The 114,285-nt window shown below is 64.8% G+C and carries 100 protein-coding genes, 1 tRNA gene and 2 riboswitches (2 of these 103 running past the window's edge); of the genes, 41 read left to right on the forward strand and 60 right to left on the reverse strand.

Annotated features, from left to right (window positions below):
- The 3 genes in view from dapE to ACWYRN_RS00785 are tightly spaced (at most 23 nt apart) and all read left to right on the forward strand, a layout consistent with a single transcriptional unit that may run on beyond the window.
- Positions 1-993, forward strand: the 3' portion of a protein-coding gene (dapE, locus tag ACWYRN_RS00775) for a succinyl-diaminopimelate desuccinylase (protein ID WP_488690656.1). The gene continues 153 nt to the left of window position 1, outside the view; 993 of the gene's 1,146 nt are visible here — the last part of the coding sequence; its start codon lies beyond the left edge, outside the window; its stop codon occupies positions 991-993.
- A gap of 23 nt (positions 994-1,016) precedes the next feature.
- Positions 1,017-1,907 (forward strand): 50S ribosomal protein L3 N(5)-glutamine methyltransferase, encoded by an 891-nt coding sequence (gene prmB, locus ACWYRN_RS00780; protein ID WP_229437083.1) that lies wholly within the window; start codon positions 1,017-1,019, stop codon positions 1,905-1,907.
- Positions 1,908-1,914: 7 nt separating this feature from the next.
- A complete protein-coding gene (locus tag ACWYRN_RS00785; protein WP_488690657.1) occupies positions 1,915-3,906 on the forward strand; it encodes an ATP-binding cassette domain-containing protein in 1,992 nt (663 codons plus the stop codon).
- A gap of 207 nt (positions 3,907-4,113) precedes the next feature.
- Here the strand turns inward: ACWYRN_RS00785 and ACWYRN_RS00790 are convergent, their stop codons facing one another.
- The 4 genes from ACWYRN_RS00790 to ACWYRN_RS00805 form a co-directional block, all read right to left on the reverse strand.
- Positions 4,114-4,587: a chemotaxis protein CheW gene (locus ACWYRN_RS00790; RefSeq protein ID WP_488690658.1), complete on the reverse strand. Its 474-nt coding sequence runs from the start codon at positions 4,585-4,587 to the stop codon at positions 4,114-4,116.
- Between the two features lie 95 nt (positions 4,588-4,682).
- A complete protein-coding gene (locus tag ACWYRN_RS00795) occupies positions 4,683-6,575 on the reverse strand; it encodes a flagellar assembly protein A (protein WP_488690659.1) in 1,893 nt (630 codons plus the stop codon).
- 39 nt (positions 6,576-6,614) lie between these two features.
- A complete protein-coding gene (locus ACWYRN_RS00800) occupies positions 6,615-6,839 on the reverse strand; it encodes a hypothetical protein (protein WP_488690660.1) in 225 nt (74 codons plus the stop codon).
- Positions 6,823-7,242, reverse strand: coding sequence for a hypothetical protein (locus tag ACWYRN_RS00805; protein ID WP_488690661.1), 420 nt, complete (start codon positions 7,240-7,242; stop codon positions 6,823-6,825). The genes ACWYRN_RS00800 and ACWYRN_RS00805 overlap by 17 nt, the downstream gene beginning before the upstream one ends.
- Before the next feature lie 189 nt (positions 7,243-7,431).
- On the opposite strand from ACWYRN_RS00805, the gene ompR reads away from it, so the two are divergent.
- The 4 genes from ompR (at position 7,432) to ACWYRN_RS00825 (ending at position 11,111) form a co-directional block, all read left to right on the forward strand.
- Positions 7,432-8,199 carry an osmolarity response regulator transcription factor OmpR gene (gene ompR, locus ACWYRN_RS00810; RefSeq protein ID WP_488690662.1) on the forward strand — a complete coding sequence of 256 codons (768 nt, stop codon included), beginning with the start codon at positions 7,432-7,434 and terminating at the stop codon, positions 8,197-8,199.
- Positions 8,200-8,234: 35 nt separating this feature from the next.
- Positions 8,235-9,569: a sensor histidine kinase gene (locus ACWYRN_RS00815; RefSeq protein WP_488692894.1), complete on the forward strand. Its 1,335-nt coding sequence runs from the start codon at positions 8,235-8,237 to the stop codon at positions 9,567-9,569.
- A 21-nt stretch (positions 9,570-9,590) separates the two neighbouring features.
- A complete protein-coding gene (locus ACWYRN_RS00820; protein ID WP_488690664.1) occupies positions 9,591-10,553 on the forward strand; it encodes a threo-3-hydroxy-L-aspartate ammonia-lyase in 963 nt (320 codons plus the stop codon).
- Between the two features lie 144 nt (positions 10,554-10,697).
- Complete coding sequence (locus ACWYRN_RS00825) at positions 10,698-11,111, forward strand: DUF4124 domain-containing protein (protein WP_488690665.1); 414 nt, start codon at positions 10,698-10,700, stop codon at positions 11,109-11,111.
- Positions 11,112-11,329: 218 nt separating this feature from the next.
- Here the strand turns inward: ACWYRN_RS00825 and ACWYRN_RS00830 are convergent, their stop codons facing one another.
- The 4 genes from ACWYRN_RS00830 to ACWYRN_RS00845 form a co-directional block, all read right to left on the reverse strand.
- Positions 11,330-14,272 (reverse strand): EAL domain-containing protein, encoded by a 2,943-nt coding sequence (locus ACWYRN_RS00830; RefSeq protein WP_488690666.1) that lies wholly within the window; start codon positions 14,270-14,272, stop codon positions 11,330-11,332.
- A 136-nt stretch (positions 14,273-14,408) separates the two neighbouring features.
- Complete coding sequence (locus ACWYRN_RS00835) at positions 14,409-15,203, reverse strand: GNAT family N-acetyltransferase (protein WP_488690667.1); 795 nt, start codon at positions 15,201-15,203, stop codon at positions 14,409-14,411.
- Between the two features lie 178 nt (positions 15,204-15,381).
- A complete protein-coding gene (locus tag ACWYRN_RS00840) occupies positions 15,382-16,350 on the reverse strand; it encodes a PhzF family phenazine biosynthesis protein (protein ID WP_488690668.1) in 969 nt (322 codons plus the stop codon).
- A gap of 56 nt (positions 16,351-16,406) precedes the next feature.
- A complete protein-coding gene (locus tag ACWYRN_RS00845; protein WP_488692895.1) occupies positions 16,407-17,330 on the reverse strand; it encodes a pirin family protein in 924 nt (307 codons plus the stop codon).
- A gap of 143 nt (positions 17,331-17,473) precedes the next feature.
- A riboswitch (yybP-ykoY riboswitch) is annotated at positions 17,474-17,671 on the forward strand.
- Positions 17,672-17,697: 26 nt separating this feature from the next.
- On the opposite strand from ACWYRN_RS00845, the gene mntP reads away from it, so the two are divergent.
- A complete protein-coding gene (mntP, locus tag ACWYRN_RS00850) occupies positions 17,698-18,264 on the forward strand; it encodes a manganese efflux pump MntP (RefSeq protein WP_488690669.1) in 567 nt (188 codons plus the stop codon).
- A gap of 49 nt (positions 18,265-18,313) precedes the next feature.
- Here the strand turns inward: mntP and ACWYRN_RS00855 are convergent, their stop codons facing one another.
- Positions 18,314-18,778 (reverse strand): VOC family protein, encoded by a 465-nt coding sequence (locus ACWYRN_RS00855; RefSeq protein WP_488690670.1) that lies wholly within the window; start codon positions 18,776-18,778, stop codon positions 18,314-18,316.
- Between the two features lie 142 nt (positions 18,779-18,920).
- Entirely contained in the window at positions 18,921-19,817 is an 897-nt protein-coding gene (locus tag ACWYRN_RS00860) for a LysR family transcriptional regulator (protein WP_488690671.1), read from the reverse strand.
- A 106-nt stretch (positions 19,818-19,923) separates the two neighbouring features.
- Between ACWYRN_RS00860 and ACWYRN_RS00865 the strand changes: the two genes are divergently transcribed.
- Positions 19,924-21,150: an MFS transporter gene (locus tag ACWYRN_RS00865; RefSeq protein ID WP_488690673.1), complete on the forward strand. Its 1,227-nt coding sequence runs from the start codon at positions 19,924-19,926 to the stop codon at positions 21,148-21,150.
- Between the two features lie 19 nt (positions 21,151-21,169).
- A complete protein-coding gene (dkgB, locus tag ACWYRN_RS00870; protein ID WP_488690674.1) occupies positions 21,170-21,970 on the forward strand; it encodes a 2,5-didehydrogluconate reductase DkgB in 801 nt (266 codons plus the stop codon).
- 6 nt (positions 21,971-21,976) lie between these two features.
- Here the strand turns inward: dkgB and ACWYRN_RS00875 are convergent, their stop codons facing one another.
- A complete protein-coding gene (locus ACWYRN_RS00875) occupies positions 21,977-22,675 on the reverse strand; it encodes a glutathione S-transferase (protein ID WP_488690675.1) in 699 nt (232 codons plus the stop codon).
- Between the two features lie 260 nt (positions 22,676-22,935).
- Here ACWYRN_RS00875 and ACWYRN_RS00880 point away from each other — a divergent pair, with 260 nt between their 5' ends.
- The 3 genes from ACWYRN_RS00880 to ACWYRN_RS00890 all read left to right on the forward strand — a co-directional run bounded on the left by ACWYRN_RS00880 (position 22,936) and on the right by ACWYRN_RS00890 (position 27,580).
- Positions 22,936-23,895 (forward strand): DUF535 family protein, encoded by a 960-nt coding sequence (locus ACWYRN_RS00880; protein WP_488690676.1) that lies wholly within the window; start codon positions 22,936-22,938, stop codon positions 23,893-23,895.
- Between the two features lie 330 nt (positions 23,896-24,225).
- Positions 24,226-25,206 (forward strand): IS110 family RNA-guided transposase, encoded by a 981-nt coding sequence (locus ACWYRN_RS00885; RefSeq protein ID WP_488688451.1) that lies wholly within the window; start codon positions 24,226-24,228, stop codon positions 25,204-25,206.
- Positions 25,207-25,278: 72 nt separating this feature from the next.
- Positions 25,279-25,377, forward strand: a riboswitch (TPP riboswitch).
- Between the two features lie 79 nt (positions 25,378-25,456).
- A complete protein-coding gene (locus ACWYRN_RS00890) occupies positions 25,457-27,580 on the forward strand; it encodes a TonB-dependent siderophore receptor (RefSeq protein ID WP_488690677.1) in 2,124 nt (707 codons plus the stop codon).
- Here ACWYRN_RS00890 and ACWYRN_RS00895 read toward each other — a convergent pair.
- Together ACWYRN_RS00895 and pnuC are read right to left on the reverse strand one after the other, a co-directional pair.
- Entirely contained in the window at positions 27,577-28,086 is a 510-nt protein-coding gene (locus ACWYRN_RS00895) for an AAA family ATPase (protein WP_488690678.1), read from the reverse strand. The two genes, ACWYRN_RS00890 and ACWYRN_RS00895, sit on opposite strands and share 4 nt — an antisense overlap.
- Positions 28,083-28,676 carry a nicotinamide riboside transporter PnuC gene (pnuC, locus tag ACWYRN_RS00900; RefSeq protein ID WP_488690679.1) on the reverse strand — a complete coding sequence of 198 codons (594 nt, stop codon included), beginning with the start codon at positions 28,674-28,676 and terminating at the stop codon, positions 28,083-28,085. Before pnuC ends, ACWYRN_RS00895 begins: the two co-directional genes overlap by 4 nt.
- 228 nt (positions 28,677-28,904) lie before the next feature.
- Here pnuC and ACWYRN_RS00905 point away from each other — a divergent pair, with 228 nt between their 5' ends.
- Genes ACWYRN_RS00905 through ACWYRN_RS00930 form a run of 6 tightly spaced genes read left to right on the forward strand, consistent with a single transcriptional unit; the run spans position 28,905 to position 36,096 of the window.
- Positions 28,905-30,152 carry an efflux RND transporter periplasmic adaptor subunit gene (locus ACWYRN_RS00905; RefSeq protein WP_488690681.1) on the forward strand — a complete coding sequence of 416 codons (1,248 nt, stop codon included), beginning with the start codon at positions 28,905-28,907 and terminating at the stop codon, positions 30,150-30,152.
- A gap of 19 nt (positions 30,153-30,171) precedes the next feature.
- Positions 30,172-30,834 carry an ABC transporter ATP-binding protein gene (locus ACWYRN_RS00910; protein WP_488690682.1) on the forward strand — a complete coding sequence of 221 codons (663 nt, stop codon included), beginning with the start codon at positions 30,172-30,174 and terminating at the stop codon, positions 30,832-30,834.
- Between the two features lie 9 nt (positions 30,835-30,843).
- Positions 30,844-32,091: an ABC transporter permease gene (locus tag ACWYRN_RS00915; RefSeq protein WP_488690683.1), complete on the forward strand. Its 1,248-nt coding sequence runs from the start codon at positions 30,844-30,846 to the stop codon at positions 32,089-32,091.
- On the forward strand, positions 32,091-33,290 hold the full coding sequence (locus ACWYRN_RS00920; protein WP_488690684.1) for an ABC transporter permease: 1,200 nt from the start codon (positions 32,091-32,093) through the stop codon (positions 33,288-33,290). The genes ACWYRN_RS00915 and ACWYRN_RS00920 overlap by 1 nt, the downstream gene beginning before the upstream one ends.
- A 20-nt stretch (positions 33,291-33,310) precedes the next feature.
- Positions 33,311-34,711: a sigma-54-dependent transcriptional regulator gene (locus ACWYRN_RS00925; RefSeq protein WP_488690685.1), complete on the forward strand. Its 1,401-nt coding sequence runs from the start codon at positions 33,311-33,313 to the stop codon at positions 34,709-34,711.
- Positions 34,708-36,096, forward strand: a complete 1,389-nt coding sequence (locus ACWYRN_RS00930; protein WP_488690687.1) for a sensor histidine kinase — start codon at positions 34,708-34,710, stop codon at positions 36,094-36,096. Before ACWYRN_RS00925 ends, ACWYRN_RS00930 begins: the two co-directional genes overlap by 4 nt.
- Positions 36,097-36,386: 290 nt before the next feature.
- Here the strand turns inward: ACWYRN_RS00930 and ACWYRN_RS00935 are convergent, their stop codons facing one another.
- The gene (locus ACWYRN_RS00935; protein WP_488690688.1) at positions 36,387-38,540 is read right to left on the reverse strand and encodes a S46 family peptidase; all 2,154 of its coding nucleotides are present in this window, start codon (positions 38,538-38,540) and stop codon (positions 36,387-36,389) included.
- A gap of 188 nt (positions 38,541-38,728) precedes the next feature.
- On the opposite strand from ACWYRN_RS00935, the gene ACWYRN_RS00940 reads away from it, so the two are divergent.
- The gene (locus ACWYRN_RS00940) at positions 38,729-39,754 is read left to right on the forward strand and encodes a bile acid:sodium symporter family protein (RefSeq protein WP_488690689.1); all 1,026 of its coding nucleotides are present in this window, start codon (positions 38,729-38,731) and stop codon (positions 39,752-39,754) included.
- A 201-nt stretch (positions 39,755-39,955) separates the two neighbouring features.
- Positions 39,956-41,212, forward strand: coding sequence for a hypothetical protein (locus ACWYRN_RS00945; RefSeq protein WP_488690691.1), 1,257 nt, complete (start codon positions 39,956-39,958; stop codon positions 41,210-41,212).
- 60 nt (positions 41,213-41,272) lie between these two features.
- Here the strand turns inward: ACWYRN_RS00945 and ACWYRN_RS00950 are convergent, their stop codons facing one another.
- Positions 41,273-41,644: a hypothetical protein gene (locus ACWYRN_RS00950; protein WP_488690692.1), complete on the reverse strand. Its 372-nt coding sequence runs from the start codon at positions 41,642-41,644 to the stop codon at positions 41,273-41,275.
- 415 nt (positions 41,645-42,059) lie between these two features.
- Between ACWYRN_RS00950 and ACWYRN_RS00955 the strand changes: the two genes are divergently transcribed.
- The gene (locus ACWYRN_RS00955) at positions 42,060-42,536 is read left to right on the forward strand and encodes a hypothetical protein (RefSeq protein WP_488690693.1); all 477 of its coding nucleotides are present in this window, start codon (positions 42,060-42,062) and stop codon (positions 42,534-42,536) included.
- A gap of 144 nt (positions 42,537-42,680) precedes the next feature.
- On the opposite strand, the gene ACWYRN_RS00960 is transcribed toward ACWYRN_RS00955, so the two are convergent.
- Together ACWYRN_RS00960 and ACWYRN_RS00965 are read right to left on the reverse strand one after the other, a co-directional pair.
- Complete coding sequence (locus ACWYRN_RS00960; RefSeq protein WP_488690694.1) at positions 42,681-46,262, reverse strand: M1 family aminopeptidase; 3,582 nt, start codon at positions 46,260-46,262, stop codon at positions 42,681-42,683.
- 9 nt (positions 46,263-46,271) lie between these two features.
- The gene (locus ACWYRN_RS00965; RefSeq protein WP_488690695.1) at positions 46,272-47,195 is read right to left on the reverse strand and encodes an ABC transporter ATP-binding protein; all 924 of its coding nucleotides are present in this window, start codon (positions 47,193-47,195) and stop codon (positions 46,272-46,274) included.
- 298 nt (positions 47,196-47,493) lie between these two features.
- Here ACWYRN_RS00965 and ACWYRN_RS00970 point away from each other — a divergent pair, with 298 nt between their 5' ends.
- Together ACWYRN_RS00970 and ACWYRN_RS00975 are read left to right on the forward strand one after the other, a co-directional pair.
- Positions 47,494-48,375 (forward strand): SPFH domain-containing protein, encoded by an 882-nt coding sequence (locus tag ACWYRN_RS00970; RefSeq protein WP_488690696.1) that lies wholly within the window; start codon positions 47,494-47,496, stop codon positions 48,373-48,375.
- 28 nt (positions 48,376-48,403) lie between these two features.
- Entirely contained in the window at positions 48,404-48,589 is a 186-nt protein-coding gene (locus ACWYRN_RS00975) for a type II toxin-antitoxin system antitoxin (protein ID WP_488690697.1), read from the forward strand.
- 8 nt (positions 48,590-48,597) lie between these two features.
- Here ACWYRN_RS00975 and ACWYRN_RS00980 read toward each other — a convergent pair whose 3' ends face one another.
- A complete protein-coding gene (locus ACWYRN_RS00980; RefSeq protein ID WP_488690698.1) occupies positions 48,598-49,440 on the reverse strand; it encodes a hypothetical protein in 843 nt (280 codons plus the stop codon).
- Positions 49,441-49,753: 313 nt separating this feature from the next.
- Here ACWYRN_RS00980 and ACWYRN_RS00985 point away from each other — a divergent pair, with 313 nt between their 5' ends.
- Positions 49,754-50,716, forward strand: coding sequence for an SDR family oxidoreductase (locus ACWYRN_RS00985; RefSeq protein WP_488690699.1), 963 nt, complete (start codon positions 49,754-49,756; stop codon positions 50,714-50,716).
- Position 50,717: 1 nt separating this feature from the next.
- Here ACWYRN_RS00985 and ACWYRN_RS00990 read toward each other — a convergent pair whose 3' ends face one another.
- The 9 genes from ACWYRN_RS00990 to ACWYRN_RS01030 form a co-directional block, all read right to left on the reverse strand.
- A complete protein-coding gene (locus tag ACWYRN_RS00990) occupies positions 50,718-50,891 on the reverse strand; it encodes a hypothetical protein (RefSeq protein WP_488690700.1) in 174 nt (57 codons plus the stop codon).
- A gap of 176 nt (positions 50,892-51,067) precedes the next feature.
- Positions 51,068-52,468 carry an efflux transporter outer membrane subunit gene (locus tag ACWYRN_RS00995; RefSeq protein ID WP_488690701.1) on the reverse strand — a complete coding sequence of 467 codons (1,401 nt, stop codon included), beginning with the start codon at positions 52,466-52,468 and terminating at the stop codon, positions 51,068-51,070.
- 8 nt (positions 52,469-52,476) lie between these two features.
- Entirely contained in the window at positions 52,477-55,782 is a 3,306-nt protein-coding gene (locus ACWYRN_RS01000; RefSeq protein ID WP_488690702.1) for an efflux RND transporter permease subunit, read from the reverse strand.
- Positions 55,779-58,877, reverse strand: coding sequence for an efflux RND transporter permease subunit (locus tag ACWYRN_RS01005; RefSeq protein WP_488690704.1), 3,099 nt, complete (start codon positions 58,875-58,877; stop codon positions 55,779-55,781). The genes ACWYRN_RS01000 and ACWYRN_RS01005 overlap by 4 nt, the downstream gene beginning before the upstream one ends.
- Positions 58,878-59,052: 175 nt before the next feature.
- On the reverse strand, positions 59,053-60,393 hold the full coding sequence (locus ACWYRN_RS01010; protein ID WP_488690706.1) for an efflux RND transporter periplasmic adaptor subunit: 1,341 nt from the start codon (positions 60,391-60,393) through the stop codon (positions 59,053-59,055).
- A gap of 304 nt (positions 60,394-60,697) precedes the next feature.
- A complete protein-coding gene (gene sppA / locus ACWYRN_RS01015; RefSeq protein WP_488690707.1) occupies positions 60,698-62,554 on the reverse strand; it encodes a signal peptide peptidase SppA in 1,857 nt (618 codons plus the stop codon).
- Positions 62,555-62,621: 67 nt separating this feature from the next.
- The gene (locus tag ACWYRN_RS01020) at positions 62,622-64,091 is read right to left on the reverse strand and encodes a sodium:solute symporter (RefSeq protein ID WP_488690708.1); all 1,470 of its coding nucleotides are present in this window, start codon (positions 64,089-64,091) and stop codon (positions 62,622-62,624) included.
- Positions 64,092-64,382: 291 nt separating this feature from the next.
- Positions 64,383-64,820: a hypothetical protein gene (locus ACWYRN_RS01025; protein ID WP_488690709.1), complete on the reverse strand. Its 438-nt coding sequence runs from the start codon at positions 64,818-64,820 to the stop codon at positions 64,383-64,385.
- 90 nt (positions 64,821-64,910) lie between these two features.
- Positions 64,911-66,509, reverse strand: a complete 1,599-nt coding sequence (locus ACWYRN_RS01030; protein ID WP_488690710.1) for an NYN domain-containing protein — start codon at positions 66,507-66,509, stop codon at positions 64,911-64,913.
- Positions 66,510-66,702: 193 nt separating this feature from the next.
- Here ACWYRN_RS01030 and ACWYRN_RS01035 point away from each other — a divergent pair, with 193 nt between their 5' ends.
- Positions 66,703-68,382, forward strand: a complete 1,680-nt coding sequence (locus ACWYRN_RS01035; protein WP_488690711.1) for a sulfatase-like hydrolase/transferase — start codon at positions 66,703-66,705, stop codon at positions 68,380-68,382.
- 6 nt (positions 68,383-68,388) lie between these two features.
- On the opposite strand, the gene ACWYRN_RS01040 is transcribed toward ACWYRN_RS01035, so the two are convergent.
- Positions 68,389-68,808 carry a DUF1810 domain-containing protein gene (locus tag ACWYRN_RS01040; RefSeq protein ID WP_488690712.1) on the reverse strand — a complete coding sequence of 140 codons (420 nt, stop codon included), beginning with the start codon at positions 68,806-68,808 and terminating at the stop codon, positions 68,389-68,391.
- A 63-nt stretch (positions 68,809-68,871) separates the two neighbouring features.
- Here ACWYRN_RS01040 and ACWYRN_RS01045 point away from each other — a divergent pair, with 63 nt between their 5' ends.
- The 5 genes from ACWYRN_RS01045 (at position 68,872) to ACWYRN_RS01065 (ending at position 75,116) form a co-directional block, all read left to right on the forward strand.
- Positions 68,872-69,093, forward strand: coding sequence for a DUF3820 family protein (locus ACWYRN_RS01045; RefSeq protein WP_488690713.1), 222 nt, complete (start codon positions 68,872-68,874; stop codon positions 69,091-69,093).
- Positions 69,094-69,438: 345 nt separating this feature from the next.
- Positions 69,439-72,309 (forward strand): type VI secretion system Vgr family protein, encoded by a 2,871-nt coding sequence (locus ACWYRN_RS01050; protein ID WP_488690714.1) that lies wholly within the window; start codon positions 69,439-69,441, stop codon positions 72,307-72,309.
- The gene (locus ACWYRN_RS01055; RefSeq protein ID WP_488690715.1) at positions 72,306-73,790 is read left to right on the forward strand and encodes a hypothetical protein; all 1,485 of its coding nucleotides are present in this window, start codon (positions 72,306-72,308) and stop codon (positions 73,788-73,790) included. The genes ACWYRN_RS01050 and ACWYRN_RS01055 overlap by 4 nt, the downstream gene beginning before the upstream one ends.
- Position 73,791: 1 nt before the next feature.
- Positions 73,792-74,256, forward strand: coding sequence for a hypothetical protein (locus ACWYRN_RS01060; RefSeq protein WP_488690716.1), 465 nt, complete (start codon positions 73,792-73,794; stop codon positions 74,254-74,256).
- 329 nt (positions 74,257-74,585) lie between these two features.
- On the forward strand, positions 74,586-75,116 hold the full coding sequence (locus tag ACWYRN_RS01065) for a hypothetical protein (RefSeq protein WP_488690717.1): 531 nt from the start codon (positions 74,586-74,588) through the stop codon (positions 75,114-75,116).
- 86 nt (positions 75,117-75,202) lie between these two features.
- On the opposite strand, the gene ACWYRN_RS01070 is transcribed toward ACWYRN_RS01065, so the two are convergent.
- Positions 75,203-75,469 (reverse strand): PAAR domain-containing protein, encoded by a 267-nt coding sequence (locus ACWYRN_RS01070; RefSeq protein WP_488690718.1) that lies wholly within the window; start codon positions 75,467-75,469, stop codon positions 75,203-75,205.
- Positions 75,470-76,211: 742 nt separating this feature from the next.
- On the opposite strand from ACWYRN_RS01070, the gene ribA reads away from it, so the two are divergent.
- From ribA to ACWYRN_RS01100, 6 genes are all read left to right on the forward strand, one after another.
- Positions 76,212-76,874 carry a GTP cyclohydrolase II gene (gene ribA / locus ACWYRN_RS01075; RefSeq protein ID WP_229440019.1) on the forward strand — a complete coding sequence of 221 codons (663 nt, stop codon included), beginning with the start codon at positions 76,212-76,214 and terminating at the stop codon, positions 76,872-76,874.
- A gap of 114 nt (positions 76,875-76,988) precedes the next feature.
- Positions 76,989-78,431 carry a S1 family peptidase gene (locus ACWYRN_RS01080; protein WP_488690719.1) on the forward strand — a complete coding sequence of 481 codons (1,443 nt, stop codon included), beginning with the start codon at positions 76,989-76,991 and terminating at the stop codon, positions 78,429-78,431.
- A complete protein-coding gene (locus ACWYRN_RS01085) occupies positions 78,428-79,423 on the forward strand; it encodes an FHA domain-containing protein (protein WP_488690720.1) in 996 nt (331 codons plus the stop codon). The genes ACWYRN_RS01080 and ACWYRN_RS01085 overlap by 4 nt, the downstream gene beginning before the upstream one ends.
- A 74-nt stretch (positions 79,424-79,497) precedes the next feature.
- A complete protein-coding gene (locus ACWYRN_RS01090) occupies positions 79,498-80,631 on the forward strand; it encodes a sensor histidine kinase (RefSeq protein ID WP_488690721.1) in 1,134 nt (377 codons plus the stop codon).
- Entirely contained in the window at positions 80,619-81,347 is a 729-nt protein-coding gene (locus ACWYRN_RS01095; protein WP_488690722.1) for a LytR/AlgR family response regulator transcription factor, read from the forward strand. The genes ACWYRN_RS01090 and ACWYRN_RS01095 overlap by 13 nt, the downstream gene beginning before the upstream one ends.
- Positions 81,348-81,507: 160 nt before the next feature.
- Positions 81,508-82,728, forward strand: a complete 1,221-nt coding sequence (locus ACWYRN_RS01100) for an acyltransferase family protein (RefSeq protein WP_488690723.1) — start codon at positions 81,508-81,510, stop codon at positions 82,726-82,728.
- A gap of 13 nt (positions 82,729-82,741) precedes the next feature.
- On the opposite strand, the gene ACWYRN_RS01105 is transcribed toward ACWYRN_RS01100, so the two are convergent.
- The 28 genes from ACWYRN_RS01105 to ACWYRN_RS01240 all read right to left on the reverse strand — a co-directional run bounded on the left by ACWYRN_RS01105 (position 82,742) and on the right by ACWYRN_RS01240 (position 107,106).
- Positions 82,742-83,365, reverse strand: a complete 624-nt coding sequence (locus ACWYRN_RS01105; protein ID WP_488690724.1) for a phasin family protein — start codon at positions 83,363-83,365, stop codon at positions 82,742-82,744.
- Positions 83,366-83,610: 245 nt separating this feature from the next.
- Entirely contained in the window at positions 83,611-84,165 is a 555-nt protein-coding gene (locus ACWYRN_RS01110; protein ID WP_488690725.1) for an NADPH-dependent FMN reductase, read from the reverse strand.
- An 82-nt stretch (positions 84,166-84,247) separates the two neighbouring features.
- A complete protein-coding gene (locus ACWYRN_RS01115) occupies positions 84,248-84,556 on the reverse strand; it encodes a hypothetical protein (RefSeq protein ID WP_488690726.1) in 309 nt (102 codons plus the stop codon).
- 2 nt (positions 84,557-84,558) lie between these two features.
- Positions 84,559-85,785 carry an MFS transporter gene (locus ACWYRN_RS01120; RefSeq protein WP_488690727.1) on the reverse strand — a complete coding sequence of 409 codons (1,227 nt, stop codon included), beginning with the start codon at positions 85,783-85,785 and terminating at the stop codon, positions 84,559-84,561.
- A gap of 259 nt (positions 85,786-86,044) precedes the next feature.
- The gene (gene sugE, locus ACWYRN_RS01125) at positions 86,045-86,362 is read right to left on the reverse strand and encodes a quaternary ammonium compound efflux SMR transporter SugE (protein WP_488690728.1); all 318 of its coding nucleotides are present in this window, start codon (positions 86,360-86,362) and stop codon (positions 86,045-86,047) included.
- 103 nt (positions 86,363-86,465) lie between these two features.
- Positions 86,466-86,978 (reverse strand): 2-C-methyl-D-erythritol 2,4-cyclodiphosphate synthase, encoded by a 513-nt coding sequence (ispF, locus tag ACWYRN_RS01130; protein ID WP_229438575.1) that lies wholly within the window; start codon positions 86,976-86,978, stop codon positions 86,466-86,468.
- 7 nt (positions 86,979-86,985) lie between these two features.
- Entirely contained in the window at positions 86,986-87,690 is a 705-nt protein-coding gene (gene ispD, locus ACWYRN_RS01135) for a 2-C-methyl-D-erythritol 4-phosphate cytidylyltransferase (RefSeq protein WP_229438576.1), read from the reverse strand.
- On the reverse strand, positions 87,687-88,379 hold the full coding sequence (locus ACWYRN_RS01140; protein WP_488690729.1) for a hypothetical protein: 693 nt from the start codon (positions 88,377-88,379) through the stop codon (positions 87,687-87,689). The genes ispD and ACWYRN_RS01140 overlap by 4 nt, the downstream gene beginning before the upstream one ends.
- A gap of 16 nt (positions 88,380-88,395) precedes the next feature.
- The gene (locus ACWYRN_RS01145) at positions 88,396-88,962 is read right to left on the reverse strand and encodes an NUDIX domain-containing protein (RefSeq protein ID WP_488690730.1); all 567 of its coding nucleotides are present in this window, start codon (positions 88,960-88,962) and stop codon (positions 88,396-88,398) included.
- A 30-nt stretch (positions 88,963-88,992) separates the two neighbouring features.
- Complete coding sequence (locus ACWYRN_RS01150) at positions 88,993-89,328, reverse strand: DUF2818 family protein (RefSeq protein ID WP_488690731.1); 336 nt, start codon at positions 89,326-89,328, stop codon at positions 88,993-88,995.
- On the reverse strand, positions 89,329-90,831 hold the full coding sequence (gene nuoN, locus ACWYRN_RS01155; RefSeq protein ID WP_488690732.1) for an NADH-quinone oxidoreductase subunit NuoN: 1,503 nt from the start codon (positions 90,829-90,831) through the stop codon (positions 89,329-89,331).
- A gap of 15 nt (positions 90,832-90,846) precedes the next feature.
- Positions 90,847-92,337 (reverse strand): NADH-quinone oxidoreductase subunit M, encoded by a 1,491-nt coding sequence (locus ACWYRN_RS01160; protein WP_488690734.1) that lies wholly within the window; start codon positions 92,335-92,337, stop codon positions 90,847-90,849.
- Between the two features lie 22 nt (positions 92,338-92,359).
- Entirely contained in the window at positions 92,360-94,474 is a 2,115-nt protein-coding gene (gene nuoL / locus ACWYRN_RS01165; protein ID WP_488690736.1) for an NADH-quinone oxidoreductase subunit L, read from the reverse strand.
- Between the two features lie 40 nt (positions 94,475-94,514).
- The gene (gene nuoK, locus ACWYRN_RS01170; RefSeq protein WP_056333562.1) at positions 94,515-94,823 is read right to left on the reverse strand and encodes an NADH-quinone oxidoreductase subunit NuoK; all 309 of its coding nucleotides are present in this window, start codon (positions 94,821-94,823) and stop codon (positions 94,515-94,517) included.
- Complete coding sequence (locus tag ACWYRN_RS01175; protein WP_488690738.1) at positions 94,820-95,497, reverse strand: NADH-quinone oxidoreductase subunit J; 678 nt, start codon at positions 95,495-95,497, stop codon at positions 94,820-94,822. Before ACWYRN_RS01175 ends, nuoK begins: the two co-directional genes overlap by 4 nt.
- Before the next feature lie 34 nt (positions 95,498-95,531).
- The gene (gene nuoI / locus ACWYRN_RS01180; protein WP_229438584.1) at positions 95,532-96,020 is read right to left on the reverse strand and encodes an NADH-quinone oxidoreductase subunit NuoI; all 489 of its coding nucleotides are present in this window, start codon (positions 96,018-96,020) and stop codon (positions 95,532-95,534) included.
- A gap of 14 nt (positions 96,021-96,034) precedes the next feature.
- Positions 96,035-97,120, reverse strand: coding sequence for an NADH-quinone oxidoreductase subunit NuoH (gene nuoH, locus ACWYRN_RS01185; RefSeq protein ID WP_488690739.1), 1,086 nt, complete (start codon positions 97,118-97,120; stop codon positions 96,035-96,037).
- A complete protein-coding gene (nuoG, locus tag ACWYRN_RS01190) occupies positions 97,120-99,471 on the reverse strand; it encodes an NADH-quinone oxidoreductase subunit NuoG (RefSeq protein ID WP_488690741.1) in 2,352 nt (783 codons plus the stop codon). The genes nuoH and nuoG overlap by 1 nt, the downstream gene beginning before the upstream one ends.
- Positions 99,472-99,492: 21 nt before the next feature.
- A complete protein-coding gene (gene nuoF / locus ACWYRN_RS01195) occupies positions 99,493-100,788 on the reverse strand; it encodes an NADH-quinone oxidoreductase subunit NuoF (protein WP_488690742.1) in 1,296 nt (431 codons plus the stop codon).
- Entirely contained in the window at positions 100,785-101,273 is a 489-nt protein-coding gene (gene nuoE, locus ACWYRN_RS01200) for an NADH-quinone oxidoreductase subunit NuoE (protein ID WP_229438588.1), read from the reverse strand. The genes nuoF and nuoE overlap by 4 nt, the downstream gene beginning before the upstream one ends.
- Positions 101,274-101,308: 35 nt before the next feature.
- A complete protein-coding gene (locus tag ACWYRN_RS01205) occupies positions 101,309-102,562 on the reverse strand; it encodes an NADH-quinone oxidoreductase subunit D (RefSeq protein ID WP_488690743.1) in 1,254 nt (417 codons plus the stop codon).
- A complete protein-coding gene (locus ACWYRN_RS01210; RefSeq protein ID WP_488690744.1) occupies positions 102,562-103,155 on the reverse strand; it encodes an NADH-quinone oxidoreductase subunit C in 594 nt (197 codons plus the stop codon). Before ACWYRN_RS01210 ends, ACWYRN_RS01205 begins: the two co-directional genes overlap by 1 nt.
- Before the next feature lie 16 nt (positions 103,156-103,171).
- Positions 103,172-103,648 carry a NuoB/complex I 20 kDa subunit family protein gene (locus tag ACWYRN_RS01215; RefSeq protein WP_020654624.1) on the reverse strand — a complete coding sequence of 159 codons (477 nt, stop codon included), beginning with the start codon at positions 103,646-103,648 and terminating at the stop codon, positions 103,172-103,174.
- Positions 103,649-103,651: 3 nt separating this feature from the next.
- Positions 103,652-104,011, reverse strand: a complete 360-nt coding sequence (locus ACWYRN_RS01220; protein ID WP_229438591.1) for an NADH-quinone oxidoreductase subunit A — start codon at positions 104,009-104,011, stop codon at positions 103,652-103,654.
- A gap of 174 nt (positions 104,012-104,185) precedes the next feature.
- A tRNA-Leu gene (locus ACWYRN_RS01225) sits at positions 104,186-104,270 on the reverse strand.
- A gap of 297 nt (positions 104,271-104,567) precedes the next feature.
- Positions 104,568-105,044, reverse strand: a complete 477-nt coding sequence (secG, locus tag ACWYRN_RS01230) for a preprotein translocase subunit SecG (protein ID WP_488690745.1) — start codon at positions 105,042-105,044, stop codon at positions 104,568-104,570.
- A 54-nt stretch (positions 105,045-105,098) separates the two neighbouring features.
- A complete protein-coding gene (gene tpiA, locus ACWYRN_RS01235) occupies positions 105,099-105,848 on the reverse strand; it encodes a triose-phosphate isomerase (RefSeq protein ID WP_488690747.1) in 750 nt (249 codons plus the stop codon).
- 268 nt (positions 105,849-106,116) lie between these two features.
- Complete coding sequence (locus tag ACWYRN_RS01240) at positions 106,117-107,106, reverse strand: NAD(P)H-quinone oxidoreductase (RefSeq protein WP_488690748.1); 990 nt, start codon at positions 107,104-107,106, stop codon at positions 106,117-106,119.
- Positions 107,107-107,372: 266 nt separating this feature from the next.
- On the opposite strand from ACWYRN_RS01240, the gene ACWYRN_RS01245 reads away from it, so the two are divergent.
- Both ACWYRN_RS01245 and ACWYRN_RS01250 read left to right on the forward strand, forming a co-directional pair.
- Complete coding sequence (locus ACWYRN_RS01245; protein ID WP_488690749.1) at positions 107,373-108,743, forward strand: SGNH/GDSL hydrolase family protein; 1,371 nt, start codon at positions 107,373-107,375, stop codon at positions 108,741-108,743.
- Between the two features lie 421 nt (positions 108,744-109,164).
- On the forward strand, positions 109,165-109,659 hold the full coding sequence (locus ACWYRN_RS01250) for a hypothetical protein (protein ID WP_488690750.1): 495 nt from the start codon (positions 109,165-109,167) through the stop codon (positions 109,657-109,659).
- 249 nt (positions 109,660-109,908) lie between these two features.
- Here ACWYRN_RS01250 and ACWYRN_RS01255 read toward each other — a convergent pair whose 3' ends face one another.
- The 3 genes from ACWYRN_RS01255 to ACWYRN_RS01265 all read right to left on the reverse strand — a co-directional run bounded on the left by ACWYRN_RS01255 (position 109,909) and on the right by ACWYRN_RS01265 (position 111,795).
- Positions 109,909-110,310 carry an ASCH domain-containing protein gene (locus ACWYRN_RS01255; RefSeq protein WP_488690752.1) on the reverse strand — a complete coding sequence of 134 codons (402 nt, stop codon included), beginning with the start codon at positions 110,308-110,310 and terminating at the stop codon, positions 109,909-109,911.
- A gap of 14 nt (positions 110,311-110,324) precedes the next feature.
- Positions 110,325-110,933 (reverse strand): tetratricopeptide repeat protein, encoded by a 609-nt coding sequence (locus ACWYRN_RS01260; RefSeq protein WP_488690753.1) that lies wholly within the window; start codon positions 110,931-110,933, stop codon positions 110,325-110,327.
- Between the two features lie 94 nt (positions 110,934-111,027).
- Positions 111,028-111,795 (reverse strand): GIN domain-containing protein, encoded by a 768-nt coding sequence (locus ACWYRN_RS01265; protein WP_488690755.1) that lies wholly within the window; start codon positions 111,793-111,795, stop codon positions 111,028-111,030.
- A 254-nt stretch (positions 111,796-112,049) separates the two neighbouring features.
- Here ACWYRN_RS01265 and ACWYRN_RS01270 point away from each other — a divergent pair, with 254 nt between their 5' ends.
- Positions 112,050-113,447, forward strand: a complete 1,398-nt coding sequence (locus tag ACWYRN_RS01270; RefSeq protein WP_488690756.1) for a M16 family metallopeptidase — start codon at positions 112,050-112,052, stop codon at positions 113,445-113,447.
- A gap of 11 nt (positions 113,448-113,458) precedes the next feature.
- Positions 113,459-114,285 carry the 5' portion of a M16 family metallopeptidase gene (locus tag ACWYRN_RS01275; RefSeq protein WP_488690757.1) on the forward strand. The gene runs 589 nt beyond the window's last position, so only the first 827 of its 1,416 coding nucleotides appear in the window; it begins with the start codon at positions 113,459-113,461; its stop codon lies off the right edge, out of view.

Here is a 114,285-nt window from a genome sequence, read left to right on the forward strand (position 1 = left end):
ACCAACCTGTGGGCGCGCAAGGGGACCGAATCCCCGGTGTTCGTGTTTGCCGGCCACACCGACGTGGTGCCGACCGGCCCGGTGCACCAATGGAGTTCAGCCCCGTTCGAGCCGACCGTCCGTGACGGTAAACTCTATGGCCGCGGCGCCGCCGACATGAAGACCTCGATCGCGGCCATGGTCATCGCCTGCGAAGAGTTCATCGCGGCGAACCCCGACCATCTCGGTTCGATCGCCTTTTTGATCACCAGCGACGAGGAAGGCCCGGCCGTGGACGGCACCGTGGTCGTCTGCGACATGCTGGAAGAACGCGGCGAGACGCTCGACTACTGCATCGTCGGCGAGCCGACCTCCAGCCACATCCTGGGCGACATGATCAAGAACGGCCGCCGCGGCTCGCTCTCGGGTCACCTGGTCATCAAGGGCATCCAGGGCCACATCGCCTACCCGCACCTGGCGCGCAACCCGATCCACCAGGCCGCGCCGGCGCTGGCCGAACTGGCCGCCGAAGTCTGGGACGAAGGCAACGAATACTATGCGCCGACTTCCTGGCAGGTTTCGAACATCCACTCGGGCACCGGCGCCACCAACGTGATCCCGGGCGAGATGACGGTCGACTTCAACTTCCGCTTCTCCACCGCCTCCACGGCCGAGGGCCTGGAAGCGCGCGTGCACGCCATCCTCGACCGCCACGGCCTGGAATACCAGCTCGACTGGACGCTGTCGGGCCAGCCCTTCCTCACGCCGAAGGGCACGCTGTCGGACGCGGTGTGCCAGTCGATTCGCGAAGAGACCGGCGTGACGACCGAACTGTCGACCACCGGCGGCACCTCCGACGGCCGCTTCATCGCCCGCATCTGCCCCCAGGTGATAGAATTCGGCCCACCCAACGCCAGCATCCACAAGATCGACGAACACGTCGAACTGCGCTTTATCGATCCCTTGAAGAACGTCTACCGCCGTACGCTGGAACACCTGCTGGCCGCCGCATAACCACGCTAACGCGAGAGAACACCATGACCACCACGCCTTTCAGCACCCCGCGCGACCTGCTGCGCTACGCCGTCACCCGCTTCAACGCCGCCAAGCTGTTCTTCGGCCACGGCAGCGCCGAAGCCTTTGACGAAGCCGCCTACCTGATCCTGCATACGCTGAAGCTGCCGCTCGACCGCCTCGATCCTTTCCTGGATGCGAAGCTGCTGCCGGAAGAAGTGCTGCAGGTGCTGCAGGTGATCGAGCGCCGCACGAGCGAGCGCGTGCCGGCCGCCTACATCACCAACGAAGCCTGGCTCGGCACCTACGCCTTCTATGTGGACGAGCGCGTGCTGGTGCCGCGCTCCTTCATCGCCGAACTGATCCCGAACTTCTTCAGTCCGTGGGTGACGAACCCGTTCGAGGTCGAGAACGTGCTCGAACTGTGCACCGGTTCCGGCTGCCTGGCCATCATGATGGCCGACGTCTACCAGAACGCCGTGGTCGATGCGGTCGACATCTCGACCGACGCGCTGGCCGTGGCCGAACGTAACATCCGCGACTACAAGCTCGAAGGCCGCGTGAACCCGATCGAGTCCGACCTGTACGAGAACGTACCGTTCAAGAAGTACGACCTGATCGTCACCAATCCGCCGTACGTGAATGCGTCGTCGATGGCCAAGCTGCCGCCGGAATACCTGCGCGAGCCGCAGATCGCCCTGCATGGCGGCGAAGACGGCATGGACCTGGTGCGCAAGATCGTGGCCGGCGCCGCCGAACGCCTGACGCCGGAAGGCATCCTGGTGGTCGAGATCGGCAACGAAGCCGAGTACGCGGAAGCCGCCTTCGGCCACTTGGGCCTGACCTGGCTGACCACGAGCGCCGGCGACGACGCCGTGTTCCTGCTCACCGCCGAACAACTGCAAGCACAATAAGAACGACATGATCCGCTTCCTGAACGTCAGCCTGATGCGCGGCACCAAGCCGCTGCTGGAAGGCGCCGACCTGACCCTGAACCCTGGCGACAAGATCGGCCTGATCGGCGCCAACGGCGCCGGCAAATCCAGCCTGTTCGCCATGCTGCGCAACGAGCTGCACCCGGACGGGGGCGAGATTGACTTCCCCGCCAAGTGGCGCATGGCCTACGTGGCACAGGAGACGCCGGCGCTCGACCGCCCGGCCCTCGACTACGCGATCGACGGCGACGTGAATCTGCGCCGCCTGCAGGCCGAGCTCGAGGCGCTGGAAGCGGCGCCGCACACCGAGGAAAACGGTATCGCCATGGGCAACGTCCACAGCGCGCTGATGGATGCCGACGCCTACACCGTGCAGTCGCGCGGCGAACAGCTGCTGCTGGGCCTGGGCTTCTCGCTCGACCAGATGCAGCAGCCGGTGGCGAGCTTCTCGGGTGGCTGGCGCATGCGCCTGAACTTGGCGCAGGCGCTGATGTGTCCTTCCGACCTACTGCTGCTCGATGAACCGACCAACCACCTGGACCTGGATGCGATCATCTGGCTGGAAGACTGGCTGAAGCGCTATGCCGGCACCCTGATCATCATCTCCCACGACCGCGACTTCCTCGACGAAATCGTGAACGTGGTGGTGCACATCGACGAACTGAAACTCAAGCGCTACTCGGGCAACTATTCGTCGTTCGAGCGCCAGCGCGCCGCCGCCATGGTGCTGGCGGCCAGCGCCCTGGAAAAGCAGCAGCGCACCCGGGCCCACTTGGAATCCTTCATCAACCGCTTCAAGGCCCAGGCCACCAAGGCGCGCCAGGCGCAGAGCCGCATGAAGGCGCTGGCGAAGATGGAAGAACTGGCGCCGCTGCGCGCGGCCGCCGAGTTCTCGTTCGAGTTCCGCGATCCGCTGGCCGCGCCGAATCCGCTGCTGGTGATGGAAGACGTCGACGCCGGCTATCCGATCCTCGATGCCCACGGCGACAAGGTCGACAGCAAGACCATCGTCAAGCGCGTGAACTTTTCGCTGCAGATCGGCCAGCGCATTGGCCTGCTGGGTGTGAACGGCGCCGGCAAGTCGACGCTCATTAAAACGATCGCCGGCGAACTGGCGCCTGTGAACGGCACCGCCACCGTCGGCAAGGGCCTGTCGATCGGCTACTTCGCCCAGCACCAGGTGGAGATGCTGCGCCACGACGAGTCGCCGCTGTGGCACCTGGCGAAGATCGCGCCGAGCGTGCGCGAGCAGGAACTGCGCAACTTCCTGGGCGGCTTCAACTTCCCGGGCACCATGGTGACCAGCCCGATCAAGCCCTTCTCGGGCGGCGAAAAGGCGCGCCTGGCGCTGGCCCTGATCGTCTGGCAGCGCCCGAATTTGCTGCTGCTCGATGAACCGACGAACCACCTGGACCTGGAAACGCGCGAGGCGCTGACGCTGGCCCTGGCCCAGTTCGAAGGCACGCTGGTGGTGGTCTCCCACGACCGCCACCTGCTGCGCGCCACCACCGACCAGTTCATCATCGTTGCCGAGGGCAAGCTGCAGCCCTTCGACGGCGACCTCGACGACTACAAGGACTGGCTGTTCCAGACCAAGCTGGGCAAGGGAACGGTGGGCCTGCCGATGGCCAAGGAGAGCAAGCCGGCTCCGGTGGCCGTGCAGGCGGCCGCTGCGCCGGTGCCGGCGGCCGACCGCAAGGAACAGAAGCGCCTCGACGCCGAAGAACGCCAGCGCGTGGCGGCCCTCAAGAAGCCGATCGAGAACCGCATCAAGCGCGTCGAGGAACAGATGGCCAAGCTGAATGCGAAGAAGGCCGAGATCGATGCGCGCCTGCTGGAGCCGTCGGTCTACGAGGCGGACAAGAAGGATGAACTGAAGAACCTGGTGGCGGACCAGGCCTTCTGCGTGCGTGATTTGGGAACGCTGGAGAACGAGTGGCTGGAGTTGCAGGAGCAGTTGGAGGGCTTGGCGGCTTGAGCGGCGTTCCGGTCGTGTGACCGGGTTGTTTCCGCTGTGCGGTGGGTACGAGTACCCACCCTACGTGTTCTCGACCGATCTTGCGTGGTACCGCGTGGGCTCAAGAGCCCACCCTACGTAAAACCCGGGTTTCGTAGGGTGGGCCGGGCCGCGCTAGGCACCTGTGCCCACGCTGTCTGACCGGATGATCAAAGGCAAAGCCAGCAATCAAGCCACCTGCCGCCGCGCCCCGTTATTAATCGACATCAGCCTGTCGATATCCACCAGTATCAGCCGACGCCCTTCCGTCACCCCCAGCCCGATCAGGTAATCGATCGCGCTGCCGTCCGCGCCGGGGATCGGCGAAATCTGTTCTGCCGCCAGCGTTACCACATCGGTCACGCCATCGACCACCATCCCCATTACGCAGGTCGAGAGTTTCAGGATGATGACGTCGGTCGTCGGTGTGGTGGCCACCGGGTGGCCACAGAAGGCCGCGCGCATGTCGACGATCGGCATGATGACGCCGCGCGAAACGGCCACGCCTTCGACGATCTCGCTCCCTTCGGCGAAGCGCTCGAGCGACTTCAGCACGCGTAGTTCCTGCACCTTGCCGAAATCGAGTCCGTATTCCAGGCCGCCGAGGGTGAAGCTGAGGAAGTTCGCCCCGGTCGGGCGGTGAAGCATGATGTCCTTGTGCATGATGGTCCCCTGTCGAACAGCCACCATGCTAAGCCGTGCCGCCCGCCCTCTTGTTGAGAGCAGTCAACATTTCCTAAAAACATTTTTCTAAGGCATTAACTCGCTGGCCCGGCCGCACCATCTTGCCACTCGTAGCTGCCGCCCGCGCCGGCATGCAGCCGCGTGCCCTCGGCCCCGCGCAGGCGCAGCTTGATCTCGCGCGGCGCCAGGTGATAGAAGCAGGCGCCGTCGGGATCGTAAGGCAGCCTGCGCACCTGTGTGTCGCCGTCCAGGTGGCCGATGTGCAAGCGCGTCGAGACGGCGCGTTCGGCGCGCTGGGCCTCGAAGCGCGCCAGCAGGGCCTGGCCCTCGGCCTGTTCGGCCTCGGCCGCCTTGCGCGCATTCGAGACTTCGCCGATCTTCTGCAAATCCGGCGCCACCACCTGCCCCATCTGGCGCAACTGCGCGTTCTGCGCCGGGGTCAGGCTCATCTCGCCGCTGCGCACCTTGCCGGCGATCTCCAGGTACCTGCGCACCTCGGGACGGGCGCACAGTTGCGCCAGTTCGGCCTTGTGGTGGTTCACGACGCCGGCGATCTGGGCCAGGCGCGCGCGTACCTGGCCCAGTACCTCGTCGATGCGGCCGCAGTCGGCGGCCATGGCGTACACCAGCATCTCGCTGTCGCGCCAGGGCGCGGTGGCGTCGATGCGGACCGTCCGGGCGGCCAGCGCGCAGCCGTCGGCGCGGCCGACGTGCAGTTCGTCGGCGATGATCTCGCAGTTCACCGCGTGCGCGATGCGCACCCGGGTCGCGGAGATCACGCAGTTCTCGGCTCGCTGCAGGGAGACCGTGCCGGCCAGGGCCTGGATGTGCGCCGACGAGGCCACGCCGTCGACCACGATGTCGCCGGCCTTGTTGGTGGCGCGCCCGCCGACCAGGTTGGCGCACAGGCGCACGGTGCCGCCGCGCGAGACCAGTTCGCCGTACACGTCGCCGTGCACGGTGATGCTGGTGCCTTCGATGACGCGCTTTTCCTGGACGTCGCCGAATTCCTCGTAGTCGCCGGTCAGGTTCAGGTTGCCGGTCGTTCTTGCGCTGACGCCGTCGCGGCTGACGATCTTGTCGCCCACCGAGATCTGGCGCGTCGTGGCGTCCACGTTCAGGAAGCCGGCCCGGGTCGCGACCAGGTATTCGCCGTCGCGGCCCTTGTCGATGCCGGTGCCGTCACCGGCGTAGGTGGAAAAATCGAGGTCGCGCGGCGGCGCCGGCTCGATGCGCAGGCCGGATATCTCGAAGCCCGCCGTGCCGACCCTGGGCGGCAGCTTTTGCAGCAGGCGCGTGCCGCCCTTCACCTGCGGGAAGCGGTTCTGAAAGCACATCAAATCGAGCTTGCCGTTGGCCAGTTGGCGCGGCGCGTTGCTGCGGTGGATGTCCTCGGAGACCTCGATCACGTTGGCATCCTCGCCCGCCACCGGTTCCAGGCGCCGCGCAACCACGATGCGGCCGGCATTCCCGCTGGCGATGGCGCCGCGCACGGCGCCGATATCGATACCGAAGCGGATACCCTTGAGCCACATGTCAGCCACGAATTCGTCGACGTCCAGGCGCGCCGGCACCTCGGGCTGGCCATCGCTGCCGCCCAGGTGCACCGGTTCGAACACGTATTCGGCCTCGGCGCCGGCGATGCGCACCGCGCGGTACAGGGGGCGGCGCTGCAGGTTGAAGGGCACGATGTCGTCGCCCAGGCGCACCAGCGGCACGCCGTCGGGGCCGAGCGGCAGGTCGGGGCCGCTGTCGAACAGGGCTTTCAGCAGGACCGGGTAGTTCAGGCCGGTGAAGTAGCGGCCCGAGCGCAGCACGCTGTCGACGGCGGCGAGGATGGTGGTGCCGAGCACGGCGGGATCGGCGAAAACGCCGTCGGGCCGGCGCTCGAGGCAATGTTCGGGGCCGCTCGATGCGAAGCGCGTCACTGGCGCGACGGGAGAGGTGGCAACAACGGAATCGGACACGTTTGCGCTCCAGGTGAAGAACCCGCCCTTAACAAAGCGTCAAGGGTAAAGCGCAAAGCCTAACATGTTGTTAGTCATTAATAAATAACAAATAGCAATCTTTATGATGGCGAATAGCAATGTTTCGCCTAAACACAACATCGGGCGCCCGGTCAATACGTACTGACCGCAGCAATGGCGGCCCGGTGCAGCCGCGCCAAAAATAAAAAGCCGGGCAAGCCCGGCTTCGTGTGTAATGAGTCCAGCCTCAGCGGCGGCGCGCATTCGGATAGATGTCCGCCCCGGCCTCGTTGATCTGGCGCCGCAGGTCGCGCCGCTCGTCGGGCGTGAGGCGCCCTTCGCGCCGGCCCTCGCGCGACGACTGTTCCTGCATCTGCTGGCGCCGCTGCTGCTGGTCGTCCAGCATGCGCTGCTGCTCGCGCTGCTGGTCGCGCATCTGGTCATATCCGCGCTGTTCGCGCCCGTCGATCTGCGGTGCGGGATAGCGCTCGGCACGTGCCGGAGGCGGCAGTTGCATGTCGTCGCGGCGTCCGTGGCTCTGTGCATGCGCGGCGCCGAGGCCGACGCAGGCAAGCATGCAAACGGCGAGACCACGGCGCGCCAGGCGGGCAAACCGCTGGCCCTGGGCCAGGGCTGCTGCATTGGTTTTGGTGAGCGCGTTTGTCATGGTGTTCCTCTTCCGCGATGCCGGATAAACAGATAAGCTTCGATGGGTCCCAGTGTATGTGGAATGCCTACCGGGTATAAGACCAATTGGGTAAAGTTTGTAACACAATGTAATGCCCCGCCCGTAACACCGAAATTCGAAGCGCAGAGAAGTTACCATAGCGATACGAATCTGACAAATTGACAGCATATGAATACATCTTCCAACCCGAATCCCGCCACCCCAGTCAGCAGCGGCGGCCATAGCGCGAAGATCATGGTGGTCGACGACGACGTGCGCCTGCGCGACCTGCTGCGCCGCTACCTCACCGAACAGGGCTTCCAGGTCGTCACCGCCGAAAGCGCGCCGGCCATGAACAAGCTCTGGCTGCGCGAGCGCTACGACCTGCTGGTGCTCGATTTGATGCTGCCGGGCGAAGATGGCCTGTCGATTTGCCGCCGCCTGCGCGGCGCCGGCGACCAGACCCCGATCATCATGCTGACCGCAAAGGGCGAAGACGTCGACCGTATCGTCGGCCTGGAAATGGGCGCCGACGACTACCTGCCCAAGCCTTTCAACCCGCGCGAACTGGTGGCGCGCATCGGCGCCGTCCTGCGCCGCAAGGGCCCGGACGAAATCCCGGGCGCGCCGTCGGAAACCCCGCAGACCTTCGAGTTCGGCCAGTTCGTGCTCGACCTCGGCACGCGCACCCTCAAGAAGAACGGCGAGACCGTGCCCCTGACCACCGGCGAATTCTCGGTGCTGAAGGTGTTCGCGCGCCACGCGCGCCAGCCGCTCTCGCGCGAAAAGCTGATGGAACTGGCGCGCGGGCGCGAATACGAAGTCTTCGACCGCTCGCTCGACGTGCAGATCTCGCGCCTGCGCAAACTCATCGAACCCGACCCATCGAGCCCGCTCTACATCCAGACCGTCTGGGGCCTGGGCTACGTGTTCATCCCTGAAGGACAGCCGCGCTAGTGTTTGCTTCGTTCCTGCAGCCGCGTCCGGGCCGCATGCCCTGGACGCGCAGCGGCCTGTTCTGGCGCACCTTCTTCCTGATGTCGCTGCTGACCGCATTGTCGATGGGTTCGTGGATCGGCATGCTGAACGTGTTCCAGCGCGGCCCCCAGGTGCAGCAGACCGCCGAACTCGTGGTCTCGGTGGTCACCATCACCAAGGCGGCGCTGACCCACTCGGCGCCCGAGCTGCGCCGCGAGCTGCTGTTCGAACTGGTGTCGAACGAAGGCATCCGCATCTTCACGCTGGAAGACTCGGACCAGGTCGACCCGCCGCCGGCGAACGCCCTGATGCCCGACATCGCCGCCGCCGTGCGCGACAAGCTCGGCCAGCAGACGCGCTTTTCCAGCCGCGTGAACGGCATGGCCGGCTTCTGGGTCAGCTTCAATATCGACGACGACCAATACTGGCTGATGCTCGAACGCGAGCGCCTGGCCGGCCTCACGCGCATCCAGTGGCTGGGCTGGGCCAGCGTGGTGGGCTTGCTGTCGCTGCTCGGCGCCGCGCTGATCTCGAACCTGATCAATTTGCCGCTGGCGCGCCTGACCGCGGCCACGCGCGCCTTTGCCAAGGGCGAGAAGCCGGCGCCGCTGCCGGAAAAGGGGCCGCAGGAGATCATCGAGGCGAACCGCAGCTTCAACCAGATGGTCGAGGACCTGGCCCAGGTGGAGAAGGACCGCGCCGTGATTTTGGCCGGCATTTCGCACGACTTGCGCACGCCGCTGGCGCGCATGCAGCTCGAAGTCGAGATGGCGAATCTGTCGCAGGACGCGCGCGAAGGCATGCAGTCGGACATCGCCCAGATGGACGCCATCATCGGCCAGTTCCTCGACTACGCCAAGCCGACCGAGGCCGCTACGTTTGTCGCCGTCGATCTTTCCGGCCTGCTGGCCGACAGCGCCATGCACGCGGCGCGCATGCCCGACGTGCGCACCAGCACCGACATCGATGAAGGCATCGTCGTGCTCGGCAACGAGACCGACTTGCGCCGCGTGTTCAACAACGTGGTCGAAAATGCGCGCCGCTACGCGCGCACGCCGGATACGGACCATACCGACATCGATTTCGCCTGTCACGTGCGCACCACGCCGCAAGGCCGGCGCGCCGTGGTCCAGATCGGCGACCACGGCCCCGGCGTGCCCGAGGACCAGATCAACCAGTTGCTGAAACCCTTCACGCGCCTCGATACCGCGCGCGGCCAGGCGAATGGCGCCGGCCTTGGCCTGGCCATCGTCGAGCGCGTGGTCAGCCGCCACAATGCCGAACTCACGGTGCGCAACCGCGAAGGCGGCGGGCTGCTGGTGCAGCTGGCCCTGCCGCTGGCTTCCTGATTTCTTTTACTTCACACTGCCATGACCACTACCCTGCAGTACAGCGACGTCGAACAGGCCGGCGCACGCCTCGAAGGCGCCGCCCACCGCACGCCGGTGCTCACCTCGACCACCTTCGACGCGCGCGCGAATGCGACCGTGTTCTTCAAGGCCGAGAACTACCAGCGCATGGGCGCCTTCAAGTTCCGCGGCGCGTATAACGCCATCGCGCGCTTCACCGATGCCCAGCGCGCCGCCGGCGTGCTGACCTTCTCGTCGGGGAACCACGCCCAGGCGATCGCCCTGTCGGCGCGCCTGGCCGGCATCCGCGCCACCATCATCATGCCGAAGGACGCCCCGGCGCTCAAAGTGCAGGCGACGAAGGAATACGGCGGCGAAGTGATCTTCTACGACCGCTACACCGAAAACCGCGAAGAGATCGGGCGCCGCCTGGCCGAAGAACGCGGCATGACCCTGATCCCGCCCTACGACCACCCGGACGTGATCTGCGGCCAGGGCACGGCGGCGAAGGAACTGTTCGAAGACGTCGGCCCGCTCGACGTGCTGCTGGTGCCGCTCGGCGGCGGCGGTTTGCTGGCCGGCAGCGCGCTGGCCGCATCCGGCCTGGCGCCGGACTGCAAGGTGATCGGCGTCGAGCCGGAAGCCGGCAACGACGGCCAGCAATCGCTGCGCAAGGGAGAAATCGTGCACATCGGCGTGCCGGACACGATTGCCGACGGCGCCATGGTCACCCACGTCGGCGAACACAATTTCGAGGTCATTCGCCGCCGCGTGGACGACATCGTCACCGTCAGCGATGCGCAACTGGTGGAGACCATGAAATTTTTTGCCGAGCGCATGAAGATGGTGGTCGAGCCGACCGGCTGCCTGGGTGCGGCGGCGGCCCTGCATGGCGTTTACCCAACGGCCGGCAAGCGCGTGGGCGTCCTGATCAGCGGCGGGAATGTCGACCTGTCGCGCTTCGCCCAACTGGTGGGCGCCTGATCAAGGCATCCGCCCTGCCGCGCCGCTACCGGCCGGGCTAGCTCATCCGTGGTTTTTTTGACAATTTTTTACCCACGGTGAGTCACCTAACAGAGACAGGCGGCCCCAGCCGGGAGAATGGCTCCATCGAACAAGGAGCCAACCATGAGAATCCTGGCCTCTCTCAGCATCAGCCTGGCGGCCCTGGCGGCCGCCCCCGCCGCACTCGCCGGAACCGAGATCCTGAAATGCGTGGACAGCGCCGGTAACGTGACGCTGACCGACCAGCCCTGCGAGAGCGGCGCGCGCGCCACGCGCATGACGGCCGCCGCCCCTGCCCTGGTGCAGGATGCCTCCATGCAGGGTACGTCCGTTAGCGATGCCGCACCGGAGGCCGGGCAGCCGCAGCCGATCCAGCGCTTCGCCGGGTCGCCGCGCATGCAGCAGCAGCACGACTGGCGCCCGCGCATGCCGCAGCGCGACCGTCCGCTGGCGCGCGACGTCGCCACCCTGAAGGCGGCGCGTGCCCAATTGCTGTTGCTCGACTCGGACCGCACCCAGCTGGTAACGAGCCGGTAGGGTGGTCGGCTCTACCCTGCCGCGTGCACTCACGCGGCCGTAGCGCCGCCCACGCGTCGATCGTTAGCGGCGCGTTCATCCGGAACGATCACGAAGCCGGCAAGTGGTGGCAAGATCATCGGCACCAGTCATGCGCGCGCCGGCAATCGACGCGTGGACGGGGAACCCGTCCACCCTACGTGAATCCGAAGCCAGACACACTGGCTTGCACGGCCGCCCTAGCCCATGCGCATGAAACCGCGCAAGTCCAGCGCACTGGCCGCCCCCAGCGTCGGCAGCATCTCCAGCAGTTCACCGTCCTCGATGAAGCTGGCCGATGATGGCGCCCCCAGCATGCGCTCCGGCGCCAGCGAGCGCGACACGGCCCAGCCCTGCACGTAATCGACGCCGATCTCGGCCAGGGTCTGCACCGTGGCTGCATCTTCGGCCCATTCGGCAATGGTCTTCATGCCCAGGTTCACCGCCAGGTTGACGATGGCCTCGACGATGGCTACGTTGGCCGGGTGCGCGTTGATGTTGACGATGAAATTGCCGTCGATTTTCAGCACGTCGGCCGGCAGTTCCTTCAGGTAGGAGAACGAGGTATAGCCTGCGCCGAAGTCGTCCAGCGCCACCTTCACGCCGAAGTTGCGCACCTGGTCGATGAAGCGGCGCGTGTTGTCGAGGTCGTGCAGGGCCACGCTTTCGGTGATTTCCATGCACAGGCGGCTGGCCACGTGCACGTGGCGCGCCAAAATCTCCAGCGTGTCCTGCACGAAGCGCTCGTCGTTCAGCGAGGCGCCGGACAAATTCATGCACACGAAACGGGTATGCGGCAGCTTCTGCACGTTCTCGGCAATCCAGACCAGGGTGCTCGACAGTACCCAGCGGTCGATCACGCCGGCGCGCCCGCATTTCTCGGCCGCGCCGATCAGCGGGCCGGCCGGCAGCACGCCGCCATCAGGCCCGCGCATGCGCAGCAGCACCTCGAAGTTGAGCGAATCGTGCGGCGTCTTCAGCGACATGATCGGCTGCATCTCGAGGAACAGGCCGTCGGTGGCGTTCGGCCCCTGCAGTTTCGCCACCAGGTTCAGCTCGGCCTCGCGCTCGTGGAAGGCGCGCGCATTGCGCTCGTACACCACCAGACCGTCGCTGGCTTCCTTGGCCTGGCGGCAGGCGCGGTCGGCGGTGGAAATCGCGTCCTTCATCGGCATGCCGTGCGAGACCTCGATCAGGCCGACCGAACCGCGCACATGGAAAGCCTTGTCGCCGACGCGGTAAGGCGTGCCGCCGATGCGGTCGACGATGCCGCGGCAGATCAGCGAGGCCAGCGGGATCGCCGTGTCGGGCATGACGATCACGAATTCGTCGCCGCCGACGCGGCCGATCTGCTGGCCGCCGGCCAGCATCATCGCCATTCGTTCGCACACCTGCTTCAGGACGTCGTCGCCGGCCGCGTGGCCGAACAGATCGTTGATCAGCTTGAAGCGGTCGAGGTCGATGTAGGCCACCGACAGGGGCTTGCCCGAGGCCAGCGACACCGCCGCATGCTCGAAGGCTTTTTCGATGCCGCGGCGGTTGAAGACCTTGGTCAGCGGATCGTTGTTGGCCATGAAGCGCAATTGCTCGGTGGCCTTGGTCTTTTCCGTGATGTCTTCCAGCACGCCTTCGATGCGGCCATGGGCCAGGGTGGCGCGCACCAGGAAGCGGCGCTCGCCGTCGCGGCTGGCCAGTTCCATCTCGACGTTCGTCTGCAGGTGCACCTGGTCGCGCAGGTGGAACCAGGAATTGTCGTCGAAGAATTGCTGCCACAGGATACGGCTGCGATCGGCCTGCGTACCCGAGTCGAATCCGGAAGCCGAGGCCGACCCGGGCAGCGCGCAATCGAGCATGCGGCACAGGGCCGGATTGGCCGACAGGAAGGCGCCGTACAGGTCGAGCGTGAACAGGCCCACCGGCATCGCCTCGTAGGCATGCTCCAGCTCGGCCTGGACCGCAATCCGTTTTTGCGTCTCGAGACGCATCTGCTCGGCCACCGCCAGCGCCGCCAGCAGGCTCGAGGCCAGGGCGGCGGTGACGCTGTTGACCACGCCCAGCATTTCACGCAGGCCGACGGCGGCGGAAATGACCTCGGCCAGGGTCGACATGAAGGTCACGGCGAACGAGGCCGCGAACCACATCGCCACCCGCGCCTGGGCGTTGCGCATGATGCCGAACAGGCCAACCGTCATCAGGGCCAGGCCGGGCGCGACCAGCACCCACATCGCCGGCAAGTAAATGCTGAAAGGCAGCAGCAGCGCCATCGGCAGCAGGCACAGGCACAGGCCTTGCGCCACTCGCAGCGGCACCGCCAGGCGGCTGCGCGCGAGTTCCGCGCCGAACAGCTTGAAGTACAGGGCCATGGTGGCGATCCCGTACAGGGCCGTGGTCACGGCGCGGCTCGGCGCCAGCCAGGCTTGCGGCAGTTCCTGGCCCAGCCACTGGATGTCCCAGCCGGCCGAGATGGCACCCACGCGCAGGTTCAGGATCAGCCAGACCGCGAACTGCAGATACAGCAGCTGGCGGTTGATCAGGGCCGTGACCAAAATGAACAGGCTCAACACGATCATGCCGCCGTCGAGCAGGCCGGACTTGCGGTGGAATTGCTGGACCGAGAGGGTCATCTCGGCGGCCGGCCATTGCACGGCGCTGACCCGTGCCGGGCCGGTGAAGCGTGCGCGGCAGATGAGTTCGGCCGGCATGGCCTGGGGCTTGAGCACAAAACCGGCCTTGGCCGGGCTCAGGGCGCCGCTCGAGGCTTCATGCGAGGCAAAGCCCAGGGCTTGCCCGGTGGCGCCGTCCCAGCAGCGGATATCGATGGCATGGCGCGAAGGGAATTCGATGACCTGCGGCCCCTCGCCCTGGACATGCGGACGCAGGGCGAACCAGAGCGGGGCTTCGGACAGATGGGTGTCGTAGCGCTCGACCGCATGGCGGTGGCCCAGCTGGCGCAGGGCTTCGTCGGGCGCCAGCGCGGGGCCGTGCTCGGCCAGCACGCGCAGCGGCAGCACCACGTCGCCGCGGGCGACGTAATGGCTGTTCCAGGAAGCCAGGGCCAGGATCGACACCAGTGCCACGCCGATCGGCACCAGGTAGACCGACAGCAAGTGCATGCCCGCCGTGAACAGGCGGTCGAGATACACGGATAACGAAGGTCGTGCGGGCGTGGACGGCTGGGGCATAGGCTGGACGAATCAGGCTGACAAACGCCAGCCTGCTGCCAGCGCGCTTCACCGTTTAGGATACAGCCTGAACTACATGCCGTCATGCAATATTTGGTCAGGCAGCGGCCAGTTGGTCCAGCGGGGTCGAAATCGGCGCCTGCGGCGCGACAGGTGTCGCCTGCGCGCCACGGCCGGTATTGACATCGCTTGCCGTGGTGCGTGCCTCAGCACCTGCGACGCCAACATCGATGTCCGGGTGATGGGTATGGCGGAAGAACTTCAGCAGCGGGTGTTTCGCGGCGGTCCAGCGCGCTTCGCCGCTGGCGATCTCGAAGGCCATCACGCGGTGTGGCATGTTGCCGGCATGGCGCAACGGCACCATTTCCTTGTCGCCGAAGACGTCGGTGAACAGCAGTTGCTCGTAGTGGCGGTCGACCGGGGCGCGGCCGGCGATCACGGCGTATTCGATGCCGGTCTTCTCGAAGTACTCGAAGAAGGCTTTCACCAGCGCCACCTTCACCATGTGGCCGATGCGGCCCTCGCCCACGCCGAGGCGCTCGACCTCGCCCAGGCTGCGGCCCTGCAGCCACTGCGGCAGCACCACCGATTCCTCGATATGCAGCGGGTGGTGGATGTTGGTGCGGATGCGCGCCGTGCCCAGCGGCGTGCCGTCGAGGCGGGACTCGGCCAGCAGAACCACGGTGTCTTCTTCATAGTCGCAGGCTTCGGGCAGGGCCAGCGAGCGGGCGAACTCGGGCACGTGGCGCGCATAGGCGGCGTGGCGGATGGCAACGGCTTTCTTCAGGCTGTCCTCGTTCTCGACCCGGCGGATCGTGAACGGCAGGCGCTCGGTCGGCATTTCCGAGCGCGCAGGAGTTGCGGAGAACATTGCTGGGGGACGCATTTCCATGACAGGACATTCCTTGAAAAATGATGTTGGCTAACGGCTGTTATTGATCATTATCAATCTTCTGAATGTAATCAAAACGCTAATAAGAGGCACTTTTTGCCTTCTATTCATCATCCTTGGAATGCCTGTGCTAACGACCTGGCAACATCCACGCTCAGCAATACTCGCGCACCGCGTTTTACATGGAACGCGCCGTACCCGACACGCGAATCGATCCGCCTGGGACGCCATCGAAACTGGCGCGCAGGCGCGAACGCATGCCCATGTCCTCGCCCTGCACCACGTCGATCTGTCCGCCGGTTCCCTGCCCGCCTGTCCAGCCCAGGTCGCGCAAATAGCCGGCCAGGGCTGCGGTGCCGGCGCCGGTGGCCGGGTCTTCATAAACGCCGCCGGCGGCGAAGGGATTGCGCGTGTGTAACAGGGTGTCGGATTCTGCCCAGGCCAGCACCACGGTCACGATGCCGAGCTCGCGCATGAAGGCGCGGCCGGCGTCCAGCTCGTACTGCATCGCCGCCAGCAGCGCGCGGCTGCGCAGGGCCAGCACCAGGTGGTCGGCGCCGCCGTGGGCCAGCGCCGGCGGGATGCGCGGGTCGAGGTCTTCCTGGCGGTAGCCGAACAGGGCCAGGGCGCGCTCGACGACGTGTTGCGGCGCGGGTGCGCTGCGCGTGGGCGGCGATTGCAGGGCGGCCGAGACCAGGCCGGGTGCGGCCTGGGCTTTCCCGTCTTCCTCGCCATCGCCGGGCTTGCTGCTCTTGCCATCCCCTTCGGCATGGCGCCGGCCTTCGACCGTGATGCGGGCGTCGTTCAGTGTCAGCGCATACACGCCGTCGCCATGCGCGGCCGCCAGTGCGGCGCCAAGGGCGATGGTGGCGTGGCCGCAGAACGGCACCTCGGCTTCGGGCGAAAAGTAGCGCACCCGGTAGCCGCCCTGCCCTTGTCCGGCCTCGAGCGGCGCGGCAAAGGCGGTTTCGGAAAAGCCGATGGCGTGGGCGATGCGCGCCATCTCGGCCGCGGACGGCAGCGCGGCACCGATCCAGACGCCGGCCGGGTTGCCGCCTTCGAGACCGTCGGAAAAGGCGGCGATGCGCTGCACGCCGGAGACATCGGCCGGGTCCTGGTTCTGAGCGGAGTGTTCGGAAAATTGCATGATTGACTAATCAGGGTGGAGTGAAATGCTGCCTTTATGCCATTGTGCGGGTGCGTTCAGGGATAGTGCACCGGCTTGCCCAGCGTGTCCGGCAGCGGGATGAATTCGGTTTCGCCCGGCACCTGCGGGAAGGCTCCGTTGCGCCAGTCCTCGCGCGCCTGTTCGATACGCTCGGCGGAACTGGCGACGAAGTTCCAGGACAGGTAGCGCGGGCCGTCCATGGGTTCGCCGCCGAGCAGCATGGCGCGCGTTGGTCCCGGCCCGGGTGCGCGCAGGATGACTTCGGCCCTGGGTTTGAGCACCACCAGCTGCCCGGCTTCGAACACGCCATCGCGGCCGAGGTCGATGCTGCCTTCGACGATGTACAGGGCCTGCTCGTGGTACTCGGCCGGCATGGCGATGCGCGCGCCGGGCTGCAGGGTCAGGTCGACGTAGAACATGTCGGAGTGGGTCGGCACCGGTGCCTTCTTGCCCCAGTAGCTGCCGGCCACTACGCGTGCGCTGACGCCGCCGTCTTCGATGAAGGGCAGTTCGTTGACACCGACGTGGGCAAAGGCGGGATCGCTTTCTTCCACGGCGCGCGGCAGCGCCACCCAGCATTGCAGGCCGAACAGATCGGAACCCGCCTGGCGGCGTTCGGGAGCGGTGCGCTCGGAATGGACGATGCCGCGCCCGGCCGTCATCCAGTTGACCGCGCCGGGCTGGATGGCTTGCACGACGCCCAGGCTGTCGCGGTGCAGGATTTCGCCGCTGAACAGGTAGGTGACGGTGGCCAGGCAGACGTGCGGGTGCGGGCGCACGTCCAGGCCCTGGCCGGCCGTGAACACGTGCGGTCCCATCTGGTCGAGGAAGACGAAGGGACCGACCATGCGCCGCTGGCGGCTGGGCAGCGCGCGGCGCACCTTGAAGCCGTCGCCGAGGTCGTGCGTGGGCGGAACGATGACGATGTCAATGTCGTGCATGCCGCTGTCGTGGTCCATGGTGTCCAAGCTGCCTCCTGTGGATCGGTGGATGGCATACACGGAGATATGCCGCTTGCCGCACAGTCTACGCGTTTCACTATTCTCTTGTGCAAATGCCCACATTCCTGCTGTACTGCCGAGCCGGGGCCTCGGTTATAATGTCGGCGCCCATTGGGGAGTAGCCTGCTTCCTCCCAGGAAGTTCCCGTATCAACATACTCGGCCAGCAAACACACGCGGCCGTGGTACGGGCAGCCAAGCGCGCGCGTTCAGCATCTTGTGTGTGAACCCGCGCCCTGTTCGGTTGGCAAGACCTTTGGCAAGCCTGCGTGCGGAGTTCGGGCCGCGCGGGCCTGCCTTTGCGTTCGCCCGACAGAAAGCGTTCCATGAATTTCGCCGCCACCGCCTCGCTTGCCCTGGCCATGTCCACCGATGCCTTTGCCGCCGCTGTCGGCAAGGGCGCCGCGCTGCAGCGGCCGCAATTGCGCGAAGCCTTGCGCACCGGCCTGATCTTCGGCGTGATCGAGGGCCTGACGCCGCTGCTCGGCTGGGTGCTGGGCAATGCGGCGGCGCCCTACGTCCAGGCCTGGGACCACTGGATCGCCTTTGTCCTGCTCGGCCTGCTCGGCTTGCGCATGATCCGCGAAGGTTTCAGTGCGCCCGACATCGACGACGATAAACCCTCCAGCCACGGCTTCTGGCGTTTGGCCATCACCGGCGTGGCCACCAGCATCGACGCCCTGATCGTCGGCGCCGGCCTCGCCTTCATCGACGCCAACATCGTCGTCACCGCAGCCGCCATCGGCTTTGCCACCTTCGTGATGGTGACGATCGGCGTGATGCTGGGCCGCGGCCTCGGCGCGCTGGTCGGCAAGCGCGCCGAGATCATGGGCGGCCTGGTGCTGATCGTGATCGGCAGCCTGATCCTGTATCAGCACTTGAGCGCGACCTGAGCGCTACATGAGCGCTACATGAGCGCCGCCGCAATCAGAGTCCGGACGGTCAGGCGCACATGTTCTTCATGGCCTCCTGCATTTCTTCTTCCGACACGTCGCGCACGTGCTGGGCCAGCGACCAGCGGTGCCCGAACGGGTCTTCGATCTGGCCGTAGCGGTCGCCCCAGAACTGGTCGGCCAGTTCCATCTTGACGGTTGCGCCGGCGGCCACGGCCTGCTCCCACACGGCGTCGACATCGGGCAGGGCCAGGTGGATGTTGACCGACGAACCTTTCAGCGCCAGCGGACCGAAAGCGCCGTAGTCGGGAAACTCGTCCGCCAGGAACAGCGGCGAGTCGCCGATGCGCAGCATGGCGTGGCCGATTTTTCCGTCGGGCATGAGCGAGCGCATGACCTCGCGCGCGCCGAAGGCCCGCTTGTAGAACTCGATGGCCTCGTGACAGTTGGCGCAGGTCAGGTGCGGGGTGATGGTGTGCATGCCCTCTTCGACGGGTTTGACTTCCGAACTCATGTTGCGCGCTCCTTTCAGGATGGGTGACCGCTACGGCGGGTTCTTGTACTGCTGTTCGAGCGTAGCGCCGGCTTGAAGTTCGTGCAACCATCGGCTGTGCTGCGCTGCGCCAAACGAACGCGGCATTCTTCTCGCGCGCAGGCTAGTTTTCGAGCAGCGGCGCCAGTTCGCGTGCCAGGAAATCCACCAGCGCCGTCACCCGCGGCGCCAGCGCGCCCTGCCTGTAGAACACGGCCCACACCGGCTGGTCCCAGGGCAGCGCCGCGTCAGGCAGCACCGGTACCAGGCGGCCGGCCGCGATGTCGGCGCGCGTGAGGAAATCCGACAGCGAGGCGATGCCGGCGCCGGCCAGCGCCAGGTGGCGCACCGTCTCCCCACTCGACGCGGTAACGGCGGGTTCGATGGTATAGCCCTCGGCGCCATCCCGGGCCAGCGGCCAGGTGTTCAGCGAGGCCGGCTTCGAGAAGCCCAGCAGGCGATGTTGGGCCAGCTCGGCCACGTTCGCGGGCGTGCCGTGGCGCGCCAGGTAGCCGGGCGCCGCCAGCACGCGGATGCGGCTGCTGCCGAGTCGGCGTGCGTTCAGCGTCGAGTCGGGCAACTGGCCGATGCGGATCGCCAGGTCGGCACGTTCCTCGATCAGGTCGACCACGGTTTCGCCGCTGGTCAGTTCCAGCTGCACCAGCGGATAGGCGTCGAGGAAGGCCGGCACCAGCGGCGCCAGCAGGTGGTCGAGCGCGGGCGTGGCCGCGTTCACGCGCACCAGGCCGGACGGTTGCGAGCGGCGCGCCGACGCTTCCAGCTCGGTGTGTTCGAGGTCGGCCAGGATGGCGCGCGCACGCTCGAGCAGCCAGGCGCCCTCGTCGGTGAGCTGCAGGCGGCGCGTGGTCCGGTGCAGCAGGGTCATGCCGAGGTGCCTCTCCAGCCGCGCAATCGTGCGCGAGACACCCGACGGCGTCTGCCCCAGCCGTTCGGCGGCACCGGAAAACGATCCCGCATCCATGACTGCGGAGAATGTAATCAATGCCTCCACGTCGATCATTCGTGACTCCCAGTCAAAAGTGTATTGTAGGGCAAAGGATTTTTCTGGTGGCCTGTTTCGCTCACACTGCAGCTCTACTTTTCAACATTGGCTGCAGGAGAACACTATGCCACTCGCACTATGGGCGCTCACCCTGAGCGCCTTTGCCATCGGGACGACGGAATTCGTCATCGTCGGCCTGATTCCCGACGTTGCCGCCAGCCTCGGCGTCTCGCTTCCCTCGGCCGGCCTGCTGGTCAGCCTGTACGCACTGGGCGTGGCGGTCGGCGCCCCGGTGCTGACCGCCCTCACCGCGCGCGTGCCGCGCAAGCGCCTGCTGATCGGCCTGATGCTGCTGTTCACGGCCGGTAACCTGGTGGCCTCGGTGGCGCCCGGCTATGCCGCGCTGATGGCGGCGCGCGTGCTGACCGGCCTGGCGCACGGCGTCTTCTTCTCGATCGGCTCGACCATCGCCACCAGCCTGGTGCCCAGGGACAAGGCGGCGCGGGCGATTGCCCTGATGTTCACCGGCCTCACGGTGGCCCTGGTCACCGGCGTGCCGCTCGGAACCTGGATCGGCCAGCAATTCGGCTGGCAGTCGACCTTCCTGGCCGTCGCCCTGCTCGGCGTGATCGCCATGGTCGGCAGCATGCTGCTGGTGCCCTCGTCCATCGGCGCCGGCAAGCCGGTCAGCCTGGCGGCGCAGTTCGCGGTCCTGAAAAAGCCGCGCCTGCTGCTGGTGTATGCCATCACCACGCTCGGCTATGGCGGTTCGTTCATCGCCTTTACCTACCTGGCGCCGATCCTTCAGGACGTCGCCGGTTTCGCGGCCTCGAGCGTGGGCCTGGTGATGCTGGTGTATGGCGTGTCGGTCGCCGCCGGGAACATCTGGGGCGGACGCCTGGCCGACCGCAAGGGGCCGGTGCGCGCGCTGCAGGTCGTGTTCGCGCTGCTGGCCATCGTGCTGGCCGTGCTCACCTTTACCGCGCCGCATCCGGTGCTGGTCGTGGCCACCGTGCTGGCCTGGGGCGCGGTCGCCTTCGGCAACGTGCCGGGCCTGCAGCTGTACGTGGTGCAGCGCGCCGAGCGCGATGCGCCGCAGGCGCTGGACATGGCCTCCGGCCTGAACATCGCCGCCTTCAACCTCGGCATCGCGCTCGGCGCCTGGGGCGGCGGCGTGATCGTCGAACAATTGGGCCTGATGGCGACGCCGCCGATCGGCGCGCTGGTCGTGCTCGGCGCCCTGGCCCTGACCACCCTGGCCGGCCACCTCGACCGGCGCGATGAACGGGCTCAAGCGGCCCGCAAGGCGCAAGCACAGCCTCAGCTACAAAACCCGGCAGAACTTGTTTAATTCAACAAAAGGAAATCACATGAACATGCCCAATATCGGCGCCGGCACCTTCCGCTTGCAAGGCAAGCAGGCCATCGACAGCGTCGCCAACGCCCTCGACCTCGGCTACCGCCACATCGACACCGCCCAGATCTACGGCAACGAGGACGAAGTCGGCCAGGCGCTTGCCGCCAGCGGCGCGGCGCGCGGCGAAGTCTTTGTCACCACCAAGATCTGGACCGAACATCTGTCGCGCGACGCCCTAATTCCCAGCCTGGAAGCGAGCCTGCGCAAGCTGAAGACAAGCGCGGTCGACCTGGCCCTGATCCACTGGCCCTCGCCCGGCGCCGCCGTTTCCGTGGTCGAGTCGATGGAAGCGCTGATGGCGGCGCGCGAACGCGGCCTGACCCGCGCCATCGGCATCTCGAACTTCACGATCCCGCTGATGCGCGAGGCCATCGCCGCGGTCGGCGCGCAGAACATCGCCACCAACCAGGTCGAGCTGCATCCCTATTTGCAGAACCGTGCGGTGGCTGCCTTTGCCCGCGAACACGGCATCCACGTCACTGCCTACATGCCGCTGGCCTATGGCAAGGCGATCGACGAGCCGGTCATCCGCGCGATTGCCGCGCGCGTGGACGCGACGCCGGCCCAGGTGACGCTGGCCTGGCTGCTGGCCAAGGGTCATGCCGTGATTCCGTCCTCGACCCGGCGCGCCAATTTGGAAGGCAACCTGGCGGCCGGCAGCATCAGGCTCGATGCGGGCGACATCGCCGCCATCGATGCGCTGGAACGCGGCGAACGCCTGGTCAGCCCGGACTTTGCGCCGCAGTGGGATTGACCGGACTCAGGTGTCCAGTTCCGGGTAATGCCGGAAAATGCCTTCCTCGTTGAACGGAATGCGCCGCTCGGACCCGAGATAGGCGGCGATGCGCGGGCGCTCGGCCACGCGCTGGCGCAGCGCCTCCAGCTGCGGATGCTCGGCCAGCACGCGCGCCGTCGCCTTCGGGAAGGCGTAGTTCAGCCCTTCCAGCACCTGGAACAGCGATAAATCGGCGTAGGTCACGTCCTGTCCCAGCAGGTAGTCCTTCTGGTCCAGCACATGGGCGAAATAGCCGAGGAACTTGGGGATGCGCGCGGAGGTAAATTCCTGCGCGCGGCGCAAGGCCTCGGGCTTCTGGTCTTCGTAATACACATTCATGCCGGCCGGATGGTGGGTCTCGTGGGCTTCGGCCACCACGTCGGCAATCGTCAGCTGCAATTGCTGGGTCCAGAGCCGCCCTGCCATATCCTGGGGCGCCAGGCCGTGGCGCTCGCCGAGGAACATCAGGATCGTCGAGGTCTGGCCGATCGTCAGGTCGCCGGCGCGCAAATAAGGCGGCGCGAACGGGGGCGTGGGGCCTTCCTTCATGGCCGCCATCAGCTTGTCGACGCCGTGCCAGCCGCGCGCCACATCGGAATAATCGACGCCCGCTTCCTCCAGCGCCAGCCGGACGAATTCGCCGCGACCCTGCAGGCTGGGCCAGTAATACAGTTCGTAAGCCATGGTTCTCTCCGTGAGTGAACCGGCAGTATCGAGCAAATTCCGGAGGGGGCGCGCGCGGCTCATGTTATTCTTGTAAGAAACATGTCATTACGTTTGACAAGAATCAGAGCCGAAGGAGCATAACCGTGTTCGCTATTTCCCGTCATGGCGTCGGAAAGATTGCCTCAAAGAATTTATTTCCCTTGAGCAATCTCACCGCCCGTAGAAGGCAGCTGAGCCACCATGAGTTTGCCTGACACTGCCACTTACGGAACGCGACCATGATCTTCGCCCACCTCGCCAAGCACTGGACGGCCCGCCGCGGCCAGCTTTCCTTCACCTCGCGCCTGATGGCGGTGCTGCGCAGCGCGCGCGCGCTGCGTTACTGGCAAGATCATGCCGCGCTGTGCCAGCTCGACGTGGTGCGCAACTACGTGGCGGCGCCCGCCAACACCGACCTGTTCCACCACCTGAGCCACCGCCATTACCTGGTCAAGGGTTTGTCGGCGCGCCAGCGCGTGCAATGTGTGCTGTCGCATTACCGTTTTGAGGAAACCAGTTTCAATGCCGCCTACAAGCAGGCCGTGTACGCCGGCGGCGGGCTGGCGCTGTGGCAGCACGAGGCAGGCGGCAGCCAGTTCCTGATCCGCCTGGAGATGGGCTCGCGCATGAATGCCGAAGGCGACCTGACGATCGCCCTGGTCGCCGACGGCAAGGTGCTGCACCGGCTGTCGTTCTCCTGGGTCGACGGCGCGGTGGCCGGCCTGCCGCCGGGGCTGGTGCCCTTCGTGACCCGCAACCAGGGCCGCTGGACCGATTCCGGCGAAGCCTTCGAGGCCTTCGAGAACGCCTTCCCCAACAACTCGCCGAGTTTCTTCTGCTTTGCCGCCATGCAGGGCGTGGCCCAGGCCGTGGGCATGGAGCAGGTGGCGGGCGTGAAGTGCACGGCGCACCCGGCCTACGACCCGCTCGACGCCAAGCACTTCGCGAATGCCTACGACGGATTCTGGAAGATTTTGGGCGGGGTCGAGCTGCCGGGGGACACCTGGCTGATCTCGCTTCCCTTCTACCTCAAGCCGCTGGCCGACATGCCATCGAAACACCGCAAGCGCGCGGCGCAGCGGCGCGACTACTGGCGCGCGATCGAGACCTCGGCCAAGTCGACCCTGCAGCGGCATCTGCTGCATGCGCGTGCGCACCATGAGCATGCGGCGCCGGTGCGCGAGGCCGCCGAAGTTTGAATATCGGCGTCTTGCTGTTGTAGGGTGGGCACTTGTGCCCACGCGGTCGTACCCATAAACACCGCACCGTTTCACGCATTGCGTCCGATCGTGCGCTGAGACCGCGTGGGCACAAGTGCCCACCCTTGTATCTTGACCGAGTTGGTGGTTAGCTACTGCCAGCAGAGGTGAAGACCAGCTTGGGCCCACCCTTAAGGCTCGACCTTGGAAGGTAGATCAAGCCCTTCACCTCGTTCCCACACCATGCCAAACACTGGACGGTAGCCAAGGGCAATGACCCTGTATGCACAAGGAGAGTGGGTGTGTTGATCGAGGACGCAAGGAGAATTTATGTTTTATCTAGGTGTAGACGTTGCCAAGAAAAACCTTGACTGCATGCTGCTCGATAGCGAGACCGGCAAGCTCAAGTCGAAGAGTAATATTCCAAATACAGCTGCTGGCTTTGTGGAGTTGCTTGACTGGCTGAACGAAAAGAAGGCGTCCAATCCACACGTGGTGATGGAGCCGACAGGGATGTATCACGAAGCCGCTGCATTGGCCCTGGCCGATGCTGGACTGGTCGTATCGCTGGTTAATCCAGCTCAGCTGCGCGCTTTCGCGCAAGGACTGGGGGTGAAGAACAAGACCGATAAGCAAGACAGTGCGGTGCTGGCTCGCTTCGGCATGGCCCAAAATCCTGCACCATGGCAGCCACCATCGCCGTCAGCACGTCACCTCAAAGCCCTGCTGGCGCGCCGTGATGCAGTCGCCGACGATCTACAGCGCGAACGCAATCGCAAGGAAGCAAACGACTTTAGCTCGGTACCAGAAGCTGTAAGCGCCTCTATTGCAGAATCAATCGCTTTTCTGCAGGCCGAACTGAAGCGGTTGGAAAAGATGATTGCCAAGCACATCAATGACGACCCGGACCTGCGCAACAAGAAAGAACTACTCGAAACGATACCTGGTGTCGGTCCTCGTGTTTCGACCCATATGACGACGTTATTTGCTGGTCGAACGTTTGAGAGCGCCGAGCAGCTGGCAGCCTATCTGGGGCTCGTGCCAGTTGTATGGGAGTCAGGATCTTCGGTACGTGGCCGGCCGCATATGTCGAAAGCCGGCCCTGCTTACTTACGCAAAGTGCTGTACATGCCTGCCGTCGTGGCAACACGCTGTAATCCGCATATTAAGGCGCTGAATGAGCGACTGCTCGCCAAAGGTAAAACCGCGATGGCCGCAATTGGAGCCGCTATGCGCAAGCTGGCACACTTGTGTTTTGGTGTCATCCACTCCGGCAAGCCCTACGACCCAAAATTTGCATGTAGGGCTTGACGGGTAAGACGGTATCTACGGAAAACCACCATTCCCGCATTGACAAAAGCGCCATACGCCGTGCTACACTCGCGCCTTCGCTAGGGGTCCTGGAATTCGCGTTCCGGGTGAGAGATACCCTTCGTACCTGATCTGGATAATGCCAGCGAAGGAAAGCGCAACGCAGTTCCCCATTTGTTTGCCCTTCCCCCACGTTGGCTCCGGTTTTTCCAAAAGCGGCGCCCGTGCGCCGCTCGAATCCGAGCACACAATGAAACCAGTCTTGCAGCACACCCTCCTCGCCTGCGCCGTGGCCCAGGCGTTCGCCGTCCCGGCATTTGCACAAACGAACGACGCCATTCCCTCGGTCGTCGTCAGCGGCAGCAAGTGGACCACGAGCGACCGCGCCAGCGTCGGCGGCTTTGCCGACATGCCGATTGTCGACACCCCGGTCTCGATCAGCGCCTTCAGCCGCGCGCAGATGCAGGATCTGTCGATCCGCAGCGCCAGCGACGCCCTCGCCTACGACGCCTCAGTCGGCGACGCCTACAACGCGGTCGGCTATGCCGAGCAGTTCTCGGTGCGCGGCTTCATGCTGAACAATAACTCGGGCTACCGCAAGGACGGCATCGCCATTCCCGCCGACGCCCAGATCCCGTTGGAGAACAAGGAACGCCTGGAACTGCTGAAGGGCGTGGCCGGCATGCAGGCCGGCCTGGCGGCGCCGGGCGGCATCCTGAACTTCGTCACGGAGCGCCCGACGGACACCGACCTGCGTTCCGTCACGGTCGAAGCGCGCGAGCGCGGCACCCTGTACGGCGCCGTCGATGTCGGCGGGCGTTTCGAGGACAAGCGCTTCGGCTACCGCGTGAACGCCGCCGCCGAGCGCCTGCGTTCGTATGTGGACGGCGCCGATGGCAAGCGCCAGTTCGTATCAAGCGCCTTCGACTGGCAGATCAGTCCGGACGCCCTGCTGCAGCTGGATGCCGACTTCCAGCACAAGGAGCAGATCACCGCGCCCGGCTACCAATTGATCCGCGGCGTGGAACTACCGCGCGGCGTGAACCCGAAGACCCTCCTGAATGCCCAGCCCTGGACCAGGCCGGTCGACACCGACAGCGCCAACTTCGGCCTGCGCTTCGACTACCGCTTGAACAGCGACTGGCGCGCCACGGTTACCGCCAACAAGCACTGGTTCAAGCGCGACGACTACACCGCTTTCCCTTACGGCTGCAGCAACGAGGGCGACGGCTACTATCCGGGCTATTGCTCGAACGGCGACTACGACGTGTACGACTACCAGAGCGTGGGCGAGCGCAAGACGCCGTTCGGCGTGCAGGCGCAGGTGCAGGGCCGCTTCGCCAGCGGCGGCGTGCGCCATGTGCTCACCGCCGGCATCGGCTACGCCGAGCGCCACAACAGCTACGGCGACTACGTCTACGACTACGCCGGCTACAGCAACATCTACGCCAACCTGGCCGTCGACCCGGCGCCGGGCAACCCGAGCACCGGCCCGGTCAGCGAGCGCTTTACCGAGCGCGAACGTTCGCTGTTCGTGCAGGACATCCTCACGCTGACGCCGGAACTCGCCCTGCACGCCGGCCTGCGCTACACGAAGATCGACAGCACGCAAACGCCGGAACTGGCACTCGGCCCGACGGCGAGCAAGGGCAGCTGGCTGCTGCCGAGCGCCTCGCTGGTGTACAGCGTGACGCCGGGCTGGAACGTGTACGGCACCGTGGCCCATGGCTTGCAATCGGGCGGCGTGGCCGAGATGGAAACCACTAACCAGAACCAGGACCTGGGCCCGAACCGCTCGAAGCAGTTCGAGCTCGGCGCCAAGGGCCGCCTTGGCGACATCGGCCTGACGGCGGCGCTGTTCCAGATCAGCACCGGCCTGGAATACGTGAATGAAGCGAACACCTTTGTCCGCAACGGCGAGCAGATGCACCGCGGCGTCGAACTGGCGGCCCAGCGCAGCAGCGGCGCCCTCACCTACGGCGCAACCCTGATGGCCTTGCGGGCCAGGCAGCAGGACACCGGCGACGCCCTGTACGACGGCAAGCGCGCCACCAACGTGCCGGAACTGAAGACCACGCTGTGGGCCGACTACGCGCTGCCGGCAGTCGCGGGCCTGAAGGTAAGCGGCCAGTGGCAGTACGCGGGCAAGAAGGCCTTCGATCCGCAGAACACGGTGTATGTGCCGGGCTACCACGTGTTCGGCCTGGGCGCCGCGTATGACATGAAGATGGGGTCGCAGAACGTAACGCTGCGTGCGCGCGTCGATAATTTGTTCGACAAGTTCTACTGGCGCGACGTCACCCAGCAACTGGGCGGCTATTTGCTGCCGGGCGCGCCGCGCACCTTCCGCGTGTCGGCGCAGTTCGACTTCTAAAGCGCAGCCAGCGCATTCTCCACCTGCCGCAGGCGCTGCGGCAGGTCTCCGCTCACCAGCAGGTACGGGATGCCCCGTTCCCGCAATTCCGCCAGCACCATGCGGTGCACCAGCTCGCGCACTTCTTCCGATTCGCGCTGCAGGCCATCCGGCGTCCAGGGTGTGTCGGTGGCGGTCACCAGCGTCAGCGCGTAGTCGTGCGTGCGCGCCAGTTCCGTCAGCTGCGCATCGACGCGGCCCCAGTACACGCGGCTGTACAGCGCCGTCATCAGGGGCGTGGTATCGCAAAACAGGTAGTCGCGTGCCTGCAAGGCCGCCGCATCTTCGCGCGCGCGCTGGGTGCGGGCGATGCCGAACTGGTCTTCCTCGAAGGGCACGCGCCCCATCGTGTCGACGAACTCGCGCAGGTATTCGGGCACCCACACGGTGCCATGGCGCCGCGCCAGCGCCTCGCACAGGGTCGACTTGCCCGAGGACTCGGCGCCGAGGATGGCGATGCGCTTCATCGGTCCACCCGCGCGATGTTGCCCCATGCGCGCAGCCCACGCGCGGCCAGCAGCACGAAGACCGCATACAGCACCGCCGTCACGTGCAGGTCCTTGAACAGGTAGAGGCCCACGTACAGCACGTCGACCACGATCCACACGACCCAGTTCTCGACTTTTTTACGCGCCAGCAGCAGCTGGCCGACCAGGCTGCCGGCGGTGAGGAAGGCGTCCATGTGCGGCACGTCGGTATTCGTGTAGGTCTTCAGGAACCACGACAGCAGCAGGAAGCCGAGCGCCCACCCCGCCAATGCCCAGGCCCAGCCGGCGCCGTGCAAACGCGTGACCACCAGGCGCGTGTCTCCTGCCCCGCGCAGCCACTGGTACCAGCCCCACACGGACGCGGCGATGAAGACCAGCTGCAAACCGCTGTCGCCATACAGGCGCGCGTCGAAGAACACCACGGCATAGGTGGCCGACGAGGTGATCGAGAACAGCCAGGCCCAGTGGTTCTGGCGCACGTTGAGCAGCACGGTGGTCACCGCGAGGGCAAGCGAAATCAGTTCGAGCGGCGTGGTGGGAAAGCCGAAGATGGCGAGGGTATCGTTCATTGGGACGGTTCTGCGCAAGCTGCGCATCGGGTGCGCAGGCGGCGCGAACAGGTCAGCAGGCGATTATGCGAGTTACCACGGGAATGCGCAAGGATAAGCAACTGTCCGGAACCGGACACCAGTGTTCGCAGGCGGTCAGCGGGCGCCGCCACAGCCCGGTGCGTACGGGGCAAACCGGGCTGGCACGGCCCTTGCAATAAGGAAGACAAGACCAAGCACACCTTCACCATGGACCAGGCCCTCGCTCCCGATTTCATCCGCCGCCGCCGGCGCATCCGCATCGCCCTCGGCATCCTGCTGCTCGCCGCCATCGTGGCCGCCTGCTGGGGCATCAACCGCCTGCTGCGGCCGAGCGTGGCCGCTGCCGACATCATCGTCTCCACCGTGCGCAAGGGCGACGTCGCCAGCACCGTGAACGCCTCCGGCATCGTGATCCCGGTGCACGAGGAAGTGGTGGCCAGCCCGGCCGCCAGCCGCGTGGCCAAGGTCCATGCGAAACCGGGCCAGCAGGTGCAGGCCGGCCAGCTGCTGCTGGAACTCGACGACCGCGAAGTGCGCCTCGCCCTCGAGGCCTTGCAGGAGCAGCTGGCGCAGCAGGAAAACCGCGTCGCCCTGCTGAAGGTGGAACTGGACCAGAAGCACAAGGCGCTCGCCAGCAGCATCGAATTGCTGGAACTCGACCTGCTGTCGGCCAGGGCGCGCCAGGAACGCAACCAGAAGCTGCGCCAGAGCGGCCTGGTCTCGGGCGAGGATTTATTGGCCTCGGAACTGAACGTGAAGCGCACCGAGATCCAGCTGCGCCAGCAGCGCGAGCAGATCGCCGACAGCCGCCGCGCCACCGCTGGCAGCATCGACGCCGCCAACCTGCAAAAGGCGATCCTGGCCAAGCAGATCGCCCAGCAGGAACGCCGGCTGGCGCAGACGAAGGTAGCCGCACCCTGGGCCGGCATGCTGACCTCGCTGGTGCAGGAAGAAGGCGCCAGCGTGGCCGCCGGCCAGCTGCTGGCGCGGGTGTCCGAGATGAACAACTACCGCGTCGAGGCGACCTTGTCCGACTTCCATGCGCGCCTGCTGGTGCCCGACCAGAAGGTGCGCGTCGAGCAGAACGGCGAGGTGCTGGCGGGACGCGTGCACACGATCCTGCCCGAAATCCAGAACGGCACCGTCAAGCTGCTGGTCGACCTCGATCAGCCGCACAACCCGCTGCTGCGCAACAAGATGCGCGTCGACGTCAACATCGTCACCGAACAAAAGACCGGCACCCTGGTGCTCGATGCCGGCGCCGCCTTCAACGGCAGCGGCCCGCAGCCGGCATTCGCAGTGCGCGACGGCGTGGCGCGCAAGACCACGCTGCAGCTGGGTGGCGGCGACGGCAGGCTGGTCGAAGTGCTGTCCGGTGCGCGGCCGGGCGAGCGCTTCATCGTGTCCGACACCAAGGCCTTCAAGGATCTCGACAGCATCCGCATCACCAACTGAATTCAAACGAGGGACAACCATGATCCGACTGAACAAAGTCAGCAAGACCTACCGCACCGACAAGGTGGAAACCCTGGCCGTGAAGGAAATCGACCTGCACGTGCAACAAGGCGAATTCGTGGCCATGATGGGCCCCAGCGGCTGCGGCAAGAGCACCCTGCTCAATCTCATCGGCCTGCTGGACCGGCCGGGCGCGGGCAGCATCGAGGTCGACGGCATCCCGATCACGCGCTACCGCGACAAGCAGGTGGCCAAACTGCGCAACAGCACCTTCGGCTTCATCTTCCAGAGCTTCCACCTGATCCCCGATTTGCGCGTGATCGACAACGTCGAGCTGCCGCTGCTGTACCGGTCGATGCCCGCCGGCGAGCGCCGCCGCCTGGCCGAGGAAGCACTGGAAAAGGTGGGCCTCGGCGCGCGCATGGACCACTTCCCGAACCAGCTCTCGGGCGGCCAGCAGCAGCGCGTGGCGATCGCGCGCGCCATCGTCGGCCAGCCGCAGGTGCTGCTCGCCGACGAGCCGACCGGTAACCTCGACAGCAAGATGGGCGCCGAAGTCATGGACATCCTGCTCAAGCTGAACGCCGAGGGCACCACGGTGGTCATGGTCACCCACGACGAGCACGAGGCGCGCCGCACCAGCCGCATCGTGCGCGTGTTCGACGGCCAACTGGTCGCGTAAGGAGTCGCCATGCTTCGCAACTACCTGCTCACCGCGTGGAAGGTCTTCATGCGCCGCAAGCTCTTCACCGCGATCAACCTGGTCTGCATCGTGCTCACCCTGGTGGTGCTGATGGTCGTGACCTCGCTGCTGGAAACCGCCTTCCGCCCGTCCGGGGTCGAAGGCAAGAGCGATCGCTTCCTGCAGATCGTCATGATGCGCCTGGACAGCCCGGACGGCAACCGCGTCAGCACCATGCCGCTCGGCTTCAAGCTGATCGAGAAGTACCTGAAGCCGATGCCGGGTGTCGAGCGCGTGGCCGCGGTGACCCTGCCCACCGGCGCCGCGGTCTACCAGGGCGAGCGCGTGAGCGAGCTGCAGATGCGCCGCGCCGACGCCGACTACTGGAAGATCCTCGATTTCACGCTGCTGGCCGGGCGCCTGCCGAACGCCGCCGACGATGCCGCCGGCCGCATGATCGCGGTGCTGAACGCGAGCACGGCGCAGCGCCTGTTCCCCGGTGCGCCCGCGCTTGCCATCGGCCAGCGCATCGACGTCAGCGGCCAGCACTTCGAGGTCGTGGGCGTGGTCGAGGATGCGATGCACGTGAACGCCTTTGCCGACATCTGGGCGCCGATCAGCACCTATGCGTCCTCGGACTACCGCAACCAGATGAGCGGCATGTTCGTGGCCCTGATCCTGGCCGAGCGCGCCGCCGACCTGCCGCGCATCCAGCGCCAGGTGGAGCAGATCGCGAAAAGCGTCGTCCACGACGACCCCAAGCAATGGAAGAGCACCCGCTTCTGGGCCGACAGCAAGCTCGATGTATTCGCACGCATTACGGTCGGCAACAACGAGACCTTCGATTCCGGCGCGGGCAAACTGCTGGCCCTGATCGTCGCGGCGATGCTGGTCTTCATGCTGCTGCCGGCCCTGAACCTGGTCAACCTGAACACCGGCCGCATCATGGAGCGGCGCGTCGAGATCGGCGTGCGCAAGGCCTTCGGCGCCACCAGTTCGCAGCTGGCGATCCAGCTGGTGGTGGAAAACGTGCTGCTTTGCCTGGCCGGCGGCCTGCTGGCCCTGGCCGCCACCGCCGGCGTGCTGGCCTGGCTCGAGCACATCCAGCTGATCGACTACATGCGCTACGACCTGAACCTGGCCGTGTTCGGCTGGGGCATGCTGATCGCCACCGTCTTCGGCCTGGTCTCGGGCGTGCTGCCCGCCTGGAAGATGTCGCGCCTCGACCCCGTCCACGCCCTGAAGGGAGCCATCTGATGTTCCGCCATCTGCTGAAACTGACCTGGAAGCGCAAGTCCAGGAACCTGATGCTGAGCCTTGAAATCCTGCTCGCGTTTGCCATCGTGTTCGGCGTTGCCGCGTTCGGCGCGCGTTACCTGCAGCTGTACCGCATGCCGCTCGGCTTCGAGGCTAACGACGTCTGGTCGGTGTCGATCCAGGCCGCCGACAACGGCAAGGAGCGTTTCGACGCCGCCGTCTACGACACGCTGCGGCGCGGCCTGGCCGAGCTGCCGGAGGTGAGCGCCAGCGCCTTTGTCAACCACGAGCCCTACGCCATGTCGACCTATGCCGGCGACATGCGGCGCAGCGCCGGGGCGCCGCAAATACAGACCGAAATGATCGAGACCGACGATGCGCTGGCCGGCGTGCTCGGGCTGCGCCTGAGCGAGGGGCGCTGGTTCTCCCAGCTCGACAACGGGAGCGCGGCGCGGCCGGTGGTCATCAACCGCCGCATGGCCGACGCCATGTTCCCCGGCGAACGCGCGCTCGGCCAGCAGTTCATCGACGGCGAAGGCGACAAGCCGGGCACCAGCTACCGCGTGGTCGGCGTGGTCGAGGATTTGCGGCCCAAGGGCGAATTCGATGCGCCGGTCAACTTCGCCTTCCTGCGCTTCGAGCCGGGCAAGAACGAGGGCGACATCCGCACCATCGTGTTGAAGGTGAAGCCGGGCACCGGGCGCGATTTCGAGAACCGCCTGGTGCGCCGCCTGAAGCTGATCCGCAACGACTGGGCCTACCAGGTCACGCCGCTGGCCACGCTGCGCAAGACCATGCTGCACACGCGCGCCACGCCGCTGGTGCTGGTCTCGGTGATCGCCGCCTTCATGCTGGTGATGGTCGCCTTTGGCCTGTTCGGCGCGCTGTGGCAGAACACCACCGCGCGCATTCCCGAGATCGGCCTACGTCGCGCGATCGGCGCCAGCGCCGCCGGCATCTACCGCCAGATCGTGCTCGAACAGTTCATGCTCAGCTCCATCGCGATCGGGCTCGGCCTGGCCCTGCTGGTGCAGTTGCCGCTCACCGGCGTGCTCGGCGAAAGCCTGAACTGGGCGGTCTTTGCGGCGGCGGCCGGCCTGTCGATGGCGGTCATCTATCTGCTATCCTTGCTGTGCGCCCTGTACCCGGGCTGGCGCGCCAGCCGCCTGAGCCCGACCGAAGCGCTGCACTACGAATAACAGAAAAGAGACTCACCGAGATGGAAGCATCACGCACTCCGCGCATCCTGGTCGTCGACGACGATGGCGCGGTCCAGGTGTCGCTGGCCCTGCTGCTCAAGCAATCCGGTTTCGACGCCGCCTGCTGCGACGGGCCGGCGCCGGCCCTGGCCCTGCTGGCGCGCGAACCCTTCGACCTGGTCCTGCAGGACATGAACTTTTCGCTGCAGACCAGCGGCGCCGAGGGCCTGGCCCTGCTGGAAGCCATCCGCAAGCAGCATCCGCAGCTGCCGGTGCTCCTGATGACGGCCTGGGGCTCGATTGCGCTGGCGGTCAATGGCATCAAGGCCGGCGCGGCCAACTTCTTCACCAAGCCCTGGGACAACGCCCAGCTGGTGGAACTGGTGCGCGCCACGCTCGACCTGGCCGGCGCCCCGGCCGGCGGCCCCACGCGCGCGGCGCTCGACAGCGGCTTCGACTTTTCCGCCATCGTCGGCGAGCATCCGAAGCTGCTGCGTGTGCTGGCCACCATCGGCCAGGTGGCGAAGACGCGCGCGCCGGTGCTGATCCTGGGCGAAAGCGGCACCGGCAAGGAGCTGGTGGCCGACGCCATCCACCGCAACAGCCCGCGCGCGGCAAGCCCCATCGTCAAGATCAACATGGGCGCGATCACGCCGACGCTGTTCGAGAGCGAGATGTTCGGCCACGTGCGCGGCGCCTTTACCGATGCGCGCAGCGATCGCAAGGGCCACATCGCCGCGGCCGAAGGCGGCACCCTGTTCCTCGACGAGATCGGGGAACTCAATCGCGGCGACCAGGTAAAACTCCTGCGCGTGCTGCAGGACGGCCGCTACCAGCCGGTCGGCGCCAGCCGCAGCGAGCAGGCCGACGTGCGCGTGGTCTCGGCCACGAACCGCGAGCTGGCCGAGCTGGTGGCGGCCGGAGAATTTCGCGAAGACCTGTTCTACCGCCTGAACCTGATCACCATCCGCCTGCCGCCGCTGCGCGAACGGCGCAGCGACATCCCGCTGCTGGCGCGCCACATCGCGGCGAGCGTGGCCGACAGCTATGGCCTGGGCGAGGTCGGCCTGAACGCCAGCGCGCTGGAGTGGCTGGGCGCCCAGCCCTGGCCCGGCAACATCCGCCAGCTCAAGCAAACCCTGGAACGCACCCTGCTCCTGGCCGGCAAGGCGCAATTGACGGGCGCCGACTTCGCGGCCGGCCAGCATGATGAAACGGGCAGTCCAGGATCGACAGCGCGCCTCGGCGTGGACGGCATGACCCTGGAACAGGTGGAGCGCCACATGATCGAGCAGGCGCTCGACCAGCACGGCGGCAACATCACGCGCGTGGCCAAGACGCTGGGCCTGTCGCGCACCGCCCTGTACCGGCGCCTCGAACGCCACGGCCTGGCCGAACCCGGCGCCGAGGACGGCGCGTGACGCTGCGCCTGCGCCTGGGCGCGTATCTGCTGGCGCTGCACCTGCTGCTGTTCGGCGCCGCGGCCTGGCTGCTGATCGGCCGTCCGGTGTGGTTCGTCGCCGCCGAAGCGCTGCTGCTGGGCAGCCTGGTGCTGGGCTTTGCGCTGCTGCGCCGTGCGCTGGAACCACTCGGCTATACGCGCCGCTTCCACGACCTGCTGCAGGACGGGCACTACGCGAACCGCCTGGCGGCTCCTGGCTCGCGCGAGCTGGAAGAACTGGTCGCCATGTTCAATACCATGCTGGCGGCGCTGCACCGCGAACGCCTGGCCGCCGGCGAGCAGCAGGGTTTTTTGGATCGCCTGCTGGAAGCGACGCCGGGCGCGGTGCTGGTCTTCGATTTCGACGGCGCCGTCAGCCTGGTGAACGCCAGCGCCCTGGCCCTGCTCGGCATCGAGCGGCCGCAAGGCCATGCCCTGCCCGACTGGCTGGCCGGCGCCGCGCCGCTGGCGCGCGGGCTGGATGCGCGGGCGCGCGAGCGCAGCCTCGACCTGATCGCCCAGCTCGACGCCCTGCCCCTGGGCGACAGCCGCCTGCTCACTGACCTCGAAGGCCGTCGCTACCGCGCCCAGCGCGGCCAGTTCTACGACCGCGGCTTTGCGCGCCACTTCCTGATGGTCGAGGAACTGACGGCGGAACTGGAAGACTCGGAGCGCGCCACCTACGCCAAGCTGGTGCGGGTGCTGGCGCATGAGGTGAACAACACGGTGGCTGCTACCCGTTCCGTGCTCGATTCGCTGCTGTTCTACCGCAGCCAGCTGAACGAGTCGGATGCCGCCGATTTCGCCACCGCCATCGAGGCCGTGAAACGGCGCAACCTGAGCCTGGGCGAATTCATCGACCGCTTCACGCGCGTGGTGAAGATGCCGGCGCCGGAGCTGCGGCCGGTGCGCATGAAAGAGATGGTCGACGACATCCTGTGGCTGAACCGCGAGCAGTGCGCCAGCCGCGGCATCACGCTGCGCTGGCGCCGCTGCGACGAGGTGCCGCCGGTGGCGCTGGATGCGCAGCTGATGGAAGGTGCGCTGCTGAATATCGTGAAGAATGCGATCGAGGCGGTGGCGGCAAGGCAGGCGGCCGGGGTCGCGGGCGGGCATGTGGAGCTGTCGCTGGAACGCGATGGCGACGGGCTGGTGCTGGCGGTGTTCGACTCGGCCGACCTGCTGGGCGAAGTGCCGCCGCGCCAGCTGTTCACGCCCTTCTTCAGCACCAAGCAGGGTGGCCAGGGGATCGGGCTGATGTTCGTGCGCGAGGTGTTGATGCGGCATGGGTTTGCTTACACGCTGGCCTCCACGGGCCATGGCGAGACGCGCTTTGCGATCCGTTTTACGGCCCGGGACGTGTGACTCGGGCCCGGGACATGTGACGTACGGTGGGCACCCCGTGCCCACGCGGTACGCACGTATCCTTGCACCGCTGGCGGCACCGACTCGCTCGCGACATGTGCAACGGCCACGACATTTGTTCGATTGCCGTGTCCATCGCATACTTCGCGAGCGAACATTCACCGCTAGAGGTGCAAGGACACGCGCGTAACCGCGTGGGCACGGGGTGCCCACCGTACGGGTTAGTGTCAACCCATGAAAAACCGCGGCGGGATTGCTCCGGCCGCGGTTCTTGAACACTCAATCCCGGATTACTTCTTCGGGTACTTGATTGTCATTTCCTTGAGCAGGTTATCCGCTCCGTCGACTTCCTTCATCACCCACAGCATGTAGCGGATGTCGACGTGGATGGCGCGCGTGATCGCGGTGTCGAAGTACCAGTCCTTGGTGATCGACTCGTAGGTCGAGTCGAAGTTCAGGCCCACCAGCTCGCCGCGCTTGTTCATCACCGCCGAACCGGAATTGCCGCCGGTGGTGTCGGCGCTCGACAGGAAGTTGACCGGCACGGTGTTCAGCACCGGGTCCTTGAACACGCCGTAGCGCTTCTCCTGCACCGCCTTCGTCAGCGCCGCCGGGACCAGGAACGGGTCCTTGTCCGTGGCTTTCTCGACGATGCCCTCGACCGTCGTGAACGGCCCCTTGACCAGGCCGTCGCGCGGCGAATACGGCGACACGGTGCCGTAGGTCACGCGCAGGGTCGAGTTCGCGTCAGGGTAGACTGGTTTACCCTGCGACTTCTTCCAGGCGATGACGGCGGCCATGTATTGCGGGATGGTGCGGTCCAGGTTGCCGTCGATGTCCTTGCGCGCGTCTTCCAGCTTGGTGGCGGCGTCGTTCAGGCGCACGGCCAATTGGATGAACGGGTCGTTCGACTTGCGGAAGGCGTCCACGTCCTTGCCGATCCAGGCCAGGCGCTTGGCGGTGTCGGCCAGTTCGGTGTTCTTGTAGAAGGCGTCCAGGCTGTCGGCCTTGGGCATCACCGCGTGCAGGCCGGCCGGGCGCAGCGTCGCGTCGTCCTTCATGACCGGGCTGGCGGCGGACCAGCGCGTCAGGCTGGCGCGCCAGCGGGCCTGGTCCACTTCCGGCACGAAGGATTGCTCCAGGCGGGTCAGGCGCGCCTTGATGAACGACAGGTCGCGTTCCTGGTAGCCGGATTCACGCTGGGCGTCCGGCTTCTGGCGCTCCAGGGCCAGGCGGTACAGGGTACGTGCGCTTTTCAACAGGTCGCTGTTGGTGGCTTCAAGATATGCCGCTTCGTTGCGCGAGAGGTTCATGTCCATCTCGATCCAGGTGTCGAGCTGGCCGAGCAGGTCGGCGCCGCTGCCGTTCTTCGCGTACCAGGCGCGGAACTCGGCGTCCTGCACGTCCTTGATGGCGGCGATGTCCTTGCGCGCGAAGCCGTCGAGCAGGCCCTGCGTTTTCTTGAGCACGTTGTTCAGGCTCTTGGCCACGCTGGCGTAGCGCACTTCCCAGGCGGCGTTGCCGCGGGTAGCGGCGGCGATCACGTCGAGGTCGGCGGTGATGGTCTTGACCTTGGCCGGATAGTCGACGTCGCGCGCGAAGCGGATTTCCGACGGCAGCTTGTAGCGGCTGGTGCGGCCCGGGTAGCCGGCCAGCAGGATCGGGTCGCCGTTCTTCAGGCCTTCGGCGGACACCACCAGGAAGTCCTTCGATTTGTACGGCACGTTATCCGGCGAAGGGTCGGCGGGGCGGCCATCCTTGCCCACGTACGCGCGCAGGAAAGTGTAGTCGCCTGTCTGGCGCGGCCACTCGTAGTTGTCGATGTCGCCGCCGAAGTTGCCGATCTTGTCCGACGGCGCGTACACCAGGCGCACGTCGCGGATCATCAGCTGCTTGATGCGGTAGTACTCGAGGCCGCGGTGGAAGGCCGGCACCGAGCAGCGGTAGGCCTTGTCGCTCTCGCATTCGGCGATCAGGGCCTTGATGCGCGAGGAAATCGTTTCGCTGCGTTCGCGCCCGCTCATGTTCGCGCCCAGGTCCTTCAGCACGCGGTCGGTCACGTTCTCGACCTTCTCGGTCACGTAGACCAGCGAGTTCGGGCCGCCCGGCAGTTCCTCGGCGCGGGTCTTGGCCAGGAAGCCGTCGACGATGTAGTTCTTTTCCGGGGTCGAGTTGCGCTGGATGGCGCCGTAGCCGCAGTGGTGATTCGTGACCACCAGGCCGTCCGGCGACACGAAGGAGGCCGAACAGCCGCCCAGCGACACGATGGCGCTCATCGGATGCTTCGACAGATCGGCCAGCTTCTCGGCCGGGATGGTGATGCCGATGCGTTTCAGTTCGGATTTCAGCTGCGGCAGCTGGTGCGGTTGCCACTGGCCTTCGTCGGCGACGGCGTGTGCCGCGACGCCAAGCAAGGCGACCGGCAGGACGATGGATTTGAACAAGGTAAGACCCCGGTGAATGAAGACAAGCGGCGAGTATAGCTCGGCTGTCGGAGGGCGAAAACGGTTTTTTTTGCGGTCAATACGGGCTCCGTGCGCCGCGTGCCTGCGCCGGGGCCGGCTCGCACGCCTCAGCCACAATCTGGCTAGAATAGGCGTTTGGCCTGGGGCCGGCATCACGAAAGACCGACATGGGACGCGTCAAGACCCTCCTCTCCTCCACCGCGCACAAGCTCGCGATCGAACCCTACACCGTGGCCCTGCTCGGCATGGTCGTCCTGGCCAGCTTCCTGCCCGCCAGCGGCGGGGTAGCCGACGCCCTCGGGAATGTCACCACCTTCGCCATCGGCCTGCTGTTCTTTCTGCACGGCGCCAAGCTTTCGCGCGAAGCGATCGTCGCCGGCATCCTGCACTGGCGCCTGCACCTGCTGGTGCTGGCCTCGACCTTCGTCATGTTCCCGCTGATGGGCCTGGCCATCAAGCCGCTGGCCCTGGGCCTGCTCACGCCCGACCTGTATCTCGGCATCCTGTTCCTGTGCGTGCTGCCGTCGACCGTGCAGTCCTCGATCGCGTTTACCGCCATGGCGCGCGGGAACGTGGCGGCGGCCGTGTGCAGCGCCTCGGCCTCGAACTTCCTCGGCATCTTCGTCACGCCCTTGCTGGTGGGCGCATTCATCGTGCAGGGCGCGGGCGACGCCGGCTTCGGCTGGTCGCAGGTGTGGGCGATCGTCGAACAGCTGCTGCTGCCCTTCCTCGCCGGCCAGTTGCTGCGCCCCTGGATCGGCGCCTTCATCGACCGCCACAAGCCGGTGCTGCGCTACGTCGACCAGGGCTCGATCCTGCTGGTGGTGTACACCGCGTTTTCCGAGTCGGTCACCGAAGGCCTGTGGCAGCACATTTCCGGCGCCACGCTGGCCGCGCTGCTCGGCGTCTGCGCGCTGATGCTGGCGATCGCCCTGGGCCTGGCCACCTGGACCAGCCGCCGCCTGGGCTTCTCGAAAGAAGACGAAATCACCATCGTGTTCTGCGGCTCGAAGAAGAGCCTGGCGACTGGCGTGCCAATGGCGAAGGTGCTGTTCGCACCCTCGGCGCTGGGCATGATCATCCTGCCGGTAATGCTGTTCCACCAGATCCAGCTGATGGTGTGCGCGGTGCTGGCGCAGCGCTGGGCGCGGCGGGCGGAACAGCCTGCCGCCGTTCCCGCGGAAATGGGCTGATGGCGGCGCAGGCAGGCCGGCACAGCGCTGCCCGAAAGCGACAAGTTCGCTGGTTCACACCAAGAGTTCCGGTAAAAGAGCGGCCAGATCAAGGTTATTGCTTAATGACCTGAGACAGCGCAAAGAGGCTTTTGAAGTAAATTGTCATGTAGGCGAAATCTGTCAGGCTTCAGCGAAGGTGCAGGCCAGATGGAGGCTGTCATGCCAAGAGAACTTGATACTGAGGCAACGCGGGAAGAACGTTTCGCGGTCGTGACGCGCCGCGTGTGGTACGCGGTCTGGAAAATCGTGCTGCCCGGTGCGATCCTGGGCGTGGTCTTCATGCTGCTGGGCGAGGTGACCAAGCCGCACATCGAGGTCATTCCCGCGCTGCTGGCCGAACTGGGCACCGGTTTCATCGTCGCCTGCATCGCCGTGTTCGGCTACGAGTACCTGCGCGACGTGTCGGGTGTCATCGAGGAGCAGGACGAATTCCGCCGCCAGGTGGCGCTGTTCAAGGAAATCAACGAACGCGCCGCCGACCAGGCGCTGAACGACGACCTGCTCAGGGTGCTGAACCATCCGAAGCTGACGGGCGAACTGGTGGCGACCGTCCAGCAGGCGGTCGAGATCAATGCCCGATCCCGTGCCATGCATGCCGAGCCTGACCGGGCCGGCGCTGCGGGACCGAATATCCTGCACAGCAACGCCTGCCTGAATCTGCTGGCGGACCTGACACACGACTCGCTGACTTTTGCCGAGACCCTGAATCTGTTCCACGAAGACGTTTCCAACCGCTATGTCTCGCCGGGCGGCCACGACTACAGCCTGCCCGACCCGCGCGAAGTGGCGGGCAAGGTGCTCAGCACGCTGCTGTCTTCGCTGGAGAGCGGCGACCATTACAAGTCGGTCGCCAACGTCCTGTTCTACGAACATACGCTGATGGCGATGTTCGAACACGCCGCCGCGGCCGCGTGCGACAGGGGCATCGTCATCCAGCGCCTGTTTAACGTGAGCAATTTCGAACAGGGCGCGCTCAGTGCGCAGCGGTTCCAGGCCTGCCGGAACATCATCCGCGCCCATTGCTCCTTGCAGAGACGGATCGAGGCGAAGCATCCCGGCGGCTACCAGATCCGGTTCTACGGCAGCGCGCTGGGCGACTTCGTCCACGAACAGTACAACCCGGTGAACTGCCCGCACCTGGCCGCACTCCCACGCTCGTATTTCGGTTTGTTCTGCAAGAATAAGCAGAACGCGACCCTGCTGTTCTTTGCCCGGGAACCGCAGCGCGCCTCGCGCGTGTGGCTGGCCTACCGCGACCAGAGCGACCCCTCCGAGGCCTATTTCGACCAGATGTGGAAGGTCGCCGCAACGGCGCCGAACCCCTTCGCCGGCGACCAGTTCGATCCCGGCTGGCTCGCCCCCACCGTCGCCCGGCTGCAAGCCGCCCGCGACCAGGGCGAAGCGGCCGGCATCTGAACAGCGGGGATCAAGTCCGACATCCGGACACGAGCCCGGCCGTCGATACAGGCTGGCGGCCTAGACCACGTATCCGGCGCCGCAATGGATGCAGGCAAAGCGCTTCCTGCGCACCACGCTCGTCACCACGCCGGCCCACCCTGCCGCGCGCGATTGCGAAAGCGAGGCCGGGTGCGGCGCCGCAAAGCCCTGGATCGTCGGGTGCTTGCCGCAACCCGGACAGCGGTGCAGCAGGGCCAGGACAATGTGTACCGCGCCGGCCAGGAACATCCCCCACAAGGCCAGCCGCGCGGCGCCGCCAAGCGCAGGGGCCATGAAGGCGCTGATCCACCAGAGCAGCACCGCCGCGGCCATGAACGACCAGGTCACGACGACGCTGGCGGCGTCGGCACGCAGCAGGCGTGCCTGCGGATACAGTGGCAAAGTATTCATGAGTAATTTCAATAAAATTGGGCGCTGATTCATTACTGGCGGAACTGAAAGCCAGGGCTCTGCGCATGCCTGGCTCGCCGCGCTTCATCGAGGAAAACGCCACCGCTCCACCCGGACGGCGCTTCCTTCCCCGGCCATGTCGCGTCGGTTTTCGGTTTCGCGGCGCACAAGGCATTTGCCACGAATTTTCCGCTCGGGAGCGCTCTGGCGTGCAGCGCTTTCAAGCGTTTTTCCTTTCAAAGCGAGGTCGGCGGACCCGTTCGTGCGTCCGCCATCGCGTCGCCCCAGTATAGTCGAGAGTAAATTGATATCAAAAAGAAAGGCCTTCATGCGTAAGCCACTATTACTTGGCATGCTCGCGCTGTTGAGCGCATGTTCGAAACAAGCACCGCCTGCCGCGCCTGCCGGCACTGCAATGCCGCAAGAAACACCGGTCGCAGCGACACCCGCGCCGGCGAATGCGTCGACGAGCTTGCGCGCGGATGGCGTCGGCGCCATCCGCTTCGGCATGACGCTGGAACAGGCGCAGCAGGCCGCCGGCAGCAAGGCCGCCTTGCCCGAGCCTTTCGACCCCGCCTGCAGCATGGTGCGCTTCGCGTCCCTGCCCAAGCTGCGCTTCATGGTCGAAAACGATGTCGTGACGCGGGCCGACGCCGAACCCGGCATCGAGAACGCCGTCGGCGTGCCGTTCGGCGCCACGCTGGCGCAGATCCGCGCCAAGCATCCCGCGGCCGAGGTCACGCCGCACAAGTACGACGAAAGCGGCCACTACGTGAGCTTCCCGGGCGCCGACGGCCGTTCCGCCATCATCCTGGAAGTCACCGGCGACAAGGTGACGAAGATGCGCGCCGGCCTGCAACCGGCAGTCGCCTACGTCGAAACCTGCGGCTAGTCCGGCGAAACGGCGTGGCCGGGCAGGACACCCCAGCCCGGGCGCGGCCTCGTCCACCCGGCCCATGCGATCGGCACAGGCGCTGCCGATGATGGCGCTACAGCAGAGGCCGTGTCCGGATGTCGCGACCTGCCCCCGCTGTGTTCAGTCGATACTGACTTCCTTGCGGTTGTCGCGCGACACGCGGTCGATCATCTTGTTGTACGGATCGACGCCGACTTCGAAGGGCTGCTCCTTGACGGTCACGGTCACCACCGGGTCCTCGCCAGAGAGCGCACGCTTGTCCAGCAGCAGTACTTTCTCGTCGGCTTCCTTGGCCCCCTTGGCGCGGGCGAACACGCCGATTTCCACGGGCTCGTCGTAGGCGCGCACGGTTTCCTTGCCCTTGCCGTCGGCTTCCATCTTCGCCAGGTGCAGCTTCATCGTCACGTCCCACTGGCCGTCGCTGCGCTTTTTCGCGCTCGCTTCGAGCACGCGGTTATCGTAGAAGACGATCTTCTCGAACAGGTCGGCGATCAGCGCGTGCTTGGCGGGCGGCGCTTCGGCGCGAATATAGTCGAGCAGTTCGGCGGAGGTGGTGAACGGCGACTCCTGGTAGCCCTTGTCCTGCAGGAAGCGCTTCAGGGCGCGGTTCAGCGCTTCCTCGCCGATCTCGTCGCGCAGGCGGTAGAACACCAGGCTGCCCTTGCGGTAGTGGATGTAGGCCTGGTTCTCCACGCGCACGAGCGGCAGTTCCTCGATCAGTTCGCCGCCGCGCGAGCTCAGGTAGCGATCGAGTTCGTAGCGCAGGAACTGGCGCATCTGGCCGCGGCCGTATTCCTTCTCCATCACCATCAGCGCCGAATACTGCGACAGCGATTCGATCAGCATGCTCGCGCCCTGCACGTTGGCGGCCGTCACCTGGTGGCCCCACCACTGGTGCGCCATCTCGTGCGCCGTCACGTAGAACACGTAGTCCAGGTCTTCCTTGTCGCGCAGGTCGGCAATGAAGCCGATCGATTCCGAGAACGGGATCGTGTTCGCGAACGACTGGGCGAAGCTCGCGTAGTTCGGGAACTCCAGGATGCGCACCTGCTTGTGCTGGTAAGGCGTGAACTGGGTCGTGAAGTAGTCCAGCGCCTTCTGGGTGCCGGCGATCATGCGGTCGACGTTGTAGGCGTGCTTCTTGTCGTGGTAGATCTCGATCGGGATGCCCTTCCATTCACCCTTCTTCACCTGCCAGTCGGCCGACAGGTAGGCGAAGAACGGCATCATCTTCCGGTCCATCTTGTACCGGTAGTAGTTGCGGCCGTTTTCGGTCCAGGTCTTTTGCAGGTAGCCCGGCGCCAGCGCGATCTGGCTGCCGGTCGTCGACACCGTGGTCTCGAAGTTGATCCAGTCGGCGTCGGCCCCGAACATCGAGTTGGCGCGCGCCGCCTGGTCTTCCAGCTTGGCCATGCGCTCGGGTTCGCCCAGGCCGCGCTTGCGGCGCTCGTTACGGTCGGTCAGCTCGAAGTCGCTCTGGTAGCCGACCAGCGGGAAGAAGGCGCGGTTGTTGAAGAAGGTGCCGTTCAGGTTGATCGTGTCGGGCGTGCCGCCATTGGTGAAACCCGGACGGCGCACGTCGACCACGAAGTCCAGCGGCAGGCGTCCACCGGGCGGCAGGGCCTGGGCCAGCTTGACGATGCGGAAGCCGAACTTCCTGTCGTCCAGCTCGACCTTGTGCGCGGGCAGGCTTGAAAAGGTGGTGCTCACGTCGGCGTTGGTTTGCAGGCGCAGGGTGTCGAGCGGCCGGTCCGTCTTGTTCTCGAGGAGGTAGTGGCCGCGGATCGCGACGCGGCGCTGTTCAGGATAGATGTCGACGTCGGCGCGCACGTCGGTGATCTTCGCGTGCGGCAGGTCCTTGTACTTGCGGTAGGTCTTCTCGTAGTCGGCCTGCTTGTCCATCGCCACGTCGCCGGCTTCGTAACGGGCCAGGGTGTTCGTGTTGTGGAAGATCCAGGCACCGACGCCGGCAAAGGCGATGCCGCAGGCGGCCAGTGCCGCACCGGATGGCCCTTTCAGGCGGCGGGCCGCGGTGCGCACGCGGGTACGCCAGTCGAGCGACAAACCGCGCACCCAGAAGGCCTGGGCCACGATCAATGCGCTCACCACGAACAGGGTCCAGTACAGCGCAAACCAGGCCCAGCCCGTGAGGAAGTGGCCGTAGCCGTTCATGTCCGAATACGGCGTTGCCGGCAGGCCGGCGATGTTGTACAGGTTGTGGTCGAGGTGCATGACGCCGGCGACGACCTGCCACACCATGAACACGATCATCAGGCCGTAGCCGATGAACTTGTTGTCGGTGACGACTTGCAGGACGATGGCGATCAGGCCCATCAGGATGAAGGGAACGCCTGAAATCAGCATGCCCTTGACGTACAGGCCGGATTCGACCGGCGCGCCGCCGCGCACCAGCTGGATCGCGATTGCGGCCAGGATGCCGGTGAACAGGAAGGCCAGCACCACGCCGACCAGCGCCAGGCACTTGGCCACCAGCGGCGCCCAGTTCGGCACCGGCATGGCGTCGTTCACGTCCGCGATTTTTACTTGCCGTTCCTTGAAAATCAGTTCGCCCGCATAGAAGGTGACGATGATCAGGAGCAGGAAGGTGAAGCTGCTGTTCAGGACGTCGAGCATCATGGCGGTCGTCGCATACACGTCGGTGCCGAAGATGCGCCCCATCTGGCTCGCACTGCCGACCATGTTCAGCACGCCGAGCAGCAGCATGACCAGGAAAGGCACGCTCCTGAAGACGGCGGCGGCGTCGAAGGCGAAGATGTGCCAGCACTGGGTCCAGCGCGTGGCGGCCGTGAAGCGTGGAGTCGTGCGTGGCAGCGCCAGGTGGGTCGGCAAGGGCGCGCTCGCCGCCGGCGCTTTCGCCTTGCCGAACAGGCGCTTGCCGGTGCCCGCACGCTGCGGCTTGAACAGCACCAGGGTCAGGCCGAACAGCGCCAGCGCCACGCCCGCCCACAGCACGCGATTGGCGAGGATGTAGCCGCCGAAGTCCGGCAGGCCGGCGTTCGCATCGGCGGTGGAGAAGTAGCGCGTGGCACGGCTCAATGCGCGCACGCCGAAGGGGTCGGTGAGCACCGCGATCCACTCGTTGTCGATGTTCGAGGTGAAGCTGCCGGCCACGATCCACAGCACGAAAAAGGCCAGCACGCCCACGTACACCATCAGGATCGAGCGCGTGGTCGCGGCCAGCAGCATCAGCAAGGCGCCGATGAAGAACAGGTTCGGCACCACGATCACGCCCAGCGACCAGAGGTAGGCGCCGCCGGCAAACGGCCCGACGCGCGCGGCGTCGACCCAGGGCATCAGCGGGCCGAGCATCATGCCGCAGATGATGATGGCGAAGATGAACAGGCAGGCCACCAGGCCGGCGACGAAGCGCCCGCCCAGGTAGTCGTGCTTCTTCATCGGCGTGGCGAACAGCATGTCGGCAATGCCGACTTCGCTGTCGCGCAGCACGGTGCCGGCAATGAAGATAGTGACCACGAACATCGAGATCAAACTGAACACGCTGAGCAGCTGGGCGATGACCAGCGGCGCATTGCGGTTCACGTTGCCGATGGCGCCGCCGACCTGGATGGCGTCGGTGGTGGTGGCGCCAAAGGCGAATGCGCCGAACAGCAGTGCGCAGACCCAGAGCAGGGGCTGGCGCAGTTGCGTGCCCAGCTCGAAGGCAAAGAATTCCCTGAACATGGCCGCTCCTTATGCCGTGACCGCTGCATTGGCCGCCGGCGCGGCGGCCTTGGCCTGCGCGGCGCGGCCGGCATTGCGGATCTGGAGGAAGTACACGTCTTCCAGGTCCGGCTCGACGCTCGTGAAGCCGTCGTCGGGCTGCGACTCGGCATACACGTTGATCTGCGGGCGGCCGGCCACCAGGCGCGTCGACAGCACGTTGAAGCGTTCCTGGTATTGCGCCAGCGCGTCCTGGCTGACGGTGCGGCGCCATACCCGGTTCTTCAGCGTGTCGATCGCGGCTTGCGGCTCGCCCTGCAGCAGCACGGTGCCCTTCGCGATCATCGCCATGCGCGGGCAGAGGTCGGTCACGTCCTCGACGATGTGGGTCGACAGGATGACCACCACCTGCTCGCCGATCTTGGCCAGCAGGTTCAGGAAGCGGTTGCGCTCGTCGGGGTCGAGGCCGGCGGTCGGCTCGTCGACGATCACCAGGCGCGGCGCGCCGAGCAGGGCCTGGGCGATGCCGAAGCGCTGGCGCATGCCGCCGGAATAGGTGCCGAGGGCGCGCTTGCGCGCGTCCCACAAATTGGTTTGCTGGAGCAGCGCCTCGACCGCCTCCTTGCGCTCGCCCTTGTGCGTCAGGCCTTTCAGGACGGCGAAGTGGTTCAGCAGCTTTTCCGCACTCACCTTGGGGTACACGCCGAAGTCCTGCGGCAGGTAGCCGAGCTGGCGCAGCAGCCCCTCCTTGTCCCGCAAGACGTCGATGCCGTTGAAATGGATGCTGCCGCTGTCGGGGTCCTGCAGCGTGGCGATGGTGCGCATCAGCGAGGACTTGCCGGCGCCGTTCGGTCCGAGCAGGCCGAACATGCCGTTCGGGATCTCGAGACTGACATCGTTGATGGCCTTGACGCCGTTGGCGTAGGTCTTGTTGAGCTGCTTAATTGATAACATCGTTGATAGCATCGGCGATGACATCGGCTGTTTCTCCAGGTAGTTTGGTCGTTCGGCGCCCTGCTCCGCCAGCGCGGACCGGGACTATGTTTTGTTATCGATAATGTAGCGTTAATAAAATGCAAGGTCTGGGGATTGTGACGGGCTGCACAAAGGCGCAGCTGAGCCGCAGAAATCGCGGAATATGCACGCCTGCGCCTGGATAGTCCGGCGTCAAGGCAGTCCAAAATCTTTCTTGACGAAAAGGAAAAGAGATCTTAAAGTGATATCACTTTTAGATCACATCGGAGACCCGGATATGTCCACCCAAGGAATGGCATCGCACAAGCGCCAGGAAACCCCGCTCGCCTCGCTGAACGGCTACATGGCATTCGCCGGCGGCCTGCTGGCCATTGTGGCCGGCGGCCTGCTGCTGCGCGCGGCGGGGCCGATCGGCATCCTGCTGGTGCTGCTGGGCATCGTCGTGCTGGCCGGGCTGTACATGCTGCAGCCGAACGAAAGCGTCGTGCTGACCCTGTTCGGCCGCTACGTCGGCACCGACCGCAGCGAAGGCCTGCGCTGGGCCTTCCCGCTGTACCGCAAGCACAAGCTGAGCGTACGGGCGCGCAACCTGAACATCCCGACCCTGAAGGTGAACGACAAGCGCGGCAACCCGGTCGAGATCGCGGCCGCCGTGGTGTGGCGCGTGCGCGATACGGCGCAGGCCATGTTCGAGGTCGACAGCTACGAGCGCTACGTGGCGGTGCAGGCCGAAGCGGCGCTGCGCCACCTGGCTTCGCAATATGCCTACGACGAAGGCGAAGACCTGGCGCCCGGCGAAATGACCCTGCGCGGCGGCGCGGCCGAGGTGGCGCTGGCGCTGCGCACCGAGCTGACCGAGCGCTTCGAGGCGGCCGGCGTGGAAACGGTGGACGCCAAGCTGACCCACCTGGCCTACGCCCCGGAGATCGCGCAGGTGATGCTGCGCCGCCAGCAGGCGCAGGCCATCATCAGCGCACGCGCCCAGATCGTGCGCGGCGCGGTCGGCATGGTGGAAGAAGCGTTGAAGGGGCTGGCCGAGCGCGAGATCGTCGAACTCGACAGCGAGCGCAAGGCGGCGATGGTGAGCAACCTGCTGGTGGTGCTGTGCTCGGACCGCGAGACCCAGCCGATCGTGAACACCGGCACCCTGTATCAATAAGGCCTGGGGCAAAGCAAAGGCAAATCGGATGGCAAGTCCCGGCAAAAAATCCTACCCGCTGCGCATCGATCCCGCCCTGTGGGAGCAGCTGCAGCGGCTGGCCGCCAACGACCTGCGCAGCGTGAACGCGGAGATCGAGTTCCTGCTGCGCGAAGCGCTGGCGCGGCGCGGCATCCGCGTCACGCCAGTCGCACAGCAGGACGACGGCGAATAACAGTCAGGTCAGAAGCGGACCTTGACGAAGGCCGATGGGCCGGTCAGCTTCAGGTCGAGGTCGGCGCTGCGCTCGCGGTTGCGGTGCAGGTCGATCTTCTGGATGCCGTAGTCGGCGACCAGGCTGACGTTCTTCGCAAAGGCCCATTCGACGCCGGCCGAGCCGTTGTACACGTGCCCTTCCACCGAGCCGCCGTTCTTCTTGATGCCGCCGGCTTCGGCGAACAGGCGCACCTTGTCGTTGAGGGCATGGCGCCACGACAGTTCGACCGTCGGCGCCCAGACGTTGTCGCTGGCCGAACCCGAACCGCTCCAGGAATAGTTCTCCACCGGCGCCGCGGCGCTCACGTTGGCCTCGCCCGAACCCGAGATCTTGGCGCGCAGGTAGGCGGCGCCCAGGCCCACGCCAAAGGCGTTCTTCTCTTTCCCGAACCAGTATTTGTAGGCCAGGCGCGCCATTTCCACGCGCAGCTTGGCGTTCGCGGTGATGGTGCCGCTGACCGGACGGCCCTCGTACTCGGTGTCGCCATCGACCGTGGCGCCGTAGCCCTTGCTGAAGCGGAAGTAGTCGAACGAGAGGCCGTGGCTGTCGCCGAACAGCAGCTCGGCTTTCACGCGCGGCAGGGTTTCGTGACCGATCTTCTCGTCGGGCGTGTCGACGCGGCCGTAGCGGGTGTCGCCGCCCAGGTGGATCTTCGGCTCGGCGTAGAAGGCGCCGGCCGACAGGCTCATGCGGTCGAGCGCAGGCGACATCTGCGCCTGGGCCATGCCGGCCGCGGTGGCGCCGAGCAGGATGGCGGCTTTCAGGATGGTCAGGGATGGACGGGCAGCAGGCGTGACGAGGCGGGACATGGATTCTCCGATGAATAAAGTGTTGTTCAGGTTTGCCCGCCAGACCATGTCTTGACGCGGCAGTACTTTATTATCGCCAATGTCACAATAACAACGCACACGATTGCTGACTTGAGGGTCAGTAGACCGTATCACGGTCGCGTTCGTGACCGAATATCAGACCCGATCCTCGCTCTTCCTCGCGCCTGGTCGATCAAAGCGTGCGACCAATAATCCGCCATGTAGGCACCATGCCCTGCATGCGTTTTGTTTCTGTCCAGCTTATGCCCGGCGGCAATGTGGCCGGCTACACCATCCGAGAAAGGACCACACGATGAATCAGAAGAACCTGCGCGTCGTTATCACCGGCGCGTCCAGCGGCATCGGCGCCGCCACCGCGATTGCCTTTGCCCGCCAGGGCGCACGCCTGGTGCTCGGCGCGCGCGGCAAGGCGGGCCTGGAAGACATCGCCTGGCGCTGCCGCGAAGCCGGCGGCATGGTCGAGACCAAGGTCGTCGACGTCACCGATGCCGATGCCGTGGTGCGCTTCGCCGCCAGGGCGCACGAGACCCTGGGCAGCATCGACCTCTGGTTCAGCGACGTCGGCATCGGCGTGGTCGGCAAGTACCACGACGTGCCGCTGGACGACCACCGGCGCGTGGTCGAGACCAACCTGCTCAGCCACATGCACGACGCCCACGCCGTGCTGCCGATCTTCCGGCGCCAGGGCCACGGCATCTGGGTCAACATGATCTCGGCGGGCGGCTTCATCGCTTCGCCGTATGCGGCCGCCTACTCGGCCAGCAAGTTCGGCCTGCGCGGCTTCAGCGAAGCGCTGCGCGGCGAACTGCGCGACCAGCCGCACATCCACATCTGCGACGTGTACCCGACCTTCGTTGACACGCCCGGCTTCGAGCATGCCGGCAATTACACGGGCGCCCGCCTGTCCTACCCGCCCGGCGTGCTGGACCCGGAAACCGTGGCCGACGCGGTCGTCAAGCTGGCCCACAAGCCGCGCGCCACCACCGTGATCGGCGCGCCGGCCTCGATGCTGAAACTGGGCGAACTGGCCTCGCCGGCTACCAGCTCGCTGATGGGCCGCTTCCTCGATTCCTGGAGTCGGCGCGCGGACCGCACCAATAACACCACCGGCAGCATGTACAAGCCGCCGCGCAGCGCGGACGGCATCCACAGCCACGGGCTGCGGCCGCAGCCGCAGGGGCATGCGAAGCTGGCTTTGGGCGCGGCGCTGGTGGCGGCGGTGGTCGGGGTGCAGCTGGCGCGGCGGCGGTCCTGAGCTAGGTTTTTGTCGTAGCGTCCGTGCCTGCGGTTGGCGGCACGGGCGCCGGTTCTGCCCTGGTGTCTACCACCAGCACGGTCGCCTGCGGTTTGGCGGCCTGCTTCTGCTGCACGACCTGCACGGCGACGGCGCGTCCATCGACGACCGGCCGGGGATGGCGGAAATTGAACATGGCAGACTTTGCGTTGAGTGAATGTCAACGCAAGGTGGTCATGAGGCCGCGCTTTTCAAGGCTTTGTAGGGTGGGCTCTTGAGCCCACGCGGTGCAGCGTGTGCATAGCGTTACGGTGTGCATAGGTACGACAGCGTGGGCTCAAGAGCCCACCCTACGGTAAACCACTGGTCCTCTTACGGCTGATCGCCCACTTGCCAGCCGCCCCCCAGCGCCTGGATCAGCGACACCGCCACCGTCTGCCGATCCGCCTGCACCTGCAGCAGCGAGCGGCGCGCGTTCAGCGCCGTCACCTGTGCCTGCACCACTTCCGTATAGCTGACCTGACCCGCCTTGTACTGGTTCAGGATCTGCTGCTCGACCAGGTTGGCCGCTTCGGCCGCCTGGCGGCGCAGGTCCTGCTGCTGGGCCAGCACGCGCGTGGCGGTCAGCTGGTCCTCGACGTCGGCAAAGGCGGTGAGCACGGTCTGGCGGTAGCGCGCGGCTGCCGCCTGCTGGCGCGCCTCGGCGCCGGCCACGCTGGCGCGGGTGGCGCCGGCGTTGAAGATGGTCTGCGCCGCCGACAGCCCGAAGGACCAGGCCGCGCTCGATGCCGAGAACAAATCCGACACGCGGCTGCCCACCGTGCCACCGGACGCCGACAGGGCGATGTTCGGGAAGTAGGCCGCGCGCGCGATGCCGATGTCGGCGTTCGCCGCGGCCACGTCGCGCTCGGCGGCGGCGATATCCGGACGGCGCTGCAGCAGCGTCGACGGCACGCCGACCGGCACCTCCGGCACCTTTACGCGCCATTCGGGCAGCGGCGCCAGCGTGAACTCGGCCGGCGCCCGGCCGAGCAAAATCGCGATCGCATGCTCGGCCTGGGCGCGCTGGCGCACCACGCTCAGTTCGTCGCTGCGGGCGCTGGCCAGCTGGGTCTCGGCCTGCAGCACGTCGGTGCGCGCCACGATGCCGACGTTGAAGCGGTTGCGGGCGATCTGCAGCACGCGCTCGTAGCCTGCCACGGTGTCCACCAGCAGTGCGCGCGTGGCGTCGAGCTGGCGCACGGCGAAGTAGTTGGCGGCCAGTTCGCCCTGGGCCGACAGGCGCGCGCTGGCCAGGTCGGCCGCCGTGGCGGCGGCGCTGGCCTCGGCGCCGGTGACGCCTGCGCGCAGGCGGCCCCAGACGTCGGGCTCCCAGCTGCCGCCCAGGTTCAGGCGGTAGCCGGTATCGGCGCCCTGCCCGCGCACGCCGGAACGGTCGCCGCTCAACTGCAGGTTCAGCGACGGGAACAGCGCCGCGCGCTGCTGCGCCACCAGGGCGCGCGCCTGCGCGTAGTTCGCCACCGCCACCGCCACGTTCTGGTTCGAGACCTCGACGCCGGCGGCCAGTTCGTTCAGGATCGGGTCCTCGAACAGCTGCCACCACGGTCCCCGTTCCAGCGTGTCGGCGGGCGCCGCCGGCACCCAGCCGGCCAGTTCCTTGAAGGCCGCCGGCGCCGGCGTACTCGGCACCTGGTAGGCGGGGCCGACGCTGCAGCCGGCCAGGCTGGCGGCAAGCATCAGGAGGGACAGGCGGAGGAGCTTCGGTTGTCGCATAGGCTTGGTCATTTCGATGGGGACGGAACAGCTTCTTCTTCTTCGAGCGGATGACGGGTCAGCTCGCGTTCTTCGGGGGTGCGGCGGCGCAGCTTGTCCATCAGGACGTAGACCACCGGCGTGGTCAGGAGCGTCAGCAACTGGCTGGCGATCAGGCCACCGATGATGGCGATGCCGAGCGGCTGGCGCAGCTCGGACCCTTCGCCGAAACCGATCGCCAGCGGCAACGCGCCCAGGGCCGCGGCCAGGGTCGTCATCAGGATCGGGCGGAAGCGCAGCAGGCAGGCTTCGCGCACGGCTTCCACCGCGTCCAGGCCGCGCGCGCGCTCGGCTTCCAGCGCGAAGTCGATGATCAGGATCGCGTTCTTTTTCACGATGCCGATCAAGAGGAACACGCCGATCAGCGCGATGATGGAAAACTCCATGTTAAACAGCAGCAGGGCCAGCACCGCGCCGACGCCGGCCGAGGGCAGCGTAGAGAGCACCGTCACCGGGTGCACCAGGCTTTCGTACAGGATGCCGAGCACGATGTAGATGACGACGATGGCCGCCAAAATCAGCAGCGGCTGCTCCTTGTTCGATTCCTGGGCCGCGCGCGCCGTGCCTTCGAAGCTGCCGCGCACGTTGGACGGCATGGCGATGTCGGCTTCGGCCTGGCGCACGGCGGCCTGGCCGTCGGACAGATTGAAACCTTCGGCCAGGTTGAACGAGACGGTCGTCGCCAGTTCGCCATCCTGGTGGTTCACCGAAGTCGGCGTCGAGCTTTCGGCGAAGCTGGCGATGGCCGACAGCGGCACCATGTTGGCGGCAGTGCTGGACAGGGCCGAGCCGCTGGAGGCGTCGCGCGTGGCGGTGAGACTCGATGCCGGCGTCGGCGTGCCGTTGGCGCTGATGGCGCCGGTGGCCGAGACGCCGGAGCCGGTGCCCGTCGATGCCGCCGACGCGGTCGACGTACCGCTGCTACTGCCGGTTCCGGTGGCGCGCGCCGGCACATACACATCCTTCAGCGCTTCCGGCGACTGCGCATACTTCTGCGCCACACCCATGATCACGTGGTACTGGTTCAGCTCATCGTAGATGTTCGCCACCTGGCGCTGGCCGAAGTTGTTGTACAGGGCGTTGTCGACGTCGCGCGTGCTGATGCCCAGGCGCGCGGCGCTTTCCTTGTCGATGGTGACGAACATCTCGACGCCGTTCTCGGCCTGGTCGGTGTCGACATCGACCAGCGCTTTCTGGCTCTTCATGGCGTCGGCGAGTTTCGCCGCCCACACCTTCAGGTCGGTACTGCTGTCGCTCTTGAGCGTGTACTGGTAGGTCGAGTTCGACGAGCGCCCGCCCATGCGCAAGTCCTGCACCGGGTTCAGGAACAGCGATACGCCGGTCACTTTTGCCAGCTGCGGGCGCAGGCGCGCGATCACGGCCTGGCCCTTGACGTCGCGCTCCGAGGCCGGCTTCAGGTTGATGAACATGAAGCCGCCGCCAGCGCGCCCGCCGCCGGTGAAGCCGACCACCGTGTCCACGGCCGGATCGCGCTTGATGATGTTCACCAGCTGGCGCATCTTGGCCTGCATCGCCTGGAAGGAGATGCTCTGGTCGGCGCGGATGCCGCCGTTGATCTGGCCCGTGTCCTGCTGCGGGAAGAAGCCCTTCGGCGCCGCCGAGAACAGGTACACGTTCAACGCCACCACGAAGGCCAGGATCAGCATCACCAGGCCGCGGCTGGCCAGGGCCCAGTCGAGCGCGTGCTCGTAGCTCTTCAGCAGGCGGTTGAAGCCGTTCTCGGACCAGCGCGCGAGGCGACCCGGCGGACGCTCGATGGTGTGGCCCTTTTTCAGCAGCCAGGCGCACATCATCGGCGTGGTGGTCAGCGAGATCACCAGCGAAATCATCACCGCGCTTGATAACGTGACGGCGAATTCGCGGAACAGGCGGCCCACCTGCCCGCCCATGAACAGCAGCGGAATGAAGACCGCCACCAGCGACAGGCTGATCGAGAGCACGGTGAAGCCGACCTCGCGCGCGCCCAGCAGCGCGGCCTGCATGCGGTCCATTCCCTTCTCGACGTGGCGCGCCGTGTTTTCCAGCACCACGATGGCGTCGTCGACGACGAAGCCGGTGGCCACCGTCAAGGCCATCAGCGACAGATTGTTCAGGCTAAAGCCCAGCATCCACATGACGCCGAAGGTGCCGAGCAGCGAGACCACGGTGGCCACCGCCGGGATCACGGTGGCGCGCACGCTGCGCAGGAACACGCTCACCACCAGCACCACCAGCAAAATCGAAATGAGCAGCGTGAACTCGATCTCGTGCAGGGACGAGCGGATCGAGTTGGTACGGTCCGAGGCCACCTGCAGCGTGATGTCGCCCGGCAGCTGCGACTGCAGGGTCGGCAGCAAATCGCGCACGCCATCCACGGTCTCGATCACGTTCGCTGCCGGCTGGCGCGTGATCAGCACGATCACGGCAGGCTCGCCGTTGAACAAACCGAGCGTATTGATGTTTTCCGGACCGTCGATGACATTCGCCACGTCGCTCAAACGCACGGCTGCGCCGTTGCGCCAGGCCACCACGAGGTCGCGGTAGTCGGCGGCGCTGCGGCCGTTGCTCGGGGTGTCGGCCTGCGAATAAATTTGCAGGCGATTGCCGCCGCCTTCGATCGCGCCTTTCGGGCGGTTCGGGTTGCTGGCCTGGATCGCGGCGCGCACGTCTTCGGCCGACACGCCCAGCTTGTTGAGCGCGTAGGGATTGAGTTCCACGCGCACGGCCGGTAGCGAGCCGCCGCCGATCTCGACCTCGCCCACGCCCGGCACCTGGGCCAGGCGCTGCTGGATGATGTTCGAGACCGCGTCGTAGATCTGGCCAGGCGAGCGCGTCTTGGAGGTGAGCGCCAGGATGATCACCGGCGCATCCGACGGGTTCACCTTGCGGTAGGTCGGGTTGCTGCGCAGGGTAGACGGCAAGTCGGCGCGCGAGGCGCTGATTGCGGCCTGCACTTCGCGCGCGGCCGAGTCGATCTTGCGGTTCAGCTCGAACTGCAGATTGATGCGGGTCGAGCCGTTGCCCGAGTTCGAGGTCATTTCGTTGACGCCGGCAATCACGCCCAGGCGCCGTTCGAGCGGCGTGGCGACGCTGCTGGCCATGGTTTCCGGGCTGGCGCCGGGCAAGGAGGCCGACACCGAAATGGCCGGGAAGTCGACCTGCGGCAGCGGCGACACCGGCAGCACGAAGAAGGCGGCAATCCCCGCCAGCGCCAGGCCGAGCGTCAGGAGGACGGTCGCGATCGGGCGCTGGACGAAGGGTTTCGACAAATTCATGCGCCGACCTCTTTCGGCTTGGCCGGGGCTTTACCCGACCACCGACGCGCGGTGCGGTCGAACGCCAGGTAGATCACCGGCGTGGTGAACAGCGTGAGCAGCTGGCTGACGATCAGGCCGCCGAAGATGGCCAGGCCAAGGGGCCTGCGCAGCTCGGCGCCCTCGCCCCAGCCGAACATCAGCGGCACGGCGGCGAACAGCGCGGCCAGGGTCGTCATCAGGATCGGGCGGAAGCGCAGCAGCGCCGCCTGGCGGATGGCGTCCAGCGGCGACTTGCCGCCGTCGCGCTCGGCCTCGATGGCGAAGTCGATCATCATGATCGCGTTCTTCTTGACGATGCCGATCAGGAGGATGATGCCGATGATGCCGATCACGCCCAGGCCCTGGCCCGTGACCCACAGCGCCAGCAGCGCGCCGACGCCGGCCGACGGCAGGGTCGAGAGAATGGTCAACGGGTGGATGTAGCTCTCGTACAGCACGCCGAGCACGATGTAGACGCAGACCACCGCCGCCAGGATCAGCCACAGCTGGTTCGACAGCGATTTCTCGTAGGCGCCCGAAGCGCCGAGGAAGGTCAGCGTCACCGCCGGCGGCAGCTTGATGTCGGCGGCCGCAGCGCGGATCGCATCGACCGCCTGGCCGAGCGAAGCGCCATTGGCGGTGTCGAAGCCGATGGTGGTGGCCGGGTACTGCGCCACGTGGGTCACCTGCAGCGGCGCTTCCTCTTCGCGGATGGTGGCTACCGCCGACAGCGGCGTCGGCTCGCCGGAGCCGGTGCGCAGTTGCAGGCGCCCGAGGCTGGCCAGCGACATCGCCTCGTCCTGCTGGGCTTCCAGGATCACGCGGTACTGGTTGGTCTCGGTGAAGATGGTCGAGACGATGCGCTGGCCGTAGGCGCTGTACAGGGCGTCGTCGATGGCGGAGGCCGTGATGTTCAGGCGCGAGGCGGTGTCGCGGTCGATGTGGACCACGGCGGCCGCGCCCATGGCGCCGGCGTCGGTGGTCACGTTGCGCAGCTGCTTCTGCTGCGCCATGCGGTCGACCAGCTTGTGCGCCCATTCGGTGACGGTGGCGTTGTCGGCGCCTTCGAGCGACACGCGGTACTGGGTCGGGCCGCTTTCGGCGTCGATCGTCAAATCCTGGGTCGGCTGCAGGTACAGGGTCAGGCCGGCCACATTCGCCACGCGGTTCTTCAGGCGCGTCATGATCTCGTCGATGTCGCCGTCGCGGTCGCGCTTCAAATTGATCAGCATGGTGCCGGCGTGCAGCATGGTGTTGTTGGCGGCGTCCACCCCCACGTTCGAGGACAGCGATTCGACAGCCGGATCGTCCAGGATCTGTTTCGCCGCGGCTTGCTGCATCTCGGCCATGCGCGCATACGAGATCGCCTGGCGCGCTTCCACGCGTGCCTGCAGCTGGCCCGTGTCCTGGATCGGGAACAGGCCTTTCGGGATCACCACCCACAGCAAGGCAGTTAATGCCAGCGTTGCCAGCGCCACGATCAGGGTCAGGCCCTGGCGCGCCAGCACCCAGTCCAGGCCGCGGTCGTATTTTGCGATCACGCGATCAAAAAAGGCCTGGGTTTTCACCGCAAACTTGCCCGGCTTTTCTTCCTCGTGGCTGCGCAGCCAGCGCGCCGACATCATCGGCACCAGGGTCAGCGACACCACGCCGGAAATCAAAATCGTGATGGCGAGGGTCACCGCGAATTCGCGGAACAGGCGGCCCACCACGTCGCCCATGAACAGCAGCGGAATCAGCACCGCGATCAGCGACACCGTCAGCGAGATGATGGTGAAGCCGATCTGGGCCGCGCCCTTGATGGCGGCGGCCATCGGCTTTTCGCCTTCCTCGATGTAGCGCGCGATGTTCTCGATCATGACGATCGCATCGTCGACGACAAAACCGGTGGCGATCGTCAGCGCCATCAACGACAGATTATTCAGGCTGTAGCCGAGCAAATACATCACGCCGAAGGAACCGATCAGCGAGATCGGCACGGCCAGGCTGGCAATCACCGTGGCGCGGATGCTGTGCAGGAAGGCGAAGATCACCAGCACCACCAGCACCACGGCCAGCAGCAGCTCGATCTGCACGTGCTCGACCGAGGCGCGGATACCGGTGGTGCGGTCGCTCAGCACGTCCAGGCGCAAGGAGGCCGGCAGGCCGGCCTGCAGCTCGGGCAAGCGTTCCTTGATGGCGTCCACCGTGGCGATCACGTTCGCGCCTGGCTGGCGCTGCACGTTCAGGATGATCGCCGGCTTCAGATTCGCCCAGGCGCCGAGGCGCACGTTTTCCGCGCTATCGACGACCTGCGCCACGTTTTCCAGGCGCACCGGTGCGCCATTGCGGTAGGCGACGATCAGGTTTTTATAATCGGGGACGGTCACCAGCTGGTCGTTGGCGTTGATGGCGTAGGCGCGCGAAGGGCCGTCGAAACTGCCCTTGGCGCTGTTGGCGTTCGCCGCCGTGATCGCGGTGCGCAGCGAGTCCAGGCCCAGGCCATAAGACGCCAGCGCCTCGGTATCGGCCTGGATGCGCACGGCAGGTCGCTGGCCGCCCGACAGCGAGACCAGGCCCACGCCCGAGACCTGGCTGATCTTCAGCGCCAGGCGGGTGTTGACCAGGTTCTGCACTTCGGTCAGCGGAATCGTGTCGGAGGTAATCGCCAGGGTCAGCACCGGCGCATCGGCCGGGTTCACCTTGGCGTAGACCGGTGGCGCCGGCAAATCGGCCGGCAGCAGCGAGCCGCCGGCATTGATCGCGGCCTGCACTTCCTGCTCGGCCACGTCCAGGGTCTGGCCCAGGCCGAACTGCAGGGTGATGACCGAGACGCCGGCGGCGCTGGTGGAACTCATGCGCGAGAGGCCCGACATCTGGCCGAACTGGCGCTCCAGCGGCGCGGTAACGGTGCGCGACATCACCTCGGGGCTGGCGCCCGGGTACAGGGTCTGCACCTGGATGGTCGGGAAGTCCACCTGCGGCAGCGCCGACAGGGGCAGGAACTTGTAGCCGACCAGGCCGGCCAGCACGATCGCCAGCATCAGCAGGGCCGTGGCGACCGGGCGGCGGATGAATGGGCCGGATGGACTCATTGCGTTACCTCTTGCATACGGGTGCCTGCGGCATTGGCGGTATCCCCGTAGGGTGGACGGCTCTGCCGTCCACGCGTCCAGCCATCTGTAGCGCCATCGCGACGACATGCCGAACCATATAAACCATGTGCAGTTGAACGCGTGGACGGGAAACCCGTCCACCCTACTAGCCTCATCATTGCGCGTTTCCTTCACGCTGGCGGCGTGGACGCTCACCTTGCGCACCTTGCGCACCTTGCGCGCCTTGCGGACGCTCGCCCGGCAGCGTCACCTTGGCGCCATCCTTCAGGCGGTCGGCGCCTTCGGTGATCACGCGCTCGCCGGGCTTCAGCCCTTCGAGCACCTGGATCTTGTCGACCGTCGCCTGGCCGCGCTTCACGCTGCGCATAGCCACGGTTTTCGCCTGCTCGTTCAGCACGAACACGAAGTCGCCATTCGCGCCATGGCGCAGCGCGTTCACCGGCACCACGACGGCATTCTCGATGGTGCGCACCTGCAGGCGCAGGTTCACGAACTGGCTCGGGAACAGCTTGCTGTCCTTGTTCTCGAAGCGGGCCTTGGCGCGCACGGTGCCGGTCTGCACGTCGACCTGGTTGTCGAGCGCGGCGAAGCGGCCCTGGGCCAGCTCGTTGGTGCGGGTGCGGTCGAGCGCGACCGCCGGCAGCGTGGCGTTGGCGACGATGCGGCTTTGCAATTCCGGCACGCCGTCCTGCGGCACGGCGAATTCGACGTCGATCGGCGAGAACTGGGTGATCACGGCGATGCCGTTGGCGTCGCCGCTGCCGACCAGGTTACCGATGTCCACGGTGCGCAGGCCGACGCGGCCGGCGATCGGCGCTTTCACCTGCGTGTAGCTGAGGTTCAGGCGCGCCTGGTTCTCGGCGGCGCGGTCGGTGGTGATCGCGCCTTCGAGCTGCTTGACCAGGGCCGCCTGGGTATCGACTTCCTGGCGCGCGATCGAGTCCTGTTCCAGCAGGGTGCGGTAGCGCGACAGGGTCAGGCGCGCGCTTTCGAGCTGGGCTTCGTCGCGCTGGCGCTGGCCGGTGGCCTGCAGCAGTGCGATCTCGAAGCTGCGCGGGTCGATGGTGGCCAGCACCTGGCCGGCGCGTACGACCTGGCCTTCGGTGAACTTGATCTCCTGGAGCACGCCCGAGACTTGCGGACGCACGGTGGCCACCGCCGCCGGCACTACGGTGCCCAGGGCTTCGAGCGTGACCGGCAGATCGACCTGCTCGGCCGTGGCCACGCCGACCGTGGTGGCCGGTCCGCCGCGTCCGCCGCCAGGACCGCCCGGCCCCCTCGCGCCCTGCCCGCCCGCTGCACCCTGGCGCGCACCGGCGCCGGCGCCGCCGGGGCCGCCCGCACCTTCCGGCGTGCGGTGGGTGAGGTACCAGGCCAGGGCACCCAGCGCGATCATGGCCAGGATGGCGACGATGCTGCCGACCAGGCGGCTGCGCTGCGGACGTGGCTGAGGCTGGGTAAGGGCTGGCTTGTTGGGCGAAACGGGAGAATCCATGCTTATCCTTGTTGTACGGGGACCTGCTGACAAATGCACAATGAATCAGCTTGGAATGTAGCATGGAGCAGTGCAAATGAATGTTTCGTAACGTACATGGCTCAGCGTATCCAGGCGTCGCACCAGGGTGTCAATCGGCGCCTGCGCAGCCCTCCTTTCTTTTGTCTTTACGCCGTTTAACACAGATCGCCGAACGAAGCGCGAAGTTAGCCGCAGGCGTAAACGAAAACGGGCGCTGGAACCTCCAGCGCCCGCTTCCGCCATTTGTAACAGCCGTTACAAATTCACTGCGTAGCCCGCATGATCATGGCAGTTCGCACAGGCAGTGCGTGACTGCGGCAAACGGTTTCTTGCCGTCGGCCAGCTCGTTCAGCCAGCCCAGGTCTTTCGCCACGCCGGCCACCGCGCCGGCCGGCAGCGCGTCCGGCAGCATGCCCAGTTTCACCTGGATGTTGACGGCGGTCTGGGTCGAGGCGCCCATCATTTCCAGGAAGCGCTCGAACTTCGAGCCCGGACGCTCGACGTAGGAGATGCGGAAATCGTCGCCCAGCTTGGCGCGCTTGGCGGCCGAGCGCAGTGCGTCGCCGTAGCTGCCCAGGGTATCGACCAGGCCGCGTTCCTTGGCCTGGGCGCCGGTCCAGACCCGGCCCTGCCCCACTTCGTCGATCTTCGCGGCGCTGGTCTTGCGCGCCACGGCGGCCTTGGTGGTGAACTCCTTGTACACGTTGTTGATGCTGGACTGGATCAGCTGGGTGAAGCGCGGGTCCATCGGGCGCAGCGGGTTGTAGGCGTCGGCCAGCCAGGTGGTGGTGTAGCCGCCGGTGCGCACGCCCAGCTTGTCGGCCACCTTGTCGGCGGTCGGCAGGATGGCGAACACGCCGATCGAGCCGGTGATGGTGGCCGGATCGGCAATGACTTCGTCGGCCGCCATCGAGATCCAGTAGCCGCCGGAGGCCGCCACGTTGCCCATCGAGACCACGACCGGCTTGCCGGCGGCGCGCGTGAGTTCCAGTTCGCGCCGGATCAGTTCCGAGCCGTAGGCGCTGCCGCCAGGGGAATCGACGCGCAGCACCAGCGCCTTGATCGCGTCGTCTTCGCGCGCGCGGCGGATCTGGTTGGCGGTGGAGACGCCGCCGATCACGCCCGGGCCGCCCTGGCCGTCGGTGATCTCGCCCTCGGCCACGATCACGCCGACCGCGTCGCCCAGCACCGGCTGCGGGTTGCGCCCCAGGTAATCGTTGAACGAGACCTGGCGGAAGGAATCGATCGAGTCGTCGAAGGCGCCGCGCTTGATCATCATGGCGCGCACTTCGTCTTTGGTCTTGATGCCGTCCACCAGCTTCTGGTTCAGCGCCACCTGGGCGGCGCTGCCGCCGGCCGCTTCCATCAATTGCGGCAGCTGGTCGATGCCGCGTGCGATGCTGCCAGCCGCCAGCTTGCGGTTCTTCTCGACCTGGGCGGTGTAGTTGTTCCACAGGTCGCCGTACAGATAGGTGTCGGCTTCCAGCGCCGCTTGCGACGGCGCGTTGGAGATATACGGCTCGGCCGCGCTCTTGTAGGTGCCGACCTTGATCAGGTTGACCGTCACGCCCAGCTTGTCGAGGGCGTCGCGGTAGTAGTTGCGGTGGCGGCCGAAGCCTTCGATCATTACCATGCCCATCGGGTGCACGTAGACCTCGTTGGCGTGCGAGGCCAGCAGGTAGCGCTTCTGGTCGTACATGCCGCCCCAGGCCACCACGCGCTTGCCGGCCGCTTTCACGCGGTCGATGGCGGCGCCCACTTCGCGCAGCTGGGCCAGGCCGCCGCCGTCCATTTCGTCGAGCAGCAGCACCACGCTGCTGATGTTGTCGTCCTTGGCCGCCGCGTTCAGCACGGTCAGCAAATCGCGCAGCTGGATGGTGCGGCGGGTTTCGCCGCCGATGCTGCCGACCAGGGTATCGCTGAAGCTGCCGGTGTTCTGCTCGGCCAGGTCGCCGCGCAGTTCCAGCACCAGCGAGGTCTTGGCCGCCAGCGGCTTGGCGCCGCCGCTGAAGATGGCGACCAGGAGCAGGATCACGATCAGCAGGAAGAACAGGTTCAGCACGAAGCGGCGCGTGGCGTCGAGACCACGCCAGAGCACGCCGATACCGCGGCGCAGGGAAGACAAGGGCTTGAAGGACATCGGGACTCCGCTAAAAGGGTTGGACGTGATGCGTGTGTAACAGGTGCGTGGGCCGTGCGCCTGGACCTCAGGCGGCGACAACGGTGTTGTTGATTGCCTCTTTCCGGGAAATGGCGAACAAACCGGCGAATACGAGTATGCCATTCAGGATCAGCAGTTCAAGGCCCAGGCGATAATTGCCCAGCAGATACTGTTGATAGTGCTCAAGCAGTGCACAAAGAAGCGGGGCGCCGATCGTCACGTACGGCACCAGGCGGTCGACCAGTGTGCGGCGCGTGAGCATGCCAAAGGCGAACAGGCCGAGCAGTGGGCCATAGGTGTAGGCCGCCAGCTTCAGGATGATCACGATCATGCTCGGCTCGTCGATCCACTTGAAGCCCATCACCAGCACCAGGAACAGCGCGGCAAAGCCGAGGTGGACGTGGCGGCGCAGCTGTTCCTGGCGTTCCACGCTCAGGTCCGGGCGGCGCTTGATGCCGAGGATGTCGATGCAGAAGGTGGAGGTGAGCGCGGTAATGGCGCCGTCGGCGCTGGGGAACAGGGCCGAGACCAGGGCGATCAGGAAGATGATCTGCACCGCGGCCGGGAGGTGGCCCATCACCACGGCCGGGAAGATCTTGTCGCCGGTCGCCAGTACGCCGACGCTCGGCGCATACAGGTAGAGCAGGCCGCCCAGGAACAGGAAGGCGGACAGCACGACCACCAGCACCGCGGTCAGGCTCAGCAGGTTCTTCTGCGAATCCTTCAGCGTTTTCACGGAAATCGTTTTCTGCATCATTTCCTGGTCCATGCCGGTCATGGTCAGCACGATGAAGATGCCGGCCACGATCTGCTTCAGCCAGAAGTTCGGGCTGTCGACATCCAACGTGAAGATGCGCGCCAGGCCTTGGGACTGCATCGCGTTCAGGCTCTCGGTCATCGACATGCCGAGCTGGTCGAGCAGGAACCAGACGCAGGCGAACAGGCCGAACAGCATGCAGCTCGTTTGCAGGGTATCGGTCCAGACGATGGTTTTGACGCCGCCCTGGTAGGTGTACATCAGGATCATGCCGAGGATGACCAGCGTGGTCAGCCAGAATGGGATGCCCAGGCTGTCGAGGATGATGGCTTGCAGGATGTTCACCACCAAATACAGCCGCGCGGTGGAGCCGAGCAGGCGCGAGATGATGAAGAACCCTGCCCCGCTCTGGTAGGCGCGGCGGCCCAGGCGCACATCGAGATAATGGTAGATCGAGGTGAGTTTCAGGCGGTAGTAGAGGGGCAGCAGGATGTAGGCGACGGCAATGTAGCCGATCACGTAGCCGATCAGGATCTGGCCATAGCCGAAGGCATCCTTGCCTACCGCACCGGGCACGCTGATGAAGGTGGCGCCGGACAGGGTGGTGCCGACCATGCCGAAGGCGACCAGCATCCAGTTGCTGCTTTTGTTACCGATGAAGAAGCTGTCGTTGTTGGCGTTGCGGGAGGTTGCCCAGGCCACGCCGAGCAGGAGCGCGAAATAGCCGATCAGGATGCAGAACAGTAGAGCCGGTGACATGTGAATCCAGGGTGTTGTCGTTTCGCCCAGCAATATACACCTAGATCTATCAGCTGGTCACTCTAGCCTTTGCTTTTGTAGGGTGGACACCTGTGTCCACGCGGTAGAACGCGTGATCAATCGAAAAGCCGCGAAAAGCTTACGTAGGGTGGGCTCTCGAGCCCACGCGGTATCACCGGTTGGTACACGGCGCGCATGATCTGGTGGCAATCGATGATCAACCGTTGTACCGCGTGGGCACAGGTGCCTTGCGCGGCCCGGCCCACCCTACGAACGGCAAGGTCGGAAACCTTACGCCTCTTCGCCCTCGACCCGCTCGAACGGCCCGATGCAGGCCTCCATCGACTCATCGGTACACATCAGGAACAGGCCGCCGGACGGATGGAAGCGCACGAAATTCGTGGCCCGGGTCCCGACCTTCATGATTTCGCCGGAACAGTCCTTCTTGCCGTTGTCCTTCACGATGCGGTCTTCGAGCTTGTAGAAGCCTTTCTCGCTGGGCTTGTCGGGAATGCTGAATTCGCTTTCCGACACTTCCTCGGCGCTGGTGACGAGCGTGGTGCCGTCGCCGCGGAAGCGGTAGGTTTCGGAGCAGCGCAGGGTGGGCAGCGAGAGCTTCCAGATGCCGAGGATGGGATGCGAAGGCGCCGGCGGTGCGGCCGATGCAGCCGGCGCGGCGGCAAGGAGGGAAACAGCGAACAGGGTCGGGAAACCGGCAAGTACACGCATGGCAGGCCTTTCACCGCGAACGAACAAGGTTGACCACGGCGCCGCACCGGGTTGCCCCGGTGCGGCGCCACCATGCCGTGGCCCGCCCTCTTACGCGTTGTCCGCCTTCGGCTTGGCCGGACGGCGGCTGCGCGTGGCCGGCTTGCGGGCTGGCGCCTTGTGCGCGGGCTTGGCACCCTTCTTGCGCGCAGGCTTGGCGCCGTCGGCCGTTGCGTCGGCCTGGTTCGCTTCCACAGCATTGTCTCCATTCTCGCCGATTGCCGGAATCGCTGCTTCGGGCAAGAGTGCGCCCAGTGCCTCGGCGGCTGCGCCTTCCGCTGGTGGCAATTCCTGTGACAATTCCTGCGCTGCGGCCGGGGATGCGGCGGCATCCTGCGCCACGCCCAGCGGCGCCAGCTCGGCGGCTGCGGCATCGCCTTCGGCAGCGGCGACCGCCTTCTTGGCGGCCGGCTTGCGCGGCGTGCGGCGGCGTTCCTTCAGCGGCTTGGCCGGTGCTTCCTCGGCCGGCGCCGCTTCTGCCGTCAGATCCGCTGCCGGCTCGGCTGCCGGCTCGATGGTCAAAGCGGCGTCGGCCGGCGCAGCAGGGGTTTCGGCTGCCACCGGCTCGGCCGGCACGAGCGGTGCAGGCTCGGGCCATGCCTGCGCACCCGCTTCCAGCTGGGCGACTTCGTCCGGCGTCACGGCCACCATCGGCGCCTCGTTGCGCGCCGGGCCCTTGCGGCCACGGCCGCCACGGCGGCGGCCTTCGCCACGGGTTTCTTCCTGTGGAGCAACCGATGCGACCGTTTCGCCGGCCTGGGCAGCCAGGTCCAGCGGCGCGGTCTCGGCCGGCGCCGCCACGTCCGGGGCGGCCGGCGTGGCGCCGCTGCTGCGGTATACATAGGTGCCCGACTTCTCGTCGCGGCCGAATTCGAACAGGCCGCGCACCTGCGCTTCTTCCAGCAAATTGCCGAAGGTACGGAAACCGTAGTACACCTCGGAGAATTCCGGACGGCGGCGCTTCAGGGTGTCCTTCAGCAGCGAGGCCCAGATCTTGCCGGTGTCGCCGCGTTCCGACACCAGGGCGTCGAAGGTCTCGACCACCATTTCCAGGGCTTGCACCTTGCGCACTTCGAGTTCTTCCTTGCGCTTGTCGTCGCTCGGGCGGCGCGATTGCGGCTGGGCCTTGCGCGCTTCCGATTCTTCCTTGCGCTTGGCGGCGGCGCGGCGCACTTCGCGCACCAGGTCGTCGTAGAAGATGAATTCGTCGCAGTTGGCCACCAGCAGGTCGGAGGTCGACTGCTTCACGCCCACGCCGATCACCTGCTTGTTGTTTTCGCGCAGTTTCGATACCAGCGGCGAAAAGTCGGAGTCGCCGCTGATGATCACGAAGGTGTTCACGTGCGACTTGGTGTAGCAAAGGTCGAGCGCGTCCACGACCAGGCGGATGTCGGCCGAGTTCTTGCCGGACTGGCGCACGTGCGGGATTTCGATCAGCTCGAAGTTCGCTTCGTGCATGGTCGACTTGAAGCCCTTGTAGCGTTCCCAGTCGCAGTAGGCTTTCTTGACGACGATGCTGCCTTTCAGGAGCAGGCGCTCGAGGACCGGCTTGATGTCGAATTTTTCGTAGTTCGCATCGCGCACGCCGAGGGCGACGTTCTCGAAGTCGCAGAACACGGCCATGCTGATGTTGTCGGAAGATGAAGCCATGAATTGTTGATTTCTAAAAATTGATGAATAGCTTCGCGGATTATACGCACAACAAGCCCCCTTTCCGCACGCATGTCAAAGCAGCCATGCCGGCGAATATTTTCCAGGCCTTAACGAAAACTTCACGCGCATGCCGATACACTCGCCGCCGAAAAAGAAATTTCCCCTGTTGCAAGCTTGAGCCCGAGTCCGCATGAACCCTCCGCAGCATGTCGTATTTCGCTCCCGTTTCCGCTCCGGTCCATCTCCCGACCAGACCGCCCCCGGCCAGCCGCGCCAGATGCTGAAGGCATCCCTGCCCCTGCTGCTGCCCTTCCTGGCGCTGCTGGCCGCGGTCCATGCCGGCCATGCCGGCGCCCGCGCCTGGCAAGTGCTGGTGCTGGCCCTGCCCGGCTGGTTCTGGCTGTGGTGGCCGCTGCGCAGCGCGCCGCGGCGCCGCCTGCAGGGCTGGCTCTGCCTGGGACTCGGCCTGGCGTTCGTCGTCGACGGCGCCGTGCGTGGCTTCCTGCTGGCCTGTTACGACGCCCTGCCGAACAGCTCGATGGTGCTGAGCGCCGTTGCCAACACCACGCCGGGCGAATCGCGCGAATTCGCCGCCATGTACTGGCGCGACATGCTCGAATGGTCGCTGTTCGCCCTGCTCTGTTCAAGCCTGCTGGCCTGGGGTATCCGCCTCTGGTGGCGCCATCCGCCGCGCCTGCCCGAGCCGCGCGGCTGGCGCATCGCGATTGCCGTGCTGATGCTGGCGCTGATCGTCGGTTCGCTCGCCAGCAAGCCCTGGCGCCGTCATCACCCGCTCCTGTTCTGGCCGCAGTGGGCCCAGGACATCGGCGACTTGCGCCGCGAATGGGGGCAGATGGACGCCCAGCGCCAACGCCTGCTGGCGGCGGCAAAGCGGCTGGCCCCGACCCTGGCCGCAGACAGCCCCGACACCCTGGTGCTGGTGATCAGCGAAAGCATGAACCGGAATAACATGAGCAGCTACGGCTATGCGCGCCCTACCTCGCCGACACTGTCCGCACGCCAGCGCGAACTGGGCGAGCGCATGGAAGTGTTCCGCCACGCCTGGTCGGTAAACGCATCCACGGTGCCGGCCCTGCGCAATTTGTTCTATTTCGGCGCGCCCGAGTCCAGCCGGCGCGTGCACCTGCTGGCGCTGGCGCGTGCCGCAGGTTACCGCACCTGGTGGATCAGCAACCACAACGACCTCGCCATCGAGCAGGAACATGCGCGCCTGGCCGACACCGTCGAGATCCTGAACCGCAAGCCGGGGCGCGGCTCGGAAGCGCTCGACGAGCACGTGCTGCCGGTAATGCGCACCGCCCTGGCGGACAAGGCGCCGCGCAAGCTGATCGTGGTGCACATGCTGGGCCTGCACCCGGACTACGCGATGCGCCACCCGGCCGGCATGCGGCCCTTCCTCGATGCCGCCGACGGCATCGACGCCCGCCTGCGCCAGCAAGGCCGCCCGGCCTGGCTGCGCGCCATGCGCAACCAGTACGATTCGGCGGTGCGCTACCACGACGCCACGGTGGCGGCCACGCTCGACCTGAGCCGCCACGCGCCGGGCAAGCAGATGTGGGTGTACCTGTCGGACCACGGCCAGGAAGTCGGCCACACGATCGACCGCGCCGGCCACAGCGCCACCACGCCCGACGGCTACCGGATTCCGCTGATGGTGTGGAGCTCCTACCAGGACACGGCGCCGGGTTCGAGCCTGACGCTACCGGTACGCGGCGACTGGCTGGCGCACAGCCTGACGAATTTGCTCGGCATCGAATGGCAGGGCGACCAGCCGGGCCAGGACGTGTTCGACGCCCGCTACCGCTGGCAGCCGCCGCGGCTGCCCGTTCGCATCGACTTCAATACGTAAAAACATTTACACGCGCGCCATCGTCGCCGGATCGGCCTCGCCATCGAAGAAGGTGTCGAGGCAGGTCTGGAACACGGCTTCGTCGGGCGCCACGTCGGCGAACAAGGTCATCGAGGAATGGAACTTGCGGTCGTCCGGGCTGCCGAAGATGTCGCCGATGTCGCGGTCGGCATGGGTGGCGACCAGGCGCGCGCATTCGCGCAGGCGCGGCCCCAGCACCGGGTGCGCGAGATAGGCGGCGGCTTCGTCTTCCGAGCGGATCGCGTACCTGCGCGCCATCTCGCTGCTGCCCAGCCCCTCGATTTGCGGAAAGATGAACCACATCCAGTGCGTGTGCTTGTGGCCGGTGCGCAGCTCGGCCAGCACGTCGGAATAGACCGGGTCTTGCGCGGCGACGAAGCGGTCGAGGTTGAAATCGGTATCCATGGCAGTCTCCCAGTAGTTTTAATGCTACATCTTCCAGAGCAGATTTGCTAAAGTCCCGCCACCATGAAACCTGAACACCTGTCCCTGCTGCTGACCCGCGAGATGCCCTACGGTAAATATGAGGGCCGCAAGATCGCCGACCTGCCCGGCCATTACCTGGGCTGGTTCGCGCGCGAAGGCTTTCCGCGCGGTGAACTGGGCGAATTGCTGGAACTGATGTACGAGCTCGACCACAACGACCTGCGCGGCCTGCTCGATCCGCTGCGCCAGCGCCCACGTACCTGACCTATAGTCATCGCTGTACATGGCCTCTGTCTGTACCGGCCCGCAGTACGCTTCGATATAACTGCTCCTGCCAAAGATTTCCGATCCAGCAGACCGCCTCCTAGCGCCAGCATCCTCGTCGTGAAGGACGGCGAACATATCTCCCAGGTTCTGCGCTTCATGCTGGAATGCGCTGCGAAGCCAACGAATCCTTGAATGAGGCGGCGCGCTGCGCCGGCATCTATGCACGCCCCTCGGAAATGAGAAATAGACCGTCTATTTCTCGCAACACCTATCTCTTGATCAAGTTAAAGCAAATGCTGAGTAGCAACTGCGCGAACTCGCCCGACTGACACAATCGGTGCTTTGTTGCTTACCGTATCTATCACGCAGGTATTCGCTGCGCCTGGTTTATTCAATCGTTGCGCGCAGCGCCTTCTCGATCATTCATCACGAGATAAGGTTGCCCTTCCAATGGCTGATCTACACAAGTCTCAATCCCTTGGTCAAGCACTCATCGCCCAACAAAACCGGCTCCTCAAATTAACTACGCCGCTCGGACACGACATTCTTTTGCCACAGCGGGTGCTCGCCAATGAGGGACTCGGCAGAGGCTACGAATACACGCTCGATCTCGTGTCTGTACGCGCCGATATCGAACTGAAGAAACTGATTGCCCAACCAGTAACGCTTTGGATACGACAGGGGGCTCATGGCTACCTTCCAGTCAACGGGTATGTCCACACCATTAAACGCTTGGGCAGCGACGGCGAATTGACGTTCTGCCAGATGTCGTTCGCTCCATGGTTGCACTTTCTGAAATTTCGGAAGGATGCCCGCATATGGCAAGACAAACGCGTCGACGATATTTTGGCGGACGTGTTCTCCGAGCATTCTCAAGCCCGAGGCAATTTTCGCTTCGAGTTAAGTGAGCCGGTTCGTCCCCGCTCCTACTGTACGCAGTTCGAGACCGACGGGCATTTCGTGCACCGCCTGATGGAAGAAGAAGGCTGGTTCGGCTATTTCGAGCAGAAACCCGACGGCACGGGTCACACCCTCGTCATTACGGATACGTCATATCGATGCAAACCGATGGCGCAGCAGCAGATCGAGTTTCACGGTACGAGTACCGATGACGAACTCGACAAAATAGCGCATTGGAGCGCGAGCCGGTGCCTGGCATCCACCCAGCTTACAGTCCGAACTGACGACTATAAGTCGCCACATTTCCAAAAACAAAGCACAACCTCGGTTCTTCCTGAACATGGCAATCTGCCGAGCCAACTGGAGATGTACGAATATACGGGCGCCTACACCTTTCCAACACTCGAACAAGGAAATAGACAGACGCGTATTCAGATAGAAGAATGGGAATCACGCATGAAACGCTTCCATGGCGTATCCGGGGTGCGTTCCATGCGGGCAGGAAGCTGGTTCACTCTTGAAAACCACCCGGCGCATCGCAGCGACAAGGCCGAGGATCGGCAGTTCCTTGTCATCGCAGTCGAATATGGCATCGAGAACAACTTGCCATTGTCGAACAATGGCAGGGATTTCCCTGGCAGCCTAGCGTCGCAGTTGGACGCATTCAAAGCTGCGATCGCTCGCAACCGTCCCGGTGGAGCATCCGGCGGTGGTGAGTCGCCCAGCAGTGTAAATGCAGGCTTTTGTTTCAACCACTTTGAAGTTCAACGACGTAAGGTCCCTTTTCGCAGTCCCGCTGAGCATCCCAAGCCGGAACTGCATCCGCAGACCGCGATTGTCGTCGGTCCTGCAGGCGAAGAAATCCATACCGATCACCTCAACCGCGTCAAAGTCCAGTTCCGTTGGGATCGGCAAAACCCTGGCGACGCTCGGGCCTCATGCTGGCTACGTGTCAGCTATCCGAATGCAGGCCAGGGATGGGGAGCCCTGAATGTACCTCGTATCGGTCAAGAAGTCATCGTCACCTTCCTGGGCGGGAATGCCGACCGGCCAGTAATCACGGGCCGGCTCTACAACGAAGCCCAGAGTCCTCAATGGCATACCGACGGCAAGCTTTCAGGCTTCAAATCCAAGGAGTACAAAGGCAGCGGATTCAACCAACTCGTCCTCGACGACACGACCAGCCAGAACAGGGTGCATTTGTATAGCACCAATACGCATGCGCAGCTCAACCTGGGCTATCTGGTCACGCAAAGTGGGAATGACCGAGGTCGCTTTTATGGATCGGGCTTTGCGCTGAGTACCGACGCCTTCGGTGCGATCGTCACCAACAAAGGCCTGTATCTCAGCACGTTCGGCCGTCCTGGTGCACAGGGTACTCAGCTGGATGCGACAGAAGCTACCACCCAATTGAAGGCAGGCGCATCGCTGACCAAGATACTGTCCGACACAGCGGCAAAAGCTGGAGCGGAACCACTTGATGGGCAAGAGGCCCTGAACCACTTCATCGGCGCGACAGCAGACCGATATGAAGGCGCAGGCGAACAAGGTGCAAACCGGTTCAAAGAGCCGGTACTGCTGCTCGGTTCACCATCCGGAATCGGTCTCGCCAGTGGCGAATGCGCGCACGTACACGCCGGGGCTGAGGTCACGCTGTCGTCCGGGAAAGACACGAATATCGCAGTCGGTCGGAGCCTGATTGCCAGCGTCGCCGAGAAGATCAGTCTGTTTGCCGGAAACGCAGGTCTCAAACTGTTTACGGCAAAAGGCAAGGTCGATATCCAGGCGCAAGGCAACGATCTCGACATCATTGCAGAAAAGGTCGTGCGCCTTCTTTCCACCACATCCCGTATCGAAATCCACGCCAAGGAAGAAGTGGTGATCTCTGCGGGCGGCTCTTCCATAAAAATCAATGGCTCCGGTATTACCGAATCCACGCCAGGAAAGTGGACCGCGCAAGCATCGATGCACCTGATGCCGGGACCGGCGAAGGCTCCTTATGTGATGCCACATCTCCCCAAAGCCGAACTGGAAAAGACAGACCTGGAATTCCGCCATCTGACGAACTGGGGAGAACCCCTGGCAGGCGCTGCGTACAAAGCGATCTTAAGTGACGGCAGCATTCGTAAGGGAACACTCGACGCATTAGGTGTCGCTCGTATCAGTGACGTACCGGCAGGCGGCGCTGCAAAGATCGAATATGACTACAAGCCGATGCAGGCCAGCTCCACCGTTACCACGGAACTGGATGAGGAAATTCATGAACTGCTGAACTGGACTCTTGGCAGCGCCGGGAAGAAAGGTGACGTATGAGCGGGAAACCTCCACAGTCTGGCGAAGACAACACACTTGAACAGGCATGGAACGACGTCGTCGGAGGCATGACCTGGCTCCAATCCGTCCTGCTAGGCGAGTTTAACGACAACCGATCACGCTCGGCAATTATTGCCGACATGTTGGTCAGCTTCGTGCCCGGTGTGGTCATCGTCACGAGTGCGCGGGATGCAGTCGCAGTGATTATCCGATTGGCTATCCATCCAGAGAAACGGGAAGAGCTCATGGAATGGGTGCTCTTGAGTGCCTGCCTGATTGTCATTGCACTACCGATCGCCATGGCTGCCGGCGGCGCAGTCGTAGCAGGCGCTGGCGCGATTGTAGGTGGTATCGCAGGTTCCGAACTCGGTGCGGCCCTGCGCGCGGTGATGCTCATGCTAATCAAAGAGGCAAGCAAGCTTGTCGAGCTAGTGCAGTTTTTACAAAAGTTCCTTAAAGGAGACCTCTTCAAGTTTCTTCGTGCTATCAAGTTCGTTAAATACGAAAAAGCGCTGATAGAAACCATGAACAAAATCATTGGTTCGCTCGTGGATATTGTTAGGTCCTTGCGCTCGCACTTGGAAAATCTCAGGTACCTCGACAGTGTAAAAGCTACGATTGTCAAGCTCGCAGAGTGGGAGGGAAAATTCTATAAGGTGCAGCAAGATGCGATAAGACAGATGCCAAAAGCGCTAGCGGAACTCGATGCCCGACTGGCAAAATTGATGGCGGAGACTGCACCGAAAGAAGCACATAGAGTCTCTGCTGGGGTTCGAACCGAGCAATCCATACCAGCGCCCCTGACTAAGCAGAGAGTACGGGACACGCCGGGGAAGGTACTGGCGAAGGTCGAAGAGACGGTGCCGGAAGGAAAAACCACACCGAAGGGAGAGTCAAAATCCAGTCTAGGATCAGAGGGAACAACAAAGTCAACCAAATTCCCATTAAAGGACAGCCCAGAACCCGCGAAACCGCCTGATGAAGGGCCCAACACAAAAAAGCAAGCAGCACTCGACGCTGAAACAGCTGCTACTCGGGAAAAATCCGCAAAGATTACGGAGAAAATTGGACTCGACATTAAGAATCATCCTCTTCGGCAAGCGTATGAAGCAGAAGTAGCGGGTTTGAAGGAGGAGTCGAAGATAATGGCTAAAGCCGGTGCTACTCAGGAAGAAATTGCTAGGAAAATGTGGGAGCGCCGCCGAGAAATTGGCGTCAAGTATAAGAACGTAACTCCAGAACCACTGCGCGACTATATCTACGAGGTTAATAAAGCTAGATACAACGATCCGTTGGGCCCATCTTTTGAAAGCCTTGTTAAGTCCGCCAAGAAAAAAATGACAGAACCATACCAAACGATAATCGAATCTTCTTCCAGGCCGAACGGCGATGTTAACGGCTTATTGGCAAAATTTGAAAACTGGTTAAATCAAAAAGACCTTGCGTATTTAGATGAGGCACTGAAGAAACTAGGAGATTGAAATGCAGAATAAATTTGCAATAATTAGCCAATTTGACAACGACGTAAATTTATTGAAATTGAATTTATCTACGGGCACTGGACAAGTGATATCGAGCGAAAATATCAATGAAGATCAAATCAGCTTTGGAATGTTCGAGATCGAAAATCATGAGCTACATATAGATCTTATTGCCCTGCTCGCGACTCCTGATGGCCCTCTGCTATTCCTAAACGGGAATCAGTATCGTCCTGAAATAGGAAAGACAAAAATTAGCATCAAGGACGAGGAAAATTTATCACATTTCTTGATTTCACACGAGAGGCACCCTATTTTCGGGATATTTTATGAGAAGAAATTCGGGATAGGCTTACACCCGTATAACAAAAACAGGGAGGATATCGACTTTTACTACTGGTTATGCAAGAAAATTTCAACCCCGGCGCTTTACAAAGTGTACACTAAATCTATTATCTATATAAGCTGACGTTAAGAAGCCGGCTTGACGATAAAAATGGTTCACAATGAAGCGTAGCATTACGGCAGTGGTGTGACGTTTGTCCTCTTAAATATCTCACTTGCTAGCAAAGCTTATTGCTTACCCGTACTTTGCTGTAGCTAAATTGGCGATCAACAAACAACTACAGGCATATTCGGTGGCCATGCAAGCTACCAATATGCCCGCTAAACGAATAGGTGACTACCCCTCCACAATGCTATTAATGCCATGTCCGATATTGGGCGCGTTATCTTGTCGCCCACGCGTGCGATGCCGATCACGCTGCAACTGTCGATAAATTTTTTCGGGTAAATAACATGACATTGGCATTTGAAAATTTTTTAAAACAGCATAATGCGGAAGGGAGCGAAAAAGCTGACGGGTATAGCACTAGTCTATTGACAGAGCTAGACGTAAACGAAAAGGAAATGGCCTTCGAGCTATTAGAGTCTAAGCTTCCATGGTCAATTGAATGGCTTTTTCTTCTTGACAGGGACAAAGCGTTATCCACAGCAAAAGAAGAAGAAGCGAAGAGACGTGGTGATTCTTATGCGGATGTTTTCATGCTTCAGCAGCAAATTGTTGAGCACTCTGGCGACTTAGCGTATCAGGAGCGTATGATTGAAGACTACTTTCACTATATCGACGGCAAAAAACCTCTTGTAATCGATGCGATCAGCCGCACACCAGTTACTGAAGCTGCTTTAAACTTTTTCAAAAAAATAATTTTAGTTGAGACAAATCGTAGCGCAGTGGCTCGCGCGAGCCGTCATATTCTAAATACGACGAGGATTTCTCGCTCTAAAGATTCAGAAAAAAACTATATGATCGGCTGCTTAGCGACTTAAAGAGTGACCATGATGCAACAAAGAAAAGATCTCTTGTCGAAGTCGATAGATATCGCCAGTAAATTGCATCAGATCAGCAACCTTAGTTATCCGTAGGATGCCGAACCTAAGCTAGATATTAGCGTACACCCACAGACACACCGGTGACCATGCAGCGCGACCATACGCCCGCCAATCAAATAAGTTGCCGCGCCCTCCACAATGCTATTGATACCATGCCCAGCGATTGGGCATGTTACCTTGTCGCCTACTCGCGCGATGCCGATTCCGCTGATTAGGTGTGTGCTGGATGCCGAGATGACCTGACCGCCGTGCGATGTGAAGTCACCCAAACGGATTATCGGTAGCGCCATGATTGTTCCCCACGTTTTAGACGAAGAAAGAACCTGAGATTAACTGGGTAAAGAGGCTTCAGATTTCGGCAAGGTCAATGTTTGCGAGTAAAAATCAGCGCCACAGGGATGGCCTCGATGATTGAAATTGGTGAGGCTTGAGACCGCTGGACGAGCCCTGTGGACTAGTCGCTACCACCAAATTTTCTGGTTATCGCACTGCGTTTCAGCGTAGTCATACGCTATATTCAGCCGTCCACCAGCGGCAAATCCACGATGAACGTTGTCCCTGCCCCCGCCGCCGTCTCGAACCCGATCCGCCCCCCATGCTCCCCGGGCGCCAGGTCGCGGCGCTGGGCCAGCAGGCGCACTCCGCGTTAGCACTCGAACTGCCGCGGTCAAGCTTATCGGCCGTTTGCAGAGCCCGTTCGCGCAAGCCGTGGCCGATGCTGGCTTCCTCCTGCCCGGTAGCGGTGATGTCGACGACTTTCACCAGTAGCAGGGCCAGCACGATCGACAGCAGCGAAAAGGCCAGGGCCAGTCAGGTGCCGGACGAGCGACGGCGGCCGCACGGCGTGCGCACTGCTGAGAGGTCCTTCGTGACGCGGTCCACGAGTCCCGAATGTCACCTGTCTTGCAAACCTCATACGGCGCGAATGCGGTCGGCGACAGCGGCCAGGCCGCGCCGGGTCCGTCTACCGCACGGGAAGGCGGGAAATCTCTTATACTTACCGGCTACAGCCATTCGCACCAAGACCCAGCAATGTCCAACCACGCACAGCCTGCCACTCCAGCCACCACCGAACCGCTGCTCGACTACGTCACGTCCTGCGCCTTGCCAACGCCCTGGGCCCAGTTCACGCTGCACGCCTTTGTCGAGCACTCGACGGGCAAGGAGCACCTGGTGATGGCGCTCGGCGACATCGGCAACGGCGAGCCGGTGCTGGCGCGCGTGCACTCGGAATGCCTGACTGGCGACGTGCTGTTCTCGCAGCGCTGCGACTGCGGCGCCCAGCTCGAAGGCGCGCTCAAGCGCATCGCGGCCGAAGGCCGCGGCGCACTGCTCTACCTGCGCCAGGAAGGCCGCGGCATCGGCCTGGTAAACAAGATCCGCGCCTACCGCCTGCAGGAAGCCGGGGCCGACACGGTCGAGGCCAATTTGCAGCTCGGTTTCCATGCCGACGCGCGCAACTACGAGCTGTGCCGTCCGATGCTGGAACAGTTCGGCATCAAGCAGGTGAAACTGATGACGAACAACCCGCGCAAGATCGACGCCCTGACCCGCCTCGGCATCGACGTCACCGAACGCGTGCCGCTGCTGGTGAACCGCAACGCCTTCAATAACAGCTACCTGAACACCAAGCAGGCCAAGCTCGGCCACATGATGACGTGGCCGGAAGCCGTGGCCGAAGATGGCGAATTGTAGAATTGTAAGGTCCTGCACTTCGCCTGGTCTGGTGGCAGAATAGCTTCACCCTAGCCACCATTTGATGCGCGTAGGCAGAGGCCCGCTTGTCGGCTGCTGCCGGCGCCGACAGCCATGCGACGCGCCGCCAGCTTTTTCCTGCTGTCCTGCCTGAGCACGTCCCTCGCCGCGCCCGGCGACCGGCCCACTGCGCCCTCGAAAAATACCCTTGCGCAGCCGCCGGCCAAGCCGGAAACGCCGCCGTCCGCACCGCCACTGGTCACCCCGCCGGCCACGCCGCCCGCCGCTACCCCACCCGCACCCGGCCCCGGCGAGACCGACACCACCACGGCCCTGCCCCAGCCCTCTTCGGCAGCCCAGGAACTGTATTCCTCGGCCCAGGGCGATTTGCTGCAGATCCGCATGCTGCTCAGGAATGGCCGCACCCAGTCCACGGTCGGCTCGGGCTTTTTGGTGGGCGACTCGAACCTGGTGCTGACGAATTACCACGTGGTGTCGCAGATGGCGCTCGACCCGGCCGTCTACACCGGGGAATACGTCGATACCGACGGCAACCGCGGCCCGATCGAGTTGCTGGCAGTCGACGTGCTGCACGACCTGGCCGTGGTGCGGGTCAACCGGCAAGGCAGCGGCTTCTTCATCGTGCCCGAGAAGCCGGTGAAGCTGATCCAGGGCCAGCCGCTGTACTCGCTCGGCAATCCGCTCGACCTCGGCTTTGCCATTTCCGAAGGCGCCTACAACGGCGTGGTCAGCCGCAGCTTTTACGACCAGCTCATTTTCAGCGGACCGATCAATTCCGGCATGAGTGGCGGGCCGAGCGTGACCGCCGGCGGCACCGTGGCCGGGATCAATGTCTCGAAGCGGCGCGACGGCGAGGCGGTGAGCTTCCTGGTGCCGGTGAAATATGCGCAGGACTTGCTGAAGACGGTCGCGCTGCAGGGTGCGCCGCCGAAGGACTTCAATCCCCTGATTGCCGCGCAATTGCTGGCGCACCAGCGCGCAATGGTGGCGCGCCTGCTCGATACGCCGCTGGCCATCAAGAACATGGGGCCCTACCGGGTGCCGGTGCGCGAATCCGGCCAGGTGCGCTGCTGGGGCCGCTCGAACGTGAAGGCCGAGACCTCTTACAGTGCTGACACCATGAGCTGCGCGATGGAATCGGCCATCTACGTATCCGATACCCAGCAGACCGGGCACGTGTCGATGACCCACCAGTACCTGCGCTCGCCTTCGCTGCACCCGCTGCGCTTCGCGGCCCTGGCCAGCAGCCAGTTCCGCATCGACCGCCTGGGCAGCACGCGCGACACGCGCCTCACCGGGCCGCTGTGCAGCGAGCGCTTCGTGCATTCGAACACCCTGCCGCTGCGCGCCGTCACCTGCGTGCGCGCCTACCGCAAGTTTCCGGGCCTGTACAACTTCACCCTGCTGACGGCCAGCACCGACAATCCGCAAGCCAGCCTGCAGAGCCGGCTCGACGTCACCGGCGTGTCCTACGACAACGGCATGCGCGTCACGCGCGCCTTCCTGAATGCGCTCGGGCGCAGCGGGAAACTATGACGGGCCCGTGGTTCATCGAAACCCTGGCGCGCAACGGCGACGTGCTGCACCGCCACCGCGTCGACACGCTGCCGATCCGCATCGGGCGCGGCTACGACAACGACACCATCCTCGACGACGCCTACGTGGCGCCGCGCCACGCGCAGGTGGAAGCCGACGGCAAGGGCGGCCTGCTGCTGCGCGACCTCGGCACCCGGAACGGCATCGTGTATCGGCGCAAGCGCGTTGCCACCCTGGCGCTGGGCAGCGACACCGTGGTGCGCCTCGGCCACACCAGCCTGCGCGTGCGCGCGGCCGACTGCGTGGTGGCGGCGGAAACCCTGGACCGGACCAAGCACGGCTGGGAAGGCATCCTGCCCGGCCTCGCGGGCACGGCGCTGATCGCGCTGGTGGCCCTGTTCACGATGTGGCTGGCGGACACCCAGCCCTTCCGCCTGTTCCGCTACCTGGCGGCGCTGGCCTACGGCATCGGCGCCGGGCTGGTGTGGGCCGGATTGTGGGCGCTCGGCAACCGCCTGTTCGGGCGCCATGCGCGCCTGGGGCGCCACTTGTTCATCTTCGGCTGCGGGGTGGCGGTGCTGATGCTGTTCCGGCTGGTCTCCAGCGCCATCGGCTACGCCTGGTCGATCGAGGTGTTCACGCGCTACGGCTCGCACGTGGCGATCGTGCTGGTGGCGGGCATGGTGTACTTCCACCTGACGACAGTGGCGCCGCGCCCGCGCAAGCGCTTCACGGCGATCTGCGCGCTGCTGGCCCTGCTCGGGTCCGGGCTGGTACTCATCAGCAATGAACAGCGCAATGGGCGCCTGGCCGACGAGCTCTACATGTCGGTGCTGCTGCCGCCCGACATGCGCGCCACGCCCGATGCCTCGGTGGACGACTTCATGGAAGACGTGGCGGCGATGAAGGCCGAGCTGGACCGGGAGCGGGCCGAGGACGAGGACGCGAAGGCGGATGCAAAGCAGGAGACGCCCCCCGGCGCCGGCGGCTGAGCCTTTGACAACTTGCTGAAAATCACTGATGCCCCCCCCCGGATTAGAGGGCTCGTTCATCACGGGGATCGTTCATGCCAGTCAACCGCTCGACCCGGGTCGTCTTTTGCGCCTGGTACCTGTTCTGGGCGCTGATGGTGCTGATCGCTGTCCAGGAATACCGCCGCAGCGGCGGCACGGCCCTGTGGCAGCCGCTGGTCTGGGAATTGTCCTCGGCGCTGGTGCTGAGCGCGCTGTGGCTGGTGCAGCAACGGGCAACCACGCGCCATGCGGCCCTGGTCGACCGCCCCTGGCGCTGGTTCGCCCTGCAGGCGGCCTGGCTGCCGATGTACTGGATCGCCTTCGTGCCGCTTGCCTTTGGCCTGCGGCACGGCGCGTACGCGCTGGCCGGCGCCAGCTACCACCACGATCCCTTGCCGCAACTGTTCCTGTTCGAGGCCTCGAAGATTTCGCTGTTCGTCTGCCTGTTCATCGTGATCCGTTTCGGCTTGCTGTCGTGGCGGCGCATGGTCGAGGAAAGCCTGCGCTCGGAACGGGCGAACGCCCTGCTGCGCCAGGCCGAACTGCAGCGCCTGGCGCAGCAGGTGCAGCCCCACTTCCTGTTCAATGCACTCAACACCATTTCCTCGCTGATGCATACCGACGTCGACAAGGCCGACGCCACCCTGGTGCAGCTGGCCGCCCTGCTGCGCGCGACGCTGCAGGCGGGGCAAGCCGAACAGGCGACGCTGGCCGCGGAACTGGCGCTGGCGCGCAGCTATGCCGACGTGATGGCGGCGCGCTTCGGCACGCGCGTGGCGCTCGACTGGCAGGTCGGGGCCGATCTGCTGGCGCTGCGGCTGCCGGCCATCAGCTTGCAGCCCCTGCTGGAAAACGTGTTCAAGCACACGGTCGAGCAGCGCCAGGGGCGCACCGGCATTGCGGTGTCGGCGCGGCGCGAAGGGCGCGAATTGGTGCTGCGCGTGGAAGACGACGCCGGCGTGCTGGCGGCGCCGGGAACGCGGCCGGGCGATGCCGGCCTGGCCGCGCCCGGGATGGAACGAGGCGCCACCGGCCCGGCCGCGCCAGACCCGGCGCCGCCCGGAGTCGGGCTGGCCAATTTGCGGGCGCGCCTGGCCAGCCTGCACGGCGCGGGCGGCACGCTGACGCTGTCGCAGCTGCTGCCGGCCGGCGTGCGCGCGGAAATGCGGGTTCCATGCGCGCCCTGATCGTCGACGACGAGGAACCGGCGCGCGCCCGCCTGCGGCGCCTGCTCGAAGGCGCCGGGGTGACCGTGGCCGCCGAAGCGGCCCACGCCGGCGACGCCCGGCGCCAGCTCGCCGCGCATGCACCCGACGTGCTCTTCCTCGACATCTGCATGCCCGGCATGTCGGGCATGGCGCTGGCGGCAAGCCTGCCGCAGCCGGCGCCGCCGGTCGTCTTCACCACCGCCCACGACAGCTACGCCCTGCCCGCCTTCGACACCGGCGCCGCCGACTACCTGCTGAAACCCTTCGACGCGGCGCGCCTGGCCCGCGCCATCGAGCGCGTCCGTCTGCGGCTGGCAGCGGCGCCGCCGGCCCGGCATGTGGCCCCGCGTCTGGCCCCGCCTGTGGCCCCGCATCTGGCCCAGCTGCTGGTGCCGGAACGCGGCGGCACCATGGTGCTGCCGGTGCGCGAGATCGGCTGGATCGAGACCGCCGACAATTACCTGATCCTGCACACCGCCAAGGGCCAGCCCCTGCTGCGCAAGACCATGGTCGCCCTGCTAGCCGAACTGGGGCCGGGCTTCGTGCGCTGCCACCGACGCGCGGCGGTACAGACGGCGCGCATCGAACGCGTGCTGGCGCGCGCCCACGGCGACTGCGAACTACTGCTCGACAGCGGCATGCGCGTGCCCTGCAGCCGCCAGTACCGGGCCGTGGTGATGGCGGCGCTGGGCTGAGCCAGGGCCGGCGGTAAAAAACCGCACCAGCATCAGCCTCCCATCCGCATTCCACAGCGGGCATGCGTTTCGCCCCAGCCTCGCTGCAAATGGCCACATAAGGCTGGCCCCGGCCACGGTGGACCACTAGTCTGGCGCTTTTCCACCGTCCAGGCTTTCCATGCACACCTGCGCCCACCCGCCGCGCCTGCTCTTCCTCGACTGGCTGCGCATCCTCGCCTTTTTCATCCTCGTGCTCTACCACGTGGGCATGTACTACGTCAGCTGGGACTGGCATGTGAAAAGCGATGCGATCGTCCCCGGCCTCGACGCCTTCATGCTGCTGTCCGCGCCCTGGCGCCTGGGCCTGCTGTTCCTCGTAGCCGGTGTGGCCGCCGGCATGGCCCTGGCCCGCCTCGGCGGCGCCGCCTTCCTGCGCCGGCGCAGCGTGCGCCTGCTGCTGCCGCTCGCCTTTGGCGTGCTGGCCGTGGTGCCGCCCCAGTCGTACTTCGAGGTGGTCGAGGATGTCGGCTACGACGGCGGCTACCTGCACTTCCTCGGCCTGTTCCTGCGCGGCTATAGCGGCTTTTGCGACCACGACGGCTGCCTGTTCATGCCGACCTGGAACCACCTGTGGTTCCTGCCCTATCTGTGGGCGTATTCCGCGGTCCTGGTGGCCGTCGCTGCCCTCCTGGGTGCACGCGGCCCTGGCCTGGCACGTACACTCGGCAACGGCCTGCACGGCTGGAAACTGATCGTGCTGCCCGCCGCCGGGCTGGCGCTAGCGCGCGTCACCCTGCTGCGCCGGTTCGGCGAAACCCACATGTTCGTCGACGACTGGTTCAACCACGCCACCTACCTGTTCCTGTTCCTGCTCGGCGCCGTGCTGGCCCACATTCCGGCATGCTGGCCGCGTTGCAGCGCACTGCGCTGGCAGGCGCTGGGCATCGCCGCCACCGGCTGGGCCGCCATCGTTGTGTGGCGTACCCTGCTGGGGCGGCAACTGCCTGGCGTAGACGCGTTCGCATGGTTCCCGCTGATGGCGGTGGTGCACGCCACGACCGCCTGGTGCGCCATGGTCGCCGCCTGCGGCTTTGCGGCGCGCCATCTCGAGCGCGACGGTCCCGCACGGCGCTACCTGGCCGCCGCCGTGTTCCCGGTGTACATCGTGCACCAGACCCTGATCGTGACGCTTGCCCACTACGCCAAGCCACTGCGGCTGGCCCCCGTCATCGAGGCCGTGCTGCTGACCGTGCTGACCCTGACGCTGAGCTTCGGAGTGTTCGAATGCGTGCGCCGTGTTCCCCTCCTGCGCCCCTTGTTCGGCCTGCCGCCGGAGCTGGCGCCAGCCCGGCCAGCCGGGGACTCCTGCGCCGGCCGGGCATGCGGCGGGGCCGGATGAGCCGGCCCGGGCCTCAGGCGCCCTGCGCGCCGCGGCCGGCCTGGGAACCGGCCGGATTGCCGTCGCCACGCTGGATGCCGGCGCCCTGGCCGGCCTGCGCGTGGGCGCCGCCGTTAGCCTGCGACGCTTGCGCATCGCTGCCGGCGCGGCGCGGCTCGGCCTGGCCATTGCCGGTATAGCCCGAGCGCACGAACGGATCGGTGAAGCGCTGCACGGTTTCCTGCTGCTTGCGCAGGCCGCGTTCGGTTTCTTCGCTTGCCGTGCGCGACACTTCGTCGGCCAGGGCGCGGGCGGTGCGCGAGGTGTTCTGCACGTGCTGTTCGGTGACGCGGGCCAGTTCGACCTGGGCGTCGGCCGCCAGGCGCGAAATGCGCTGCTGGTAGGCGCGCAGCTTTTCGCTGGCCGGCTGGGCACGCGATGCGGCGGCGCTGATCACCTCGCTCTGGCGGTCGGCAGTGATCAATTGCTGGCCGGCGATGGTGCTTTCTTCGAGCATGGTTTGCACCAGCTGGATGTTCAGGTCGCACATCTGCTGGAAGGACTGGAAGAAGGATTTCGACACGTCGTTCAGGAAAGCGGTCTGCGCGTCAAGGTGGGTGCGCACGGCCGGGTGTACGGACTGGGAAAATGGATACATTCTTCGCCTCATGATGGTTTGGTTGTAGTCGATGTTCCCCATGCGGTAGGTGGCGCCGCACGCGGGAAAGCCGTGGGAAGCGGGCTGGTCTTTCCCGACCGGGGAAAGCCGCCCGTCACACGAGCTACAAGGCTAAGGGGGCACCAACCTGCGCGTTTGCGGCTTGTCAAAAGTGCGCGGCTGAGGCGGAGAATGAAAAATCGCCGGCATGGGCCGGCGATATGGGAAACAGCGGCAGGCGCCGCTCAGGCGCTGTGCTTCTCGACCCAGCCGGCAAAGGTGTCGACGAAGGTTTGCAGGAAGTCGCGCAGCGAGTCGTCGGTGAGCTGGTCGCCGTCGAACTTGGTGGCGATGCCGCCGAGATAGGCTTCCGGCGCCGGCATGGCCGGCATGTTCAGGAAAGGCAGCATCTGGCGCAGGTGGTGGTTGGCGCCGAAGCCGCCCAGCGCACCCGGCGACTGGCTGACGATGGCGCAGGGTTTATTTGTCCAGGCCGCCTTGCCGTAAGGGCGCGAGCCGACGTCGATCGCGTTCTTCAGCGCGCCCGGCACCGAGCGGTTGTATTCGGGCGTGATGAAGAGCACGCCATCGGCGGCGCGGATCTGCTCGCGGAAGGTCGTAAAGGCCGGCGGCGGCGTCTCGGTGTCGTCGTCCTGGTTGTACATCGGCAGGTCGCGGATCTCGACGATTTCCATATCGAGCTTGCCTTGTGCGAGGCCGATCATGGTTTTCGCGATCTTGCCGCTGAACGAGTCCTTGCGCAGGCTGCCCACCACGATTGCGATTTTCTTGGTTGCCATTTACTCCCCTTTCTTTTTCGTTTGCAAAGTCCCGATAGTAAACATTTTTGTATCGGGACGTGCGCAGCGACGAATTGGGGATTCAGATGCGTCCGCGGCGGAAGGCGGCAAGAAATTTCTTGGCCTTGGCGGCACTCAGCACCTGCACCGGGTCGCCGTGCCAGGCGTAAAGGAAAGGCTCGCCGCCGAGGCGGTCGGTGAGCTTGGCTTGGAGCAGGAAACGCGTACCCGCCGGATACTGCTCGGGGTCGCTCATGGCGCGCGCGCACTGCACCCGCATCGAGGGTGCAAAGGCTTGCCCTGGCATGGGGCGAATGCGCAGCTTGCCGCTGCGCGGGTCAATCACCGAGTGCACGGCCACCTCGCGGTAGGCCCAGGTATCGCGCGCCACGCCTATGCCTTCGCCAGGGCGCCGCCGCGCGCCACCGGGGCCTCGCGGATCGGCAGGTTGACCAGGGCCGCGGCCAGCGCCAGCGCGATGTCGGCGTACCACATCCAGCTGAAGTCGCCGAAGCGCACAAAGGCCAGCCCGCCCAGCCAGGCGCCGAAGAAGCCGCCGATCTGGTGCGACAACAAGGTCAGGCCGAACAAGGTCGCCAGGTAGCGCGTGCCGAACAGCTTGCCGACCAGGCCGGCGGTGGGCGGCACCGTGGCCAGCCAGGTGAAGCCGAGGGCGGCGGCGAAGATGTAGAAGGTCAGCGCGGTCTTCGGCGCGAGCAAATAGATGCCGATGATGACGGCGCGGCTGAAATACATCAGCGCCAACAGGTTCTTCATGCGGTAGCGCGTCGACAGCGCACCGGCCGTCAGGCTGCCGGCGATGTTGAACAGGCCGATCAGCCCCAGGGCGGTGCCGGCCACGCCGACCGGCAGGCCGCACAGGGCGACTTCGCCCGGCAGGTGGGTGACCAGGAAGGCGATGTGGAAGCCGCAGGTGAAAAAGCCGGCGTGCAGGAACAGGTAGCTGCGGTCGCGCATCGCCTGGCGCAATTGTTCGGTGAGGCCGATGCCGATGACCGGCGCCGCACCGGCCGCTGCCACGGTCGGCGCCGGAGCGCGCTTGCCGCGCAGGGGCCAGGCCAGCGGGATGGTGAGCAAGGTGGTGGCAGCCATGGTGAGCATGGCGAGAATCCAGCCGGGACCGGCGATCAGCACCTGCATCAAGGGCGCGAACACGAACTGGCCGAACGAGCCGCCGGCATTGATGAAACCGGAGGCGAACGGGCGGCGCGCGGCGGGCAGGCGCTGGGCGGTGGCGCCGATCAGGATCGAGAAGCTGCCGGCCCCGGCGCCCGCGGCGGACAGGATGCCGAGCGTAAGCATCAGGCCCCATTCCGAGCTGACGAAAGGCGTGGCTGCCAGGCCGGCGGCAAGCAGCACGGCGCCGAGGACGATCACGCGCGCGGGGCCGTATTTGTCGGCCACGGCGCCGAACACGGGCTGCGAGGCGCCCCACATGAACTGGCCGATGGCCATGGCGAAGCTGATGCTGGCAATGCCGAGGCCGGTAGCGGTGTTGATCGGCGAGAGGAACAGGCCGGTGGTCAGGCGCGCGCCCATGGTGATCATCAGGATGGCGCTGGCGGCCAGGATCAGCGCCCAGGCGGCGCGGGGGGACATCTCGGTTGTCGTTGTCATTGTTTTCCCCGGAATGGACGCGTTGGACACGCGTGGGTCAGGGGTGGGATTTTAGCAACGATGCGGGACGTTTGCAGGGGGTGGCAGTTTTTGCCGCCGGTTTGACGGTTGCGTCACCAGAGGCGGTGGGGTTTGCATGAGCACGACCGCGTGGGCACAAGTGCCCACCCTACGGTATCGGGTTTCGTAGGGTGGGCTCTCGAGCCCACGCGGTACGGCGCATGCGAATCGAAACGCCGGTTTAATCGGCTGACATCTTCATCAATACCAGCCCGCACACGATCAACAGCGCAGCAATGATCCGCGTCGGATTGACCTGCTCGCCAAGCACCACGATCCCGACCACGAACGCCCCCACCGCCCCGATCCCGGTCCAGATCGTGTACGCCGTCCCCAGCGGTATCGAACGCATCGCAAACGACAGCAAGCCAAAGCTCGCCCCCATCATGACAATGGTAATGATGGACGGAACCAGCCGCGTAAACCCTTCCGACTGCTTCATCGAATACGCCCAGACAACCTCCAGCAACCCGGCAACGAACAACATGATCCAAGCCATACGGCTCTCCTGGAAGAGCCGGGCCGTCCCGGTCGTGTTCCCCGATTGTGGGCGAGGTCGTCCTCGTGAAAAGGATGGGCAGCCTCTGGCCGCCCCGCGCAACTTATGCCGCGGCGCGAATCAGCATCGCCACCGCTTCCGCCGCCATGCCTTCTTCGCGGCCGAGGTAGCCCAGCTTCTCGTTGGTCTTGGCCTTGATGTTCACCTGCTGCGGCGACACGCCCAGGTCTTCGGCGATGCGCGAGACCATTTGCGGGATGTGCGGCGCCATCTTCGGCTGTTGCGCAATGATGGTCGCGTCGACGTTGCCGATGGTGTAGCCGGTCGCCACCACGCGCGTCGCCGCTTCACGCAACAAGGTACGCGAGTCGGCCCCGGCAAACATCGGGTCGGTATCCGGGAAATGCTTGCCGATGTCGCCCAGCGCGGCGGCGCCGAGCAATGCGTCGATGATCGCGTGCAGCAGCACGTCGGCGTCGGAGTGGCCGAACAGGCCGAGGCGGTGCGGGATGGTGACGCCGCCGACGATCAATTTGCGGCCTTCTACCAGGCGGTGGCAGTCGTAGCCGGTGCCGATGCGAAACGGTGGGGTCGGGTTGTAAGATGCAAGTGCCATGGTTCGATTACAGGAATGCGGGTTGGGTCGTTGCCAGGTACATCTCGGCAATGCGTACGTCGCCGGGCAGCGTGACTTTCAAATTGCGCGGGTCGCCCTCGACCAGTTTCGGCGACAGGCCCAGCGCCTCGACGGCGGAGGCGTCGTCGGTGATCTGCTTCATGTCGCGCGCGGCGGCCAGGGCTTCGCGCAGCAGTTTGTAGCGGAACATCTGCGGCGTCTGCGCCAGCCACATGCCTTCGCGCGAGACGGTGCCGACCTCGCCGGCGATGCAGCGTTTGACCGTGTCGACCACCGGCAGCGCGAGCACGCCGCCGACCGGGTGTTCGCCGGTATGGGTAATCAGTTTCTCGATCAGTGCTTCATCCAGGCCCGGGCGCGCGGCGTCGTGCACCAGCACCCAGTCGTTTTCGCGCAGGGTGCCGTTCAGGGCGGCCAGGCCGTTCTGTACGGATTCGGCGCGTGTTGCACCGCCGCATCGGAGCACGGTCACACCGTGGCTTGGGACGATGCTGTCGATGACGGGATCGTCGGGGCTGACCACGACGTAGGTGTGGGCGATCAGTTCGGAGAACAGGAAGGCGTCGATGGCGTGGCGCAGCATCGGCTTGCCGCCGATTTTCAGGTATTGCTTCGGTCCGCTTGCGGCCATGCGCGCCCCGACGCCGGCGGCGGGGATCAAAGCGAAGTAACGTGGAGCTAAGGAATTCATGTGTTGTTTTTTCGTTTTGCCGGTCTAATAAGAGACTGTACCTCACCTGCACAAACTTTGCCGAGACGCGCGTATTCCTGCGGAGTATCAATTGCTGCCTGCAAGGCCTCGACCTTTGCCATCTCGTTCTTGATGAAGCGCATCCAGCCAGTATCGATTTCGCGCTGCAACAAATTCCGGGCCTGGCCGGCCGGCGCGTACAGCGGCTTGCCGGCGAAACGTCTTTCCAGCGCTGCGCGCACCACCTTTTCCGCACGCGGCAGGAAATCCATGTAGGTGTCGAGGTGGCGCATCTCGTGCGCCAGGATTTCCCTGTAGGCGCAGGTGCCGGGCGCGAACTCGCGGCCCACGTAGACGATGATCGGGAGGTAGGTGAGATTGACTTCGAGGCGCGGCGCCACGCATTCGTAGCCGGTTGCGGGGTCGGACAGCATGCGCCCCTTCACGGCGATCGACACGCGCGACTCGGCCCGCGTCAGCCCGAGCACATAGCTGCCCGGGGAGCGATTACCCTTCAGCTGGGTCAGGCCGTGGAAGGAATAGGAATTGTCGACGCGGTAGCCGTTCTGGCGCAACGTGAACACCGAGATGCTCTCGCCGATGGTGTCTTCGCACCGCGCCTGGAACGGCGTGCGCGCGCTCGCGGGGGCCAGCGCGAACAGCAAAGCCAGCGCGAGCGCGATCTTCATTTCGAGCGGCGGCGTCTCAGGCGGCCGGGTTCCAGGTCCCGTTGACGATTTTCTCCAGCCAGAAGGCGCCGATGATGGTCTTCACGTCGGTGATCTCGCCGCTTTTTACCATCGCCAGCAGTTCGGGCACGGTGACCGTGAAGGTTTCCAGGAATTCGCCTTCGTCGAGCTTCGGCGTACCGGCGGTCAGGCCGCGCGCCAGGAACAGCTCCAGGTGCTCGTCGGAATACGCGATGGCGTTGTGGATGGTGCAGACAAAGCGCCAGTCGCTGGCCGTATAGCCGGTTTCCTCTTCGAGTTCGCGCTGGGCGCAGGCCAGGTGCGCTTCGCCCAGGTCGATCTTCCCGGCCGGGAATTCGATGAAGACGCGATCGTTCGGGTAGCGGAACTGGCGTTCGAGCAGCACGCGGCCATCGTCGAACAGGGGCAGGATGCAGACGGCGCCGGGATGGCGGATGTACTCGCGGTGGGTGACTTTACCGTCGGGCAGCTGGATGCGGTCGCGCGAGACCTTCAAGAACTTGCCGTCGTAGGCGACTTCGCCGTCCAGGCGAACTTCCTTCAATTGCGATTGCGAATCCATTGGACTCCCAGGTTGACCCTACGTTGACGATCAGCGGCGCTTGCGCAGGTAACGTAGGACAAACCCTGGAAACGCCAGCACGACGAACAGGCAGCCCGTGATCGCATAGAACTCCCACCCTTGGGCAAACACGTTGCCGATGGCGTATTCCAGTGCGTAGGCCAGTGCGCCGACGATGAAGTATAAGACAAGCAGCTCGAGCAGGCGCACGAAGAAGGGTTTCGTGCGCGCCTGCCCTGCCGGGGGAGACACCTTCCCGAAGGAAGGCAGGGGAACAAAGCCGAACAGACGCTCGTTCGCGAACGGGAGGTTGGCGGCGGCCAGTGCCACCACCACCACCAACCAGCCGGCCAGCGAAACGTCCAATTACGCCGCCAGGGTGGCGCGGATCGCCTGCAGGCAGGTGCCCAGCAGTGCGCCCGGCACGATACCCAGCACCAGCACGGCGATGCCGTTGATCGACAGCGCCAGGCGCATGTCGGCCGGGGTGACGATCGGGCTGGTGTCGACCGCTTCGTCGAACCACATGGTCTTCACGACACGCAGGTAGTAGAAGGCGCCGATCAGCGAGAACAGCACGGCCACGACGGCCAGCCAGATCATGCCGGTGTTGGCCACGGCCTGCAGGACTGCCCACTTGGCCATGAAGCCCATCATCGGCGGCACGCCGGCCAGCGAGAACATCAGGACCGTCATGACGATGGCGAACCACGGGCTGCGGCGGCCCAGGCCCTTGAAGTCGGCGATCTGCTCGGCCTCGAAGCCCGCACGCGCCAGCATCATGATCACGCCGAAGCTGCCCAGGGTGGTGAGCACGTAGGTGATCGACGAGTACATGGCGGCGCTGTAGGCGGCTTCCATGTTGCTGGTGTCGCCGCCGACCACGCCGGCCATCATGGCCAGCAGGACGAAGCCCATCTGGGCGATCGACGAGTAGGCCAGCAGGCGCTTGATGTTGGTCTGGGCAATCGCGGTCAGGTTACCGATGGCCAGCGACAGCACGGCCAGCACCATCAGCATCTGCTGCCAGTCGGCGGCCATGCTCGGCAGGCCTTCGACCAGCACGCGCATCAGCATCGCGAACGCGGCCAGCTTCGGCGCACCGCCCAGCAACAGGGTCACCGCGGTCGGCGCGCCCTGGTAGACGTCCGGCGCCCACATGTGGAACGGCACCGCGCCCAGCTTGAAGGCCATGCCGGCCACCACGAACACCAGGCCGAACACCAGGATGGTCGAGTTCGCACCGCTTGCAGCGCGGGCGGCGATTTCGTTGACGTCCAGCGAACCGGTGGCGCCGTAGATCATCGAGATACCGTAGAGCATGAAACCCGAGGCCAGTGCGCCGAGGATGAAGTATTTCATCGCCGCTTCGGTCGAGGTCGAGTGATCGCGGCGCAGCGCCACCAGGGCGTACAGCGACAGCGACATCAGTTCCAGGCCCAGGTAGATCGACAGCATGCTGTTACCCGAGATCATGATCATCTGGCCCAGCATGGCGAACAGCGCGAGCACGTAGAACTCGCCGCCCAGGTTACCCGAGAGCATGCCGCGCTCGGTGGCGTACTGGCGCGAATACACCAGCGTGATGCCGACGGCCAGGTAGGTGAACAGCTTGAGCAGGTTCGCCATCGGGTCCGACACGTACATGTGGTTGAACGTGTAGACGGTGGTGCCGTCGACGAAGTCGGCGCCGCTCAGTACGGCGCAGCCGATTACCGTCAGCAGCGACAGGTAATAGGTCACGTTGCGGTTCGACTTCTTCAGGTAGAGGTCGATCAGCAGGATCGCGGAAGCCGCGATCAGCAGGAAGATTTCGGCATAGACCGGCACCAGGTTGGTGTCGGCCGCCGCGAGCAATGGGTTGGTCATCTCGTTCATATCGATTTATTGAGGCAGCTTGGACACGGACACGTGTTGCAGCAGGTCGGCAACCGACGTCTGCAGGGTGTCGGCGATTGGCGCCGGGTACAGGCCCATGTACAGCGTGGCAATTGCCAGCACGGCCAGGATGGCGAACTCGCGCTTGTTCAGGTCCACCAGCTCGGCCACGTGCTTGTTGCCGATCGGGCCGAACACGACGCGCTTGACCATCCACAGCGAGTAGGCCGCACCCAGGATCAGGGCGGTGCCTGCCAGCAGGCCGGTCCAGAAGTTGAACTGCACCGCGGCCAGGATGACCATGAATTCGCCGATGAAGCCCGAGGTGGCCGGCAGGCCGGCATTCGCCATCGAGAACAGCACGGCAAAGGCAGCGAACTTCGGCATCGTGTTCACGACACCGCCGTAGTCGGCGATTTCACGCGAGTGCATGCGGTCGTACAGCACGCCGATGCAGAGGAACATCGCGCCCGACACGAAGCCGTGCGAGATCGCCTGCATGATACCGCCCTGCACGCCCATCTCGTTGAAGATGAAGAAGCCCAGGGTGACGAAGCCCATGTGGGCGATCGACGAGTAGGCGACCAGTTTCTTCATGTCCTTCTGGACCATGGCGACCAGGCCGATGTAGATCACGGCGATCAGCGACAGCACGATCACGACCGGGGCCAGGTAGTGCGAGGCGTCCGGGGCGATCGGCAGCGAGAACCGCAGGAAACCGTAGGCGCCGAGTTTCAGCATGATCGCGGCCAGCACGACGGAACCGCCGGTCGGCGCTTCCACGTGGGCATCCGGCAGCCAGGTGTGCACCGGCCACATCGGCACCTTCACGGCGAAGGCCATGAAGAAGGCGATGAAGATCAGGATCTGTTCCTTCATGCCCAGGATCTGGGTATGCCACTTCTGGATCTCGAAGGTGCCCGAGACGTTGTACAGGTAGATGATCGCGATCAGGGTCAGCAGCGAGCCGAAGAAGGTGTACAGGAAGAACTTGAAGGCTGCGTACACGCGGTTCGGGCCACCGAAGACGCCGATGATGATGAACATCGGGATCAGGGTCGCTTCGAAGAAGAAGTAGAACAGCACGCCGTCCAGGGCCGCGAAGACGCCGATCATCAGTCCCGACAGCAGCAGGAAGGAGCCCATGTACTGGGCCACGCGCTCTTCGATGACTTCCCAGGCCGCCGCCACCACGATGATGGTGATGAAGGCGGTCAGCGGGATGAACCACATCGACAGGCCGTCGACACCCAGACGGTAGAAGATGTTGAAGCGCTCGATCCACGGCGCCACTTCATAGAACTGCATGCCGTGTGCGGCGTTGTCGAACTGCGTGATCAGCGGGATCGTCGGCAGCAGGCTGACGACGGCGCCGACCAGCGACAGCACGCGCACGAAGCCGCGGTTGCTGTCGCGGCCCACGGCGAGCACGAGCGCGCCGAACAGGATCGGGAGCCAGATTGCAAGGCTCAGGTAATGAGAGGAGTTCTGCATCATTTGTCTTTTTCTTTGCCTGTGATTAGCGCCAGAACGGGAAGAAGTACAGCAGGGTCGCAGCGATACCCGCAATCATCACGAACGCGTAGTGGTAGATGTAGCCGGTCTGGCCCTTGCGGGTCAGCAGCGCGAACCAGCCGACCGCCTTGGCCGAACCGTTGACGACCAGGCCGTCGATCAGCGCGCGGTCGCCCACTTTCCACAGGCCGCCGCCGATGGCGCGTGCGCCGCCGGCAAACACTGCCTGGTTGAACTTGTCCATGTAGTACTTGTTGTCCAGCAGCGTGTGCAGCGGCTTGAACTTGGCGTAGAACCAGGCCGGGACGCGCGGGTTGACCATGTAGCAGTAGTAAGCCACGACCACGCCTGCCAGTGCCAGCCAGAACGGTGCGGTGCTCAGGCCGTGGATCGCCATGCCGACGGCGCCATGGAATTCCTCGCGCAGGGTTTCCATCGCGGTGTGGTTCTCGCCGACGAAGATCACGCCGTTGAAGAAGTCGCCGTGCAGCATTGGGCCGATGGCCAGGTAACCGATGATGACCGACGGGATCGCCAGCAGGATCAGCGGCAGGGTCACGACCCATGGCGACTCGTGCGGCTTCTGGCCCGGGGCCAGGCCGTGGTGGCCGTGATCGTCGTGCTCTTCCTCGTGGTGCGCGTCCGAATCGTGGGTCGCGTGCGGGTCGCTATGGCCGTGGCCGGCAGCAACAGCCTGCTTGTGGTCGTCATGCGCATGGTGGTCGTGCGCATGGGCCTTGCCGAAGCGCTCTTCCCCGTGGAACACCAGGAAGTACATGCGGAACGAGTAGAAGGCAGTCACGAAGACGCCGGCCAGCACCGCGAAGTAGGCGAAGCCCGCACCCGGGATGTTCGAGGCGTGCACCGCTTCGATGATCGAGTCCTTCGAGTAGAAACCGGCGAAGAACGGCGTACCGATCAGGGCCAGCGAGCCCAGCAGCGAGGTGATCCAGGTGATCGGCATGTACTTGCGCAGGCCGCCCATGTTGCGCATGTCCTGGTCGTGGTGCATGCCGATGATGACCGAACCGGCGCCAAGGAACAGCAGTGCCTTGAAGAAGGCGTGGGTCATCAGGTGGAACACGGCCACCGAGTAGGCCGACGCGCCCAGGGCGACGGTCATGTAGCCCAGCTGCGACAGGGTCGAGTAAGCGACCACGCGCTTGATGTCGTTCTGGATGATGCCCAGGAAGCCCATGAACAGTGCGGTAATCGCGCCGATCACGATGATGAAGGACAGCGCGCCATCCGACAGCTCGAACAGCGGCGACATGCGCGACACCATGAAGATGCCGGCGGTAACCATGGTCGCGGCGTGGATCAGTGCCGAGATCGGGGTCGGGCCTTCCATCGAGTCAGGCAGCCAGACGTGCAGCGGGAACTGCGCCGACTTGCCCATCGCGCCGATGAACAGGCAGATGCAGGCGGCGGTCAGCAGCGGCCAGCCGATGCCCGGCACGAACATGCCCGACAGTTTCTCGGCCTGGGCGAAGGTTTCGCCGTAGTGCATGGTGCCCGACGCGGCCAGCAGCAGGCCGATACCGAGGATGAAGCCGAAGTCGCCGACGCGGTTGACCAGGAAGGCCTTCATGTTGGCGAAGATCGCGGTCGGACGGGTGTACCAGAAGCCGATCAGCAGGTACGACACCAGGCCCACCGCTTCCCAGCCGAAGAACAGCTGCAGGAAGTTGTTCGACATGACCAGCATCAGCATGGCGAAGGTGAACAGCGAGATGTACGAGAAGAAGCGGTTGTAGCCTTCGTCCTCGGCCATGTAGCCGATGGTGTAGATGTGGACCATCAGCGACACCGAGGTCACGACGCACATCATCATGGCCGACAGGGTGTCGATCTGGAAGCCGACCGCCAGCTTGACGGTGCCGACCGTCATCCAGGTGTAGATATCCTGGTTGAAGGTGGCGCCGTCGAGCACGGCCATCAGGGTCTGGACCGAGATGATCAGCGCGATCAGGACGCCCAGGATGGTTGCCGTGTGGGAGACCTTGCGGCCGACCACGTTACCAAGAAACTTGGTACCGAGCAGGCCGGCGATTGCCGAGCCTGCCAGCGGCGCCAGAGGCACCGCCAGTAACATTGAGGAAGAGAGTTGCCCCGCCATGTTGAACCTTAATCGTTATTAATTATCAGCCGAGACCGGATCAGCCCTTGAGGCTGTCGAGGTCTTCCACATTGATCGTGTCCAGGTTACGGAACAGGACCACCAGGATCGCCAGGCCGATCGCCGATTCGGCGGCCGCGACGGTCAGGATGAAGAACACGAAGATCTGCCCTGCCGCATCACCGAGGTAATGCGAGAAGGCGATGAAGTTCAGGTTCACTGCCAGCAGCATCAGTTCGATGGCCATCAGCAGGATGATGATGTTCTTCCGATTCAGGAAAATACCGACGATCGAGATCGCGAACAGGATCGCGCCCAGGACCAGGTAGTGTGCAAGCGATAAAGTCACGGGTTTTGCTCCTTGTTCTGCGCAGCTGCTGCTGCAGCAGCGGCCACGTTGGCTTCGTCGATGGCGCGCTGGTTGACCACGTCCATCTTGACGATGCGCAGGCGGTCGTTACGTTTCACGCGCACGGCGGCGCCCGGGTCGATGGCCTTGCTGTCCTTGCGGCGGCGCAGGGTCAGGGCGACGGCGGCGATGATCGCCACCAGCAGCACCACGGCGGCGATTTCGAAGCCGTAGATGTAGCGGGTGTAGATCAGCAGGCCCAGTTCCTTGGTGCCGCCCAGGTTCAGGGCAGCCGCCTCGGTGCTCAGGCCGACGTTGTTAAAGCCGTTCCACAGCACCAGTGCCATTTCCAGCACGATGAAGGCGCCGATGAACAGGGCCATTGGAAGATAGCCCCAGAAACCTTCGCGCATGCGGTTGACGTTAATGTCGAGCATCATGACGACGAACAGGAACAGCACCATGACGGCGCCGACGTAGACCAGCACCAGCACGATGGCGAGGAATTCGGCCTTCAGCAGCAGCCAGATGCCGGCCGCGTTGAAGAAGGCCAGCACCAGGAAGAGCGCGGCGTGGACCGGGTTCTTCGAGGTGATGACGAGCAACGAGGACACGACCATGACGGCCGCGAACACGTAGAACAGGATCGTTGGAAAAATCGTTGTAAGTTCCATGACTGACGGGGACCTTTTTCTTGTTAACGGTGCATCAGCGGTACTTCGCGTCAGCCGCGCGGGCGGCAGCGATGTCGGCTTCGTAACGGTCGCCCACGGCCAGCAGCATCTCTTTGGTGTAGTAGAGATCGCCACGCTTTTCGCCGTGGTATTCCAGTACGTGGGTCTCGACGATCGAGTCGACCGGGCAGGACTCTTCGCAGAAGCCGCAGAAGATGCACTTGGTCAGGTCGATGTCGTAGCGCGTGGTGCGGCGGGTGCCGTCCTCGCGCTGCGCCGATTCGATCGTGATGGCCATGGCCGGGCAGACCGCTTCGCACAGTTTGCAGGCGATGCAGCGCTCTTCCCCGTTCGGGTAGCGGCGCAGCGCATGCAGACCGCGGAAGCGGTTCGACATCGGGGTCTTTTCTTCCGGGTACTGCACGGTGATCTTGCGCGAGAAGGCATACTTGCCGGTCAGCGCCAGACCCTTGAACAGTTCGGACAGCATCAGGCTGCCGAGGATATCTTTAATTCGGTTCATGTGAATACGCTCTCTTACTTCCAGATATTCCAGGACGTCTGCATGATGCCGGCGATCAGCACCAGCCAGACCAGGGTCACCGGGATGAATACTTTCCAGCCCAGACGCATGATCTGGTCATAGCGGTAACGCGGGAAGGTGCCGCGGACCCAGACCATGGCCGAGACCATCAGGAACATCTTCAGGAACAGCCAGAAGAAGCCGCCGAAGGCGCCGCCGAATTCCAGGAAGCCGAACGGTGCGCTCCAGCCGCCCAGGAACATGATCGAGGCCAGGGTGCCGATCAGGATCATGTTGGCGTATTCGGCCAGCATGAACATGGCATACGACATGCCCGAGTATTCCACCATGTGGCCGGCCACGATTTCCGATTCGCCTTCGACGACGTCGAACGGGTGGCGGTTACATTCGGCCAGGCCTGAAATGAAGTAGATGAAGAACAGCGGCAGCAGCGGCAGCCAGTTCCACGACAGGAAGTTCAGGCCGTGCGAAGCGGCCATGCCGACCTGCTGGCTCTGGACGATGTCGGTGAAGTTCAGCGAACCGGTGATCATCAGCACGACGACCATCACGAAGCCCATCGGGATTTCGTAGGAAATCATCTGGGCCGAGGCGCGCATCGCGCCCATGAAGGCGTACTTCGAGTTCGACGACCAGCCGGCGATGATGATGCCGTAGACTTCGATCGAGGTGATCGCCAGCAGCAGCAGCAGGCCGGCGTTCACGTTGGCCAGCGCCGCGTCCGGGCCGAAAGGCACGACCGCCCAGGCGGCCAGGGCCGGCATGATGGTCATGATCGGGCCCAGCACGAACAGCTTGGTGGTCGCTTTTGCCGGAATGACGATTTCCTTGACCAGCAGCTTGACCGCATCGGCGATCGGCTGCAGCAGGCCGGCGGGACCCACGCGGTTCGGGCCGAGGCGGATGTGGATCCAGCCGATCAGCTTACGTTCCCACAGGGTCGCGTAGGCAACCAGGCCCATCAGCGGCAGCAGGACGCACAGGATCTTGATCAGCGTCCAGAGGACTGGCCAGACCGGCGCGATCGGGCTGGTAGCGCCGAGCTCGTAAAAACTATCGATAAAACCGGGCGTTGCCATTACTTGCCCTCCCCTGCTTTTTCTACGTTGATGGTGCCGAACATGGCGCCGAGGGTGGCGACGGCCGGGTGAGCGGCAGCAACGCGCACGACGTTCGCCGGCAGGCGCTTGTCGATGTCGGCCACCAGGATGGCCGAGCCATTGCCCTGGGTGACTTTCACGGTATCGCCGGCTTTCACGCCCAGCTGTTCAGCCAGTTGCGACGGCAGGCGCACCAGCGGTGCGTTGGCGTCGGCCGTGCGCAGCAGCGGTTCCGAACGGCGCGCGATGGCGTCGGCGAAATAGATCGGCACGTCGGCGATACGCTGTAGTGCGCCCGAACCTTGCGAGCCCGACTCTTCCGAGCGCGATGCAGCCGATGGGCTCAGCTTGGCGATGTTGTTCAGCTTGTCCGAATGGTCAAGCACACCCTTGCCCAGCGCTTCGTCGCGGATCGATTCTGCGGTGTCGTAGTCGAAGCCTTGCAGGCCCAGCAGGTTGCCGATCACGCGAAGCACTTTCCAGGCCGGACGGGTTTCGCCCAGCGGCTTGACGGTGCCGTTGAAGCTCTGCGTGCGGCCTTCGCAGTTCACGAAGGTGCCGGCGGTCTCGGAGAACGGCGAGATCGGCAGCAGCACGTCGGCGTAGTCCATGCCATGCTTGAACGGCGACATGGCAACGACCATCTCGGCGCCCTTCAGCGCGGCCAGGGCTTGCTGCGGATTGGCCGCATCGAGTTCCGGTTCCGCGTTAAGCAGCACATAAGCTTTCTTCGGTACGCTGAACAAATCAGTGTTCGAGGTCGCGCCTACCAGGTGGCCGCCGACGGTGTTCGCCGCTTCGACGAAGTAACCGAACTTGGCGCCGGTGGCGTTGGCGATCCACTGCGCAAGGGCGTGAATCTTCGAGGCTTCAGGATGGTGCAGGACCGAGTTACCCAGCAGCACAGCACCAGCGACGTCGCCGTCGATGGCGACCAGCGAAGCGGCGATGGCTTTCGCAGCGTCACCGGCTTGCACGTTCTCGAAGCCGGCAGGCGCGGCGGTCTCTTTCGAGGCAGCCACGGCCGACACGATCTCGCTCAGTGCGGCCAGCCAGTCGGTCGGCGCGGCGATGATCTTGTTCGCGGTCGGGATCAGGTTGTCTTCGTCGGAACCGTGCAGGATCGACAGCTTGGCGCCGCCCTTCACTGCCTGGCGCAGGCGGGTCGCCACCAGCGGGTGGTCCTTGCGCAGGAAGGAGCCGATCACGAAGGCGCGCTTCAGGTTCGACAGTTCCGCGATCGGCATGCCCAGCCATGGGGTCACGCTGCCGTCCAGGGCGAAGTCGCTCTGGCGCAGGCGGAAGTCGATGGCGTTCACGCCAAAGCCGCGCATGGCCTTGTTCAGCAGGTACAGTTCTTCCACGGTCGAGTGGGCAGTCGCAACAGCGGCGATGCTGTCGGCGCCGTGCTCGTGGCGGATGTTACGGATGCCGTGGGCCACGTATTCGAGCGCGGTCTTCCAGTCGGTTTCGATCCACTGGCCACCCTGCTTGATCATCGGGTTGATCAGGCGGTCGGCGTTGTCCAGGGCTTCGTACGAGAAGCGGTCCTTGTCGGACAGCCAGCATTCGTTGATGTTCTCGTTTTCCAGCGGCAGCACGCGCATCACCTTGCCGCCCTTGACCTGGACGATGAGGTTGGTGCCGAGCGAGTCGTGCGGTGACACCGACTTGCGGCGTTGCAGTTCCCACGGGCGGGCCGAGTAACGGAAAGGCTTCGAGGTCAACGCGCCGACCGGGCACAGGTCGATCATGTTGCCCGAGACTTCCGAGTCGACCGTCTTGCCGACGAAAGTCGTGATTTCCGAGTGCTCGCCGCGGCCCAGCATGCCGAATTCCATGACGCCGGCCACTTCCTGGCCGAAACGCACGCAACGGGTGCACTGGATGCAGCGGCTCATCTCTTCCATCGAGATCAGCGGGCCGGCTTCTTTCGGCGTGACGACGCGCTTTTCTTCGTCGTAGCGCGATTCGCCCTTGCCGTAGCCGACCGCCAGATCCTGCAGCTGGCATTCGCCGCCCTGGTCGCAGATCGGGCAATCCAGCGGGTGGTTAATCAGCAGGAATTCCATGACCGACTTCTGCGCGGCCACGGCCTTGTCGCTGTGCGAGCGCACCACCATGCCAGGCGAAACCGGCGTGGCGCAAGCCGGCATCGGCTTCGGCGCTTTTTCCACTTCGACCAGGCACATGCGGCAGTTCGCTGCGATCGACAATTTCTTGTGATAGCAGAAGTGCGGAATGTAGGTTCCGAGTTTGTTTGCGGCGTCCATCACCATGGAACCTGGTGCGACTTCGACTTTTTTGCCGTCTAATTCAATTTCAACCATTTGATCGTTACCTGACCTGGCTTAAAGGTATTCGGGCACGCAGCATTGCTTGTGCTCGATGTGATGAATGAATTCCTCACGGAAGTTCTTGATCATGGCTTCGACCGGCATCGCGGCGGCTTCGCCGAGTGCGCAGATCGTGCGGCCCTTGATGTTGAACGCGACGTTGTTCAGGAGTTCGATATCTTCTGGACGGCCCTTGCCATTCTCGATACGGTGCACCATGCGGTACAGCCAGCCGGTGCCTTCGCGGCACGGCGTGCACTGGCCGCAGGACTCTTCGTAGTAGAAGTAGGACAGGCGCAGCAGCGACTTGACCATGCAGCGGGTTTCGTCCATGACGATGACCGCGCCCGAACCCAGCATCGACCCGGCTTTCGCGATCGAGTCGTAGTCCATGTTGGTTTCCATCATGACTTCGCCGCGGATCACGGGAGCCGAGGAACCGCCTGGAATCACGGCCTTGATCTTTTTGCCGCCGCGCATACCGCCGGCCAGCTCGAGCAGGGTCGCGAACGGCGTGCCCAGCGGGATCTCGTAGTTGCCCGGACGCTCGACGTCGCCCGAGATCGAGAAGATCTTGGTGCCGCCGTTGTTCGGCTTGCCCATGCCCATGTAGGCTTCCGGGCCGACGTTGAAGATGAACGGCACCGCGGCAAAGGTCTCGGTGTTGTTGATCGTGGTCGGCTTGCCGTACAAACCGAACGAGGCCGGGAAAGGCGGCTTGAAGCGCGGCTGGCCCTTCTTGCCTTCCAGCGACTCGAGCAGCGCGGTTTCTTCGCCGCAGATGTAGGCGCCGTAGCCGTGCGCGGCGTGCAGCTGGAAGCTGAACGTCGAACCCATGATGTTGTCGCCCAGGAAGCCGGCGGCACGCGCCTCTTCCAGCGCTTCTTCGAAGCGCAGGTATTCCTGGAAGATCTCGCCGTGGATGTAGTTGTAGCCCACGGTGATGCCCATCGCGTAGGCGCCGATGGCCATGCCTTCGATCAGCGCGTGCGGGTTGTAGCGGATGATGTCGCGGTCCTTGAACGTGCCCGGCTCGCCTTCGTCGGTATTGCAGACGAGGTATTTCTGGCCAGGGAACTGGCGCGGCATGAAGCTCCACTTCAGGCCGGTCGGGAAACCGGCGCCGCCGCGGCCGCGCAGGCCCGAGGCCTTCAGGTCGGCAATGACCTGTTCCTGGGTGATGCCGCCTTCGAGGATCTTGCGCAGGGCCGAATAGCCGCCGCGCTTGACGTAGTCTTCGAGGTGCCAGTTTTCACCGTTCAGATCCTTCAGGATCAGCGGATTGATGTGACGGTCGTGCAGGCTGGTCATTGCTTCACTTCCTTCAGTTCATCGACCAGGGCGTCGATCTTCTCGTTGCTCATGAACGAGCACATGCGGTGGTTATTCACCAGCATGACCGGCGCATCGCCGCAGGCGCCCATGCACTCGCCTTCCAGCAGGGTGAACTGGCCGTCTTCGGTGGTGCTGCGGAAATCGACACCGAGTTTCTGTTTCAGGTGGTGGGCGGCGCGCTCGCCACCCGACAGGGCGCACGGCAGGTTGGTGCACACGGTGATCTTGTGCTTGCCGACCGGACGCAGGTTGTACATGTTGTAGAAGGTCGCCACTTCCTGCACGGCAATCGCCGGCATGCCGATGTAGTCGGCGATTTCCTGCATGGTTTCGGGCGACAGCCAGCCCAGTTCGACCTGGGCGTGGGCCAGCGCGGCCATCACGGCCGATTGACGCTGGTCGGCCGGGTACTTGCCCAGCTCGCGGTCGATTTTTTTATAGCACTGCTCGGATAACAACATAATATTTTTTCCTTCGGACTTATCGAACGCGCGCGTCACCGGTCAATAGAGCCGAAAACGATGTCCTGGGTACCGATGATCGTGACGGCGTCGGCGATCATGTGGCCACGGGCCATCTCGTCCAGGCTCTGCAAGTGGGCATAGTCGGGGGTGCGGATCTTCAGGCGGTAAGGCTTGTTGGCGCCGTCCGACACGATGTAGATACCGAACTCGCCCTTCGGGTGCTCGACCGCGGCATAGGCCTCGCCCGGCGGGACGTGGAAGCCTTCGGTGAACAGCTTGAAGTGGTGGATCAGCGATTCCATGTTCGACTTCATTTCTTCGCGCGCCGGCGGCACCACCTTGTGGTTGTCGACCATGACCGGGCCCGGGTTCACGCGCAGCCAGGCGATGCACTGCTTGATGATGCGGTTGGCCTGACGCATTTCTTCCACGCGCACCAGGTAACGGTCGTAGGAGTCGCCATTGGTGCCGACTGGGATGTCGAAGTCGAGCTTGTCGTACACGGCGTACGGCTGGGTCTTGCGCAGGTCCCAGGCCACGCCCGAGCCGCGCAGCATGGCGCCGGTGAAGCCCATGGCTTTCGCCGCTTCCGGCGACACCACGCCGATGCCGACGGTACGCTGTTTCCAGATACGGTTATCGGTCAGCAGGGTCTCGTATTCGTCGACGTAGCCGTCGAAGCGCTTGGTGAATGCTTCGATGAAGTCGAGCACCGAACCCTGGCGGTCTTCGTTCAGCTGGGCGATCGCCTTCTTCGAGCGGATGATCGATTCCTTGTGCTGCGGCATGCTGTCCGGCAGGTCGCGGTACACGCCGCCCGGGCGGTAGTAGGCCGCGTGCATGCGCGCGCCCGACACCGCCTCGTAGACGTCGAACAGGTCTTCGCGGTCGCGGAAGGCGTACAGGAAGGGACCCATGGCGCCGATGTCGAGCGCGTGCGCGCCGAGCCACATCAGGTGGTTCAGCAGGCGGGTGATTTCGTCGAACATCACGCGGATGTACTGCGCGCGGATCGGCGCTTCGATGCCCAGCAGCTTCTCGACTGCCAGCACGTAGCCGTGTTCGTTGCACATCATCGACACGTAGTCGAGGCGGTCCATGTAGGGAACCGATTGCAGGTAGGTGCGGGTTTCCGCCAGCTTCTCGGTGCCGCGGTGCAGCAGGCCGATGTGCGGGTCGGCGCGCTGGATCACTTCGCCGTCCAGCTCCAGCACCAGGCGCAGCACGCCGTGCGCTGCCGGATGCTGCGGACCAAAGTTCAGGGTGTAGTTCTTAAGCTCAGCCATTATTTCATCCCGTAGGTTTCTTCGCGGATCACGCGCGGGATGTTCTCACGCGGCTCGATCGTCACGGGTTGGTAGATCACGCGCTTCTGCTCGGGGTCGTAGCGCATTTCGACGTAGCCCGAGATCGGGAAGTCCTTGCGGAACGGGTGGCCGATGAAGCCATAGTCGGTCAGGATGCGGCGCAGGTCGCCGTGCCCGTCGAACAGGATGCCGTACAGGTCGAACGCTTCGCGCTCGTACCAGTTGGCGCCGCGCCAGATGCCGGTGACCGATTCGACCAGCGGCATCTCGTCGTCCGGGCAGAACACGCGCACACGCACGCGCCAGTTATGCTCGATCGACAGCAGGTGGGAAGTAACCGCGTAGCGCAGGCCATCCCAGGTGCCTTCCCCATATTGGGAATAATCGACGCCGCACAGGTCGATCAGTTCTTCGAATTTCAGCGACGGATCGTCGCGCAGGGTCTGCATCGCGGCCAGGTAATTGGCGGCCTTGACCACCACGGTCACTTCGCCGAGCGCAGCGGAAATGGCAGCGCCCTCGCCCAGTGCTTTTTCCAGGGCGAGTTGGAGGACTTCGAGTTTTGTCGTCATGGTGAATCCGGCTGGTTTAACGCGCGATGGTGTTGGTGCGCTTGATCTTGTTCTGCAGCTGCATGATGCCGTACAGCAGTGCTTCAGCCGTCGGCGGGCAGCCCGGAACGTACACGTCCACCGGCACGATGCGGTCGCAGCCGCGCACCACCGAGTACGAATAGTGGTAGTAGCCGCCGCCGTTGGCGCAGGAACCCATCGAGATCACCCAGCGCGGCTCGGCCATCTGGTCGTAGACCTTGCGCAGCGCCGGCGCCATCTTGTTGCACAGCGTGCCGGCCACGATCATCACGTCGGACTGACGCGGCGACGGGCGGAACACGATGCCGAAACGGTCGAGGTCGTAGCGGGCAGCGCCCACGTGCATCATCTCGACCGCGCAGCAGGCCAGGCCAAACGTCATCGGGAACATCGATCCCGTGCGCGCCCAGTTGATCAGCTTATCGGCTGTGGTGGTAATGAAACCTTCGTTTAATACGCCTTCAATAGCCATGGCTTATTCCCAATCAAGGGCACCTTTCTTCCAGATGTACCAGAAACCAACCACGAATTCGGCGATGAACACCATCATCGTGATGAAACCGGTCCAACCCAGCTCGCGCATCGAGACGCCCCATGGGAAGAAGAATGCCGTTTCCAGATCAAACAAAATAAACAGGATCGCCACCAGGTAGTAGCGAACGTCGAACTTCATGCGGGCATCTTCAAAGGCTTCGAAGCCGCATTCGTATGGGGAGAGTTTGGCCGCATCGGGACGGTTCGGTCCGAGCAGATAGCCGAGCACCTGGGGAGCAACGCCGACACCGACGCCAACCAGGATAAAGAGAAGAACGGGGAAGTAATTTTCGAGGTTCACGATGGAGCCTATTTGAACGATCGGTTAGTAAAACCACTGCATTGGATGCAGCGCCGTATCGCGCAATCCTGGCCTCGTGCCTGCCACCAGGACCGTACGACTGATCCTCGTAAAAAAGCCAGCTCAGGCTGGAGAGCGGTTGCTCATCGCCCTTGCTGGCTTTCTTTAATATCTTGGTGCCGACGGCGAGACTCGAACTCGCACAGCTTGCGCCACTACCCCCTCAAGATAGCGTGTCTACCAATTTCACCACGTCGGCTGGAGACCAGTATTATACCCTGCCTTAACACCTTCTTTCAATGCACAAATTGAGGTGTCACAAGGAAAAGTAAGCTTTTTCTCAAACTTTCTATAGGATCAAGCCGATGCGCGATCCTAGCAGCTTGGAGAAACCGATGGCGCGCAAATCGAACGCCATCGTGCATACTGGGGAACTGCTGTAAAACATTTCTGTAGGGTGGACGGCTTCGCCGTCCACGCGTTCAACGAACGCTTGCGCCCCACATGCGCCTGACGGCTGCCACCCCATCGGGCGCGCGGCCGCATGAAACCATGATTACTGCTGGGTCGCCGGAGCAGCCGGTGCCGGGGCTGCCGGTGCAGTCGTCGCCGGCGCCGCAGGCGCTGCGGCCGCAGGCACATCGCTTGCCGGCGCCGCTGGCACGCCGGCGGTCGGCGCCGGTGCTTCGGCCGGGGTGGCGTTGGTGGCCGGTACGTTCGCACCAGGCGCCGTCGGCACGCCGTTGGTCTGGGAAGTCGCACGCTCCATCACGCCGCCGCCGGTGGCAACGGTACGGTTGTTGCTCATCGAAGCCAGGCCCAGGGTCGACGCGAAGAAGATCGCAGCGGCGACGGCGGTCGACTTCGACAGGAAGTTCGACGAACCGCTGGCGCCGAACAGGCTGCCCGAGGCGCCCGAACCGAAGGCGGCGCCCATGTCGGCACCCTTACCGTGCTGCAGCAGCACCAAGCCGATGATGACCAGGGCCGAAATCACCTGCACGACAACTACGAGATTGAACAACACGTTCATTACAGTTCCATTCCAAGTTTATTAACTACGTTGCAAATTCTATTCAGGCCAGGATCAGGCCGCGGCGCCGATGATCGCCAGGAAGTCGGCCGCCTTCAGGGCCGCGCCGCCGATCAGGCCGCCGTCGATGTCATCCTGCGCCATCAGCTCGACCGCATTGTCCGGCTTCATGCTGCCGCCGTACAGGATGGCGACGCATTCGGCCGCTTCGGCGTTGCGTTCACGCAATTGCGCGCGCAACTGGGCATGGACTTCCTGCGCCATGTCCGGGGTGGCGGTCTTGCCGGTGCCGATTGCCCATACGGGTTCGTAGGCGACCACGATACGCGCCACGCTTTCCACGTCAAGGACTTCGAGCACGGCCGACAATTGTTGGGCGACAATAACATTTGTTTGGCCGGCTTCGCGCTCGGCCAGGGTTTCACCCACGCAGACGATCGGGGTGATGCCGGCATTCAGCGCGGCCAGCGCCTTCTGCGCCACGGTCTCGTTCGTTTCGCCATGGTAGGCGCGGCGTTCCGAGTGGCCGACGATGGCGTACTGGCAGCCGAAGTCGACCAGCATCGAGGCTGCGACTTCGCCAGTGTAGGCGCCGCTCACGTGTTGCGACACGTCCTGCGCACCCCAGGCCAGCGGGCTGCCGGTCAGCGTGTCGACGCATTGCTGCAGATAGGGAGCCGGAACGCAGACGGCGCATGTGGCCTGTGCGTTGTCCAGGCCAGCGACAATACCGGCCAGCAGCGACGCATTCGCCGCACGGCTGCCGTTCATCTTCCAGTTACCTACGACGAGTTTGGGACGCATATTACCCCACAGTCAAATAACCCGCTATTCTAGCCGCCGTTCCGGGGGTGGTCAAACAATGGCTGAGCGGGAGTGTTAAAAACGTGGCAATAAAACCTTATATTGGTTTGCTATTGTTTGTTGGACGCGTGAAAGGCAGAGCCTTCCACCCTACGGACACTGTAGGGTGGACGGGTTACCCGTCCACGCGTTCAACGATCACGTGCACATTCGGTCCGGATTAGTTCGTAGGATGGGTTCTCGAACCCACCTGCCTGCACCGCCCGAATCAAACCACTTGCAACACAATCTTCCCGACATGCGTGCTCGACTCCATGAGCGCGTGCGCCTCCGCCGCCTGCTCAAGCGGGAACGTCTTGTAAATCACCGGCTTGATCTTCCCCGCCGCAAACAACGGCCACACCTGCTCGCGCAGCTTCTGCGCAATCGCGCCCTTGAACGCCACCGGCCGCGGCCGCAGCGTCGAACCGCCGATCGACAGCCGCCGGCGCAGCACCTGCCCCAGGTCGACGTTCGCCTTGGCCCCGCCCAGCAATGCGATCAGCGCGATCCGCCCGTCGTCTGCCAGGCAATCGATCTCGCGCGCCACGTAGTCGCCGGCCACCATGTCCAGCACCACGTCGACGCCCTTCCCGCCCGTCAACGACTTGACGACGTCGACGAAGTCCTCACTCCGGTAATTGATCCCGCGCTCGGCGCCAAGTTCCTCGCAGGCGCGGCATTTCTCGTCGCTGCCGGCGGTGGCGAACACGCGGTGCCCCAGGGCCGTGGCCAGCTGGATCGCCGTCACACCGATGCCCGAGGTGCCGCCCTGCACCAGCAGGGTCTCGCCTTCCTTCAGGCCGGCGCGGTCGAAGACATTGGTCCAGACGGTGAAGAAGGTTTCCGGCAGCGATGCCGCCTCGACCGCGCTCAAGCCTTGCGGCATCGGCAGGCATTGCGCCAGCGGCGCCGCGCAATACTCGGCATAGCCGCCGCCCTGCACCAGCGCGCAGACCATGTCGCCCTTCCGGAAGCCGCTGTTGTTGAGCTCACCGAGGTCGCCATCGACGATCTCGCCCGCCACTTCCAGGCCCGGCAGGTCGGAGGCGCCCGGCGGCACCGGATAGTGGCCCAGGCGCTGCAGCACGTCGGGCCGGTTGATACCGGCCGCGTGCACGCGGATCAGCACTTCGCCCGCTTTCAGTTCCGGCTGCGGCCGTTCGCACAGTTGCAGTACCTCAGGCTTGCCCGGTTGGGTGATTTCGATTGCGCGCATTCCGGCCTCCTTAAGAAAACGGCAATTGTACGCCAGCCCTTGCGCACGCGTTGGCGGCCCAAAGTGTTGCTCGCAAGAGAATGTATTTCTTATTTGCGTGCTCAAGCGCAAACAAATTCTTCAATGCATGAGCTTTTCACGGAACTTTTAAGCTGGCACAACGAACTCGTCCGTAGCCATCTTGTCCGACCCCATGCGCGCCGCATAGATTGGAAACGCGAGCTCAGCCAGACGAGTCGTTTCCACTAATCAAAAGGAGCACGATCATGCACCTGATGCCGACTGCCCTGTTCAATTTCGCGCGCCGCAAGAAGTCCAGCCTTCCTCCCGCGCTGCCCCGTCCCATCCCAACGCGCCGTTCGCGCTTCGGCGTCGTGCTGGCGGGCGCCGCCCTCGCCGCCATCCTGGCCCTGCCCGGGCACGGCGCCAACGCCCAGGGCTGGAACAACGAACGCTGGACCGGCACCTGGGGCACGGCCCCGGCCGGTCCGCCGGCACCCGCCAGCCTGCAAACCTTCACCGACCAGACCCTGCGCCTGATCGTCCACACCAGCATCGGCGGCAACCGCGTGCGCATCCGCGTGTCGAACGAGTTCGGCGCCGTGCCGCTGCGCATCGGCGCGGCCCGCATCGGCGTGCGTGCCAGCGGCTCCGACGTCGCGCCCGGCACCGACCGCGTGCTCACCTTCAGCGGCCGCTCCTCCATCGTGATCCCGCCCGGCGCGCCAGTGCTGTCCGACCCGGTCGAGCTGAACGTGGCGGCCCTGTCCGACCTCGCCGTCAGCCTCTACCTGCCGGGCACGGTGGACGCCACTACCATCCACAACACCGGCCTGCAGACCAACTACGTGTCGCTGCCGGGCGACTTCACGGCGTCGGCCACCCTGCCGGTGCAGCGCACCATCACGGCCTGGCCCTTCCTCACCGAAGTCGACATCGACAGCGCCGGGCCGAGTATCGTGACCCTGGGCGATTCGATCACCGACGGCACCCGCAGCACGGTCGACACCAACAACCGCTGGCCCGACTGGCTGGCGCGGCGCCTGCAGACCGTGCGCGACCCGGTGCTCGGGATCAATGGCCGCCTCGGCGTGGTGAACCGCGGCATCAGCGGCAACCGCCTGCTCACCGATTCGCCGAACACCCTGGCCGGGCGCAGCATCCAGGAGCGTTTCGACCGCGACGTGCTCGCCACCGCAGGCGTGCGCTACATGACCCTGCTCATCGGCATCAACGATATCGGCAACAGCTCGGCCACCAATCCGGTCACGGCCGACGACCTGATCGCCGGCTACCGCCAGGTGATCGCGCGGGCGCATGCGAAGGGCATCGCCATCTTCGGCGCCACGCTCACGCCCTTCGAGGGTGCGGGCTATTACTCGCCCGAGAAGGAAGTCGTGCGTCAGGCGGTGAACAACTGGATCCGCTCCAGCGACGAGTTCGACGGCGTGATCGACTTCGACGGGGCCACGCGCGACCCGGCGCACCCGACGCGCTTCCTGGCGGCCTACGACAGCGGCGACCACCTGCATCCGAACGACCTCGGTTATCAGGCGATGGGGAACGCGGTGTCGCTGACCCTGTTCCGCTCGTTGGGCGTGGCTGCGGCAAAGCCGGTGCCGGCGCTGGAACGATAGATCCGGTCCTGCCCGCCGCCGACCGGCATGGGCGCGGCGGCGGGCATCTTCGGGACAGGCAAGGTCCATCCAGGCACAACAGGCTGGCCAGCCCGGTAGGATGGGCGGACGGCGAGGTAGTCATCGCCTTCATCCTCGCTCAAGCGCACGATACGGCACGATTCCGCACGATTTGCTCACGAAAGCGCACGACACGCCTACGAAAACGCACGATCTGTTGATGCAAATGCACGATGGGCGCACGAAAGCGAACGATACGAAAGCTGAATGTCTAACCGTCTGTACAGCCGTCACCGTGATCGCTTGAAAGCGTGCGCGCATCGTGCGGTTTCGCGGGACTATCGTGCCAAATCGCGCGCCTGTCGTACATTCTCACACCCATATCGTGCGATATCGTTCAATAACGTGTGAAAGCGAGCCTATGAAGACGACACCTGCTCCGGCTTCCGCCATGCCGATCCCGATACCGCTGGAACTGCACCAGCAACTGCTGCTCGCGTCGATCCAGTCCGGCTTCACGCAAGAAGTATGGGAAATCGGCGCCGCCGCCATTCGGGACTGGCTGGCTCGCAATGCGCCGGAATCGTTCGCCATGCCGGTGACGTCGGGCTATCAATGGAAGCATGTCTTCCTGCCCAAAGGCACAGTGCTCAGGACAGTATTCGACGGCAAGAACTTCCATGCACACGTCGATGGTGACCGGCTACTGTACGAGGGCGCCGCCATCACGCCGAGCCGCTTCGCCAATGCCGTGGGCGGCGTGCGGCGCAATGCATGGAAAGTGATCTGGGTGCTGTTACCGAACGCGCCGACATGGAAGCTTGCCGATGAACTCAGGCCGCGACGGACAGCCGCCAGGGCGCAAGGGAGAACACCTTTGGCGCCGCTTGCAAGCCAACGCAAGCCGAGGCGTTGAGCCTTATGGCCACACCCGCATTCCCGGCCACATCACTATTCCGGTCGCGCCCGATACACACGCTGCCATGTCGACGACGTATCGGGCATCGGCCGTGCCGACGCGCGCCGGCTGGCGATCGTCTTCACCGCCAGCGCGTCATGCACGCGTTGTACACGCTCGACCTGACAGTCGAATACCGGACAACATGTGCGGATTGTCACGCTGGCCCGTCGACTCCGGCGATACACGAAGCGAACGCCTTCTGTCTCAATCGAACGGCATCACGACGTCGACCAGTTCGAAATGCAGCGTCACCAGCTCGAAGTCGTCATGCAGCACCAGCGGTGCCAACGCCCGCACGTGGACTTCCCTGAATTCCCCGGCACTGGCAAAGGCCTCGCCGCGCCACACTTCTTCCGGCACGTCGCCGAAGCGGATGTTGTAGACCTTCGTTGCGCGAATGCGGCAGCGTAGCCGCTGCTGCTGGTCGTACACCTCGATCAGGTCGCCGGGCGCATAGCTGCCGTCCCCGTATTCGCCGTAGGGCCGGTAGTAGGCCTCGACCGTGTCGGCGGTGACGGTCTTGCGTCCGGCGATCACGCTGCGCGGCAGCGAATCGTCGTACTCGTCGGCGCCCCAGAAGGTCAGCCGCTTGCAGCGCATCGGCATGTTCCCTTCCGCGCTCATCCCCCACCCGTCTTCGACTGCCCCGGCAGGCTGGTGCCCACCTTCCAGGTGCGCGACAGCGCCTGCGCTTCCTCGATCTGCCCCTGGCTCATCTGCTTGGCCATGGCCGCGCGCTGGTTGATGGCGTTCTGGTTGCCGCTCGCGGCGGCGAGATTCATCAGCATGTAGGCGATCACCGGGTCGCCCGGCACGCCGGCCACGTGGTAGCGGTACATCAGCCCGAGCGCGTGCTGGGCTTCGGCATGGCCCTGCTCGGCCGCCTTGCGGAACCAGGTGACCGCGTGCTTCTGGTCCTGCGGCACGGCGTTGCCGGTGTAGTACATGGCGCCGACCACGTACTGGGCGTCGGCCTTGCCCTGCTGGGCTGCCTTGATGTGCCAGGCAAAGGCCTGCTTGTAGTCGCGCGTCACGCCGCGGCCCATGTAATACATCAGGCCCAGCAAATGCTGGGCATCGGGATTGCCGGCGCGCGCCAGCGGCGCGATCTCCTTCATCGCCAGCGCGTAGTTGCGCGCGTTGTACGCGCTCGCTCCCTCGGGAAAGCCCGCCTGCGCCGCCCCGTGCAGGCCGAGCGCGAGCAGGATCGCTACGGTAATTTTTTTCATCGTCTCGTGCGTGGAACCGGTCTTTGCCTACCTTGTTGTTCTCGCGGCGGCCGCTGCCGCCTTCCCACTTATTGCATCGCCTGTTCGAGCCCGCTTATCTCCAGCTGACCTTGCCCAGCCCGTCCACGCTCACCTTGCGGTTGAGCGGCTTGCCGTAGATCGTGGCCGAACCCATGCCGGACAGGTTCAGGTTCGCGCTGCCGTTCGCGGTAACGGTGGCATTGCCCAGGCCCGACAAATCGAGCGTCACGCTCTCGGCCGTGAACTGGCGCGCATCCAGGCCGCCCACGCCGCTCAGCTCGGCCCGCAGCAGGCGGCTGCGGCCGGCCAGCATCACATGGCCGGCGCCGTGCAGGTCGAGGTCGATGCGTTCGCTCTGCACACCGTCCAGTTGCATGCTGCCGACGCCGCCCAGGCTGGCGCTGATCAGGCGGTAGCGCACGTTCACGGTCATCGAACCGGCCCCGTCGAGCGCCAGCGCGAGTTCCTCGCCGCTGAAGCCGCTGATGTCGGTGGCACCCAGGCCTTCGGAACTCACTTCACGCAGCGTCGGCAGCACCAGCTCGGCGCGCACCGGGTCCTGCACCAGGCGCAGGCCGCGCCGGCCGCCGCCGCCGATGTTGATGGTGTCGCCGCGCTGCAGGATCGTCAGCCCGGCCAGCCAGCGCGGATCGCCGCTCAGGATCAGCATCGCCGGGCTGCCCTGGCGGATGCGCAGGTCGACCGCGCCGTCGAGCTGGACGCGGGCCACGCGCGCATCCACGCTGCGCGTTTCGCTGGCGGACTCGGGCGCGGCGCTGGCCAGGCGCACCAGCGCCAGCAGGCCGAGGGCCGTCACCGCCAATTTCAACAGCTTGTGCATGCAATCATCTCCATGTTGGATTCGTGTTTCGTGTTCTGGCAATATCGACACTATAGCGCGGCGGTGGCGGCCACCGGCCGGGAATGCGACAGACTGCACCAGGCGCGGACAGGACGCAGAACGGCGCCGTCTTTTTCGAACTACATGCATATGCAAAAGATTACTTTTTGGCATGACCATGCGTTAAGATGGGCTGCGCCGCGTCTGCCGCGGCTGTTTTTCGTCCCAGTCATCCTTTGAGGTCATCCATGCGCATGCGCCAACTCCCCGCCCTGCTGGCCGGGCTCGGCTTGTCGATGTCCGCCTTCGCGGCGAGCAGCGACAAGTGGGACCTGCCGGTCCATGTGAAGAAACTCGACAACGGCATGGTCGTCGTCGTCTCCGAAGACCACAGCTCGCCGACGGTCGGCGTCTCGGTCGTGTACCACGTCGGCATGCGTCTCGAGCCGAAGAACCGCACCGGCTTCGCCCACCTGTTCGAGCACCTGATGTTCCAGGGCACCCCGAATGCGCCGAAGGGCGTGTTCGACAAGACCATCACCGGCGGCGGCGGGCGCAACAACGGCTCGACCCGACCCGACTTCACCAACTACATCGAGACCGCGCCGGTGTCCTCGCTCGAGCCCATCCTGTGGCTGGAGGCGGACCGCATGAAGACGCTCGACTTCAACGAAAAGACGCTGAAGAACCAGCAGGACGTGGTCAAGGAAGAGATCCGCGTCAACGTGAAGAACCAGCCTTACGGCGGCTTCATGTGGATCGACATCAGCCAGCACGCCTTCCAGAAGTGGGAAAACAACCACGACGGCTACGGCAGCTTCCAGGACCTGGAAGGCGCCAGCCTGGACGACGTGCGCGCCTTCCACCGCGACTACTACGGCCCGAACAACGCCGTGCTGGCGATCTCCGGCGACGTCACGCCGGACCAGGGTTTCGCGCTGGCGCAGAAGTACTTCGGCGGCATTGCGGCGCGCCCGACGCCGAAGAGCGGCGACTTTACCGAGCCGCTGAACAAGGCGGAAAAACGCGTTGAGCAGACCGATGCGTTGGCGCAGGTGCCGGCGATTGCCGCCGCCTGGAAGATTCCCGAGCGCGGCAGCCGCGACCAGGCGCCGATGGCGGTGCTGGCCGAACTGCTGGCCGGCGGCGACGCCTCGCGCCTGTACCAGGGCCTGGTGAAGGGCCGCGAGATCGCGCTGAACGTCGATTCGCTGTTCGGCCTGGTCGACCCCTGGACCTACGACGGCCCGACGCTGCTGACCGTGTTCGCGCTGTACAAGCCGACCAGCAATGCCGATGCGGTGCTCACCGCCATCGACGAGGAAGTGGCGCGCATTGCCAAGGAAGGCGCCGACGAAGCGACGCTCATGCGCGTCAAGACCCGCATGCTGGCCGACTGGAACAACTCGCTCGAGTCCTTCATCAACCGCGCCGACACCCTGGCCAAGCTGCAGACCCTGTGGGGCGATGCACATGTCGTCAACAAGATCCCGGGCTGGATCGAGGGCGTGACTTCCGAAGATTTGAAACGCGTTGCCGCCACCTACCTGGTGAAGAACAACCGCACCGTCATTGACCGCAAGCCCGTCGCAAAAGAAGCGGCACCCGCCCCTGCCCCTACGCCTGCCCCCGCGGCTGGCGCCAAGAACTGAGGAGCGCATCGATGAAAAAACTGATGCTGACACTGGCCGTCGCGATGGCCATTACCCCGGCAGCCTTTGCTGCCGATGCCCCGGCGGCGAAACCGTCGCCGATGCCGGCCTACGGCAAGGACAAGCCGATCCCGACGCCGAAGATCGCCAAGAAGACGCTGGCCAACGGCATGACCGTCTGGGTCGTGCCGCGCGACGGCCTGCCGCGCGTCGACTTCGTGCTGGCCGTGCGCGGCGCCGGCCTCGCCGCCGACGACAAGGCGCATCCGGGCTTTGCCAGCCTGCTGGCCGGCATGCTCAACGAAGGCACAGCAAAACGCGACTCGCGCGCGATCGCCGAAGCGGCCCAGGGCATGGGCGGTTCGGTTGCCGCCAGCCCGGCGAACGACGGTATCCTGGTCTCGGCCAACGCCCTCACTTCGCACGCGGCCGACATGATGTCGTTGCTGGCCGAAGTCACGCGCGCGCCTTCCTTCCCGGCCAAGGAAGTCGACCTGGCCAAGGCCAACGCCCTGCAGGCGCTGCGCGTATCGGAAACCACGCCGCGCTTCCGCGCCGAGCGCGCCATCAACCAGGCCATCTATGGCGAGCACCCTTACGGCCACACCGAGCCGACCGTCGATTCCATCACCTCGGTCACCCAGGACATGCTGCGCGCCGAGCACGCGAAGCGCTTCCGCCCCGACCGCGCGCTGCTGGTGATCACCGGCCGCCTGGATGAAGCCGAGGCCATGAAGCTGGCCCAGGCCGCCTTCGGCGACTGGAAGGCGCAAGGCCCGGCCCTGGCCGAGACGGCGCCCGCCCCCGTCAACGCCAAGCCGGCGCGCATCCTGCTCCA

Source organism: Massilia sp. BAP21 (genome assembly GCF_057801335.1).

Excerpts from the sequence above, each read along its gene's own strand:
- prmB (WP_229437083.1), top strand. The coding sequence starts at position 1,017 with ATGACCACCACGCCTTTCAGCACCCCGCGCGACCTGCTGCGCTACGCC.
- ACWYRN_RS00785 (WP_488690657.1), top strand. The coding sequence starts at position 1,915 with ATGATCCGCTTCCTGAACGTCAGCCTGATGCGCGGCACCAAGCCGCTG.
- ACWYRN_RS00790 (WP_488690658.1), bottom strand. The coding sequence starts at position 4,587 with ATGCACAAGGACATCATGCTTCACCGCCCGACCGGGGCGAACTTCCTC.
- ACWYRN_RS00800 (WP_488690660.1), bottom strand. The coding sequence starts at position 6,839 with ATGCGCGCCGCCGCTGAGGCTGGACTCATTACACACGAAGCCGGGCTT.
- ACWYRN_RS00805 (WP_488690661.1), bottom strand. The coding sequence starts at position 7,242 with ATGACAAACGCGCTCACCAAAACCAATGCAGCAGCCCTGGCCCAGGGC.
- ompR (WP_488690662.1), top strand. The coding sequence starts at position 7,432 with ATGAATACATCTTCCAACCCGAATCCCGCCACCCCAGTCAGCAGCGGC.
- ACWYRN_RS00815 (WP_488692894.1), top strand. The coding sequence starts at position 8,235 with ATGCCCTGGACGCGCAGCGGCCTGTTCTGGCGCACCTTCTTCCTGATG.
- ACWYRN_RS00820 (WP_488690664.1), top strand. The coding sequence starts at position 9,591 with ATGACCACTACCCTGCAGTACAGCGACGTCGAACAGGCCGGCGCACGC.
- ACWYRN_RS00825 (WP_488690665.1), top strand. The coding sequence starts at position 10,698 with ATGAGAATCCTGGCCTCTCTCAGCATCAGCCTGGCGGCCCTGGCGGCC.
- ACWYRN_RS00835 (WP_488690667.1), bottom strand. The coding sequence starts at position 15,203 with ATGGAAATGCGTCCCCCAGCAATGTTCTCCGCAACTCCTGCGCGCTCG.
- ACWYRN_RS00840 (WP_488690668.1), bottom strand. The coding sequence starts at position 16,350 with ATGCAATTTTCCGAACACTCCGCTCAGAACCAGGACCCGGCCGATGTC.
- ACWYRN_RS00845 (WP_488692895.1), bottom strand. The coding sequence starts at position 17,330 with ATGGACCACGACAGCGGCATGCACGACATTGACATCGTCATCGTTCCG.
- mntP (WP_488690669.1), top strand. The coding sequence starts at position 17,698 with ATGAATTTCGCCGCCACCGCCTCGCTTGCCCTGGCCATGTCCACCGAT.
- ACWYRN_RS00855 (WP_488690670.1), bottom strand. The coding sequence starts at position 18,778 with ATGAGTTCGGAAGTCAAACCCGTCGAAGAGGGCATGCACACCATCACC.
- ACWYRN_RS00860 (WP_488690671.1), bottom strand. The coding sequence starts at position 19,817 with ATGATCGACGTGGAGGCATTGATTACATTCTCCGCAGTCATGGATGCG.
- ACWYRN_RS00865 (WP_488690673.1), top strand. The coding sequence starts at position 19,924 with ATGCCACTCGCACTATGGGCGCTCACCCTGAGCGCCTTTGCCATCGGG.
- dkgB (WP_488690674.1), top strand. The coding sequence starts at position 21,170 with ATGAACATGCCCAATATCGGCGCCGGCACCTTCCGCTTGCAAGGCAAG.
- ACWYRN_RS00875 (WP_488690675.1), bottom strand. The coding sequence starts at position 22,675 with ATGGCTTACGAACTGTATTACTGGCCCAGCCTGCAGGGTCGCGGCGAA.
- ACWYRN_RS00880 (WP_488690676.1), top strand. The coding sequence starts at position 22,936 with ATGATCTTCGCCCACCTCGCCAAGCACTGGACGGCCCGCCGCGGCCAG.
- ACWYRN_RS00885 (WP_488688451.1), top strand. The coding sequence starts at position 24,226 with ATGTTTTATCTAGGTGTAGACGTTGCCAAGAAAAACCTTGACTGCATG.
- ACWYRN_RS00890 (WP_488690677.1), top strand. The coding sequence starts at position 25,457 with ATGAAACCAGTCTTGCAGCACACCCTCCTCGCCTGCGCCGTGGCCCAG.
- ACWYRN_RS00895 (WP_488690678.1), bottom strand. The coding sequence starts at position 28,086 with ATGAAGCGCATCGCCATCCTCGGCGCCGAGTCCTCGGGCAAGTCGACC.
- pnuC (WP_488690679.1), bottom strand. The coding sequence starts at position 28,676 with ATGAACGATACCCTCGCCATCTTCGGCTTTCCCACCACGCCGCTCGAA.
- ACWYRN_RS00905 (WP_488690681.1), top strand. The coding sequence starts at position 28,905 with ATGGACCAGGCCCTCGCTCCCGATTTCATCCGCCGCCGCCGGCGCATC.
- ACWYRN_RS00910 (WP_488690682.1), top strand. The coding sequence starts at position 30,172 with ATGATCCGACTGAACAAAGTCAGCAAGACCTACCGCACCGACAAGGTG.
- ACWYRN_RS00915 (WP_488690683.1), top strand. The coding sequence starts at position 30,844 with ATGCTTCGCAACTACCTGCTCACCGCGTGGAAGGTCTTCATGCGCCGC.
- ACWYRN_RS00920 (WP_488690684.1), top strand. The coding sequence starts at position 32,091 with ATGTTCCGCCATCTGCTGAAACTGACCTGGAAGCGCAAGTCCAGGAAC.
- ACWYRN_RS00925 (WP_488690685.1), top strand. The coding sequence starts at position 33,311 with ATGGAAGCATCACGCACTCCGCGCATCCTGGTCGTCGACGACGATGGC.
- ACWYRN_RS00940 (WP_488690689.1), top strand. The coding sequence starts at position 38,729 with ATGGGACGCGTCAAGACCCTCCTCTCCTCCACCGCGCACAAGCTCGCG.
- ACWYRN_RS00945 (WP_488690691.1), top strand. The coding sequence starts at position 39,956 with ATGCCAAGAGAACTTGATACTGAGGCAACGCGGGAAGAACGTTTCGCG.
- ACWYRN_RS00950 (WP_488690692.1), bottom strand. The coding sequence starts at position 41,644 with ATGAATACTTTGCCACTGTATCCGCAGGCACGCCTGCTGCGTGCCGAC.
- ACWYRN_RS00955 (WP_488690693.1), top strand. The coding sequence starts at position 42,060 with ATGCCGCAAGAAACACCGGTCGCAGCGACACCCGCGCCGGCGAATGCG.
- ACWYRN_RS00960 (WP_488690694.1), bottom strand. The coding sequence starts at position 46,262 with ATGTTCAGGGAATTCTTTGCCTTCGAGCTGGGCACGCAACTGCGCCAG.
- ACWYRN_RS00965 (WP_488690695.1), bottom strand. The coding sequence starts at position 47,195 with ATGTTATCAATTAAGCAGCTCAACAAGACCTACGCCAACGGCGTCAAG.
- ACWYRN_RS00970 (WP_488690696.1), top strand. The coding sequence starts at position 47,494 with ATGTCCACCCAAGGAATGGCATCGCACAAGCGCCAGGAAACCCCGCTC.
- ACWYRN_RS00975 (WP_488690697.1), top strand. The coding sequence starts at position 48,404 with ATGGCAAGTCCCGGCAAAAAATCCTACCCGCTGCGCATCGATCCCGCC.
- ACWYRN_RS00980 (WP_488690698.1), bottom strand. The coding sequence starts at position 49,440 with ATGTCCCGCCTCGTCACGCCTGCTGCCCGTCCATCCCTGACCATCCTG.
- ACWYRN_RS00985 (WP_488690699.1), top strand. The coding sequence starts at position 49,754 with ATGAATCAGAAGAACCTGCGCGTCGTTATCACCGGCGCGTCCAGCGGC.
- ACWYRN_RS00990 (WP_488690700.1), bottom strand. The coding sequence starts at position 50,891 with ATGTTCAATTTCCGCCATCCCCGGCCGGTCGTCGATGGACGCGCCGTC.
- ACWYRN_RS00995 (WP_488690701.1), bottom strand. The coding sequence starts at position 52,468 with ATGCGACAACCGAAGCTCCTCCGCCTGTCCCTCCTGATGCTTGCCGCC.
- ACWYRN_RS01000 (WP_488690702.1), bottom strand. The coding sequence starts at position 55,782 with ATGAATTTGTCGAAACCCTTCGTCCAGCGCCCGATCGCGACCGTCCTC.
- ACWYRN_RS01005 (WP_488690704.1), bottom strand. The coding sequence starts at position 58,877 with ATGAGTCCATCCGGCCCATTCATCCGCCGCCCGGTCGCCACGGCCCTG.
- ACWYRN_RS01010 (WP_488690706.1), bottom strand. The coding sequence starts at position 60,393 with ATGGATTCTCCCGTTTCGCCCAACAAGCCAGCCCTTACCCAGCCTCAG.
- sppA (WP_488690707.1), bottom strand. The coding sequence starts at position 62,554 with ATGTCCTTCAAGCCCTTGTCTTCCCTGCGCCGCGGTATCGGCGTGCTC.
- ACWYRN_RS01020 (WP_488690708.1), bottom strand. The coding sequence starts at position 64,091 with ATGTCACCGGCTCTACTGTTCTGCATCCTGATCGGCTATTTCGCGCTC.
- ACWYRN_RS01025 (WP_488690709.1), bottom strand. The coding sequence starts at position 64,820 with ATGCGTGTACTTGCCGGTTTCCCGACCCTGTTCGCTGTTTCCCTCCTT.
- ACWYRN_RS01030 (WP_488690710.1), bottom strand. The coding sequence starts at position 66,509 with ATGGCTTCATCTTCCGACAACATCAGCATGGCCGTGTTCTGCGACTTC.
- ACWYRN_RS01035 (WP_488690711.1), top strand. The coding sequence starts at position 66,703 with ATGAACCCTCCGCAGCATGTCGTATTTCGCTCCCGTTTCCGCTCCGGT.
- ACWYRN_RS01040 (WP_488690712.1), bottom strand. The coding sequence starts at position 68,808 with ATGGATACCGATTTCAACCTCGACCGCTTCGTCGCCGCGCAAGACCCG.
- ACWYRN_RS01045 (WP_488690713.1), top strand. The coding sequence starts at position 68,872 with ATGAAACCTGAACACCTGTCCCTGCTGCTGACCCGCGAGATGCCCTAC.
- ACWYRN_RS01055 (WP_488690715.1), top strand. The coding sequence starts at position 72,306 with ATGAGCGGGAAACCTCCACAGTCTGGCGAAGACAACACACTTGAACAG.
- ACWYRN_RS01060 (WP_488690716.1), top strand. The coding sequence starts at position 73,792 with ATGCAGAATAAATTTGCAATAATTAGCCAATTTGACAACGACGTAAAT.
- ACWYRN_RS01065 (WP_488690717.1), top strand. The coding sequence starts at position 74,586 with ATGACATTGGCATTTGAAAATTTTTTAAAACAGCATAATGCGGAAGGG.
- ACWYRN_RS01070 (WP_488690718.1), bottom strand. The coding sequence starts at position 75,469 with ATGGCGCTACCGATAATCCGTTTGGGTGACTTCACATCGCACGGCGGT.
- ribA (WP_229440019.1), top strand. The coding sequence starts at position 76,212 with ATGTCCAACCACGCACAGCCTGCCACTCCAGCCACCACCGAACCGCTG.
- ACWYRN_RS01080 (WP_488690719.1), top strand. The coding sequence starts at position 76,989 with ATGCGACGCGCCGCCAGCTTTTTCCTGCTGTCCTGCCTGAGCACGTCC.
- ACWYRN_RS01085 (WP_488690720.1), top strand. The coding sequence starts at position 78,428 with ATGACGGGCCCGTGGTTCATCGAAACCCTGGCGCGCAACGGCGACGTG.
- ACWYRN_RS01090 (WP_488690721.1), top strand. The coding sequence starts at position 79,498 with ATGCCAGTCAACCGCTCGACCCGGGTCGTCTTTTGCGCCTGGTACCTG.
- ACWYRN_RS01095 (WP_488690722.1), top strand. The coding sequence starts at position 80,619 with ATGCGCGCCCTGATCGTCGACGACGAGGAACCGGCGCGCGCCCGCCTG.
- ACWYRN_RS01100 (WP_488690723.1), top strand. The coding sequence starts at position 81,508 with ATGCACACCTGCGCCCACCCGCCGCGCCTGCTCTTCCTCGACTGGCTG.
- ACWYRN_RS01105 (WP_488690724.1), bottom strand. The coding sequence starts at position 83,365 with ATGTATCCATTTTCCCAGTCCGTACACCCGGCCGTGCGCACCCACCTT.
- ACWYRN_RS01110 (WP_488690725.1), bottom strand. The coding sequence starts at position 84,165 with ATGGCAACCAAGAAAATCGCAATCGTGGTGGGCAGCCTGCGCAAGGAC.
- ACWYRN_RS01120 (WP_488690727.1), bottom strand. The coding sequence starts at position 85,785 with ATGTCCCCCCGCGCCGCCTGGGCGCTGATCCTGGCCGCCAGCGCCATC.
- sugE (WP_488690728.1), bottom strand. The coding sequence starts at position 86,362 with ATGGCTTGGATCATGTTGTTCGTTGCCGGGTTGCTGGAGGTTGTCTGG.
- ispF (WP_229438575.1), bottom strand. The coding sequence starts at position 86,978 with ATGGCACTTGCATCTTACAACCCGACCCCACCGTTTCGCATCGGCACC.
- ispD (WP_229438576.1), bottom strand. The coding sequence starts at position 87,690 with ATGAATTCCTTAGCTCCACGTTACTTCGCTTTGATCCCCGCCGCCGGC.
- ACWYRN_RS01140 (WP_488690729.1), bottom strand. The coding sequence starts at position 88,379 with ATGAAGATCGCGCTCGCGCTGGCTTTGCTGTTCGCGCTGGCCCCCGCG.
- ACWYRN_RS01145 (WP_488690730.1), bottom strand. The coding sequence starts at position 88,962 with ATGGATTCGCAATCGCAATTGAAGGAAGTTCGCCTGGACGGCGAAGTC.
- nuoN (WP_488690732.1), bottom strand. The coding sequence starts at position 90,831 with ATGACCAACCCATTGCTCGCGGCGGCCGACACCAACCTGGTGCCGGTC.
- ACWYRN_RS01160 (WP_488690734.1), bottom strand. The coding sequence starts at position 92,337 with ATGATGCAGAACTCCTCTCATTACCTGAGCCTTGCAATCTGGCTCCCG.
- nuoL (WP_488690736.1), bottom strand. The coding sequence starts at position 94,474 with ATGGCGGGGCAACTCTCTTCCTCAATGTTACTGGCGGTGCCTCTGGCG.
- ACWYRN_RS01175 (WP_488690738.1), bottom strand. The coding sequence starts at position 95,497 with ATGGAACTTACAACGATTTTTCCAACGATCCTGTTCTACGTGTTCGCG.
- nuoI (WP_229438584.1), bottom strand. The coding sequence starts at position 96,020 with ATGAACCGAATTAAAGATATCCTCGGCAGCCTGATGCTGTCCGAACTG.
- nuoH (WP_488690739.1), bottom strand. The coding sequence starts at position 97,120 with ATGGCAACGCCCGGTTTTATCGATAGTTTTTACGAGCTCGGCGCTACC.
- nuoG (WP_488690741.1), bottom strand. The coding sequence starts at position 99,471 with ATGGTTGAAATTGAATTAGACGGCAAAAAAGTCGAAGTCGCACCAGGT.
- nuoF (WP_488690742.1), bottom strand. The coding sequence starts at position 100,788 with ATGACCAGCCTGCACGACCGTCACATCAATCCGCTGATCCTGAAGGAT.
- nuoE (WP_229438588.1), bottom strand. The coding sequence starts at position 101,273 with ATGTTGTTATCCGAGCAGTGCTATAAAAAAATCGACCGCGAGCTGGGC.
- ACWYRN_RS01205 (WP_488690743.1), bottom strand. The coding sequence starts at position 102,562 with ATGGCTGAGCTTAAGAACTACACCCTGAACTTTGGTCCGCAGCATCCG.
- ACWYRN_RS01210 (WP_488690744.1), bottom strand. The coding sequence starts at position 103,155 with ATGACGACAAAACTCGAAGTCCTCCAACTCGCCCTGGAAAAAGCACTG.
- ACWYRN_RS01215 (WP_020654624.1), bottom strand. The coding sequence starts at position 103,648 with ATGGCTATTGAAGGCGTATTAAACGAAGGTTTCATTACCACCACAGCC.
- secG (WP_488690745.1), bottom strand. The coding sequence starts at position 105,044 with ATGAACGTGTTGTTCAATCTCGTAGTTGTCGTGCAGGTGATTTCGGCC.
- tpiA (WP_488690747.1), bottom strand. The coding sequence starts at position 105,848 with ATGCGTCCCAAACTCGTCGTAGGTAACTGGAAGATGAACGGCAGCCGT.
- ACWYRN_RS01240 (WP_488690748.1), bottom strand. The coding sequence starts at position 107,106 with ATGCGCGCAATCGAAATCACCCAACCGGGCAAGCCTGAGGTACTGCAA.
- ACWYRN_RS01245 (WP_488690749.1), top strand. The coding sequence starts at position 107,373 with ATGCACCTGATGCCGACTGCCCTGTTCAATTTCGCGCGCCGCAAGAAG.
- ACWYRN_RS01250 (WP_488690750.1), top strand. The coding sequence starts at position 109,165 with ATGAAGACGACACCTGCTCCGGCTTCCGCCATGCCGATCCCGATACCG.
- ACWYRN_RS01255 (WP_488690752.1), bottom strand. The coding sequence starts at position 110,310 with ATGCCGATGCGCTGCAAGCGGCTGACCTTCTGGGGCGCCGACGAGTAC.
- ACWYRN_RS01260 (WP_488690753.1), bottom strand. The coding sequence starts at position 110,933 with ATGAAAAAAATTACCGTAGCGATCCTGCTCGCGCTCGGCCTGCACGGG.
- ACWYRN_RS01265 (WP_488690755.1), bottom strand. The coding sequence starts at position 111,795 with ATGCACAAGCTGTTGAAATTGGCGGTGACGGCCCTCGGCCTGCTGGCG.
- ACWYRN_RS01270 (WP_488690756.1), top strand. The coding sequence starts at position 112,050 with ATGCGCCAACTCCCCGCCCTGCTGGCCGGGCTCGGCTTGTCGATGTCC.